The organism is Alkalimonas cellulosilytica, from assembly GCF_036325985.1.
Taxonomy (GTDB): Bacteria; Pseudomonadota; Gammaproteobacteria; order Enterobacterales; family Alteromonadaceae; genus Alkalimonas; species Alkalimonas cellulosilytica.
In genome coordinates this window covers 1-115,343 of sequence record NZ_JAUHLI010000006.1, presented here as the reverse complement: position 1 = coordinate 115,343, position 115,343 = coordinate 1, and the positions used below count along the sequence as shown (strand labels likewise).

The following is a 115,343-nucleotide window of genomic DNA, read 5'->3' as shown; positions in this document are numbered from 1 at the left end:
TATGTTACAATGCGCCCCAATTATTCTGCACAGGATTGGTTATGACGCAGCATCTGGTGGTTACCGCTATAGGCACCGATAGAACCGGACTGGTTAGCCAGTTAGCCAGGTTGGTTACGGATTGTCACTGCAATATTCTTGATAGCCGTATGGCGATTTTTGGCCATGAACTGACCTTTATTATGTTACTGGCCGGCGAGCCAACTGCGATTAGCCGGGTAGAGCACTTGCTGCCAAGCCTGGGGCTGGAGCTGGATCTGCTGACGATGATGAAACGCACCCCAGCCCACGAGTTGCCTGCCGTAGCCAGCCATTACGTGCTAAGTTATCAGGGACCGGATAAAGTAGGGACTTTACGTGCTATCACTGCTCTGCTGGCACAGCATCAAGTCTCCATTGCTGCTTTACGCTCCAAAACCATCGCTAAAGCAGAGGGTCAATGGATGGAAGCCAGCATGACACTGCAATTTATGCAGGAGCAGTCGGTGCCAGAGGTTAAACATGCAGTAGAAAATCTGATGCAGGAATTCGGTTTAACGGGCGAATTCAGTGCCCACATCTAAGGAGTCGTTGATGATCCCATCATTACCTGAGCTGAATGTACAGGGCAAGGTTTCTGCTGATGAGTGGCAACTTCGGCTTGATCTGGCCGCCTGCTATCGATTGGTCGCCCACTTTGGCTGGGACGATCTGATCTACACCCATTTATCGGCGCGACTGCCAGGTACAGATCATTACCTGGTCAATGCCTTTGGCCTGATGTTTGAAGAAGTCACGGCTTCCAATCTGGTCAAAGTCGATTTGCAAGGCAACATTCTGGATGACACCCCATTTCAGATCAATCCGGCTGGCTTTACCATTCACAGTGCTATTCACGAAGTGCGGGCTGATGCCCATTGCGTCATTCATCTGCATACGCCAGCTACTATTGCGGTGGCCAGTCAGGCCGGTGGTCTGCGCCCACTCAGTCAGTATTCGATGTTTTCCCTGCCTTCCTTGTCGTACCATCAATACGAAGGCCTGGCAGTTAATGCTGACGAGAAAGCCCGCCTGCAAACCGACTTAGGCCAGAACAATCATTTGTTGCTGGTCAATCACGGCGGCTTAACGGTGGGGCCGACTGTTGGGGATGCCTTTATGCGGATGTACGACTTGCAACGCGCCTGCGAAATTCAATTGCTGTTGCAGAGCAGTGGTGAAAAAATCGTCGAAGTACCGCAAGCCATTCAGGATGGTATTTACCAACAGGCCAAGCTGGTGCATAGTGGCAGTACAGGCGGCCAGAAGGCTTGGCCTGCCATGCTTCGTAAAGCCTGGCGGCTTGACCCAGGCTTTGCCCGTTAATCTGTTTGCTGCTCTACTATAAAGGAAGCGCCATGAAAGTAACCCGCGTTGAAGTGTTCGATATCCACTGCCCTGAACGCCCGGCCTGGACCCCGGTATTTGTTCGTATTCACACCGACGAAGGCATTCATGGCGTTGGTGAAGCTGGGCTCGCCTACGATTTAGGTCACAGTGCAGCAGCTGCTATGATTAAAGAAATGGCTGAAGCTTTCTTAATTGGGCACGATCCATTCCAAACTGAAAAACTCTGGTCGCGGATGCTGCGTGAAAGCTTCTGGGGGCTTGGTGGTGGCCCAGTGGTGTATGCGGCCATGTCGGCTATTGATACAGCGCTTTGGGACATCAAAGGTAAAGCTCTGGGCGTCCCGGTGTACCAGCTACTCGGTGGTAAGGTAAACGACAAACTGCGCACCTACGCCTCACAGTTGCAGTTTGACTGGGGGCCTGAGTTCAAAGCTCTGGTCCACCCAGAGCAGTATGCCGAAGCGGCTTTAAAAGCCATGGCAGAAGGTTATGACGCCGTGAAGGTGGATCCAATCCAGTACGATAAAGACGGCAACAATTATTATGATCGTACCAACATTATCTCTCGTGCGGAGATGAAGCTGTATCGTGCCAGAATGCAGGCCATTCGTGAGGCGGTTGGTGACGAAGTCGATATTATTTTCGAGTGCCACAGCCTACCGGGTGCTACCAGTGCCATTCAGATTGGCGAAATCGCCGAAGAATTTGACTGCATGTACTACGAAGAGCCGGTCAACTACTTAAACCACTCATTGCATGACAAAGTAGCCCGTAAGGTGAAAGTGCCGATTGCTGGCGGCGAGCGCCTTTACAACCGTTGGGGCGTGCGTCCTTATTTCGAAGATCAAAGCATTGATGTACTGCAACCGGACATCGGCCTTTGCGGGGGCTTTACCGAAACGAAAAAGGTCTGTGATTACGCAGATATTTTTGATATCCGCATTCAGGCCCATGTATGCGGTGGCCCGGTTGCGACAGCGGCAGCTCTGCACCTGGAAACAGCTATCCCGAACTTCCTGATCCATGAGCACCATACCTATGCGTTAAAGCGCTGGAACCGTGAACTCTGCTTGCAGGATCCGCAGCCGGTCAACGGTTTTTTCCAGGTTTCCGAAACACCCGGCATTGGTATAGAGCTCAATGACGAGGTGGTGATGCGTTCACAGCGGGTTGAGATTAAATAGCAGCTCCATACCCTGCTTTAAAGCTGCTACGGTGCCCTCTTCGCTTGTACTGGGTACCTTAGCAGCTTTTTAAGCCCAACCATCAGGCAGCAAACAGACTCTGATGCAGTTGCTTAACCACTGGCGTGGCATCCGCATCCTGTACCAAAAAACACAGGTTGTGCTTGGACGCTCCATGACAAATCATCCGCATATTGACCCCTTCCAGCGCCTGGAACAGCTCACCGGTAATGCCCCGACTACTGTGCAGGTGATTGCCAATAACGGCAACAAGGCTTAAGCCATGCTCTACTTTTACTTCACCAAGCTGGCGCAACTCTTCGATCGCTGTTTCTGTCAGGCTATCAAAGGCACTGCCCGGCGCTTCATCCAGCGTCAGGGCCACACTGATTTCTGAGGTAGTCACCAAATCAACGGAGATGTGATGACGGCTCAATACATCAAACACCCGGGTTAAAAAACCAGCGGCATGCAGCATGGCCGGGCTTTTTACCGTAATCAGTGTCTGGGATTTTCTAAGGGCTATGGCCCGATACGCCGGACGCTCGGTCACCTCACGTGCAATCCAGGTGCCCCCTGCTGACGGCTCCCGGCTGGAGCCTACAAATACCCGGATATTTTGCCGCACCGCTGGCAACAAGGTGGCCGGATGCAATACTTTGGCTCCAAAGGTTGCCATTTCGGCGGCTTCATCAAAGCTGATTTCACGAATGCAGCGTGCCTGCTCAGTTAAACGCGGATCGGTGGTAAAAATACCAACCACATCGGTCCAGATCTGCACCACACTGGCATCCAGCGCCTCACCCAGCAAAGCAGCACTGTAATCCGAGCCGCCGCGGCCCAGGGTCGTGGTCTGCCCCTGTGCATCCGCACCGATAAAGCCCTGCATCACCAAACGCTCGCTGGCGAGCAGAGGTTTCAGCTGCTGCTGGCATAACGCCCGGATCGCATCGACCTGCGGCTCGGCTTTGCCAAAGTGACTGTCGGTACGCAGCACCAGACGACTGTCAAAGCAGGCAACGGCAGCATCACGCTCCGCCAATACCTGAGTAAAGAGCACCGAGCTTAAACGCTCGCCAAAAGACAGGATGTCGTCTTTTTGCTGCACACTGAATACGGTGCCAGCTTGTTCAATCAACTGGCGTAATTCTGACAACAACAGCTCGATCTGCGCCGCTACGGCTTCCGGATGGCTGAGTGCCTGCAGTACAGCCATGGTAATACGTTCAATTTCGGTGTAGGCAGTAAAACGTTCTGTCAGTTCGGTATGGTGGCTAATAGCCACCAACTGATTGGTCACACCAGCACTGGCGCTGACCACAACCACACGGATACGGTTATCGGCCAGGACGATATCGGCACAACGGGACATGGCCTCGAAGTCGGCGACACTGGTGCCACCAAATTTAGCAACGATGAGTTCAGACATGGATCTCTCCTTATGCAGCAACAATAAGCAGAGCACGGCATTTGATAAAACCGGAAACAGGCAGGCAGCAATAGCAGGCATGCTGTTTAGCAGTACACAAAGGCCAGAAGCTCTCCACCAGGGTTCAGGTGACAGTCCCAGGGATTCAGCCCTGGCGACCGAAGTGATACGCTCTGTAACGCACACTCCTCGGCGATGCTCCCCTCCCCTGTGCTGAGATGTACAGACATCTGACACAGGCTACCTGAGCAACGCGCCTCTTCTGGTCTATCGAATTCGATGGACGGCGCTACTCTAACCAGATCATTACAAAAAATCAATAGCTATCTGGCCGTCTGCTATTTTTCATGCAACTGCCTTAATTCAGGCTGAATTCAACTTAGGATGGCTACAGTAAGCATTGATTTCATGCGATACTGTTTCACTCATGGTTTCAAGCACTGAGTTCGGCTCAGAGTCTTTTAAATTCGGCAACAGGATTCAATGCCAAAGTGATGTTTTTTGTTCGCGCTGTACTGGTCTCACTCTTATTACTGACGACTTCCTTTGTCACTTTGGCCGAGGGGCAAACCCGTCTGCAAATTCAGGGGGTATCAGGCTCCACCAGAGACAATGTAGAACTGTACCTGGCCAATTTCGCCAATGGGGATGTCTCTACATCGCTGCGTTTTCAGGCCCGGCTTGAACAAGAAGCAAGAGCAGCACTGCGGGCTCTTGGCTATTACCACCCCACTATTGAGTTTCGCATTGAACGATCAGCCCGGGGCACCACACTGGTGATGACGATAGAACAGGGGCCGGTTACCCGCTACCAACAAGTTGATATCCAGCTCTTGGGTGAAGCAGCAACGGATGCCGACTTCATCGCGCTAAAAGATCGGCTTGCACCAAAGGTGGGAGATGCAGTGCATCATGGCCGATACGAACAACTCAAAAGCAGTATGGCCAATCTCGCTTTGCGAAAAGGCTATTTTAAAGCAGATTTCAGTCGGCATGTTCTAGCCGTATCTGAAGCACGGCAAGAGGCCAGGCTGACACTCCATTTTGACAGTGGGCAGCGGTACCGTTTTGGCGATGTGCGTTTTAGCGGCTCGCAAATCCAGGAGCCACGGCTATTTTCGCTGATCCCATTTCAAAGTGGCGATCCTTACCTCGCTAGCCAGTTGGGTGAATTTAACCAAGCCATTGCCAATACCAACTGGTTTGGCTCCATTTTAATCGAGCCCGATAGCGAGTCGTTGGAAGACAGCGACGGTACTGTGCCTTTGCATGTCAAGCTGGAACCCAGAGCACGCAATAGCATGGAGCTTGGTGTTGGCTATGCTGACGTACAAGGAGCTCGTTTAAAAGCAAATTGGAACAAACCCTGGTTGAATGACAGGGGACATAGCCTGAATAATCGGCTAGCTTTGTCTGAGATTGAGCAGAGTCTGGAGTCAGCTTATCGCATGCCGCTTCGGAACGTAGCGCAGGATTTTTATCAGTTTCAGTTTGGTGTGAAAAACTTCGACAAAGAGGACGGTAAAGGCCAGGATTATACCATTGCCGCAGAACGCCATTGGTTACTCAACAATCAATGGTATCGGACTGTTTCGATGCGTTGGCTCTACTCCGAGTTCACTCAGGCGGAGCAGGAAGACAGGAGTAACCTGTTGATGCCAGGGATCAGTTTTACCCGAAGCCGCAGTCAGGGCGGCCTGATGCCTACCCGGGGTGACCGTTTGTTATTCTCCTTGGAAACCTCTGACCGGGCCTGGGGCTCAGACAGCCGTTTTATTCGCTTTCGTAGCAGAGTCAACTACATCAACAGTTTTGGCAGTGATCACCGGATAGTTACCCGACTCGATGCCGGTGCAATTTTGCTGGAAGAAGCCACAGCACTTCCCCCCAGCTTGCGTTTTTTTGCCGGTGGTGATGGCAGCATTCGTGGGTATGGCTATGAACGGGTAGCACCCAGGGATGACGACGATCTTCTGCTCGGTGGTCGCTATATGCTGACCGGCAGCGCTGAATATCAATACCGCGTTCGCGGCAACTGGTGGCTGGCAACTTTTGCCGATTATGGTAGTGCCTGGAGTAAAGATCCGGACTGGAAACGAGGCGTTGGCCTTGGCGTGCGCTGGGCTTCGCCGATTGGACCGGTACGCCTGGATTTTGCCTGGGGCCTTGATCATAGTACCGGTAAATCGCGTCAGTTTCAGTTGCACTTCTCACTGGGACCTGAGCTATGAAATGGCTGCTTACACTGAACAAAGGCTTCTGGTACAGCATGCTGCTGTTTGTATTCCTCACCGTTGTGCTTGCTCTGAGCCAGCCTGGGCTACGTTTTAACCTGTGGGTTGTCGAGCGACTGGTGCCCGAACTCAGTATTGGAAAAGCAGAAGGCAACCTGCTGAATGGTTTTACTTTGCACCAACTGCAGCTTGTCCAAGACAACATCCAACTGACCATCGACAGGCTCGACGTAGACAACCAGCTCCATTGCTTGCTGAGCTTTAGTTTGTGCCTGAACCGACTGCAACTGGAACAGGTGCAAATAGAGCTGCAAACAGCTCCCCCCACAGCAGATACAGAAAGTGCCGGGCTGGTATTACCGCAGCTTTGGGTGCCCTTTCCTATCGCTATTCGTCAGCTACAAATCAATCAGCTGACGTTCCAAAGCCCAGATGTCACGCTCAGCTTGCAGCAATTTGACAGCAGCTTTGAACTCTGGGGCAATCGATTGGTAGTGCAGCCAACCACCGCCCATCAGTTAGCCATTTATGTGCCCAGCTCAGATAAGTCAGCCTCCGAGCCTTTGGCGCTGCCAGCCGAGCACAATGAACTCTTTGCCTGGCAGGGCTTGCAACTGCCTGAGCTACTGTTCCCACTTCAACTGGATATGATTGACTTTCAACTGCATCAGCTGAGTGTAAATGACGATGTATTGCTTGACCACCTTCAATTTGGCCTGTTAATGGAGCGTCGAAAGCTGCAGCTGATTGATTTACGTGTGAAGCAGTCTGAACTGGAGCTAACCGCAGAGTTGGAGCTTTACCCGCAGCAGAACTACCCGCTGCAAGCCACCCTGCATCTGTTTCATCCCAACCTGCTAGCAGGTGAAACGCAAGCGACAGCTGCTATAACAGGTGATCTGTCTGCCCTGCTACTGCAATTGTCCGTAGATGGTGCCATTCGTCTGAACAGCAGTGCTGAACTCGATTTGATGACCGATCAGCTGCCCTTAAAACTGCAGCTGCAAAGCGACCTGCTGCAATGGCCGCTTGATGCAGAGCCAGACTATCAACTTACCAACACCAGACTGATGGCTGAAGGCAATCTGCAGCAACTGAGAACCCATATAGAAAGTCATGTTGCAGGTGAGCTGATTCCAACCAGCAGTATTGAACTGGATGCTATGCTCAACAGTCAGCAGCTTCGGATCGAACAATTATCACTGGGTACCTTAGGTGGTCAGATCCATGTTGTTGGTCAGCTGGATTTTCAACAACAATTGGCCTGGCAGAGCCAGTGGCAGTTTGAGCAGTTGGATCCGGGCTTATATTGGTCCGAATATCCCGGATTAATCCAGGGTAACGCTCAAGTGGATGGGGAACTGACCCCGGATGCAGGTTGGCAGTTACACATCCCGCAGTTGCTGTTATCCGGCTGGTTGAGGGATTTTCCGCTTCGAGTTGATGGTCAACTATCGCTACAGGACGTTGATGGCACCGGGGCCATTGAAATGAGCGCTTTGCCACTTCGTTTGCACCATGGTCAAAACCGGGTGGAATTACAAGGTACGCTAACTGAACAGTGGCAAATGGCTGCAACTGTGATGATGGTGGATTTTTCCGACTCGATTCCAGATGCTCAAGGTGAGCTGTCCGGCAACATTCAACTGTCAGGGCCTCGAAATACACCAGCTATGGTAGTGCAACTAGCCGGCAGTGAGTTAGGCTGGCAGGAGCTGGTCTCCATCCAAAGTGCGACCCTTCACGGAGAGTTGAATAGCCGTCAACCCATTCAAACACAGCTTAATCTGACGCTGGATCAGCTTCAACTGCAAGGCAATCAAATCGATAGCATTGAAATAATGCTCGCAGGAACTGAGCTTGATCATCAACTGCAGCTAACAATGTCAGGTGAGCTACTAAGTGCTGAGTTGCATCTTAGTGGCCAGTTTGATCGCACAGAACAAGCCTGGTCATCCGAGTGGCGCGAAAGCTGGCTCAGTAGTGAGCTGGGGCATTGGCAGCTACAACAACCGCTGCAAATGCAACTGCTGGTCAATCAACAACAGCTACTATTGTCCGCTCATTGCTGGCAACGTGACACTGCCAGTCTTTGCCTGCAGCAAGACAGTAGCATCAGCGCGCAACAAGCAGATCTTCAGCTTGCTCTGCAGGACTTCGAACTAAGTTGGCTCGAGCCCTGGTTGCCGGCCTATACCGAGCTAAAAGGTCGTTTACAGGCAGAGAGTCATTTGCTCTGGCATGCTGATGCTCCGATACAGGCTTCAGTTTCGCTTTCGAGTGAGCAAGGTCAGCTAGGCTACCATTACGACCACCCATTGGAATTACCATGGCGTGATCTTCGGTTGCAGGCAGAGCTGGAGCAGGATCTGTTTTCGATGAACTGGCAACTGGGTGTTACTGAGCAAGGTCGGGTGCATGGTGCACTGGCATTGACTGAGTTGGCCAGTGAAGATCGGCAACTGGCAGCCGATATTCAGATCGATCAGTTTAGTTTCGAGTTTTTACAACCTTTGTTGGATGAATACAGTCAGCTCAGTGCCATGCTCAATAGTCAAATCCGAATTGAAGGAGCCTTGCAGCAACCAGATATCACCGGTCATCTCACCATCGAGGATGTCACTGTGCGTGGCCAGATGTCCCCGGTTGATATTGAACGGGGTGAGCTGCTGATTGACTTCAAAAATGATAGCGCCGTTTTGCAGGGCTTTGTGCAGACCCCGCAAGGAGAGGTCCGATTGCAAGGCGACAGCCAGTGGCATGACTTGACTGCCTGGCAGGCTGGGCTGACGGTTCAGGGGGATGCACTGTCTGTCCAGATCCCTCTGGGACGAATGCAAGTCCAGCCGGATCTGAAGCTCACAGTCAACCCGGAGCGCGCCCTGATCAGTGGTACCATTGATATTCCATGGGCACGCATGGTGATTGATAGCTTGCCGGATGCAGCGGTCAGTACCAGCCGTGATGAAGTATTGACGGATGAAAACTTCACTCCGCTCAGTGATGCCGGTGACAGCAGGCCTTTAGCCATTCATACCGATATTCGGGTTCGCCTTGGCAGTCAGGTTCGTTTTGCTGCATTTGGCCTGCGCAGCCACATTGCCGGTAGCTTGCAAGTTCGGCAAGACAGTGACCAACCGCGGCTTTATGGTGAACTGAATCTGGTAGATGGCACCTTTCGATCCTATGGTCAGGACTTATTGATCCGTCGCGGTCAGCTGCTGTTTAATGGTCCGGCCGATCAGCCCTTTCTGAACATGGAGGCCATTCGCAATCCGGATAATATTGAAGATGATGTGATTGCCGGGATCCGGGTAAGTGGCCCAGCCGATGAACCAAACATTCAGATCTTCTCCGAGCCAGCTATGGCTCAAGCCAATGCCACCTCTTACCTGTTGCTGGGACGGAATCTGGACAGTGAGTCTGGCAGTGGTGCCAACCCGGTAACAACCAGCCTGATTGGCCTTGGCTTGGCATCCAGTTCAAAACTGGTAGGAAACATCGGCGAAGCCTTTGGCGTACAGGACTTAACACTAGATACAGCAGGTACCGGTGATCAATCCCAGGTGACCGTTAGTGGCTATCTGACCCGAAACTTGCAGGTAAAATACGGTGTGGGTATTTTCGAGCCCTTTGGCGAGTTTACCTTGCGCTATCGGCTGATGCGTAATTTGTACCTGGAAAGTGTAACAGGACTGGAGCAGTCTGTTGATGTGTTGTATCGCTTTGAGTTTGACTAACGCCTCTACCGGGCCCGGAGTAGCAAGTGAACGTATTTCCCCAGGGAAGCGTAAGGCTCCTGCCGATTGTATTGAAGCTCTAAAGCCAGTAGCTGCTTGAAATGACTTTGCTGCATCGATGGTTCTCGCAGATAGTCGTGGAAACAACGTACGCCTGTTTTACTGAGCAACTGAAACCCTGCAGCTTCGCACCAGTTGATGACCTCCGATGGTATCAGTGGATGCTGCGGGCTAAGCGACACCGTTTTTCGTGTGGTTAAACCATCGGCTACATAATCAAAATTGCCATAAAGCAGATTGCCAAAACGCTTAGCATCGAGATTGTAGAACATCAAAGACAGCAAACCACCATCCGAAACTAACCGTTTGAGCTGTTGTATTGCCGCCTTAGGATCAGCCAGCCATTCAAGCACGGCATGGCAAAGCACCACCGGATAGGTTTTCCCCTGCTCGCTCAACTGCTGCAAACTACTTTGCTGATATTGGATCCGTTTGAACCCCAGTTGACAGGCTTGCTGCGCAGCAAGTTGCAGCATGGCATCAGAGATATCCGCTAACAGCAATGAATGGCCATACTTGGCCAGTTCTAGCGCAAGTTGCCCCTGACCTGCCCCAACATCCAAAATATCTTGGGCCAGTTGCAAGTCAGGCAAGGCAAGCAGATCCCGTAACAGCACCTCCTGACGTAACTGGCCTTTAGTGGTTTGATAGATATTGCGCTGGAATTTCTGTGCAATGCTGTCAAAATTACGATCCTGTGTTTTTTTCATGGACGACTCTATGGATGCTCTGCTGAAATCGCTGTTAATGCCTTTGCCATTGCTGCTGCTGTGGTTGCTGTTTGCTACCATCCTTTGTGTCCGCAAGCAACCCTTGGGGCTGTGGTTATTGTGTTTAGCGGTCATTGCACTTTGGTGTGGCAGCAGCAGTGCGCTGACAGAGCGCTTAGCGGCAGGACTGGAGCTTCGTTACCCGGCTTATCAGCCCTCAGGGGCTATTGATAATATCATTGTACTCGGCTGTTATCACAGTGACTACAGCCATTTGCCACTAAGCAGCCGGATGGCCGAGTGCTCAGTAGCCAGGTTAACCGAAGGCATTATCCTTTGGCACCAACACCCTGAAGCCAGATTGATCGTCAGTGGTCACTTGCCCGGTCTGTCTGGAAATCATACCCAGCTAGCTGCCGATTTAGCCATAGCATTAGGTGTGGATGAGCGCAAAATTGTTCGAATGACACAGCCAACCAACACCCAGCAAGAAGCCGCGGCAGCTGCGCCACTGATTGTCGATCAACGCAATGTGCTGGTGACTTCGGCCATTCATATGCCACGTGCCATGCGATGGTTTGACTATTATGGCGCCGAAGTCACTGCCGCACCTGCTCACTTTCAGGTGCGCCGGCCAGCTGGAGAGCATGGTATAGCCGGCTATCTGCCATCTCCCCAGGGGATCCGCACGCTGACGCTGACGCATTACGAGTACCTGGCGCTTTGGCAGCAACGTTTTAAACTGTGGTGGGATCCGGAAAACCCCTAAACAGCAACGTTGCTAGGCTGGGTTTGGTATATCTATAAATTCAACCGCAATGCCTGTTTCAGACGCCAGCCATTCCCCCAACGCCTTGATGCCATAGCGCTCTGTTGCGTGATGACCGGCGGCAATGAAGTGAATACCCAGCTCACGCGAACTATGGATCGTTTGCTCCGACACTTCGCCAGTGACAAACAGATCAACCCCTGCCACAGCCGCCGCATCAATGTAGCCCTGGCCACCGCCAGTGCACCAGGCTAGCTGTTGTACAACTTGCTCACCGGCGCTATGGCTCAACACCGTTCGTCCCAACTTTTGTTCCAACAACGCAGCCACCTGTGCCAGAGTTTTGGCCATTGGATAACGACCTTGCATCACGATCCCTGCCGGCTGAATACCAGTCAGTGGCTGTATCGCTGGCAGCTCCAGCAATTGACCAAGCTGAGCATTATTGCCAAGCTCAGGGTGCACATCCAGCGGCAAGTGGTAAGCAAACAAATTGATATCATGCTGAAGCAATGCTTGCAGACGATTTTTTTTCATCCCTGTAATAGTAGCCGCTTCACCTTTCCAAAAGTAACCGTGATGCACCAAAATAGCATCTGCCTGGGCAGCAATAGCTGCATCTATCAATGCCTGCGAGGCCGTAACCCCAGTGACCACTTTACCAATCTTGGCTTTGCCTTCAACCTGTAAGCCATTGGGGCAATAATCCTGTACCAACTCAGGGTTTAACTTGTCGCTCAGAAGGGACAACAGCTGCTGTCGATGAATGGTGGTCATATGATTCTCCTGCTATACAGCACCTATTCTAACAGCCTGACACCCTGCAACCTAGACGCAAATTTGTCAGAAAGCAGTGAATGTTGTATAACTATTCAGCACCCTATTCTTACAACTACAGGAACAATCAATGAGCAAACTGGACAAAGACCAAGTCATCGCTGAGTTCACTGCTGCATACAAAGCTGCTTTTGGTAAAGAGCCACAGTTGGAACAAAAACCAGGCTGGTTTAGCGTGGATGGTGGTAAAAATATTCGCCTGGCTGAACTCGCTGAGCTAGCACAAAGCTATGGTGCAGCAAAAGCGCCAACCAAAGCAGCCAAAGCAGCAAGCAAACCAGTAACTAAAACAGCTGCAAAACCAGAGGCTAAGAAAAAAGTAGCAGCCACCAAGGCCGCGAAATCACGACCTCTGGCACAGCAGGCCGCAGCGACCAGTTGGGCGGAACAGATTGGTGCAGGCCAGCGTATGCCGCGTGGCGCACGCTGATTACGGATCGCTGATTCACAGCTATAAAAAAGCTTGCCGGTTACACCGGCAAGCTTTTTTATTTTGGCTGAGAGTTTTAATACTGATAACTGAAGGTCAAGCCTGAGAACGCCGTGTAGCCACGGATCCCAACATGCCAGGTACCTGCCTGAGGATTGTTAAAAGTACACACCTCTTCATTGCCATTGCGGTAGGGTCGGCAATCCCACAGCTGCTCAGTAGGCGCATTGCCATAACGAATGTACAAGTCCGCATCACCAGTGCCACCAGTAATCCGGAAAGTCAGCTGACTAACCCCAGACGGGATATTGTAGCTGCCACGTAACCACTGCCCCGTTGAACCAGAAAGGTTATGGAACGTCTGACCACCACCTGGGTTACCACCACCGCCACTGCCATCACAGCCGTTGTTGGTAATCCAGTCATGCGCTGCTTTGGCACGGACAATACCCCAACCATAAGAGGTGTTGCGGCCTGAAGTACCACGACGCTCAGCAGTCAGATTAAGCACATTCCGGATTTGGGTATTGGTACACTGTGGATGATTGCTCCATACTAAGGCGGCAACCCCTGCAACATGTGGTGATGCCATGGAGGTACCGCTAATGCTGCGATAGCCACTGTTGATCCAGGTTGACGCAACATTCACCCCTGGCCCTGAAATTTCTACTTGCGAATTGCGCTGTGAAAAACTAGCCAGGTTTTTATTGGAGTCCACCGCAGCAACAGAAACCACCGCATCGTAGGATGCCGGGTAAGAGAAACTGGTATTGCCTGCATTACCAGCCGCAGCAACCAGCAACATACCGCTGTTGTTGAAGCTATTCATCGCATTTCGCTCAGTGGTGTTGGAGCTACCACCACCCAGACTCATATTCACCACCTTGGCACCTGCATTTTGACAGGACTGAATGGCTTGAATCAGGTTAGAAGCATTGGTCCAGTTACCAGAGTTATTGAAAATTTTCACATTATGCAATCCCACCAGGCCAGATGGCAAAACACCAACCACACCGATGTTATTGTTCAAAGCAACGATGGTCCCAGCAACATGAGTACCGTGGCCATTACCGTCGGTAGACCAGGCTCCGTGACCAGAAAAGGTCGAACCTGTCACCCCAGCCGAGGGTAAATCCGGGTGACCCAATTGATAGCCAGTATCGATCACACAGACTTTCATATTGGTCGCATTGGCATCACTCACCTGATTCGCTTGCACCATATTGATGCCATAAGGTGTGGTTTGTGCCATCGGGGAGATTACATCAGCGATGTAGCGTTTGTGATCCAGCTCAATGTATTCAACTGCCGGGTTTTTAGAAAGTTCACGCAGCTGCTGTGGGGTCAGGGTAGCCACACTGGCCTGGACAATATCCAGGTGCATAATCGCGTTGACTTGATGCTGAGAGAGTACATAATCTGCAGCCTGAGCAGAGAACGCCTCGGCATCTGACAAACGTTCAAAATCAGCTGACATCGGCATAGCAGCTTGGGACATCAACTCTGCTGCATTGAATTTAATGATGTAACGGTCAGACTTCTCGGTATCAGGCCGAAGTCTTGGCGTGCTGTTTTGCAAGGAAGCACCACTGCTCAGGGAAGGGGTTCCCTGCAAGTCATTGGCAACAGCAATGGATGATAGAGCCGAAAGGGTGAAGGTGCTGGCAACCGCCAGAGCTAACTTGGTTGCTTTTATATTTTTCATTTTTTATTGGTTCCAGATTGATTGCGACAAACCTCCTTGTGCATTTATCCCTCAGAGCCACCTTACTCTGCTGAGGGGCGGGATGAAACAGCAATCAAGCTACAAATTTATGATAAAAAAACTATATTGTCCCTGTTTATATTTTATTTTGTTAATTTTTGTTCGAGTCAGGTACAAAAGGTAATCGAAACCAAAAACAGGTTCCGTGTGGGTGGTTGGGTTCAAAACCAATTTCACCACCGTGGGCTTCTACAATGCTTTTGCAAATCACCAGTCCTAACCCCGACCCCTGTACCTGCTTGCTATCTGACGCATCAGCCTGTGCAAATTTTTCAAAGACCCTTGCTTTAAAATCCTCAGAAATACCGCAACCTTGATCGGCAACCGTCACTTGCAGCCAGGCAGCTTTTCGCTCCAGACAAACACAAACCTCACTTCCTGGAGGTGAAAACTTAATCGCATTGGATAGTAAATTATCCAGTACCTGACGCAATCGCATGGAATCACCCAGTACCTGACTTGCCGTCTCAAGCTGATGACTGCTGATGCTGACATCAAAGCGCCGGGCATACTCTGCAATACCAGCGATGGCATCCTTGACTAGCGCTGATAACAGAATGTTTTCTGTTTTCAGGCTCATCTTGCCGGCAGCAAACTTTTGCACGTCCAGCAGATCATTAATCAGTTCAGACAAACGTTCACTGTTACGCAGTGCCGAACCAACCAATTCCGCATAGCTCGGTTGCTCTGGCGTGACGATGTTATTGTCAATCAGCGATAAAGCTCCTCGAATTGAGGTTAAAGGCGTGCGCAGCTCATGACTGACGGTAGAGATAAACTCATCTTTTATTTGGTTTAGCTGCTTTAACTGCTGATTGCTTTGCGACAACTGTTGCATGCTCTTTTCCAACTGACGGGTTCGTAACGATAAAGCCATGGAGCTTTGCTCCAGGGCTTTGGTTCGCTCATTGACCTTGCTTTCGAGCAGTTGCTGCGCCTCTCCTTTTTCTGCGATTGATTGCTGTAGCAAGCGGTTTACCTGCCGGATATGCTGCAACCGGTACCAGTGAGCGACCAGGCCAAACAGCAATAACAGAACGAACAGCAGTAGCTGATACCTTCGTTTCTGCCACCAGTGCGGCAAAATCTCCAGCTGCAGGGCAATCACCTTCTCAGAAATCATGCCATGGTTATTGCTTGCCATCACGGCAAACTGATAACGCCCGGGCGGCAAATTAGAGTAAAAGGCAGTAGACCGCTCAGCAGCGTAAATCCAGTCCTCCTCAAAGCCATGTAAACGATAACGATACTGATTGCGGCTAACATCGTGAAAGTCCATGGCAGAAAAGTGTAACTCCAGGCTATTTTGACCTGGTTGAAGTTGCAGCATCGTCTGTGCTGGCTCGGTGAATACAGGCATTAACTCACCATGATTAATGCGATAGGCAGTCACCATAGGTTTAGGAGCTTGCTGGTTAACCCAGAGTTGTCCGGGCTCCGCTTTACTCAACCCTCGTAAAGTGCCAAAGTACAAATGGCCATCTGCAGCAGCCGAAATGGCGCCGGCATTAAGCTCAGTAGCAGAGAGACCATCTTTGCGGGTAAAGGTGACGATATTTTTAAACTCTGGCGCTATCAAACTTAAGCCATGAGCGCTTAACAGCCAGGTACGCTCATCAAGATACAAAACCCCCAGCATGTGATCACTGGCAAGACCATCGCTGGCATAAAGCACCTTATAATGATCATTTTCAGGCTGCCAGAACAAAGTTCCCCGGTTGGTACAGGCAATGAGCACTCCCTTTGCATCCCGGCTTATGCACTGAATGGTATTGGAAGGCAGCCAGGGATTGTTGGTGACATTCAGTTGTTCCACAACCCCCAGTTCGGCATCCAGTAAATACAAACCGTTGTAGCGCGTACCCGCCCAAACCTGTCCATCCGGCATTGCGTAAAGCGCTTGAACGACCTCATTGGCTCGACGGCGCTGAAAGTCTTCAACAAAGTGTCGTTTGACTCCACTGTTCTGATGGTAATACAACACGCCCTGCCCCCAGAGCCCAAACCAAAAACTGCTATCGGGTAGAATCACCATATCCCGAATAATAGGAGTGCTGGCAAAGCCAGCAAAAGGTTCCCGGTATGGCACAATCTGATCCTGCTCGGGCAAATAACGAAACAAGCCAGCTTCGGTTGCAATGTAGGTATCACCATAGTCTGAGCTAACAATCCGGTTGACTCTGGCTGTGGTTTCGTAACTGGTAATGTGTCCACTGACTAATTGCATCCGGTACAATCGCTCTGAGGTACCAAACCAAAGAATACCCGGCTGGCTGGCGTCCAGGCTCTGAATAGAAAGCTCATCACGACGCTCCCATTCAGGCAAATGCGATAGCGATATGTCGTGAAAAGCGCTGCGGGCAAATCGGGTATGGTACAAGCCGCCGTCCCGGGTTCCCAACCAAAGTACACCGGTTTGATCCAATAGCACCGAACGTACATTTAAACTGGGCAATAACGCACTTTGCTGGCGAAATAATTGGTAGCTGTTGGTACTGAGGTTAAACTGAAACAAGCCCTCATAGCTGCCTATCACGATCAGCTCGGATGAAATGGGATAAATGGTATTTAAGATGGGCGGAAAGTCATAGTCACCTTCCCCGGGCACGGGATAAAGCAGTTGCTGCCAACTTTCTGGCTCAAAGGCTAATAAGCCAGAGCGGGAACCAACCCAAAGTTGATGTCTGCCAAAATACAAAGACCTTGCTTCGTTTCGTCGGCTGCTGCTACTCGCTTCAGCAAATAATGGCCGGCCAGGTTGCAAGCCCGTACTTGCATGCCAACGATGCACGCCCTGACTGGTTCCGACCCATATATCCCCCTGATCTCCTTTTGCAAGGCTCCAGACCCGCTGGTGCAGTAAGGGCTGCTCACTATCCGCCTGGCCAATCTGTGAAATATGACCATCGACGGCAATACGAAACAACCCGGCTGTAGTCCCTACCCAAATAGCACCATCTTCAGCCTCCAATAAAGATTGCACTTGATAACCATCGGCCAGGAAGCGGCTTAGCTTTGTACGGGAAGGATCGAGCCGGCTGACACCTTGTCCCCAGGTACCGGCCCAAAGTTGCTGCTGACTATCCAGCAGCAATACACCGACATCAGTGAATGGCTCCTCAGTCGCCTCTTGTTCAGTTAGCAAGGGCACCTGAATAAATTGATAGCCGTCAAAACGCAACAGACCAGAGTCAGTGGTGCCAAGCCAAATGAAACCCAGTTCATCCTGCTGTATAGCAAAAATGGTGGTATTGGGTAAGCCATCATCAATGCCAATACGATTGATAGTGCCCTGAACTGCGAACGGCAACAATAGAATAAATAGCGCAAGCAAAGTGGCAAAGGCTCTGTTCAAAGCTTAAGTCCATTTAAAAACACCTGAGTTTCACTTTAAATCGTATCCGGCATGCCGTCAAAGGATTCACTGCGGTTGTTGCTATCCAGTTTGCTTTACAGCAAGCGGATACCAATTTGCATTGGAACACTTTCGTTTGGGCTTGCCTTTCCGTAGAATCGGCCCCATATGCAAAGAACATCAACTATGGAGTACTCTGATGTCAGAGATCAAACACAGTCAATTACTTATCCTGGGTTCTGGGCCTGCCGGCTATACTGCCGCAGTTTACGCCGCTCGTGCCAACTTAAAGCCGGTCCTTATTACTGGCATGCAACAAGGTGGCCAACTGACCACTACCACGGAGGTCGAAAACTGGCCAGGTGATCCTCATGGCTTGACCGGTCCGGCTTTAATGGATCGGATGAAGGAACATGCAGAAACCTTTGATACCCAAATTGTGTTTGATCACATCCACACCGTCAACCTGAAACAGCGCCCTTTTACCTTACAGGGTGATAATGGCACTTACAGTTGCGATGCACTGATCATCTGCACCGGTGCTTCCGCCAAATATTTAGGACTGGACTCTGAGCAGGCATACAGTGGCCGAGGTGTTTCAGCCTGTGCCACCTGTGATGGCTTTTTCTATCGCAATCAAAAAGTGGTGGTAGTAGGTGGTGGTAACACTGCAGTGGAAGAAGCGCTGTACTTATCGAACATCGCTGCTGAGGTGCACCTGGTGCACCGCCGTGATAGCTTCCGCTCAGAGAAAATCCTCATCGACCGACTGATGAAAAAAGTCGAGTCTGGCAACATTATTTTGCATCTGCACCGAGAGCTGGATGAAGTATTAGGTGATGAAATGGGTGTCACTGGTGTCAGGTTAAAATCCAGCATTGGTGAAGATCCCAAGCAGCTGGATGTGCAGGGTGTCTTTATTGCCATTGGCCACAAGCCCAATACCGATATTTTTGCAGGCCAGCTGGAGATGCACAATGGCTACCTGAAAGTGCAATCCGGTACTGAGGGCAATGCCACCCAAACCAGCATTGAAGGTGTGTTCGCCGCTGGCGATGTGATGGATCATATCTATCGTCAGGCCATTACCTCTGCTGGCAGTGGCTGCATGGCAGCACTGGATGCGGAGCGTTATCTGGATGCGCTTAACAGCTAAGTCCTTGTGCCAGTCTTTCTGCCACAACTCAGCCAGTCACTTAGCTTTCCGGCACTGAGTCAGGCTCTGACGGAACCGGATGGCCTGTTGGCAATGGGCGGGGATCTTTCTCCTGCCCGTTTACTGGCAGCTTACCATCAAGGCATTTTCCCCTGGTTTTGCCAGGGCGATCCCATATTGTGGTGGAGCCCTTCGCTACGGGCTTTGTTTAAACCCGGACAACTGCAGTTCAACCGCTCCTTGCGTAAGCAACATCGGCGGCAGGGCTATCAGTTTAGTGTGAATAAGGCCTTTCGCCAGGTCGTTGCCGGCTGTGCAGCCCCAAGAAACAAACAAACCGATACCTGGATTTTGCCGCAAATGCAGCATGCTTATTACCAGCTGCATCTACAGGGGCATGCGCATAGCATCGAAGTCTGGCATCAGGAGCAACTGGTCGGTGGCCTTTATGGACTTTGTATCGGTCAGCTATTTTGCGGCGAGTCGATGTTCAATCGCCAGCCTGGCACGGCCCGGCTAGCCTTAATTGCTTTGCAACAACAACTTCAATGTCATGGCGCTGGCTGGATCGATTGTCAGTTACCCAACGACTATCTGAATCAATTGGGCGTGCACGCCATGGCAAGAGCTGATTATATGCAATTGCTGCAACAGCTGGCCGCTGAGCCGATGCCTGCAGCGTGCTGGCAATCACAATACATGCAGGTGAACGATGACTGAGCTGTCCTTTGGCTTGACAGCCCCGGCACGATGCAGTTATCTGCCTGAGCAACAAGAACAGGTCATCTTTTTACTGCCAGCAACTCCTATTGATGCCAGTCTTTATCAACAATTGCTGCAACACAATTTTCGCCGCTCCGGCAATGATGTGTACCGGCCACACTGCCCGGCTTGCCAGGCATGCCAGTCGGTGCGGTTGGATGTGACAGCATTTCAACCAAACCGGCGACAACGGCGGATTGTGCAAAGAGCCAAACAGCAGCAGTTTTGGCTGCGATTTGGCAGTCCCTCAGGCGACAGCTATTATCCGCTTTATCAGCACTATATCGAAGCCCGTCATTCGGATGGCGCCATGTACCCACCCAATAAACAGCAACTCGACTCACTACTTTACTGCGATTGGCTGAACGTTGCAGTGCTGGAAGTGTATCAGCAGCAAACCTTGATTTCAGTGACGGTGGTGGATGTGTTGGACAAGACGCTATCGGCAGTCTATACCTTCTATCACCCAGGTTATCAGCGCTACTCTCCAGGCATCCTTGCTATCTTGCTGCTGATTGAGCAGGCACAACAACTACAGAAAGACTATCTGCATCTGGGCTATTATGTTGCAGACTGTGCTAAAATGGCCTATAAAGCAGAATTTTTGCCACAACAACGCTTTTATGCAGAAAAATGGCAGTCAATTGGTTAAAAAAGCCAGTCTCGCTTTACAAGGCTGACGGATTTCGGCACAATCTGCGCTGTTTTAATTTTCACACTATCAGAGGCGAGTACGCTGAATGGCGAAAGAAGATGTAATTGAAATGCAAGGCACCATTTTAGATACCTTGCCAAACACCATGTTTAAAGTGGAGCTGGAAAACGGCCACGTAGTTATTGCCCATATTTCCGGCAAAATGCGTAAGCACTACATTCGGATCCTGACTGGCGACAAAGTCACTGTTGAACTGACCCCATACGATTTAAGCAAAGGTCGTATCGTGTTCCGCCAGCGTTAAACCAGCTTTTTCTGCCTGTATCAGGCCATAAAAAACCCGCCACAGCGGGTTTTTTTCGTTGCCAGGTATCTTAAGCAGGCTCTGGTTCTTCCTGAAACACAAAGCTGAGTTTATCATCCAGCAGCTCAACACGCACATCACCACCCTGCAGCAAGCGCCCAAACAGAATTTCGTTGGCCAACGGCTTTTTCAGCTGTTCCTGAATTAAACGTGCCATTGGCCTTGCGCCCATCGCACGATCATAGCCTTTTTCGGCCAACCAGGCTCTGGCTTCTGCAGAAAGCTCCAGCGATACTTGCTTCTTATCAAGCTGAGCCTGTAATTCACAGATAAATTTATCGACCACTTGCAAAATAATCGTGCTGCTTAAATGCTCGAACCAGATAATGCTGTCCAGCCGGTTACGAAACTCTGGCGTGAAGGTCCGGTTGATTTCCGCCATGGCATCATGGCTGTGATCCTGCTGCTGAAAACCGATGGATTTACGCACGGTTTCCTGTACCCCGGCATTAGTGGTCATGACCAGCACAATGTTGCGGAAATCAATTTTACGACCATTGTTGTCAGTCAGAGTGCCATGGTCCATCACCTGCAGCAAAATGTTGTAGATATCGCTGTGGGCTTTTTCAATTTCATCCAATAACACCACGGCATAAGGGTGTTTCGAAACCGCATCGGTCAACAAGCCGCCTTGCTCAAAACCTACATAGCCCGGAGGAGCGCCGATTAAGCGGCTGATAGCATGGCGCTCCACGTATTCGGACATGTCAAAGCGCAGCAGCTCCACCCCCATCACCCTGGCCAGCTGTTTAGTCACTTCGGTTTTACCGACCCCGGTCGGACCGGCAAACAGGAAACTACCAATGGGTTTTTCTTCGCTACCAAGACCAGAACGCGACAAGCGAATCGCCGCCGTCAGCGCATCAATGGCCCCATCCTGACCAAACACCACCAGCTTCAAATTGCGATCCAGATTACTGAGCACATCGCGATCAGAGGCAGATACTGATTTTTCAGGAATCCGCGCCATCTTGGCAATCACATGTTCAATCTCCGGTACATTGATCACTTTTTTACGCCGCGACTCCGGTAGCAACCGTTGACTTGCGCCGGCTTCATCGATCACATCAATGGCTTTATCCGGTAAGTGGCGCTCATTGATGTACTTCGCTGAAAGCTCCGCCGCCGCCCGCAGTGCTTTTTGGGTGTAACGCACACTGTGGTGTTTTTCGTAGCGCTCTTTTAAGCCTTGCAAAATACGGGTGGTGTCTTCCACGCTGGGCTCTGTGACATCGATTTTTTGAAAGCGACGCACCAGCGCCGTATCTTTTTCAAAGATGTTCTTAAACTCTTGATAAGTAGTAGAGCCAATGCAACGCAGTCGACCGCTCGATAGCAATGGTTTGATCAGGTTTGAAGCATCCATCACCCCACCCGAAGCCGCACCGGCACCAATCACGGTATGGATTTCATCAATAAACAGGATTGCGCCTTCTTCTTTTTCCAACTCTTTTAGCAAGGACTTTAACCGTTTTTCAAAATCACCGCGGTATTTGGTGCCTGCCAGCAAAGCGCCCATATCCAATGAGTAGATGGTGGCATTTTCAATCACTGCAGGTACCTGCTGATTGACAATACGGAACGCTAACCCCTCGGCAATAGCTGTTTTACCAACACCGGCTTCGCCAACCAAAAGAGGATTGTTCTTCTTGCGGCGGCACAACACCTGGATCGCCCGCTCCAGCTCTGCATCCCGGCCAATAAGGGGATCAATCTGGCCTTGCTTGGCCAATGCATTTAAGTTGGCGGTAAAATTATCCAGTGAGCGCGCCTCTTCTGCTGGTGCTTCAGACAAATCATCCTGAGCCCGCTCATCATGCTGCTCCAGTTTTTCGGTTTTAATCACGCCATGAGAAATGTAATTGACCACATCCAGTCGGCTGATATCGACCTTTTTCAGCAAGTATACCGCTTGGGATTCCTGCTCACTGAAAATGGCGACCAGCACATTGGCACCCGTCACTTCCGTTTTTCCGGACGATTGCACATGAAAAACCGCACGTTGCAACACGCGCTGGAAACCCAGAGTTGGCTGCGTATCCCGCTCTGCATCGCCATCAGGCAACAAGGGGGTGGTAGAGTCAATAAAGGTCGCCAGCTCCAAACGCAGCTTTTCAATATTGGCGCCACAGGATTTCAACGCATCACCAGCGGCCGGGTTGTCCAACAGGGCAAGCAGCAAGTGCTCAACCGTCATGTACTCATGACGACGCTCTCTGGCAAAGCGGAACGCCAGATTCAGTGTCAACTCGAGATCTTTATTCAACATAGATGGACTCCTGACTGCATCTTAGTTTGGTGCTGGTGCCGATACCCTAAGTTAAGCTCGTTCCATCGAACAAAGCAATGGATGTTCATGGGATTTTGCATATTCTGTTACCTGCAGCACTTTGGTTTCAGCAATTTCGGCGGTAAAGACCCCACAAGTGGCACTGCCCTTATGGTGAACCTGCAACATCACCTCACTAGCTTGTTCATACTGCATATTGAAAAAACGGATCAGCACATCAATCACAAAGTCCATCGGCGTGTAATCGTCATTATGCAGCAATACCCGATACATGGATGGTGGCTCAACTTTCTGTCGGGTCAGCTCCTCCAACCCTTCCTGCTGACTTGCTAACTCTTTAAACCAACTCATACTTGTTCACTACGCCTTGTTGATTGAAAAACAGACCAGATTAATTATTCGTAAAAAACCAGAGATTTAATTGCAAAAAACTTGACTGTCTGAGCAAATTATCTACAGTAAGTGGTAGGGTAACGTATTTACCCTGAAATTATTATACCTGCACATAGAATTTAGCTCACTTAAAGAAGGATGTAAGTAGTATGGCTACCGGTAAAGTAAAATGGTTCAACAATGCCAAAGGCTTTGGATTTATCCGGGAAGATGGCAGAGATGAAGACATTTTCGCACACTACTCCACCATTTCAATGGATGGTTACCGTACCCTGAAAGCCGGGCAGGATGTCCAGTTTGATTTGGCAGAAGGCCCTAAAGGCCTGCATGCAGTCAACATTGTCCTGCCAGGTGAGGAAAAGTCAGACGTCTGATCGGCTACAAAGCCCAGTTCAGCCCTGAGTTTGACCGTCAAACAAACAGGCACTGCATGCAGTGCCTGGTGTTTTTTATATTTTTATGCCATGAGTATCAAGCCATCACCAGATGATGATGGCAATAGCATCAAAGCCATTTACAGGCTGCTTAAAGCCTGATTGAAAGTGACGCTGGGACGCATCACTTTGCTGGCAAGCTCAGCTGATGGGCGATAATAACCACCCAGATCAACGGCAACTCCCTGAGCCTCATTGAGCTCCCGCACGATCTGAGCTTCATTCGCCGTCAATTGCTCTGCCAGAGTACTAAAACGTTGCTGCAACTCGCTGTCTTTGCTCTGTGCCGCCAAGGCTTCTGCCCAGTACAAGGCCAGGTAGAAGTGACTGCCACGGTTATCCAGCTCTTTCACTTTGCGCGATGGTGATTTATTGGTATCAAGGAACTTAGCGGTTGCCTGATCCAGTGTGTCGGCCAATACCTGAGCCCGGGCATTGCCTGTTACCTGGCTTAAATGCTCCAACGAAGCAGCCAGTGCCAGGAACTCACCCAGTGAGTCCCAACGCAAGTGGTTTTCCGCTTCCAGTTGCTGCACATGCTTAGGCGCTGAGCCGCCAGCACCAGTTTCAAACAAACCGCCGCCATTCATCAAAGGGACAATCGACAACATCTTGGCGCTGGTACCCAGCTCCAGAATGGGGAACAAATCGGTCAGGTAATCACGCAGCACGTTGCCAGTCACAGAAATGGTATCCTGACCTGCTTTGACCCGCTGCAAGGTAAAGCGGGTGGCATCGACCGGTGCCATAATATGCAGTTCCAAGCCATCGGTATCGTGTTCTTGCAGGTAGGTCTCTACTTTAGCAATCAACTCGCTGTCATGGGCACGCTCGCTGTCAAGCCAAAATACCGCAGGCGTGTTGCTCAGGCGGGCGCGATTGACAGCCAACTTCACCCAATCACGGATTGGCGCATCTTTTACCTGGCACATCCGCCAGATATCGCCCTGCTCTACCGAGTGCTCAAACACCACTTCGCCGGCTGTATTCAGTACTTGTACCGTACCATCGGCCGGGATCTCGAACGTTTTATCATGCGAGCCATACTCTTCAGCTTTTTGTGCCATCAAGCCAACGTTTGGCACTGTGCCCATGGTAGCTGGATCAAAAGCACCATGCTCTTTGCAAAAGGCGATGGTTTCCTGGTAGACACCCGCATAGCAGCGATCCGGGATCATCGCCTTAGTATCTTTCAGCTTACCATCTGGTCCCCACATCTGGCCGGATTCACGGATCATGGCAGGCATGGATGCATCGATAATGATATCGCTTGGCACATGCAGGTTGGTAATGCCTTTGTCCGAGTTCACCATCGCCAGGGCTGGTTGCTGCTGGTACACCGCCTGGATATCAGCTTCAATCTCTGCCCGCTTGGCATCATCCAGCTGCGCAATTTTTGCTACCACATCACCAAAGCCATTGCTTGGATCGACATCTAGCTGTTTAAAGGTTTCGGCGTGCTTGGAGAAAAGCGCTTTAAAATACACCTTCACAGCATGACCAAACATAATAGGATCAGACACCTTCATCATGGTGGCTTTCAAGTGCAGTGACAGCAGGACATCTTCGGCTTTCGCAGCGGCCGTTTCTTTTTCAAGGAAAGCACAAAGCGCGGTTTTGCTCATGACCGCCGCATCGACAACCTCACCCGCCTGCACCGGTACGCTGGCTTTCAGTACCTGCTGCTGACCATGACTGTTTAATACAATCTTCAGATCGTCCGCAGCATCGAAAGTGGTCGATTGCTCAGAGCCAAAGAAATCACCATCCTGCATATGGGCTACATGCGACTTGGACTCCTTGCTCCAAACACCCATTTTATGCGGGTGCTTTTTGGCATAGTTTTTTACCGAAGCCGGCGCACGACGATCGGAGTTGCCTTCGCGCAGTACCGGGTTCACGGCACTGCCTTTGATTTTATCGTAACGGGCTTTAATGTCTTTTTCCTGCTCCGTCTTCGGTTCGGCCGGGTAATCAGGCAGCGCGTAACCTTGCAGCTGTAATTCTTTAATAGCAGCTTTTAATTGCGGGATAGAAGCACTGATGTTTGGCAGCTTAATGATATTGGCTGCGGGTGTTTTAGCCAGCTCACCCAACTCCGCCAGTGCATCGGACTGACGCTGGTTATCTTTTAGAAACTCCGGAAAGCTGGCAATAATGCGGCCCGATAAGGAAATATCACGCGTTTCCACGGAAACCCCGGCTGCCTGGGTAAAGGCCTGAATGATCGGCAGCAAAGAGTAAGTCGCCAAGGCTGGCGCTTCATCGGTTTCAGTGTAAATAATCTTTGAATTTTCAGTCGACATAATGATTCCTATTGAAATGACTTCCTCACGAGGAGGGCCCGGCATTGCAGTTCCCTCCCCCAGGCCCGGTGCTGTTTAAAACAGCGAGCCCTTCGAACTGCATGCACTCATAACACAACAGTTTGCTACCCATCCGGCTGGATCTGGTGCTGGCTGCACGAACAGGACCTTTGCAGCCATAACGGTACCAGCTGCAGCCGGATAGCCAGAAAAACGCCGGGATTATAGCAGCTCAGCATAGCTACGCCTAGTCAGCGGCAAAAAACCAGCTCGATGTTTCAAACCTGAACTCAGGGGCTTTTTATGCTAGTCTTGGCATTAACAACAACCTGTTTTTGTACACAGAACCCTACAGTGAACCTAAAAAATCACAATCCGACCAAAGTCGCAACGCCGCAACTGATTGCCTTTAATAAGCCTTTTCAGGTGCTTTGCCAATTCACCGATCAAAGCCCCAAACAGCGTCAAACCCTGGCGGCTTATATTCCTATTCCAGATGTCTATGCCGCCGGTCGGCTGGATTACGACAGCGAAGGTTTGTTGTTATTGACCAATGATGGACGACTGCAACAACGCATAGCCGACCCCAAACACAAAATGGCTAAAACGTATTGGGTCCAGGTCGAAGGCGATATTACCACTGAGGCGTTGCAACAATTGCAGCTGGGGGTGTGTTTGAACGATGGACCAACCCTACCGGCAAAGGCCCGCCGGTTGTCAGCACCCAAGGTATGGCCTCGTCAACCACCGATCCGCCAGCGGCAACACATTCCTACCAGTTGGCTTGAACTCACCATCCGCGAAGGACGCAACCGTCAGGTTCGCCGAATGACCGCAGCCGTTGGTTTTCCAACGCTACGCCTGATTCGGGTCGCCATTGGCCCATGGCAGTTACATCAACTCGCCCCCGGTGAGTTCGCTCTGCTGGACATCCCTGCTGAAATCCTCAATACCGCTACCGCACCAGCCAAACGGCGGTTTTCGGGTGTGAAGGGCAAAAAATAATGTTATAATCCGGCCCAATTTTTTCCGAGTTGTAAGGGCCTCATGTCAGCTTCCACGCCAAAGTCAGCTTCCACGCCAAAAAAAGTCATTGTCGGCATGTCCGGCGGAGTGGACTCATCGGTTTCTGCTTATCTGCTGTTGCAGCAAGGCTATCAGGTCGAAGCCCTGTTTATGAAGAACTGGGAAGAAGACGACAACGATGAGTACTGTGCTGCAGCCGAAGACATGGCAGATGCGCAGCAGGTGTGTGACCGGCTGGGCATTAAACTGCATAAAGTCAATTTTGCTGCCGAGTACTGGGATCAGGTGTTCGAGTACTTTCTGGCTGAATACAAAGCTGGCCGCACCCCCAACCCGGATATCATGTGCAACAAGGAAATTAAGTTTAAAGCCTTCCTTGAGTTTGCCGCCGAAGCACTGCAGGCCGATTTCATCGCAACCGGCCATTATGTGCGCCGACGTGAAACAGACGGGCACTGGCAACTGCTGCGCGGCTTGGATCAAAACAAAGACCAGAGTTATTTTTTATACACGCTGGCCGAACAGCATGTGGCGCAAACCCTGTTTCCGGTGGGCGAACTGGAAAAACACGAGGTGCGCGCCATCGCCGAACAGCAAGGCTTTATCACTCACGATAAAAAAGACAGCACCGGCATTTGTTTTATCGGCGAACGAAAATTCAAAGATTTTTTGCAAAAGTACCTGCCAGCACAGCCTGGTGATATTGTGACCCCCGAAGGCGAGATTATCGGCCAGCACGAAGGCCTGATGTACCACACGTTAGGTCAGCGCAAAGGCCTGGGTATTGGCGGCTTGAAAAACAGTGGTGACGATCCCTGGTACGTTGCAGGCAAAGATTTGATCAATAACCGCCTGTTGGTGGTGCAAGGAGCCGATCATCCCAGTCTGTTTGCGAAGGGCCTTATCGCCAGTCAACTGCACTGGGTCGACCGGGTGGGCCCTGGCCAACCGTTGCGCTGCAGTGTGAAAACCCGTTATCGTCAGCACGATATTCCCTGCACCGTCACCCCGCTTCCGAGCGGAGAACTGCAGGTGAACTTCGACCAGCCGCAAAAAGCCGTGACTCCAGGACAATCGGCCGTTTTCTATCTCGACGACGTCTGCCTTGGTGGCGGCATTATTGATAAGGCATTGAATTAAGCTATGCAAGCAAATGTTTCTACCCAAGTTATGGCGCTGGCTGCCTTGTGCCAGGCGCTCAGTCTGGTCAAAGCGGTCGCCAAAACCAAAGAAGTTGACCAGGACCAATTGGAACTGATGTTAGGCAGTGTTGCCATCCTGGATGCGGATACCCCGATCGATATTTATGGCGGCGAACTGCGACATTTACGCAGCGGTTATCAGGTATTGTTGCAACAGCTGGGCGATAACCCGAACAAAGACGTCGAAATTACCCGTTATGTAGTAGCCGTACTGGCGCTGGAACGGCGTTTGGCTAAAAGCGGCTCCAACATGGCAGCCCTTGGTAAACGCTTGCAACAATTGGCCCGTCAATTGGAGCATTTTAGCATAACCGACGACACCTTATTGTCGAACATGGCTGATATCTACATTGAGTGCATCAGCACTCTGGGCACCCGCATTCAGGTTGCAGGCCAGCCAGAACTGTTAAAACAAACCCAGGTACAGCACAAAGTACGCGCTCTATTACTGGCAGCGGTGCGCGCCGCAGTACTCTGGCGCCAGGCAGGAGGCAGCCGCTGGCACTTGCTGTTTAAGCGCAAACAATTGGTTCACCAAGCGCGACTGGCGCTGCAAGACTAACCCTTTTTATTGACTGTTTACGAGGAAGCACCATGGAACTGAACGCACTGACCGCCTTATCACCGGTGGATGGCCGCTACGGCAGCAAAACTACTGAGCTGCGCGATTTTTTCAGCGAGTTTGGCCTGATCAAATACCGGGTGACCGTGGAAGTGCGCTGGTTGCAACAGATGGCCAGCATTGATGGCATCGGCGAAGTGCCTAAGCTAAGTTCTGAGGCCAATGCGTTGCTTGATGCGATTGTCACAGACTTCAGTCTGGCCGATGCTGAGCGGGTAAAAGAGATTGAGCGTACCACCAACCATGATGTCAAAGCGGTGGAATACTTGCTTAAAGAAAAAGTCACTGCCAATGCGGAATTAAATGCAGTCACCGAGTTCATTCACTTTGCCTGTACCTCGGAAGACATCAACAATTTATCGCACGGATTGATGTTGAAAGATGCGCGTGAGCAGGTGATCCTTCCATACTGCGATCAGCTGCTCAATGCCATTCGCCAATTGGCGGTTGATTACAAAACGGTGCCGATGATGGCCCGTACTCATGGTCAACCAGCCTCTCCCACCACCATGGGCAAGGAAATGGCCAACGTCTATATGCGGCTGAAGCGGCAACGTGATCAAATTGCCAGCATTAGCCTGCTGGGTAAATTTAACGGTGCTGTCGGTAACTACAATGCGCACTTATCGGCGTATCCAGAACTGGATTGGCACCAGATTTCAGAACAGTTTGTCACCAGTTTAGGGCTAAGCTGGAACCCCTACACCACCCAGATTGAGCCACACGATTACATCGCCGAGCTGTTTGACGCCATTGCCCGCTTTAATACCATTCTGCTCGACTTTGATCGGGATGTCTGGGGTTACATTGCACTGGGTCACTTCAAACAAAAAACGGTTGCAGGTGAAATTGGCTCATCCACCATGCCACACAAAGTAAACCCGATTGACTTTGAAAACTCCGAGGGCAACCTGGGCCTGGCCAATGCTATCTTTGATCATCTGGCAGCCAAGCTACCGGTCTCTCGCTGGCAACGCGATCTGACCGACTCGACCGTATTGCGTAATCTGGGTGTTGGGATTGGCTACAGTCTGATTGCCTATCAAGCCACTCTAAAAGGCATCAGTAAGCTGGAAGTCAACGAAGCCAGCCTGCTGGCCGAATTGGATGCCAACTGGGAGCTGCTGGCCGAACCGGTACAAACGGTGATGCGCAAGTATGGCATTGAAAAACCATACGAAAAATTAAAAGAGCTCACCCGCGGTAAGCGCATTACACCAGCCGACCTGCATGCATTTATTGACCAGTTGGACATGCCCGCTGAAGGCAAAGCCATGATGATGCAGTTTACTCCGGCCGGTTACATCGGCGCTGCTATCGCCCTGGTGGATCGCCTGCCTTAATGGCTTTGGAGCAGACTATGTACACCTTGAACCTCGGTAAGCTAACCGTCGAGCAGTTTCTGGCAGATTACTGGCAACAGAAGCCGCTGCTGATCAAAGGCGGCTTTACCAACTTTCAGGATCCCATTTCCGCCGATGAACTGGCCGGACTGGCATTGGATGAGCAGGTCGATGCCCGCTTAATCCAAAAACAAGCTGCTAACTGGCAGCTGGATGAAGGCCCCTTTGACAGCTTTGAAAAGTACGGCGAACAAGACTGGACTCTGTTGGTTCAGGCGGTCGATTATTGGCAGCCGGATGCAGCCAAACTGCTGGAGCCTTTTCGCTTTATTCCGAACTGGCGGATTGACGATTTGATGGTCAGCTACTCTGCACCGGGTGGAGGTGTTGGCCCTCATCTGGATCAGTACGATGTATTCATCATTCAGGGCATGGGCAAACGGCGTTGGCGTGTTGGGATGCCCGATGCCAGCCTGGAGCAATTCTGTCCTCACCCACGTTTGTTGCAAGTCACTGAATTCCAAGCATGCATTGATGAAGTCATGGAGCCTGGCGATATCCTGTATATTCCACCAGGTTGTCCGCATGATGGTGTTTCACTGGATCCCAGCCTGAATTACTCGGTAGGCTTTCGTGCTCCGGCGCAGAAAGATTTAATCGGCGGCCTGGCTGATTACCTGCTCGACTTTCAGATTGACGGTACCCGCTTCAGCGATCCCGGCCGGCTACGCAGCGTATCACCCGGCGAAATCAACAGCCGCGACTTAGGCCAGGTGCGACAATTGATGCAGCAACTGCTGGCAGACGATGATCTCTTGAGTTACTGGTTTGGCAGTTACATCACTCAGGCCAAGCGTGAGTTGGACTTGCAAGAGCCGGATCCGCATTATCAGGCTGAAGAAATTGCCGAGTATCTGGAAGAAGGCTCGGTACTGGGGCGCCTGGGTGGCTTGCGCTGTTGTTACCAACAGCCCAATGCTGAGGAAGACATACAGCTGTTTATCAATGGTGATCGCTTTCCATTACCCGCCACGGAGCTTGATAGCGCCCGTTTACTGACCGATCAAACGGTGTTAGATGCGCAGCAATGCAGCCACTTCGCGCAAACCCCAGAGCGTCTTGCGTTTATCACTCAACTGATTAACCAGGGCTACTGGTATTTTGTTGAGTAAGCTTAAAGAAAAAAGCCGCCATTCATTGGCGGCTTCGTAAGGATGGCTTTACACTTAAGCCGATTGTTGAGCCTGCCAAATTGCTTCATTGTCGAACAAATCGTACAAACCATGCGCCCGGTTAATCAATAGGTTAGCAAAGTCAACCTGGGTTTTATCACCCGGCTGTGTATCCAGAATTTGCTGTGCTTTCAGCTGCCAGTGCATCGAAAAAGCACGGACAGCATCTTTGGCATCCCTGGCACCGCTCAGCGCCATGTGATCAGTCGGCAAGTCGCCGGTCAATACCCAATACTCTTTACGATCCTGGCTTTTAATACGCCACACCGCGACCAAGGGGACCAAATAGCGCGATTCTTTCACTACCACTTGATCAGGTAAGATGCCTTTGGATGCCAGGTATTCATTGGCTTTTTGAAACTGGTTTCGGACCCATTCACTTTGCTGCTGCTCAGTCAGTTGTTCACTCATTACTCGTATCTACCTCATTAAACCGGCACTTACTCTATGCCAGCAGCGAATGACAATCAAGCCTAATGTCTCCAATGTCGCAATGACACCAAACACAGGTCTGACCTGCTTAAAAAGCTGACAAGAACTGGCGTAACTCAGACTGAAATGATACATTGCGCAGCGCAAAATTCGGTCTGGCACCCGTTATATACCCATGTATAACCATGCACAGATCCATCATTTTTATGCCAGCGGAGAGTCAAAGTGGCCGTATTCAATCACACAGAGTTTGATCAGCACGAACAAGTTGTCTTTTGCAGTGATGAGGCAACCGGTTTAAAAGCCATTATCGCGGTACACAGCACCGCTTTAGGTCCTGCAGTCGGTGGCTGCCGGTTATGGAATTATGCCAGTGACGAAGAAGCCATCCGCGATGTGCTGCGCTTATCCAAGGGCATGACTTATAAAAATGCCATGGCAGGTTTGCCAATCGGTGGTGGTAAGTCCGTGATCATCGGTGATGCCAAAACCATTAAATCCGAAGCCTTATTTCGTGCTTTTGGTCGGCACCTGCACCGTCTGGGTGGCAGCTACTACAGCGCCGAAGACGTGAACATCACCACCGGTGATATTATGATTGTCAATAAAGAAACCCCTTATGTGGCTGGCCTGGAAGGTAAAAGCGGCAACCCAGGCCCTTTCACTGCCATTGGTACCTATCAGGGCATTCGCGCTGCCGCTAAACATCAGTTCGGTGTGGATTCATTAAAAGGCCTGAAAGTCGCCATCCAGGGGCTTGGCAGTGTGGGATTCTACTTGTGCGAGCATCTGCACAAAGAAGGCGCGGAGCTTTTTGTGACCGACATCAACGAGCAAGCCATTGAGCGAGCGGTGAAACAGTTCGGCGCGACAGCCGTCGCTTTGGATGAAATCTATGCCCAGGATGTCGATATTTATGCACCTTGTGCTTTAGGGGCAACCTTAAATGATGACACCATTCCACAATTAAACGCCAAAGTAGTGGCAGGCTGTGCGAACAATCAACTGCAAAAAGCCCGCCATGGTGACATGCTGCGTGAACGCGGCATCTTATATGCGCCGGATTACGTCATCAACGCTGGCGGCATCATCAATGTGTACATGGAAATGCGGCCGGAAGGTTACAACGCCGATGACGCCACAGCCAAGGTCAACCAAATTTACGATACCTTGCTGCAAATATTCCAGCGCGCCGACAATGAGCAAAAATCCACTCATCTGGTAGCCGATATTATGGCGCAGGAGATTATCGCCAAAGGCCGTTGATTGGTTGCCTGCCATAAAAAAAGGACCCGCGGGTCCTTTTTTGCTTTATAGGCTGTTAGAGCTCACCTTGTTTGAAGCTATCAACACTGATGGCTTCAAAGCGTAGCTTGTTCATATGATGCAGCTGCTCTGCCTGCTCGGCGGTGACAATACCAGCCGCTTCTGCTTCCGTGATCGCTTGCTCCATCGGTACTTTGCGGCTGATTTTACCATCACGCTGTGCCAGCAAAATAGCTTTTAACTGCGGTTGAGCCTGATGCATTTCGATAAACGCCTGCTCCATTAAACCGGTTGGATCCTGCTCACCTTCGCCAATGTAGCACAGATGGGTCAGACGATCGCGGATCACGCCAGGCTTGGACAGTGCATCACAAATATCCATGCAGATATCATCGGCTGGCATCTTGTAGCCAATACCAAATGGGAAAATCAATCGCTTCAATAACACCGCGACTACTCTGGATGGGAAGTTGGCAAAGAAACCATCAAAAGCACGGCCTATCTCTGCTAGGGAACGCTGCAGATTATAATGCACAAACGGCAGATCGGCTTGCTGACGACCATTGTCTTCGTAGAACTTGAGCACCGCTGAAGCCATATACAACTGGCTTAGCACATCCCCTAATCGAGCTGACAGCATTTCTTTGCGTTTTAAATCACCGCCCAGCATCAGCATCGAGATGTCTGCCGTCAGTGCCAAAGCACGGCTCATACGACTTAATTGCTTGTAATAGCGCGCCGTTTCCCCGGCCATCGGGCTTTTATTAAAGGCGGCTGCGGTTAGTCCTTGCCAGAGACAGCTGAACGTATTGCCAAGCGCAAAGCCAACATGGCGCAATAGCAGACCATCGAATTGCTTTAAACCCTCCTCAGCATCCGGGTTGGCAGCCGCTTGCAGCTCTGCCAGCACATAAGGATGACAACGGGTTGCTCCCTGACCAAAAATCATCAGATTGCGGGTTAAAATATTCGCGCCTTCTACGGTGATGGATATTGGCACCCCCATATAACCATGCGCCAGATAGTTTTTTGGCCCCAATTGAATGGCCCGGCCAGCATGAATATCAAAGGCATCGTTTAAAATGGTTCGGGACATTTCCGTCATATGGTACTTTGCGATGGCAGTCACCACGCCAGGGCTTAGTTTTAAGTCAATCGCCCCTGCCGTCATCACCCGCATGGCTTCCAGACCATAGGTAAGCCCGCCAATACGGGCAAAGGCTTCCTGCACTCCTTCGAACTTGCCAATTGACAGGCCAAATTGTTGACGGACGTAGCTGTAGGCCCCGGTCATCCGACTGGCCAAATGGCCAGTAGCCGTTGCCAGCGCAGGCAGCGAAATACCTCGGCCTGCAGACAAACACTCCACCAACATGCGCCAACCACGTCCGGCATAATCCGGACCACCGATGATCCAGTCAAGCGGAATAAAGACATCCTTGCCGTAGGTGGTGCCATTCATAAAGGCCATGCCCATCGGGAAATGACGATCACCAATCTCCACCCCAGGGTGCGAAGTTGGGATTAAGGCACAGGTAATACCAATATCTTTCTTATCGCCCAGTAAGCCTTCAGGATCAAACATTTTAAAGGCCAGGCCGAGCACCGTCGCAACCGGTGACAAAGTAATATAACGTTTATCCCAGTTTAAGCGGATACCAGTGACTTCTTTGCCTTCAAACTCACCGCGACACACAATCCCCGTATCCGGAATACCACCGGCATCCGAACCAGCTTCAGGACCAGTCAGAGCAAAACAAGGGACATCGCGGCCATCGGCTAAACGCGGCAACCAATAATCTTTTTGTTGATCGGTGCCATAGTGCATCAACAATTCGCCAGGGCCCAAGGAGTTAGGTACCATCACCGTCACTGCCGCTGTCAGGCTGCGACTGGCAATACGTGAAACAATGGTGGAATTGGCGATGGCGGAAAAGCCACGACCACCATAGCTCTTCGGGATAATCATGGCAAAAAAGCCTTCCTGCTTCAGATACTCCCAGACCTTTTCCGGCAGGTCGCGCTTCTTTTGCACAATGTCATAATCGTCCAGCATGGCCAACAAGGTTTCTACCTGCTCGTCCATAAAGGCTTGTTCTTCGTCGTTCAGCTTAGGCTTTGGAAACTGATGCAGCTTTTGCCAGTCTGGCTTGCCTTGGAATAGATCCCCATCCCACCAGACATCGCCTGCCTCCATCGCCTGCTGCTCTGTTTCTGATAACGGCGGCAAAATTTTCTTGAATACCTTAAACACAGGAGCAGAAATCAGCGCCCGGCGGATGGGTGTTACGCCAAGTAATAGCGCCAGCGTAATCACAAGAATCAATAACAAAGTCATGGTTGGTCCTTAGTGGGCAACATGTGCCATGGAGTTTAGTTGTTCAGGATACATCACTGGTGCAGCTATACCTGCCGCCAGATAAGGCAATAACCGCCGAATCACACTTTCAATATCCGCTTGCTGCTGATAATCCGCCGCCGCAATATCAAACAAAGCTTCGCTGGAGGCCATGGTGAATACCACGGTTCCCAGCGAGAAATGCAGCCGCCAAAATATCTCGGCAGCGTCCAGCCCGGGACAAGATTGTTGTACCAATAACACAAACTTATTCAGCACTGAGCCATAGTGATGACTGATAAATTTGCGAAGATGGCCCTGCACATCAGTATAGCCCCGCCCCAGCAGTTGCAAAAACAAGGTGGTGCCCTGACGCTTTATCTGTTCAAGCTCCAGCAATGGCTGCACAAAGACAGCCAGCACCTCGGGCAACTGCGTTGGTTTTTGTTTAGCTAACAACCCTTCAAATTGTTGCTCCAGCCTGGGCATCACGACCTGTAGATACCGCTGCAATACTGCCTGGATCAAAGCTTTTTTTGAGCCAAAATGGTAATTTACTGCCGCCAGATTAACTTCCGCCCGGCTGGTAATTTGCCGCAACGAGGTGTCGTTAAAGCCCGTTTCGGCAAACAGGCTTTCAGCAGCATCCAGGATTTTTTGTTGGGTCTGAACTCGACTCATAGGCCCCTCATTTCAAACGCATGTTTGAAATGTACGTTTGAATCAAAATCCTGTCAAGAACTAATCCGATGAGTTGACAAAGCAGAAGCGGTACTGAAAAAAGGGGTTGACAGCTATTAACAATTAAGCGAGTTTATAGCCACTGTGTATTTCCCAACCAAAGGAGAAGCTTTATGTCAGCTTTGCAGATGCTGCACTGTCATTGCTATTGTGCTTCGCCTTTTGTATCCCCCTACTACTTGTCCGAGTGGTTCAACAATTAGCCATACCGCTGTGCCAAACAGTGGTGTGATTGCTTAGTAGCCTTCTTTTCAAAGCGCCTGCTCTTCACCGCACCTGCTTGCATTTGTTGCTGCGACCTTGATCCAGCCATTGCAACTGGCACAGCTTTAACTATCAGACTGCCGCTTTACGGCAGCCAATAAAGCAAAGTGAGGAAGAAGCATGAAAACAATCACCACTGGAGTCAGCAAAGTTGCATTAGCAACGCTAACTGCCCTCTTTGGTCTGCAAGGGCTGCACGCTGATGAAGCCGAAGCTCAAGCTAAAGATGTTGAGCGCATTGCCATTACCGGCTCGCGCTTGAAAGGCGTCGATATGGAGGGCGCAAACCCGGTACAAATTATCAGCCGTGACGAATTAGAAAGTCGGGGCTATGACAGCGTCAGTGCATTTTTGCGTGATTTACCACAAGCCGCCAGTGCCGGTACCTTCAGTGAAAATGGCGCTACAGCGACTGCAGCCGGAGCTCCTGCGGGTTCATCGGGCGTGAGTTTACGTGGCCTTGGCAGCAGTTCGACGCTGGTATTGGTGAATGGCCGCCGGGTTGCCGTCGACTCTTTCGCCAATGGCGCTGACTCTTTTGTCAACGTCAATACCATCCCAATGTCGGCCATTGAGCGCATTGAAGTACTGACCGATGGTGCGTCTTCAGTGTATGGCTCTGACGCCATTGCCGGTGTCATCAACTTTATCTTACGAGATGATGTCGAAGGCCATGAAATCTCCGTGATGTACGGCAACGATACCAAGAGCAGTGACTTTGGTCGCTATAACCTGACCTATGTCGGTGGCTTTAATACCGCCAACAGCAATACCACGCTGGTGGTGGATTACTTCGACCGAAAAGCACTGTTTAATGCCGATCGGCCCATTGATGTGACCTTTGCGCTTCGCACCTCACTGGGCATCGATGGTCAGAATTTTCCGGAAACCTGGTGTGGTGACGATACCGTTCGTGGCGGCACCGAGTGTCGCTACGACTACGTGATGGAGCGTGCCATTCAGCCGGAAACCGAACGCCTGGGTGTCACCTTAAGTCATCTGCAGCAGCTCGATAACAACATGGAGCTGTTTGCGGAAGGGATGTATCAGCGCAATAAAGGGTCGGCCTACGACTCAGCCACAGCATACACTGTCAATGTGGCCGCAAACTCCAGCCTGGTGCCGGATTATGTGCGCGAACTGAACCCGAACGACAGCACCATCATCGTCCGTACCCGCTTTCCTGAGCGTCGGCAACAAGCTTACGATACCGAGTCTTTCCGGGTACTCGCTGGTTTACGCGGTGAAGCCGGTGACTGGTTTTGGGAGACCGCGGCGACCTATGGTGTGACAGAAAATGAAGTACGCCATATTCGTGGCTACTTTAACCGCGATGCGGTACTGGCCGGTATTGCCAATCAAAGTTACAACCCCTTTAATCTGGGACGTGATAATAGCGAGTCAACCCTGGCCGCACTGCGTAGCGAAGCTCCACGGCGCGGACGCTCAGAAACCTACAGCTTCGATTTTAACGTCTCGGGTGAGTTGTTTGAACTGCCAGCCGGTTTTGTCAGCTCCGTGTTTGGTGGCGAGTACCGCTCGGAAGACATCAAAGATACCCCTGCTCCTATTGCCGCAGCTGACGGTGTTTACGGTTTAGGTGCCCGTGATGCTCAGGCTGATCGGAATCAGTATGCGCTTTATGGCGAGTTTAACCTGCCGATCACCGACGATATCGATGCCATTGCTGCCATCCGTTACGACCATTACAGCGACTTTGGTGGTGATGTCAATCCGAAGCTGTCATTGCGTTGGCGAGCCACTGATGCGTTGATCCTACGCGCGTCCTGGAGTACTGGCTTCAGAGCACCATCGCTGTCGCAACTCGGTGCAGGCCGGGCGTTGGCCACGGGTTACATCAACTGTGGTGCAGGCGAAGAATTTGATGCTTTGTGCGGCAACTTCGATGATGAAGTCAGTTTCGATCAGGAAACCCGTGGTAATCCGGATCTCGGTGCTGAAAGCTCTGAAGCTGTCAATATCGGCTTCTCCTGGAACCTGACCGATAACCTGCAACTCACCGCAGATTACTGGCGCTACGAACACAAAGACATTGTCGATGTGGATGCTAATACCACGCTCCGTAACTGTCTCAGTGGTTCAGCGCCAACGGTAACCGATGAAGCAGACTTGCCTGGCTTTGGTTGTGTGATCAGTGGCGATGGCGATCTGGTCTTTCTGCGTACCGGCTTCTTTAACGTAGGTAAGCAAAAGACCGATGGTCTGGATCTGAAACTGAACTACCGCCTGGATACTGGTGATTATGGACGCTTTAACTTCTTTGCCAACGCCACCAAAACCTTCAGCTATGAGCGTCAAATCACGCCTGACAGTGCGCCACAAGATTTACTGGGCCGGTTAAGCGGTGCCAATGAAATCGCGCGGCCCGATCTGGTGGCCGATTTTGGCACCGACTGGCGCCATGGTAACTGGAGTCTGGGACTTACAGCGAACTACATCGCCAGCCTGGGTGACGGTGACTTCCGCTGGGGCGGTAATGAGACGGTGTCGTCCTGGTTGGTGTTCAATGCCAGCGCAGGCTATGACTTTGGCGATTACGGCCGGCTGCAACTGGCGGTGCGCAACCTGACAGACAAAAACCCACCCTACGCCTCCTCACCAACTGATGGCTATGCCAGCTCGGTGCATGATTGGCTGGGTACAACGTATACCTTGCGTTATACCTACAACTTTTAACGGATTTCGTTTCTCCTGGTAAGCTTGGGGCCCTTGTGGCCCCTTTTTTATTCCATAGGCAACATGGCCTGAGCCAATACCAGGCTCAAACGCTCTTTATACTGAACCACATTTTGCAACTCCTCATCCAATAGCTCACTTTTATCCAACAAGGAGACCGTTCTTAGTGCTAGCTCTTTTTGACTGGCAGACAAACCACCTTCTTCAAACATCAAAGCCAGCACCTTAAGAACACTGATCGGAATTTTGTTATTTTTGGGCATCAGCTCCATGGCCTGTTCCAATGCTGATAACGCGGCACCATATTTTTTCTTTTTAAAGAACTCTACCGCCATACTTTGCAATTGCTTGGGCGTGAAATGCACCCGCTCCTGTTCATCACACTCTTGCTCAACGTACTTCTTCACAACCAGACCTGTCAGGTTATCGGATGAAATTTGCTTCTTTACTGCATCCATGATCAAAGCAGCTTCCTCCCGCCGCCCTAGCTCATGGAAGACTTTCGCTTTATCCAGGTTATCATCCAGCGATATGATTGGTCTTACAGACACATGCAAATCAATTAAATTCTCAGCCTTTTTCCGCTCATCGTTTGCCAGTAACAAGCGCGCTTTGGCGATAGTAATTTGTTCCTTAAACAAAGCAGCATCTTTGTAGTCTTTTTCCAAAGCCTGAATATGGCGGTCGGTTTGCTGCAGCAGCTTCTTTGAACGGTCATTGCTCAAGGTTTGCGCTAAATCCAAACCAGCGCGTATCACATTTAGCGCCAACACAGGAGAATCATGCAAGGAGTTTTTAGCATGTTTTGCCATGGCCTGAGTGGCCAGGTACTGGCCTTCAAAGTCGTGTGTTAACCGTGCCAGATCCCACACTTTCTTGTTACGTTCAATATTTCGCGGGGCTAAAGCGACGGCTTTTTTTATCTCTTCATAGGCTCGATCGAAATCCTGACGTTCAATGTAATATTGAGCCAGTAAGTCGTAGGTAGCAAAGCGAGTATCGATCCGGTCGGTCATCTCAGTCAATAATACTTCTATTTGCTGCATCTTATCTTGCTTTAGCAAGGCATTGACATAACCCAGGTGTACCCAGGACATGTGATGCTTCTGCATTAACTCAAGGTAAAAGCGCTCCGCATCTTCAAACTCCTGCAACTTAAGCAAAGCTTCTCCTTTCATCCGCAGCAACTGCAGATGAAAGCGAGACAATTTAGGATTTAACAGATGCCTATCGGCCTGGTAAATCGCTTTACTATAGTTCTTTAAGTCAATGGCTTCATACACATCAAACAGAGTCCGCTTAACGTTTAAAACCAAGGGCAAACGCTGTTTCACCCTGGCTCTATCGAGCGGCTTTACCCAGAAATCATCCGGTTGCAACTCAACAATGCTATTCACCAGGCTTTCATCCGTTTCAGCACTCAAGAAAATGAGCACGGTACGTTTATTGACATACCCTTTGAACTTCAGCTCTTCCAACAGGTGAAAACCATCCTTATCACTTTTGACATTAAAAGCACAAATCACAATATGAAAGCGATGCTGCTCACATAAGCGCAAGGCATAATACGCATTCTCAGCGTATTTAAGTTGTCGGATCCCCAGTTCATCAAAAGCTTCCTTGAGCACGTTGTGCACCAGATACTGATCATCCACAATCAATACTTTAAGAGCTTCAAGCCTGCTTAAATCCGCTTTTTCCATGCCTTCAGAGCTCCTTTGATCTGTTCTAGTCAGCTAAAATGAATGCATTTATTGAGTATATGCGCTCACCTGCGTGAAAGCCATGTGAAAGTTGTCGCAGTGTTTGTCACGCTCCAGACCCAACCAGAACAAGTGCATCACTGGTGTTCAACCAGATATTCAAGTAAAATACGCGACCTTTTATCAGCACGGTGGTCCATCATGTCACAGCCTAAAGTCGGATTTGTCAGTTTAGGATGCCCGAAGAATCTGGTCGATTCTGAGCGCATTCTTACTCAGTTAAAAAGCGATGGCTATCAAATCGTACCGACTTACCACGATGCTGAGCTGGTCATTGTAAATACCTGTGGATTTATCGACAGTGCAGTACAAGAGTCACTGGATACCATTGGCGAAGCACTGACCGAAAACGGCAAAGTGATTGTTACCGGCTGCCTTGGTGCACGGGAAGATGAAATTCGCCAGGTTCACCCCAATGTGCTTGGTATTACCGGGCCGCATGCCTATGAAAACGTGCTGCAGCAGGTGCACAGCTTTATCCCCAAACCCAAATACGACCCCTTTACCATGCTGGTACCGGATCAGGGTGTGAAGTTAACCCCACGTCACTATGCCTACTTAAAGATATCTGAAGGCTGTAATCACCGTTGCACCTTCTGCATCATTCCATCCATGCGCGGCGATTTGGTCAGCCGGCCGATAGGTGAAGTGCTGGATGAAGCGCAACGGCTGAAAAATGCTGGCGTGAAAGAATTGCTGGTGATTTCACAGGATACCAGTGCTTATGGTGTCGATGTAAAGCACCGGACCGGTTTCTGGAATGGTCAGCCAGTCAAAACCGACATGTTGGCGCTGTGCCAGGCACTGACGGAGCTCGGTATTTGGGTTCGCCTACACTATGTTTACCCCTACCCGCATGTGGATCAGGTCATTCCATTAATGGCCGAAGGTAAGTTGCTGCCCTATCTGGATATTCCATTCCAGCATGCCAGCCCACGGATCCTGAAACTGATGAAACGCCCGGGCCAGGCAGAGCGCACTTTAGAGCGGATCAAAAAATGGCGGGAAATCTGCCCGGATTTAACCATTCGTTCTACCTTTATTGTCGGCTTTCCTGGCGAGACGGAAGAGGATTTTCAATTGCTGCTCGACTGGTTGCAAGAAGCACAGCTGGATCGGGTTGGTTGCTTTAAATACAGCCCGGTGGATGGTGCTAAAGCCAATGACTTAGCCGATCCTGTACCAGAAGCTATAAAAGAAGAGCGTTATCACCGCTTTATGCAAACCCAGCAGGCCATTAGCGCTGCCAGGTTAGAGCGAAAAGTTGGCCAGCAACTGACTATTTTGATTGATGAGGTCACTGCCGATGGTGCCGTTGGCCGCAGCGCAGCCGATGCACCGGAAATTGACGGTGTGGTTTATCTGGATAATGCAGCTGATCTTAGTCCAGGAATGCTGGTCCAGGTGGAAGTAACGCGCACCGATGCCTACGATCTTTGGGCCGAGCGACTGGTTTAACTCACAACGGTTTAGCCTGTTGTGGCAACTGCTGCTGCAACAGTGCTGCTAGCCGTTGGTAAGCAGGCTCCAGCCGATCTTGCTGCCGCCAGGCCAGGTACATAGGACGCCACAAGCCCTGCTCACCCAACCCCAAGGAAACGATCAAGCCTTGTTGCAAGTAGGGTTCAGCCATCCAGGCAGGTAACACTGCAACGCCTTGGTTTGCTGCAACCTGCTGAATCATCTGGCTGCCTTGGGCAATGGGTTTCACCCGCCCATGAAAAGCGTGCTGGGTTAAAAAAAACCGAAACAGATCTTGTCGCTGCTGTGGTACCGGATAGCTGAAGATAGTTTCTTGCATCAATTGAGCAGGCTTTAACCAGGTCTGATTGGCCAAAGGGTGCTCGGGACTGACCAACAAGCGCAGCTCCATCGGATACAGATAATGGTAATGGATATGCTGCAATAAGCGTTGATCGCTGGTTACCACCAGATCCAGTTCATCTTGCAGCAATGCTTCGATGGCCTGATGTTGAATAGTGGCAGATAGATCCAGTGCTAAACCAGGTTCTTGCTGTAAAAAAGCTTTGATAGCAGGCAACAACCAGTGGTAGCAAGCGTGGCACTCGACACAAAACCGGATTTCGCTGCTCGTCTCCTTCATTCCTTGCTTTAACTGCTCCTCAGCACTGCGTATGGCCGGTAACACCCGCTCAGCTAGTTGCAATAGCACCTGCCCTGCTGGTAAAAACTCCAGCGGCTCGGTTTTGCGGGCAAACAGCCCCTGCTCCAGTCGCTGTTCCAGCTCTTTCAGTTGATGCGATAGTGCAGATTGAGAAAGGCACAACAGCTGTGCAGCAGCGCTCACCGAGCCGGTGTCACGTAAGGCTTGGATGGCTCTGAGGTGCTTTAACTCAATCATGATAAGTTGTCTTCATTGGCTACCGGCGATGTGCCATGGATGCTAGCTATCATAACCGGCAAAAGAAGACGTATCAACATCCAGACGTCTAAATATAAAATTAGGCAGCCATCATGAAGCTATTAGCGGTTGGGTAAATCAAAAGCGGCAAACATTGCATCAATCTCATCCTGATTACGCAGTAAATTGGCTTTTTCGACCACATCCTTAGTCAGGTGCGGTGCAAAACGTTGAATGAAATCATACATATAACTGCGTAGAAAAGCGCCTTTGCGAAAGCCAATTTTTGTGGTGGACGCTTCAAATAAGTGACTGGCATCCAGTGCCACTAAATCCTTATCCAACACAGGATCAATGGCCATGGTGGCTAAAACACCCACTCCCAGGCCAAGCCGGACATAGGTTTTCAGCACATCGGCATCGGTAGCCGTGAAAACAATTTTTGGCTCCAGACCACAGGCATTAAACGCTTTATCAAGCTCAGAGCGCCCGGTAAAGCCAAATACATAAGTAACAATCGAGTACTGCGCTATATCTTCTACCGTCAATTTACGCGACAACTTTGCTAAAGGATGCTCAGGTTTCACAATGATGCTGCGATTCCAGTGATAACAAGGCAACATCACCAGATCACCATACAAGTGCATGGCTTCTGTAGCAATGGCAAAATCCGCATCCCCGCGGGAAGCAGCTTCTGAAATCTGCTGGGGAGAGCCCTGATGCATGTGCAGGGTCACCTTAGGGTATTTATTGATAAAACCACCGATCACCGGCGGCAGCGCATAGCGTGCCTGGGTATGGGTAGTGGCTATGTTTAGCTTGCCCTGATCGGGTAAGGTATGTTCCTTGGCAACCGCTTTGATGCTTTCTACCTTGGCCAGGATCTGCTGCGCAATCTCAATCACTTCTTTACCGGCAGGAGTGACATGGGTTAAATGCTTGCCGCTGCGGCCAAAGACCTGGATCCCCAACTCATCTTCCAGCATTCTGACTTGTTTGCTGATGCCCGGCTGTGAGGTAAATAAACTTTCAGCGGTGGCTGATACATTCAGGTTATGGTTAAGTACCTCGACAATATAGCGCAATTGCTGGAGTTTCATCGGTCGGTTCCCTGTCACAAGGCTGGGGCAAGTTGCTGGATATTCCAGTTCACTTAGGATACTGTATTGTTCTATAACCAATAGTAGCTAAAAAAACATGGAAAGAGTAGGCATCGACTGTACGAAAAACCATTTTTCGAGTAGTTTAAGTGCTAACCTCTGCTGGAAAGAACCTGCTATGAGCAAATCACCACTGCCAATTGACTTTGCCTCTGTCCTTGCTTCATCAGTTCATGACATGAAAAACTCGCTATGCATGCTGCTGCAATCCATTGAACTCATGCATACTGAATTGGCAGAAAAAGCACCGGATTCACAACAAGAACTGGCAAAAATTCATTATGAAGCCAACCGTTTAAATACCAATCTGTTGCAACTGCTTTCTTTGTATCGCCTCGAGCGCGCACAACTGCCACTGCAAGTGGATGATTACTATCTTTGCGATCTGCTGGAAGAAATCCAATTAAAAAATGAACTGTACATTGCGCAGAAACAGATAGAGCTTCAGATTGATTGTGATGATGAACTGCACTGGTTTTTAGATCGTGATCTCATCACCAATCTGCTGAATGATATTGTGGTGAATGCAATACGCTATACTCAAGAACGATTGTATATTTGCGCTTATTTATCTGAGCACATGCTGGTGATTGAAGTCCATGATGATGGTACAGGTTTTCCGGAAAATATGCTGACTGATAGTAAGCAATTAATGAACAAGGTTGAGCTAAGCCGTGGCCATACTGGCCTTGGCCTGTTTTTTGCACACTTAATCGCTTCAGCCCATCAACATCAAGGTCAGCTTGGTCAGATTGCTCTGACCAATGGGGGTAAGTTCGGTGGTGGTGTCTTTACGTTGCAACTGCCCTAAGTAGTCTGTCGCTACTTATAACGATTTCGAGGTGTAGATGTTATTAACTTTGATCATCATTTTGGTTATCGCCCTGGTGATTATCGCTGTCATCGTCAATGCAGTGCAGCAGCATCGCAACCGGATGGCAGCTTTAAAACGAGCCGAATTTAGTAAGCTACGTACCATCTTGGAAGATACTGAAGATATCTTGATCAACGCTGCCAATGTACCACTTACCCCTGCGATCAGTCAGGTCTTACTGCGACGTATCGCTTTTACCCTGAAAGCGATGGCGGAACTGGAGCCTGGCTCGAAAGACATTAAGAATCGTCTTAGTGAAACGCAGAACCGTTTAAAAAGCTTTGACAGCGAAGCAAGTGAAGCACAGGTGCCAGAAGGGATTAGCCTACCAGATGATGATAAGCTGCTGATATCTCTGATCCAGGGTATCAAAAAATTACGTCTGATTTTGCGCTCAGAGCATGCCAGAGGCAATGTCGATACTCAGGTGGTCATTCAGGAAGATAAACGGCTTGAAGCCTTACAACTCCGTATCAACGTTGAAAGCCAGATTAAACGTGGCATGAAGGCACGCTCAACTCAGATGCTCGGCTCGGCCCGGCAGTATTTCGAAAAAGCATTGCATGCATTAGATGGTTCTCCCCATCAAACGGAATACGTAGTTACACGCAAATCCGAGGTGATGCAATCTCTGCAGGAAATTTCCGATGAACTGAAAAACAGCAATCAGCGTGATCGGGACAAAAAAGCACAACAAGAAAACAAAGATTTGGACGAGTTGTTCGCACCAAAACGCAAATGGTAAAACCAGCCGAAGCTGGTTTTACCATGAAGGCAGCCCTCAGGCTTTATCCGTCACTTTCCAGCGCCCGTTTTCAAACCAAGCAGACCAGCCAGTAGCTTTGCCATTGCTTTCTGTCATTACATATTGCTGCTTGGTTTTCCGACTCCAACGCACAATGCTGGGGTTACCTGCCGGATCTTTCACCGGTGCATCGGCCAGATAATGAAACTTGGGTGATAACCGGTCCCGAAAACGAGCCAACTCAGCAACCAATGGTGCTCTGGTTTCTCTTGATTTTGGGAAGGTCGATGCCGCCAGGAAAATTCCTGCCGCTCCATCACGTAACACAAAGTACGCATCCGACTTTTCGCAGCTAAGCTCAGGCAAATGCACCGGATCTTCTTTTGGTGGTGCTGCCTCGCCATTACGCAGCAATTTACGGGTATTTTTGCAGTCGCTGTTGGTACAACCAAAGTATTTACCAAACCGCCCCGACTTGAGCTGCATCTCAGAGCCGCATTTATCGCATTCGATCACCGGCCCATCATAACCTTTAATCTTAAAGCTGCCCTGCTCCACCATGTAGCCATCACAACTGGGGTTATTGCCACAAACATGCAACTTGCGCTTTTCGTCTATCAGGTAGGAGTCCATCGCCGTTCCGCATTTCGTGCAGCGACGTTTGTGGCGCAGCGCTTCCGCTTCCAGCTCTTCATCATCCACATTGGCAACCGCTTCCTCACCAGGTACCAGGTTCATGGTAGTGGTGCAGCGCTCTTTTGGTGGAAGTTGGTAACCAGAGCACCCCAGGAAAACGCCGGTTGATGCAGTACGAATGCCCATCTTCCGTCCACAAGTAGGACAGTCAATGTCAGTCAGAACAAACTGATTGGCTTTCATGCCCCCCTCAGCTTCATCCGACTCAGCTTGCTTTAACTGTTCAGAGAAACCAAGGTAAAAACTATCCAGCACTTCACGCCAGGACACTTCACCATGCGCAATATCATCCAGCTTCAACTCCATATTGGCCGTAAAGTCAAAGCTCATCAATTCTTCAAAATTATCCCGCAGCCGGTCGGTGACAATCTCACCCATTTTCTCAGCATAAAAGCGCTTATTGTCGATGCGGACATAGCCACGATCCTGAATCGTAGAAATAATGGATGCATAGGTTGACGGTCGGCCGATACCACGCTTTTCTAATTCCTTTACCAGGCTGGCCTCACTGAAGCGGGCTGGCGGTTTGGTAAAGTGCTGCTGTGGCAGCAACTGATCCAATGTTAACACCTCACCAGGCTTCACATCCGGCAACACAGAGTCTTCTTCCCCTTTGCGTTTTACCGCTGGCTGTACCCGGGTCCAGCCATCAAACCGCAGCACCCGACCTTTAGCTTTGAGCTCATAATCACCGGCATCCACGGTGATGGTCGTTACATCGTACTGTGCTGCAGGCATCTGACAGGCAACAAACTGCCGCCAAATTAAATCGTACAGCTTACGGGCATCAGCCTCCATATCGCCGAGCGCAGTTGCCTGTACCTGGACATCGGATGGACGAATGGCTTCGTGCGCTTCCTGGGCATTGTCTTTGCTGCCATAGCGCAGTGGCTCCGGTGGTAAATACTGTTTACCAAAGCTCTGCTCAATAAAGGCACGGCACGCATTGACGGCATCCTGACTAAGATTGGTTGAGTCGGTACGCATGTAGGTAATGTGACCAGCTTCATACAGGCGCTGGGCCAGCATCATGGTTTTTTTCACACCATAACCAAGGCGAGTGCTGGCAGCCTGTTGCAAGGTTGAGGTAATGAAAGGTGCTGATGCCTTGCTGCTGCTTGGCTTGTCTTCGCGCTTGGCTACCCGGTACTCAGCCTGCTGCAACTGAGCAAGTGCTTTGTCTGTCTGCACTTTATTGACCGGCCGGAACGTCTCGCCCTGATGTTTGCTCACATCCAGCTGCAAAGCGGTAGCAGATGCCGTCGTGGTATCCGCCTGCACCGTCCAGTACTCTTCCGGGTTGAAGGCTTTAATTTCGCGCTCGCGCTCAACCACCAGCCGCACAGCCACCGATTGTACCCGGCCGGCGGATAAGCCCCGGGCAATTTTCTTCCACAACAGCGGTGACACCATAAAGCCAACCACCCGGTCTAAAAAGCGACGGGCTTGCTGGGCATTCACCCGATCGACATTGACCACACCAGGCTCTTCAAAAGCTTGCTGGATGGCATTTTTGGTGATTTCGTTAAACACTACCCGTTTAAACTTAGCCGGCTCGCCACCTATGATTTGCTGCAAATGCCAGGCAATCGCCTCCCCTTCTCTATCCAAGTCCGTTGCCAGATAAACGGTCTCCGCCTTATCGGCCAGGGTTTTCAGCTCCTTTACCACCTTTTCTTTACCCGGCAGGATCTCGTAGCGCGCTTGCCAGCCATTCGCCGGGTCAATCCCCATGCGGTCGACCAAAGCCTGATAGGCTTTTTCTTCCTTACTAAGCGTGCTGGTGGTTTTTTTAGCTTTTTCTTTGCTGGAGCTGGTCGGTAAGTCGCGAATATGCCCCACGCTGGATTTCACAATAAAATTTGTGCCCAGGTACTTATTGATCGTTTTTGCTTTTGCCGGTGACTCGACTATAACCAGTGATTTCGCCATCTCAACCCTAAGAATGTTTGAATTTTTGCGCTTTTGGAACCTTCTTTTTTAACGTATATCTGCAAACTGAAGTTGTGACAAGCCCATAAACTCATTATTATGCTGTCAAGCTCTGTTTTTTGAGCTCCCTGGTGATTAATTCACCAATTCAATAAAGCAAATCCCTCTGGCCGAATAAAAATAACAAAGCCAGCCAAACGGAAGGATACAAAGTAAAAATGAAGTATTTTGAAGCAAATTTTGATGGGCTGGTCGGCCCTACTCATAACTATGCCGGCTTATCCGTTGGCAACGTGGCCTCACTGAATAACGCCCGTAATACCTCAAGCCCGCGCCAGGCAGCCAAACAAGGCTTGCAAAAAATGAAAGCACTGCGCGATCTGGGTATGGTGCAAGGAGTGCTGGCTCCGCAGGAACGGCCAGACGTATACACACTTCGCCGCCTGGGCTTTACCGGCAGTGATCACGATATCATTAGCAAGGCTGCGAAACAAGCGCCAGCCGTGCTGCGTGCAGTCTGCTCAGCGTCCAGCATGTGGACCGCCAACGCAGCCACCATCTCGCCAAGTGCCGATACCGCCGATGGTAAAATTCATTTTACCCCGGCTAATCTGACCAACAAGTTCCATCGTTCGCTGGAGCCAGATACCACAGGTCGTATCTTGCAAGCCATGTTTGCCGACCCGAATCACTTCGCGCATCACCGCCATCTGCCGGATAATGATCATTTTGGTGATGAGGGTGCAGCCAACCATACCCGTTTGTGCAGCGAGTATGGCGCCAGAGGCGTCGAACTCTTTGTGTTTGGCCGCTATGCTTTTGATGCCAGCAAACCGGCGCCTAAGCGCTTCCCTGCCCGCCATACGCTGGAAGCCTGCGAAGCAGTTGCCCGCCTGCACGGTTTATCCGAGGAGCATGTGGTCTATATGCAGCAGAACCCGGATGTGATTGATCAGGGTGTCTTCCACAACGATGTCATTGCCGTTGGTAACCAGAATGTGTTGTTTTACCACGAAGAAGCTTTTGTCGAGAAATCGCAGAAGCTGGCTGAGCTACAACGTAAATTCGGCAGTGCCAGTGAGTTGCACCTGATCGAGGTGAAAACATCCGAGGTAGCGGTAGATGATGCCATCAAAACCTACCTGTTCAATACCCAGGTGATCACACTCCCTAATGGCGAAATGGCCATCATTGCACCAACTGAGTGCCGTGAAAATGATCGGGTAGCCGGTTATCTGGAGCAACTGACTGGTCGTGGTACCCCTATCCGCCATGTCCACTACTACGATGTGAAGCAGAGCATGCGCAACGGTGGCGGCCCGGCCTGTTTGCGCTTACGCGTCGCTATGAGTGAACAGGAGCGTCAGGCGGTTAATCCCAATGTCCTGCTCACCGACGAGCTGTTTACCACGCTAAATCAGTGGGTAGACAAGCACTACCGCGATGAAATCAGCGAAGCTGATCTGGCCGATCCGCAGTTGCTGCAGGAGTCTCGTGCAGCCCTTGATGAGTTAACTCAAATCCTGCATCTGGGCTCGGTTTATCCATTCCAACGTGGCTAAGTAATTTAGCTGTAGCTATAAAAAAACCCGCGTTTCGCGGGTTTTTCTGTTTGGATACTAATCAGGTTGCGAGCAACTTCCAATTCCAAATGGGTTTGCCGGCGGTGGTGATGTCTCCACAGTTACATCAGCAGCTGCTACAGGAAGGCTATACTCACGATAGCTCATGTTCTCAGTACCTGCTGCAAAGCCCGTAACTTGTAAACGAACATCTAACCAAGGTGCTACATCCCGAGGATAAGTCACATGAAATACCGCTATACCATCAGCATCTGACGTCACCGTAGTCGGTACAGTAGCTAGGTTACCTGGTGTTAGCAAACCATCACCATTGGTGTCTTCAGACGTACCTGGAATAGGGTTGCCATCGTTATCATACTCAATATCTAAAATGCCATTGAAGTTAACATCTTCGCTTTCACAATGTGACATTGTGATAGGATCTGGAATCCAGGTTTTAAAGCTCTCTGGTGCCGGAGGATCCTTGATCCAAATCCCTTTACGGTACCGCAGTGACACAGCGGCAAGATTCAAAGGCTGGTTCGCTACAGGATTGCCTGATGAGTCCGTCACAATAATTGAAAATTCTTTTCGATACAGACTATTGCTTGGTGTTTCAACAATATTGCTGGTACCAAACCTGAAAAACAGAGTCCTGCCGCCAACCGCAATATCGGTCGAGCCATTCACCGCTGAGTTATTCACCAATGAAGCGCTAATCACCAGGTTTTCGCCATTTATACCGCCACCAGTGGTTTGATCAGCAGTAAAAGACGTGGTCGCCACCCCCTGTGAGTTGGTTGTTGCTGTTCCTGAGCTGATGGAACCACCGGCACTGTTATCCAGTGAGAATGCAACCAACTGATTTTTCACCGGGTTATTGTTGGCATCGCGCACAATAGCCCGCACTGAGCTACTATCACCCGGTACCAGCTGCGCAGGAAAAGCCTGCACTTCCACTTTAACCGGGTTAGTGGCAACAAATTCAATCAGCTTACGCGTGCTGACCTCATTATCGCCTCCACGGGCGGAAATGGTTGCCAAACCAGCAAAAGCCGATTGCACATAGACTTCCGCTTGACCAGCACCATCCGTTGTGGTGTCGGCAACCACACTTTGAGCCGCCAAACCAGGGACAGTGCTAGCAATGCTACCGCGAGTGGTTGAAAACAAAACATCGCGATTTGCATTGGGTACATTATCCGTCAACCATTCCAGTAACATGGCTTCTGGCGTATTTAAATCAACTTCCGGTATTGCTGCTGCACCTTCCGCGGCAACAAACACAAAGCTGTCTGCTTTCACGCTTAGAGTGATGGTTTGGTTTAAGCCCAGAGCAGAAACACGAATACTATCGTCACCACTGGTTACTGCATCGTAAGTAATACTCACCTGACCATTAGGGCCAGTCACTGGCGATGTTTGACTTAGCGGATTGCCCAGCTCCGAAGAAACGGACAAAACTTCATTCGCAATACCCTGGCCAGCTGCATCCTGCAACGAGAAGTTGATTGCGACCTGATCCCCCAGCACCACTGCAGATGGGGCTACCACTTCAAGCGTGGTACCAACCACACGAATGGTCAACTCATCCTGAATAGTATTTACCCTGGCACTAACAATAATGTCCCGCACCGATTTATCAATTTGGCTGGTCAATGTCGCTTTAGCAATACCATCTTGCTCGGTTACAGCCGAAGCGACAACCAACTCACCAGAGTTGGAAGAAAAAGTAACTGGTACGCCTGCTTGCAACACATTATTGCTATCACGAACCAAAGCAGACAACTGCACCTTATCAGAAGCTCCAGAACCTAATTGGGTGCGATCACCTAACAAACGAACGCTCGAAATGACAATTCCGGTTTCTCCACCTCCATCACCGGCAGACTGGAAGCCAGAGCTATTCACTGCACGAATATTTTCCCCTTCGATAAACTCGGCAGTGAGCTCACCAGCTCCACTGACATCACCAGCGGCCAGGTTAATAGTAGCAACACCACTGGCATCGGTTAACACACTGCCAGTACCGGTTGATAGAATAGCCAACCCAGGCTGGTCGATAGAGAAACGGATTACTTTACCAGACACCACGGCGTTCTGAGTTGCCGTCAAAGTAGCTCGTGCAGTAAGCGGCTGTTGCTCAGAGAGACTGGATGATTCCACATTGTCGGCATTGACCAAAACCAGCTCAAGCTGATATTGAGGTTCAGTACCACCGGTCCCACCGCCGCCACCTCCGGTTTCCAGGGTCCCCCCGCCACCACAGGCGACTAAAAAAACAGACAGAATAACTGATGTGCAAATAAGCTGGATTGATCGCATCAACAGGCTCCCAAGCTTTATAATTTTAATTGTTTGATATCTATTCTGTATCTTATCCCACGATTAATCCAGCAGTCACAGCATTTTTTAAAAAAAAATCAATTGCTGTTGGTTGAATCGGGGCAAACTGATACCCTAAAGCATCATTAAAGCCACATCTGACATGCAGTATGGAAAACAAAAACAAACTTAGCCTGACCAGCCGAATCGTCATTGGTATGGTAGCAGGCATTGTGCTTGGAGCTTTCTTTCAATGGCTATTGGCCGGTCAGGAAGAGCGGATGGTGCCACTCTTTCTTTTTGATTTACCCATTAAAGCATTTTTCATTGATGGCCTGTTTCATATTGGTGGCCAAATTTTTATTGCCAGCTTACAAATGCTGGTAGTACCACTGGTATTTATTTCCTTAGTCTGTGGTACCACCTCTTTGTCTGATGCAAGTACCCTCGGACGCTTAGGTGCGAAATCCGTTGGTCTGTACCTGTTCACTACTGCAGTTGCAATAACCCTGGCGATTACAGCAGCCTTGCTGATTGGCCCTGGCCATGGGGTCGAAATGCACAGTGATGCCAGTTTCAGCACAGCAGAAGCACCAGGCCTTGCCCAGGTTATTATTAATATGTTCCCGCGCAATCCTATTAATGCGATGGCCGAAGGCAACATGTTGCAAATCATCATTTTTGCAGTGTTGTTTGGTATCGCGACGGCCATGAGTGGTAAAACCGGTGAACGTATCGCAGACTTATTTCAGGATCTGAACACCATAGTGATGAAACTGGTCACCATTCTGATGAATCTGGCTCCTTATGGTGTGTTTTGTCTGATGGTCCGCGTATTCAGCACTATGGGGCTGGATATGTTCAGTAGTTTGGCTGCTTATTTCTTTGTAGTCTTGGGGGTCTTGCTGCTGCATGGTTTTATGACTTATCCACTGTTATTAAAACTGTTAACCGGTCTAAACCCACTGATCTTTCTTCGTAAGATGCGTGACGCTGCCTTGTTTGCTTTCAGTACCTCAAGTAGCAATGCCACCATCCCGGTGACGCTGGAAACAGTGACCAAAAAGCTAGGGGTAAAAAATAGTATTGGCTCGTTCACCGTGCCGCTTGGTGCGACCATCAACATGGATGGCACCGCTATCATGCAAGGGGTTGCCACGGTGTTTATTGCCCAGGTGTTTGGTGTCGATCTTAGCTTGACTGACTACCTGATGGTGGTGTTAACCGCAACCCTGGCATCTGTCGGTACTGCAGGCGTTCCTGGTGTTGGTCTGATTATGCTGGCGATGGTGCTGCAGCAAGTCGGCTTGCCGGTTGAGGGCATTGCACTGATTATTGGTGTGGACCGCCTGCTTGATATGACCCGAACCTCCGTTAATATCACCGGTGACTCCATGGTCTCTTGTGTGATTGCCAAGAGTGAAAAGCAGCTTAATGAGGCCGTATTTAACGATCCGGATGCTGGCCGCAAAGAGGAAGAGTCAGTCGACTTTAAGCACTTGCACAATAGCTAATTTGACCCATCTTAAAAGGCGGGTACTTACTCGCCCGTTACAGTTGGATCCGCCAGGCCTTTTCCAGCAATGAGCTGGTTGCAAAGGTCCGGCGGGCAAAGCCCTGGCCTGTCAGATTACGGATCGCCAGCAACTCGATAGCGCAACCTGCAAACAACTGCTTCACCTCTGCAGCTAACACCGCAAAAGGTGGTCCCTGTTTTTCAGCCACCGGATACTCCAAACTGATTAATAAAATGGTGCTACCCGCAGGTAGCAGCTGCAGCAGATGCTGCACATACTGTCGACGCATCGCCTCTGGCAGCGCTATCAGTGCTGCTCTGTCATACACCAGGCAAGGCCCCAGCAATTGACTTGCCGTCAAATTGAAGAAGTCGCCTTGCAACAGGCAAATACCTTCTGCCTGATAAACAACGAAGTCATCGACTGGCTGGCCCTTTACCGCCAGCTGGTTTTCTGCAAAAAACTCCCGGCACGGACGCTCAGCAAGCTCTACGCCCAGAACGGGTAGGTGGTGCTGTTGCAACCACCGCAAGTCAATACTTTTGCCGCACAGCGGTACCAAAGCCTGTTGATGTTCAGGTCGATGTACCCGCGACCAACAGGCTGGCAATAGCGGGTGCACTTCATCCAGATGAAAACCAGGCAGTGGTTGCTGCCAACACTCAAGCCAGAAAGCAGCATCCACCTCAGTAGCTCCAGTGCCCAAATGGAAGTTTATGCCACAACTGCTGCAATGCTGTGCTGGCACCAGCCCCTACCCGCTCAGCCAGCTTTTTCTTCGGCTGAAATTTAATCAACAACACCCGGCGCTCTTGTACACGCTGCAGTAAAAAGTCATCACTGGTTTGCAAGGCATCGACCAATTTGTATTCCAGTGCTTTGCTCGCCAGCCAATACTCACCGGTCGCCACCTGTTCCATATCAAGCGCATCGCGGTGGCTGTAGACATGATCTTTAAACAGCTGGTGAGTTTGCTCCAGCTCTTGCTGGAACTTCTCCCGCCCTTTGTCGGTATTTTCACCGAAAAGTGTGACCGTGCGTTTGAATTCACCAGCGGTGAACTGCTCAAAATCAATATCATTCTTTTGCAAAAAACGATGGAAGTTGGGTAGCTGTGCCAACACACCAATGGAGCCAATAATGGCAAAAGGCGCTGCTATGATGCGGTTGGCAATGCAAGCCATCATATAACCACCACTGGCTGCAACCTTATCGACAGCAACGGTAAGATGAATGCCGCGTTGGCGCAGACGTTCAAGTTGTGAAGCGCCTAAACCATAACCATGTACTACACCGCCGCCACTCTCCAAACGCACCAGCACCTCATCGTCTTCGGTCGCGGCTGCCAACACGGCAGTTACCTCCTCGCGCAGCGCATCGACTTCGGATGCTCCCATGCTGCCATGAAAATCAATTACAAAGGTCGTTGGGCGTAGTTGTTCTATTTTTTTCTTGCGCTCTTTAAGCCAGCGTTTGAACTCTTTTTTCTCCATCAGCTCAGCTTTTAACTCGCTTTGCAGCTCAGCAAACTCATCGGATAAATCAGTAAACTGAAACTCTCCTTTTTTTGGCTTGTTACGCATAGCCGCTCCAGCCACCAGGCCAATCACGAGAGCTATCGCGATCACAATGGTGGCGGCTTTCGCCAGAAAAAGACCATAGTCGTATAAAAAATCCACATGACTCTCCTTTCATTTTTTTTGTTATTGTACCTAAAAATAAAGCCCGGCGAACCGGGCTTTATTGAAGAGCATCAAAGCTTAATCTTGCAATACTGCAGGGTTGGTCACCACAACAGCACTACCTCCTGTTGCGAAGAAGCTAGCCATTTGACTTTGCATCTCAACCGTCACCGCTTGGCTTGCTGCCGGGCTTAGGATGGAACCATGATCGCCAGCCACAAAACGACTGATGGTAGCACCTTCGACCACCACAGGGCCTGCCACAGCATCAACCGTATCCGCCTGCAGCAAACGGGCCATCGGCTCTGTACCAGCTAATGGCATTTTGCCAGCCTGCAGGGCAGCCATGGGTGAGAAGTAACCATTCGGGATCACCTGATCTGGCAGGTTGTCACCATCACCAGCCACCATTAAGATGTGCACCGGAGTTTCAGTTGCCATCAACTGCTGCAGATAGTTGTTTGGATCACCCGCGTCAGTAATGGTCTGAGCAGCAAAAGCAAAGCGTGTTAAGTTGCCTTGAATTTGCGCTAAAGCTGCCGTTTCACCAGCCACAGTCAAATCAGCCAGAAAGTTATCAACGTGCTGCGCTACACAACCAGTGAAAACCGTTTCAGATACGGTATCTGGCATTGGGCAACCAGCCTGGATAGCAAAACCCGCTAAAGCCTCGCTATTGGCATCACCAGCCCCCAGAATAACACTGGCCTTAATTAAACCGCCAAACTGTGGCGAGTCCAACAAGAAGTTGGCAACGGCACCACCAGGCATCGCTAGCCCAACACTCTGCACCCGATACAAGAAGTCGAGTTGAGGGTTGCCGGTATCAGTATTCGCCAAAGCAGCCATTGAAGAGCCGGCAATAGCACCCAACGAGTGCCCCAGCAGATGCACCTGACTGGTATCAAGGTCTGCACCCTGGGTAAAGTTCAGCGCCAAGCGTAAACCCAACATATCGGCAATACTCTGGCGCAGGTTATCCCGCGTGACTGGCAAATTCCCCAGATTCATATAGACAGTCGCATTGCCTTGCTGGCCACAGGAGGCACCTGACGCATTCAGCGGCCCAAAACCCCGACTGCCATGCAGCGGATGGTCTATCGCTACAGTGGCAAAACCAGCCTGGGTCAATGCACTGGTGACAGCCAGCATGTTTTCTTTGCAAGAGGTGATGCCGTGCTGCAACATCACCACCGGCCAACCATTAGCAGGCTTGGTAAAGACGTCTTCATCGGGCAGAGTCATCTGCACATCCAACGTCGCCTGCATCCGTGGCAGCGGAATGGTGTTGAACTTGGTCAGATGACGTCGCTCATCCAGGCCAAAGTCACGCAAAGCACCACCCGATGCTGCATTGCAGAAGGCATCATTCATCATCTGCTCATCTACCAGCTGCGACTCTAGGGCTGTAATTTGCGTCTGGCTCAAGCTGGCAATAATAGCGCCGCTGTCACAGCGTGCTGTCCAGCTTTGATTGAGTGGTCCAGTCGCATCTTCTTGCGTTGGTATACCTGAGTAATATGGCAGCGTCACCGTTCCTTGAAACAAGCGGACCAGGCCAAATCCCTGCGCGACCGGGAACTGCGGGCTTACATCGGAAACACGCAAGCCGGTATCCTGCACTTGCACCACTGGCTGAGCTCCCTGCTGGATGCCAGCTGCCAGCAACTGTTTGGTCGTTGCCAGCACATCCGCCGTCGACTGGGTTGTCACTGCCGCAGTGTAAATAATGCTAGAGCGATTTAAGCCGCCTGAGGATACCACCGCCTCGAAACTATTGATCACGCCCTGCAACTGACGTTGTTGAGCGGAGCCTAGTGGAAGAGTATTTAGATCTTGCTGCAAGAGCTCATATGTCGTCGATGGCTTGATAGACCGCCCTTCGGAGTCCTGCAGCGTATCGGTTAAAGCAACAATGTAAGTGGTTTTTGCTTTTAAGGGCCGAAGCGGAATGACTGCCACATTGTTGCCGCTTGCTGCAGTAACAAAATCCTGCCCAAAAGCCAGCTCACCAACCAGCTGACACGCCACGCCTTGAGGCACAGAGCGACACTGATCGACGCTGGCAGTCGGGCCACCCATCACTACTTCAAAAATACGCACCGCACCGTTAGCACTGGCAGATTGTGCATTCAAGCTAACACCAGGCGCAAAGCGCAATTCAATGCTAAAAGGGTTTTGTGTCGACCAGCCATCCAGCACGCCTAAAGCTGTTTGAGGATCAGCATAATTCTGGCTGGTACTATCCAGGGTTAGCGTACCATCGGTGGTGCCTAAAAATAGCAGGTCATTGGGTACCGACACGGCACCGGTACCCGGGTCAAACAGTACCCGAGAGGCTGCAATGACCTGTGAGCCCTCTTGCTCTACCTGTTGTTGAATGTCTTCCAGTGAATCGCCACAAGCACTAAGGCCCAATGCAGCAGCTACCGCCAGACTAATCGCAAGCTTTTTCATAGATTCTCCCCTGTCCTCACTTTTTTGTTTTTGCAACAGCGTGTGTTGACTGATCTTTTTAGAGTTTGAGCTGTCTTCACCAACAGCTTAGACCAGTTAAACTTAACCCAATCAAACAGAAATCGCTAGCTGAAAACCACGCTTCTGTCGCAAAAGATGAAAAAAAAGTGCAAAAGGCGTATGCTATCGGGCTTTGAAACAAGGACTTTATAAAGCAATGAAGAGTTATCAGGCCCCGGCAAACTTGCTAAGCAACAAGGTTATTCTGGTGACTGGTGCTGGTGATGGTATCGGTAAAGAAGCCGCTCTTACTTTTGCCCGCCATGGCGCTACCGTTATTTTATTGGGTAAAACCACCGACAAGCTCACCGCTGTGTACGATGAAATTTGTGGTAATGAATGGCCTGAGCCCGCCATAGTACCGCTGGATCTAAAAGGAGCCACCCAAAAGCACTATCAGGATCTGGCTGCCACCATACAAGCTGAATTTGGCCGATTGGATGGTCTGCTACACAATGCCGGCATCTTAGGCGGCCTGGCCCCTTTTGAACACATTAAAGCCGATATCTGGCAGGATGTGTTGCAAGTCAACCTGACTGGCCCCATGCTGATGACCCAGGCGTTGATGCCTGTGCTTCGCAAAGCTCCTCATAGTTCCGTGGTTTTTACTTCTTCCGGGGTTGGTCGTCAGGGCCGGGCCTATTGGGGTAGCTACGCAGTGTCAAAATTTGCTACCGAGGGCTTAATGCAAACGCTGGCCGATGAATATGCCGGCAGCAGTATTCGTGTCAATTGCATCAACCCGGGCGCTACCCGCACCAGCATGCGCGCCAGAGCCTACCCGGCAGAAAATGCCCAGCAATTAAAAACACCGGCAGATTTAATGTGGTTGTACTTGTATCTGATGGGCGATGACAGCCTGACGGTTAATGGTCAGTCATTGGATGCCCAGCCGAAGTAACACGGCCATAAAAAAAGCCCTGGTGCCAGTGCAGCAGGGCTTTTTATCATACAGCTAAATCATCAGCATCACAGAGCTAATACATCAACGGGTAGTGAGCAGCTCAGCACCATGAGCTTTTGCCCAATCATTCCAGACCTGGACTTTGGCATTAAAATTTTCAATCGCTTGTTTTTCAGCATCAGCCAGCAAAGCCTGCACTTCTTTTTGATGCTTTTTATTCACATCGCTATAAGCAAGAATATCAATGCCACGATCACGAAGCCCCTGCTTCATGGTATGCGTTTTTAATAATTGTAATTTGCCGGCTTCAACATAGAAATATTGTTTTTCTTTATTAATCGTTTTTAGCTTAGGTTTGACCGGCCTTTTATCCGCAGGAGCTACTACCTCAGTACTCACCAATTCATGTTGTACCTGAAAGCCTAACTGCTGCAAAGAAAAGCCTTTTTGTTTGGCTAGCGCTTTTAACTCTTCAATGGTTTCAGCTTCACGTTGGCGCTCTTCCAGCACATCATTTAACTGACGAATGACATCTTGTAGCTTGATAACCGATAGTTCTTCCGCTGCTTTCTTTAATTCTTTTTTATTGACTAATAAAGACATGGTATGGCCTCAATAAGATAGTGATGGTGAATAAAAGCATACTAACATAATAGCCAGTTTTATTGCCAGAACCATTAAAGTAAAACAGTTTTATTGCCATGCACAAAAACGCGATCTTCCTGTATTAACTGCAAAGCTCTGGATAGGGCCGCCTTTTCAACATCCCGCCCAGCTTTCGCCATGTCCTGAGCACTGTAATTGTGATCCACCCGGCTAACCATTTGCTCGATGATAGGCCCCTCATCCAGTTCATTGTTTACAAAGTGAGCCGTAGCGCCAATAATTTTTACACCTCTCTCAAACGCTTGCTGGTAAGGCTTAGCACCAATAAAGGCCGGTAAAAAGCTGTGATGGATATTAATAATACGTTCAGGAAAACGGCCGACAAAATCCGGCGTTAAGATCCGCATAAACTTAGCCAGTACCAGATAATCCGGCGCATAATGCTCAATCAACTCCAGCATGGCCTGCTCATGTGCTTGCCGACTTAATTGTTGATGGCAGATATGGTGAAAGGGAATGGAAAATCGCTCTGCCAAACCAGCCAGATCATTGTAGTTCCCAAGCACAGCAACAATATCCAGCTGCAAACTGCCATCGAAGACCTTCATCAGGATATCCCCCAGGCAGTGCGACTCTTTGGTGACCAGAATCACCACCCGTTTGCGTTTGGTTGCTGAGTGTAAGCTACGTTCACTGCCTGCCGGCAAAATGAAGTCCAGCTCACTGAGCAGCCTGTCATCATCAAACTGACCTTCCAGCTCGGTGCGCATATAAAACTGCCCGGAGACCGGATCCACGTATTCGGTATTACGGATAATATTTAACTGATGTTGAAAACAAATGCTGGTAATCTGGGCTATCAGGCCTTTTGAGTCAGGACATTCCGTCCTTAAAATTTTACGCTCCATCAAACAATGCTCACTGTATCCTAACCTTGATATCTCGATAATACTTTGCACCCATCCGGAAATAAAGACATTTAGCCACCCAAACTAAGCTATCCTTAACGTTACAGTTGCTGCAAGCTTGGTGTTTTATCGCTGTGGCTGGCATACTAGGTTATGGTTGAACACAGAATTCCAGCAGGCTTATGCAACAACAATTTGCATTGAATGTCATTGGCACCATTCGCTCTCCTTACAAACAAAAATTTGCCATCCCGCGTCAGCCCGGTTTGGTCCCTGAAGCCAAAGCACAATTAATCTTCGCCGAAGCCTATAATGCAGAGCCATTTATCCGAGGCATCGAAGAGTTCAGCCATCTCTGGCTGGTGTTTGTTTTCCATGAAACTGCAGACAAAGGCTGGTCGCCGATGGTGCGCCCCCCCCGCCTTGGCGGAAATACCCGTAAAGGCGTGTTTGCCACCCGCGCTACCTTTCGCCCTAATCCAATTGGGCTTTCTGTCGTACAATTGGAAGGGGTGCGCTGCATCAACAAGCAGTGGCAACTGGATTTAGCAGGCATTGATTTATTGGATGGTACACCCATTGTGGATATTAAGCCCTACCTGCCCTACTCAGATGCTATCCCCAATGCCAGCGCCAGCTTTGCCGACACCGCGCCTGAAACCGCGATGACGGTTAGTTTCTCGACTGAAGCAGAGCTGTTTTGCCTGAAGCAAAACCAGTGGCCGGAGCTTAAAACCTTGATCGAAAAGGTGTTGAAACAAGACCCCAGGCCGCCTTATAAAAAGAAACACACTGGCGAACAGAGCTATGGTATGACACTCTATAACTTAAATATTCAATGGAAAGTGACAGGAGAACATCATTATGTCTATGCGATCACTCCCCTTGCTGAGCTTGCTGGTTAGTGGCAGCGCGCTGGCCCTGCCACCGTTACCTGAACCGGTCAGCAATAATGCAGTGGCCAGTGCAACGGTGCGGGGCAAAACCTACGTGATCAGCATGATGGGTATGGGTCAGGGCAAAACCAGTCAGGACATGCACAATAAAGTTTGGGTGCATACGGTCGGTGAATTTGGCTGGAGCAGTATGCCTGAAGTTCCCAGTCAAACGCGTTTAACAGGCCGGGTTGCTGCCAGTGCTGTGGCACTGAATAACAATTTTTTTGTCTTTGGCGGCTACAGTGTGGATCGTCAAGGCAATCGTAATACGTCGGTTGAAAGTTACCGCTTTAACCCGGTTACCCAGCGCTACACCAGAGTCAATCCGATCCCGGTGCCAGTAGACGATACCCTTGCACTGACTTATCAGGATCGCTACGTCTATCTGATCGGTGGCTGGAGTGATGATGGTGCGGTCAATTTGGTGCAGGTGTTTGATAACTTTACTCAGCAATGGAGTCAGGCAACCCCTATGCCAGGCAAAGCCAGTTATGGACTGGCCGGGGCCATCGTTAATGATCATATTGTCTTTTGCGATGGTGTTAGTCTGGATTATCAAAGCGGTGCACGGGTTAAAGCTACCGAACCTGCCTGCTACCAAGGCAAAATCAATGCCCGCAATGCACTACGTATCGAGTGGAAACCCATTCCTCACCCCACCGGCGAAGCACGCTTTCGGATGGTGGCTATAGATAGTGAGGTAGATGGGGAGGCAGTGGCTGTTTTTATCGGTGGCAGCAAGACCTTCTATCACTTTAATGGCATCAGCGAGCAAGGTGCTAAAGCTCAGCCGGAAGCCAACGTCTGGCTGTACTCTCCTGTGAAAAACACCTGGTACAGTGCCAAACCAACAACGCCTGTAATGGACTTGCAGGGCTTGGTCAAAGTCAACAATACCATTTATTCGATCGGGGGCATGCTGGTCGATCAGCAAGTAACACCTCAAGTCATCCAGCACAGCATCGAGCGGGTAAAATAGCTATGGATTGGGCATGGCGTTGCCGTCATGCCCTTGCTAGAATACGGCAATTTTATAAACTGCAGACAGGGCCGACAATGCGCAGTAGCCAGTATTTACTCTCCACCATGAAAGAAAACCCAGCCGATGCAGAGGTCATCAGCCATAAGCTGATGCTGCGTGCTGGTATGGTCCGCCGGCTGGCATCCGGCTTGTACACTTACCTGCCAACCGGCGTGCGAACCTTGCGCAAAGTAGAACGCATTGTTCGTGAAGAGTTGGATAAAGCCGGCGCCATCGAAGTATTGATGCCCATGGTGCAAAATGCTGAGCTGTGGCAGGAAAGTGGCCGCTGGGAGCAGATGGATGCTGAACTGCTGCGCTTTCAGGATCGTCATCAACGTGATTTTGTGCTGGGACCAACGCACGAAGAAGTGATCACCGACCTGATCCGCCGTGAAGTTACTAGCTACAAACAACTGCCATTGAATCTGTACCAAATTCAGACCAAGTTCCGCGATGAGCGGCGGCCGCGCTTTGGCGTGATGCGCGCTCGTGAATTTCTGATGAAAGATGCCTACTCTTTTCATCTGTCACAGGATTGCCTGCAAAAAACCTACGATGTCATGTACCAGGCTTACAGCAATATCTTTACCCGTTTGGGGTTGGATTTTCGGGCGGTGCTGGCAGATAGTGGTGCCATTGGAGGCAGTGTTTCGCACGAATTTCATGTGCTGGCAAGCTCCGGTGAAGATGCCATCGCTTTCTCGAACGGCAGTGATTATGCGGCCAATGTCGAAATGGCAGCTGCCCTACCGCCGCAAAGCGAGCGAGCAGCACCAGCTGAGGCGTTGAACAAGGTCAGTACACCCAATGCCGCCAGTGTAGATGAAGTGGCCACTTTACTGGCGATCGAACCCACAAGCATTGCCAAAACGCTGTTTGTTCGGGCTGAGCAAGATGCGGAAGCAACCGGACCGGCCTTTGTTGCCCTGGTCCTGCGCGGCGATCATCAACTGAATGAAGTGAAAGCCGAAAAGCATCCGCGGGTAGCTCAGCCGCTGAGCTTTGCTACTGAAGCAGAAGTGCAGCAGCTGACCGGTGCCCTGCCAGGCTCGGTTGGCCCGGTTGGGCTTCCTATTCCTGTGATTGTCGATCACAGCGCAGCAGCCTTGGCTGATTTTGTTTGTGGCGCTAACGAGACCGGCTTTCATTTAACCGGAGCGAACTGGCTGCGGGATGTACCAGAATTTGAAACAGCTGATTTGCGCAATGTGGTCAGCGGTGATGCCAGCCCTTGCGGTCAGGGCACCCTGGAGATCCGTCGCGGTATTGAAGTTGGTCACATCTTCCAGTTAGGCGATAAATATTCTCAGGCAATGAAGGCTGGTGTACTGAATGAAGATGGCAAGAACCAGATCCTGACCATGGGCTGCTACGGCATTGGGGTGTCACGCATTATGGCGGCAGCCATTGAGCAAAACCATGACGAACATGGCATTATCTGGCCAGACGCCATTGCGCCTTTCCAGATCGCCCTGATCCCAATGAATATGCACAAGTCTGTGCGCATTCAACAAGCCGCTGAGCAATTGTATCAACAACTGACTGCGGCTGGCTTCGAGGTACTGTTTGATGATCGCAAAGAGCGGCCAGGTGTGATGTTTGCCGATATGGAGCTGATTGGTATTCCGCACCAGATTGTCATTGGTGAGCGCAACCTGGATCAGCAGCAAGTGGAATACAAGCACCGCCGCAGTGGCGAAAAATCCTTGCTGACTTTGGATGCCGTGGTGGCTGAAATGCAGGCCAGAGTCCAGGCTGTTTAATGCGCTTAACCGCTACAAGGCCTGTTTAGGCCTTGTAGCGGTTTCATTTACTCGCTTAATTCAGCCTGCAAGGCCTCTTCCAGCTCAACCGGACTGACCACTACACCTGGCCCTTCAGCATCCGGGAACACCGCAATTGCCAGTTCATCGCCCTGCAAACCAGTGGTCCATTTTTCCAGCCAGGTGGTTAAAGGAATCGATTGCGCCTGGCACTCGCTCCACTCACCGTCAATCCACAGCTCAGCCAACTCTGCATGAGGCCACACCGGGATGCAGCGCTCATCTTCGGCGCTTACCAGCACAAAGCCTTCGTCGTCCACCAGGATCCAAATGGCGTCCAAGTCTGCAGCTGCATGCACAAAATAGTCGTATCGCTGCTCCGGAGTTAATTGAACTAACTTATCGAGCTCATCTTGATTTAATTGATATTCCATCACTTTCCTCACTATTGCCGGTGCAGACCGGTCAAATTATCCGAAAAAAACCAACCATAGCAAACGCAGCCATATCACCCACAGCACGGCACAGCTGTAAATGAAGGTGCGAAAACGCCAGCGTAAGCGGTTACTGCCCGTATGGATCACAGCGTGGCAGACCCGCAAAAACAGATAAAAGGCTCCCATCAATACAAAAGCCGTGTCAGCCAACCCTTGTTGTAAAATAAACACCACGGAAAACAAATACAGCATGGGCATTTGAAACTGATTGTCAAAATTGCGGCCGGTTGCAATCACCTGAGCACTGGCTTTATCCAATTGCATCAGTTGAAAGGCATCCATGGATAGCTCCCCCCGACGGGCAGCGGCAAAACGACGTCGCCCCATCAACACCAGTACCACACTGGTGAGCAATACCTGAGCAAAGACCGTCAATAGCAACCACTTATCCATTCCTTTATTCCTTTTACAGTCCAAAATTTTGCTCAGCTTATAGCATCCGAAGTGCGGATACCAGCGCTGGCTCTACAAGCTTCAACAAAGCGCTCAATTTCATAGCAGGCTCTGATATACTCGCATCATTTACCTGTCGGGGTCCTTATGGCTCAACTTTATTTCTACTACTCGGCCATGAATGCCGGTAAATCCACCTCCTTGCTGCAAAGCGCCTACAATTACCGTGAGCGTGGCATGCAGGTTGCTTTATTTACCGCAGCCATTGATAACCGTTTTGGCGAGGGGGTGATCAGTTCCCGCATTGGCTTATCCATGCCTGCCACCCTGTTCGACGCTGATTTTCATTTTTACCAGGCGCTCAAATCAAGCCCTGTTGATTGTGTGCTGATTGATGAAGCGCAATTTTTAAGCAGAGCTCAGGTGCGACAGCTAACCGATGTTGTGGATACGCTCAAAATTCCTGTGCTGGCCTATGGGCTTCGTACCGACTTTGCCGGCAATACCTTTGCAGGCAGTGAGGCTTTATTGGCCTGGGCCGATAAACTGATCGAGTTGAAAACCGTGTGCCATTGTGGTCGCAAAGCAAACTTTGTGGTGCGACTGGATGCAGATGGCAAACCAAGTCGCCATGGCGACCAAATTCAAATTGGTGGTAACGAACGTTATGTGTCCATGTGCCGTGTACATTTTAAGCAACTGGTATGGGTATCCGATGATGAGCCCCCACTTGGAGCTGTGCGCTAACTGGATTATGCTAATCAATATAAGTGAGCGCTAAACACGCTTGTATCAGAGATATTTATGCCAGCTGAACAACAGGATACGCCACATTATTGGGCGATCATCGATGCATTACCTGTGGCGGTGTTGCTCAAAGATACCGCCAAGCCACAGATCTATGCCAACCAACAAGCACGGCTATTACTTAGCTTGCCTGAACCTGTTCTCAACCTGAGCGATATCCGGCTCATTGAGCTCATCGAGCCGGATAGTGAAGAGCTGTTAAGCCTGGTACAAAACCCTTTATTGTTAGCTCTAAGCGGTTCAGTAGTCCACCAGCAAGTTCGGTTGGCAGGAAGCAAACAAAGATTACAACTAAGCTCTCAGCTGGTTCAGCTCAGTTTTACCCTAAGCAACTCCGTGCTGGTGGCACTCACCCCGGAGCAAGGCAAAGGTGTCATTCGAGATAGTCAAAGATCTGTCTACGATGAGAATGAGCTGGAGGAAGCTCTGGCCTTTGATAAGCTTATGTCGCTAATTTCAGCTGAATTGATTAATGTGCAGCCAGAGCAACTGGATATACACATTGAAGATGCCTTATCCGCTCTGGGTGAATTTTGCCATGCCGATCGCAGCTATGTTTTTTTATTTAGTGACGATATGCAGACAATGAGCAACACGCATGAATGGGTACGTGATGGCATTGCCTCCCACAAAGCCAACTTACAGCAAGTGCCAGAGGCTGCCCTGCCTTACTTTTGGCGCGTGATGCAATCTGATTTTATCTTTGCCGTGCGTGATGTCACTCTTTTACCAGACGAGGCCAGCGCCGAACAACAAGAGTTTGAGCGGGAGGATATTCAATCGGTGTTGTGCTCCGCCATGACAAACCAGGACAAATTACTGGGTTTTGTTGGCTGTGATATGGTCGCCCGCAAAAGAGCCTGGACAGCCAGTGATATCCGCCGCCTGAAACTGGTTGGCAACATGATTGGCAACACCATTCAAAATGTGAACTATCGTTTGTCATTAAAACAAATGCAACAGGAACTGATGCAAGCCAACCTTGAGCTGCAAGAGCTGGCCAGCCGTGATGGTCTGACCGGCATCGCTAATCGGCGTCAGTTCGATACCTTACTTCAGCATGAGCTGCAACGCTGTGCTCGTTATCAACTCCCCCTGGGTTTCATGCTGGCAGACATCGATCATTTCAAACAATACAACGATAGCTACGGTCACCTGGCAGGTGATGACGCGCTAAAACAAGTGGCCAGAACGCTGAGCCAGACGTTAAAAAGACAAGGGGAACTGGTTGCACGCTTCGGTGGAGAGGAGTTTGCTATTCTTGTGCCTGTCAGTAACGCCGATGAGTTAACCCAACTGGCAGAAACGTTGCGGACAAGTATTGAGCAGCTGCAACAGGAACATTTGTTTTCAGCAGCGCAACGATTGACGATTAGTATAGGAGCAACACTGGTAAACCCGGATAAAACGACCAATCCCAGTGAGCTAATTCGTCAGGCCGATACAGCCCTCTATCAAGCCAAAGCAAAAGGACGGAACTGCTTTTGTATTTTTCAGCCCGACAATCTGCCGGGCTGAAAGCAAAGCAACATTAGAAGCGGTAACTGGCGCCTACCGTGTACAAGTCTTCACCGGTTTCAGGGCTGTCAAAGCTGACTGCGGCTCGAACTGCCAAATTAGGCATCGGGAACCATTGACCACGTACCGTGAAAGAGTCTCTTTCAGTGCTGATCATGTTTTTTGATGTCCAATCATAAAACAAACCAACCGATAAGGCTTTGCCAAAATAGTAGTCACCACCGAAACTGTAAGCATTCCGGCTGGTGCTGCGTAAATCACGGTAGCTGGCTTCTACACTCAGGTGATCCCCTGTTGGTAAGCGCATCAGTTTCTTTGTGCTAAAACCAAACTCAGTCCGGGTACCGATGCTATCCGGACGGATATGATCGATGTCAAAAGTCACTAACCAATCCGAATCAACAAAGTAACCTAACTGCGTCAGCGCCGATTTGGTGCTTGAACGGTTGAGGCTTTCGAATTCAAAGCCAACGTAGAAGTTATGGCTACTGTCCATGTATTCACCACCGAGGCGCCAGGCAGAGAAGCTTTCTCTGACGCCATCTTCTTTCAAAGTGCCACGCACATAGTCACCGAACACACTGCTGTTACGGCCCAGGAATGCCGCCTCAGCTAACGGGGCTGCGACGTTTCCCTGTACAGGTGACAGATAAAAGCGATGCGACAAGTCATAGCGCTGTAAATCAGCCTGAGCTACATCACCCCAGTTGTAATGAATGCTCGATTCATGCTGATAAGTGGTTGCCATCGTGGTCACTGAAACCACCGACAACAACGAGGCAAGCAGAGTACGCTTCATAATTTCTTATCCCTTACATTACTCAATAATACGATTGGCGGCATGCTAGCGTTTTGAATCTTAATGAAAACTGAATAGTAGCACGACCAGGGGGGACTGCGCATTTGATTGCTCAGTCATTCAACAACTGCTGCTGCAGTTGCTGCAATCGATCGCGACATGCAGCCGCCTGCTCAAACTCCAGGTTTTCGGCATGCAAGCGCATTTTGCTCTCGAGTGATTTCATCTCATCAGCCAGTGCGTTTTGATCATGACGATACGCGGCCGCTTGTTCGGCCACATTTTGCAGCTCAGATGGCTGCTGCGCTAAATCCATCACATCGGCGATTTTCTTAGTCAAGCCTTTGGGCGTAATGCCATGGGCATCATTAAACGCAACTTGCTTGTTACGGCGACGCTCAGTCTCATCAATAGCTCGCTGCATCGAGCCCGTGATGCTATCAGCATACAAGATGGCTTTACCATGCAAGTTGCGGGCGGCACGCCCTATGGTTTGTATCAGTGATCGATCCGATCGTAAAAAACCTTCTTTATCCGCATCCAATATAGCTACCAGTGAGACTTCGGGAATATCCAACCCTTCCCGCAGTAAATTGATCCCTACCAAGACATCAAACACACCTAAACGCAAATCACGGATAATTTCGACCCGCTCCACCGTATCAATATCCGAGTGCAGATAGCGCACCTTGACCTGGTGTTCCTGCAAATAATCGGTCAAGTCTTCGGCCATTTTCTTGGTTAGCGTGGTGACCAGGACCCGCTCATTGCGTTTCGCCCGCAGGTAGGCCTCGGATAACAAATCATCGACCTGGCTGGCAACAGGCCGAATTTCAATCTCCGGATCAATCAGCCCCGTGGGACGCACCACCTGCTCCACTACCTCACCATCGGACTTTTCCAGCTCATATTTTGCCGGAGTAGCAGATACATAAATCCGTTGTGGTGCAATGCTTTCAAACTCTTCAAACTTTAATGGCCGGTTATCCAATGCCGATGGCAATCGAAAACCATAGTTGACCAGATTTTCTTTGCGGGAACGATCGCCTTTATACATGGCACCAATTTGCGAAATGGTGACATGCGACTCGTCAATAAACATCAGTCCATCGGCCGGGAAGTAATCCAGTAGTGTTGGTGGTGGCTCACCCGGCATACGGCCCGACAGATAACGCGAGTAGTTTTCAATACCAGAGCAATAACCGAGCTCAACCATCATTTCTATATCAAACTGGGTACGTTGCGTTAAGCGTTGCTCTTCCACCAGTTTGTTATCCGCCAGCAACTGCTGCTTACGCTGTTGCAACTCCACTTTAATGTTGTCAACGGCTGCCAGAATTTTTTCACGCGGGGTGACATAATGGGTTTTCGGATAAATAGTGTATCGCGACACTACTTTTTCTATGCTGCCAGTCAGGGGGTCAAACAAGCTGATGCGCTCCACTTCATCATCAAACAGCTCTACCCGTACAGCAAAACTATCCGACTCGGCCGGGAAAATATCAATCACATCACCACGAACACGGTAACTGGCCCGTTCAAACGCCAGATCATTGCGCTGGTACTGCAGTTCAGCCAAACGCCTCAGAATAAATCGCTGATCCAGGGTATCCCCCTGACGAAGATGCAGCAGCATCTTCATATACGACTCGGGGTCGCCCAAACCATAGATGGCTGACACTGAAGCAATAATCACGACATCCCGTCGCTCCATCAGCGCCTTGGTTGCAGACAGGCGCATTTGCTCGATGTGCTCGTTGATGGAGGCATCTTTTTCAATAAAGGTATCGGTGGATGGCACATAGGCTTCCGGCTGATAGTAATCGTAGTAAGACACAAAATACTCGACCGCATTGTCTGGAAAAAATGCTTTCATCTCACCATACAACTGTGCAGCCAGGGTTTTATTGTGGGCCATAATCAAGGTAGGCCTGCTCACCTGCTGAATGATATTGGCCATGGTAAAGGTTTTGCCCGAGCCGGTAACGCCGAGCAATGTTTGATGTGCCAAGCCGGCCTCCAACCCCTCAACCAGTTTGGCAATAGCCTGTGGCTGATCACCGGCAGGTTGATAATCGGACACCAGTCGAAATGCTTTCATGACGCTGCTCCTGCTTGGGTAGCCGATAGCTCAACCTGACGCAAAGCACGTTGAAACCAGTAATAGCTAAGCAATGCCATGCAAAGGTTCGCCAATACACAGCCAATGAAAAGCCCCTGAATACTTGCCAACTGACCGCCTAACCAGGCAAAAGGAACGTAAAAGACAAACAAGCGACAGATACTAAGACCAAGTGCCTGCAATGGCAAATGCAGCGCATTAAGTGAGGAATTGGTTAGAATAATCACCCCCTGTAAGCCATAACCAAGCGGTAAGATCCACAAAAATAATTGAATCAAACGCTGTACTTCAGCATCGGATGAAAAAATACGGGCTATCCAAACGGCCAGTAAAGACAGCAGTGCATAGACAACCAACTGCCATAGAAAAATAAAGCGAATGCTCTGCTGAAAAGCCGCCTGAACCCGAGGTAGATAACCGGCACCAAAGTTTTGACTAATAAAAGGCGGCAACGTCGTTGATAATGCCAACACCACCAGACACGCCATACTTTCCAGCCGGATCCCCACCCCAAAAGCAGCGACAGCTTCAGCCCCATAACTGGCAATAATGGCTGTAAGCACCGCCATCGCCAGCGGAGTCAACATATTGGCGCCAGCTGCCGGAAAACCAATTCGCAGAATCTTGCGATAAATGGGCAAGGCGGTTTGCCAAACCTGCCAGCTCTGATCAATTAAACGACGCTGGTGCAATACCAACAACACTACCAGGCTGCCACAGATCCAGGAAATAACACTGGCAAGGGCAGCGCCCTGCATACCAAGGGCCGGGAATGGGCCAAGGCCAAAAATTAATAAAGGATCCAACAGGGCATTGATCACCCCTCCTGCCGCCATAATATAAGCGGGAAGCCGGGTATCACCAGCGGCTCTGAGCACACTGTTGCCAATCATAGGGATCATTAAAAATACCGCACCAGCAAGCCAAATCAGCATGTACTGGCGAATCAGCGGTAAAATGGTTTCACTGGCACCCAGCAAGCGGAACAAGCTGTCGTGAACCAACCAGCCGACAAAGGTCAAGATCACCATCAAATAAACGGCCAACCAGAGTGCTGCCAATGCATCTGATCGCGCCTCTTGCGGATTACCGCTACCCAGTGCCTTCGCAATGACAGCAGAGGTACCAATTCCAAGTCCAATGGCTAAACTGATAAAGGTAAAGGTGACAGGAAAAGTAAAGCTTACTGCTGCCAGCTCCTTGGTGCCCAATAAACTAATAAAAAAAGTATCCACCAGGTTAAAGCTCATCAAGGTAAACATACCAACCAGCATAGGTACCGTCATTCGATACAAGGTAGAGCCTATATCATGGTGCAATAAAGAGCGTTTTTCGGGAACAGACATGCCAGCAACCCGTAGCCATCAGAAGGCGCTATTGTAATGAAAAGACGGACCTGATACCACGCCAGTCACAGAAATCCAGCAAAACTAAGGTGCAAATGTCGATTTAGTCCACATTTTTTGATTTAACCCTACCGCGATCGCGTCGCAAACAACACAAAAAACCGGCAACAGCAAAAATAGCTAAGTCACTGTTAATATTAGTATAATTATTTTATCAAAAGCCTATTGACCAAGCCCAATCCCTTGTGAATCCTATGCTGGCTGCAGGAGATACCATGTAGTTCACAGACTTATCCACAGCTTCTGTGGGTAAGTGACTTTGCCGGTCAAAACATCAGCAGTTAGGGTGAATCTGTGAGCCCGAACATCATGGATTGATGATTCTATGCTCAAGCAGTTCAAAAATCCCAAAATGCGCAGGCTTTCCTGTTGACAGGGTATCGGACTGGCATTAGTATTGCCGCCGTTGTTTGCTGTTCCTCAGTAGCTCAGTTGGTTAGAGCGGCGGACTGTTAATCCGTAGGTCGTTGGTTCGAGCCCAACCTGGGGAGCCAACAGCAAAACACAATTCCTCAGTAGCTCAGTTGGTTAGAGCGGCGGACTGTTAATCCGTAGGTCGTTGGTTCGAGCCCAACCTGGGGAGCCACTCCCAATCTTGTAATTCCTCAGTAGCTCAGTTGGTTAGAGCGGCGGACTGTTAATCCGTAGGTCGTTGGTTCGAGCCCAACCTGGGGAGCCACAAGCTTCAGCAATCCTTCCAAAACTTTGCCATAAAGATTTATTTTTGCACGAATTTTTGCTTTAATCCGCCGTATACAGCTATAACTAATTAATAGCTTCCGTATCGAGCTACTCGATAACGCCATTTTTTGTGCAGGTGGTCATCGTTATGAAGACAGCGTTCCAACTTGTGTTTCTTCAACTCATAACAGCGCTTCTGCTGTTTGTTGCGCTGGTGATGGTTCAATTGAACTCCGCTAGTCTGCAAGTACAGCATACTGAACGACAAACACATACCATGGTACAACAATGGTTACAGCATCATGCCATAACAGATGCTGCTGAACTTGGACCTCAATTGCGACAATTGCTGCCACTCGCGCAGCTACAAATTCAGGATCTTCAAGGCCAGGAGCTCTTCAACTACCGTAGTGGCAGTACTTCATCAGGGTTGGCAGTCACTCTGCTCAACTGGCATGGTGTTGAGTTTTCTCCTCAACATATCCGATCATCTGAACCTGAGCTCCAGGTGCGCTTTGTGCTGGATCACAGTAGTCAGATCGAGGCTTTAAACGCCAGCCTCTGGCTGACATTGTTGCTTACTGTTTTGATCTGTTTGCTCATCACACCGATTCTTTTGTGGTGGCAACACCACCGGTTGCTGCAAAGCAGCCGGCAATTGAACAAAGTCATTGATCAGCTAGGCCGGGATCCACTGCAAAGCATTGAAGCAAGCATGCAACCGGCAGGCTTTGAAACTGTGGTAGAGAATTTGCAATTGCTGGCACAACAAACGATGAAACGCTTTAGCGAAATGTCGGCAAATGCACGCCAGGTAACCGAAGACGCCTACAAAGACTTGGTCACCGGTCTGCCAAACCGCAATCGCTTCGTGCAGTACTTCGAAGAGCAACTGAGCCAAAGTGATAAAGTAGATTTTGGTATTTTTGCCATCACCCGCTGTACTGAACTGCAAAGCCTGAATCAAACCAGAGGCTACCACGAGGGCGATAAATACATTCAGGAAGTTTGCCAGATCCTGACCAAAGCGGTGCATGCCTATGCCGACGGTCAGTTATTCCGGCTGAACAGCTCTGATTTTGGCGTGCTGCTGCCAAGAGTCACCGCCAAGGAAGCTGAAAACTTTGCCATTCAATTGCAAAGCCGGCTGAATCAGTACCAGCAAACCGCAGAACTGGAGTCTGTGGCCTATACCGGATTAGTTAGCTATGAAAGTGGCCGTGCTTTGGGTGAACTGCTGGCGATTGCTGATACCTCCATCAGTCTGGCACAAACTAAGCAAGCCAATGCCTGGCACTTACAAAAAGAATCCTCTGGCTTGGAAACGGCGAGTTATGGGTATGGCAATCAGAACTGGCGTAATGTCATTGATGATGTGCTTGCGAATAGCCGCCTTAATTTGCTGGTACAGAGTATTCAGCCAGCGAAACGCTCCAATAAAGCCTATTCTGAAATTCTGGTGCGCTTTAAAACTCAGGAGAATCAGGTGTTGCCCACCGCTTCCTTTTTGGCCATGGCGGAAAAGCTGGATCGCATCATTGCAGTGGATAGGCTCATTATTGAAACGGCCCTAAGTACCATCAAAAACAAGAACATGCAGGATCAATATTTCGGGCTAAACTTATCGCCCCGATCTGTCCATGACGATCAATTTGCCATCTGGCTGGAGCGCCGTTTATTAAAAGATGCCACCATAGCGTCAAAGCTGATTTTTGAAGTCACAGAGTTTGGCTTGCAGCAAAATCTGAAAACCAGCAAGCGTTTTATTGATATGGTGCACAGGGCCGGCGCCAGAGTCACGGTGGAAAAGTTTGGTGTCGGCATTACCTCCTTTAAGTTTTTCCGTGATTTAAAACCAGATCACATCAAAATGGACGGCAGTTACACCCGGCATATAGATGAAGATAAGAACAATCAGTATTTCTTGCGCCTGATGATTGATTTGGCGCATCGCATCGGTGTGAGTGTATTTGCAGAGTCCGTCGAAACTCAGGAAGAAAAGCACATGCTGGACTCCTTGTTTATAGACGGCTGCCAGGGATATTACATCGGCAAACCAGCCCCACTTTGAGTGTAACCGCCAAAAAAAGCCGGACAGTCAGCAGATATCCCTACTGGCTGTCGGTTGTTATCAAGCCTGCTTCAGCGCATAATATGCAGTCTAAGCCAGTAATCAAATAACCATGACCGAATTCTTACTCTTATTAATCAGCACCGTGCTGGTCAACAACTTTGTGTTGGTCAAATTTTTAGGGCTTTGCCCCTTTATGGGCGTGTCCGGTAAGCTGGAAACCGCCATAGGCATGTCGCTGGCCACAACCTTCGTGTTAACACTGGCCTCGATCTGCAGCTATCTGGTGGACCACTATCTGCTGGCTCCTTTTGACTTGCTGTATTTGCGCACCCTCAGCTTTATTCTGGTGATTGCCGTGGTCGTTCAGTTCACCGAAATGGTGGTGCATAAGACCAGCCCGACCTTGTACCGGTTACTGGGTATTTTTCTGCCACTTATTACCACCAATTGTGCAGTATTAGGTGTGGCATTGCTGAACGTCAACGCAGGCTATAATTTTGTCCAGTCACTGGTGTTTGGTTTTGGCGCAGCCGCCGGTTTCTCACTGGTACTAATCCTGTTTGCCGCCATGCGCGAACGCTTGGCTGCAGCTGATGTACCGGTAGCATTTCGTGGTGCCGCTATTGCGATGATTACAGCGGGCTTGATGTCACTGGCCTTTATGGGCTTTACTGGCCTGGTAACGCATTCATGATGATCACAGCGTTAAGTGTGTTGGGAGTACTGGCGCTGTTGTTTGGTGCCATTTTAGGCTATGCCGCTATCCGATTTCGGGTAGAAAGCGATCCACTGGTGGAACAAATCGACGATATTCTGCCGCAAACTCAATGTGGCCAGTGCGGTTACCCGGGCTGCCGCCCTTATGCCGAAGCGATTGCCAATGGTGATGACATCAATAAATGCCCGCCGGGTGGTGAAGCAACGGTCCGAAAATTGGCAGACTTAATGGGTGTAGAACCCAAACCGCTGCACGAAGAAGCACAGAATGCCGTGAAAAAAGTGGCCTTTATTCGTGAAGATGAGTGCATTGGCTGCACCAAATGCATTCAGGCTTGCCCGGTGGATGCGATTGTCGGTGCTACCCGTCAGATGCACACGGTGATTGTAGATGAATGCACCGGCTGCGATCTCTGTGTCGAGCCTTGCCCGGTCGACTGCATCGATATGATCCCACTGGTGGAAACAGCCGAACGTTGGAAGTGGGATTTGAAAAGCATCCCGGTACGAATGGTTGAGACGGATTAATGCAAAGCTTATTTGAACAAATTGCCGCTTGTCAGCTATGGCGCTTTCCGGGTGGGGTTCACCCACCGACCCGAAAAGCAGAACTTAGTAAAAAGCCGATAGCCAGTTTGCCGCTGCCTGACAAGCTCTACATTCCACTGCGTCAACACATCGGCGTGGCCGGTTATTGCCTGGTGCAAAAAGGCGATCATGTGATGAAAGGCCAGCCGCTAACTTTGGCCGACAATTCCCTGTCTGTGCCGGTGCATGCTCCGACATCTGGCCTGATCCTGGATGTGACTGAACATACCGGCCCTCACCCATCCGCCCTGCCAGAGCCTTGCATTGTGCTGGAGCCCGATGGGCTGGATGAGTGGCGTGAGCGTGAGCCTATGGCGTACCAACAGTGCACCACAAAACAGCTGTTAGAGCGCATCCAACAATCCGGTATCGCCGGCATGGGCGGCGCCGGTTTTCCAACCCACTTAAAATCGGGTGTGCAACAACAGGTTGAGCTGCTGATCATCAATGGCGTGGAGTGCGAGCCCTACATCAGTGCCGATGATGCCCTGATGCAGGAACACGCCGATACGATAAGGCAAGGCATTGACATCCTGTGCCATATGCTGGAGCCCAAAGCAGTCCTGATTGCGATAGAAGACGACAAACCAGCAGCCATTCGTGCCATGCAGACCGCCTGCCATGGCCAGCAGCACTGGTATGTACGAGCCGTGCCTACCAAATATCCCTCAGGTGGCGAAAAACAGCTGATTCAGCTGTTAACGGGCCAAGAAGTGCCCGCCGGACGTCGTCCCATTGATATTGGCATGATGATGTTTAATGTGGGCACCAGCTTTGCGATAGCCCAGGCCGTACTGCACGATATTCCGTTAATTTCGCGTATTGTGACCATTGCCGGTGACACCCTGCAACAGCCGCAGAATGTGCTGGCTCCGTTAGGTACACCGGTCAGTGATTTATTGCACTTTTGCGGTTTTCAACCCGAGCGGCGACAGCGTGTGATTATGGGCGGCCCCATGATGGGCTTTACCCTGCCTGATCTGTCGGTGCCAGTGATTAAAACCACCAATTGCATTCTGGCCCCCACCCAGCAGGAGCTGCCTGCCGCTGGAAAGGAAATGGACTGCATTCGCTGCACCGCCTGCGCTGAAGCCTGTCCGGCCAGCTTGCTGCCGCAGCAACTGCTCTGGTTTAGCAAAGCCAAAGACACTGAAAAGCTGGCCGAATATAATCTGTTTGATTGCATCGAATGTGGTGCCTGTGCCTATGTCTGTCCCAGCGAGATCCCTCTGGTGCAGTACTACCGGATTGCCAAAGCCGACATTCGGGAGCAACAGCGCGAAGCGCTAAAAGCCGAGCAGGCCAAAGCACGTTTTGAAGCCAGAAAAGCCCGCTTGGAAGCTGAAAAATTGGAACGCCAACGCCGTAACGAGCAACTCGCTGCAGAGCGCGCCGCCAAACAAAGTGCCAGCGCCCCTGATGCCGTTGCAGCTGCACTAGCCCGGGTAAAAAGCCAGCAACAACAGGCCCCTGGCGATCTTGAGGCCATTAAAGCCGAGCGTGAGCGCAAGAAGCAGCTGGCACGCGAGCGTCAGGCCGAAAAAACAGCCGCTGGCGCCGATGCTAAAACCAGCCAGGATCCACGCCAGGCAGCCATTGCCGCTGCACTGGCCCGCGCCAAGGCCAAAAAGCAAGCGGCTACGACAAGTGACACTGAGCCAGTACAACCTCAGCAAGGGCAACTGCAGCAACAGCAGCCAGAGCAACCCGCTACAGAGCCTGCCGATACGGGCACAACCAGCGAGGCTAGTGATCCACGCAAAGCAGCCATTGCTGCCGCCATAGCGCGCGCCAAAGCGAAGAAACAGGCGGAAGCGCTGCCGGCATCAGAACAAGCCGAGGCTGAAGCAGCCGAACCAGAGCAGGCGGCTGCCGTATCTGTGTCTGATGCGCCAACCGAAGCCACGGAGCAACCCAGCGATCCGCGTAAAGCCGCCATCGCTGCAGCCATAGCCAGGGCCAAGGCTAAAAAGTTAAAGGAAACGGAGCCAAAATGAGTTTTCGAATTGCCAGCTCCCCACATCAGCACAATCAAAAAACCACCAGTCAATTGATGCTATGGGTGGTGATTGCTGCCCTGCCCGCTATTGCAGTGCAAAGCTACCTGTTTGGTTATGGCGTCCTGGTGCAGTTGTTGCTGGCCATCACCACCGCCTGGGCCAGCGAAGCCCTGGTGTTGATGCTACGTGATAAAACCATTTTGCTGCGGTTAAAAGATCACAGTGCTTTGGTCACCGCGGTGCTGCTGGCCGTTTCCATTCCTGCTTATGCGCCCTGGTGGCTGGTAGTGATAGGCACGGCCTTTGCCATTATTCTGGTCAAACAGCTCTATGGTGGCCTTGGTTTTAACCTGTTTAACCCCGCCATGGCGGCTTACGTGTTACTGCTGATTGCCTTTCCGGTACAAATGACGCAGTGGCTACCCCCAGCGTCATTGCAGCAGCATGCGCTAGGGCCTCTCGATGCCGTTTGTACGGTGTTTAGCCAGGCCAGTTGCCAGGGCATCAGCCTGGAGCAACTGCGACAAGGGGTAGACGGCATGACCATGGCCACCCCACTTGATACTGCCCGCACCGATTTGATGATGGGACTGACCTTGCCGGAAAGCTATCAAAAGCCGCTGTTTCAGGGCGGCGTAGGTGTCGGCTGGTTCTGGCTCAACCTGGCCTGGCTGGCCGGTGGCCTGCTGCTGTTGCAACAACGGGTGATCCAGTGGCGCATTCCGGTCAGTGTGCTTGGCTCACTGGCACTGTGCAGCCTGATTGCCTGGTCGGTCAACCCGGATACCAACTTCTCTCCGTTGTTTCAGCTGTTTTCCGGTGCGACCATGCTGGCGGCATTTTTTATTGCCACCGATCCGGTCAGTGCCTCAACCACCGCCAAAGGACGTATTTATTACGGCGTGCTGATTGGCGTGCTGGTGTTTGTGATCCGTACTTTTGGCGGTTATCCTGATGCCTTTGCTTTTGCCGTGTTACTGGCCAATATGACCGTCCCCTTGATTGATTATTACACCCGGCCCCGCACCTATGGCCATAAAGCAGTGAAGGGACGCCCATGAAGCACCCAGTGACGAAAAATGCCCTGCTGCTGGCGTTGGTTGCCATTGTTTGTGTTAGCATCCTTACCCTGCTGCAGCAGCTGACAGCGCCCCGTATTGCCGAGCAGCTGCTGGCCAACCGGCTGGCTTTACTGCACGATGTGCTGCCTGCCGCCGCCGAGCAGCAACTGCTGGATGATTGCATCAGAGTCACGGCTCCTGAATGGCTGGGACGAAACAGCCCGCAATCGGTGTTTCGCTGGCGCGAGCAAGGCGAAGTCAGTGCCTTTGTGGTCGAAACCACCGCCCCGGATGGTTACAGTGGCAACATCGATTTACTGGTTGCCATCACCCCGGATGGCACCGTGCTGGCTGCCCGCACACTGGCGCATCAGGAAACACCCGGCCTGGGTGATAAAATTGAACTGCGCAAGTCCGACTGGATGCACAGTTTTGCCAATCAGGCGGTACACGAAGCCACTATCCGCAGCTGGGCAGTCCGCAAAGATGGGGGGGATTTTGATCAGTTTACCGGCGCTACCATCACGCCGCGAGCGGTCGTCAATGCAGTAAAACGTGCTGCACTCTTTGTCCAGCAACACCCTGAGCTGGCGGAGCAACCAGCCAATTGTGAGGCCTTTTAAATGAGCCAAAACTACAAGGAACTTGCTACTCAGGGGCTCTGGAGCAACAACCCTGGCCTGGTGCAACTGCTCGGGCTTTGCCCCTTGCTGGCGGTGACCAACACCGTTACCAACGCGCTGGGGCTTGGTATTGCCACCTTGTTGGTGCTGCTTGGCTCCAACCTGGTGGTATCGGCCATTCGTAATTGGGTGCCACGGGAAATTCGTATTCCGATTTTTGTGCTGGTCATTGCCTCGTTCGTCACCGCCGTGCAGCTGCTGATGAACGCTTTTACCTACGAGCTGTATCTGGCGCTGGGAATTTTTATCCCGCTGATTGTGACCAACTGCGCCATTATCGGTCGGGCCGAGGCCTTTGCCTCAAAGAACCCCATGCTGCCATCGGCGTTTGATGCGCTGATGATGGGGCTCGGCTTTGCTGCCGTATTGCTGGCATTAGGCGCCATGCGGGAGCTACTGGGTCAGGGTACCCTGTTTGACGGGGCGGATGCCCTGCTCGGGCCCTGGGCCACAGCACTGCGCATCGAGGTGCTGGCACTGGATCATTATTTTTTGCTGGCCCTGCTGCCACCCGGTGCTTTCATCGGCATGGGCCTGCTGATTGCCGGTAAAAACGCCATCGATGGCCGCAGACAGCGCAAGCAGCAGGTGAAAACCGAAATCACCCGCGCCAGAGTCACCGGAACCATAGTGTAAACACCAAGGCATGAATAAACAAAAACGCATTGAAATACTGTCGCGGCTGAGGGCTGCCAACCCCGAGCCGACCACCGAGCTGGAATACAGCTCGCCCTTTGAGCTGCTGATTGCCGTACTGTTATCAGCCCAGGCCACCGATGTCGGCGTCAATAAAGCCACCCGGCATTTGTTCCCGGTCGCCCGCTCACCGCAGGCCATGCTGGATTTGGGCGTGGATGGGGTCAAGCATTACATCAAAACCATTGGCCTGTTTAACACCAAGGCCGAAAACGTCATTAAGACCTGCCGCATTTTGGTCGAGCAGCATGGTGGCGAAGTACCGGAGAACCGAGAAGCGCTGGAGGCCTTGCCCGGTGTCGGCCGTAAAACCGTCAATGTGGTGCTGAACACCGCCTTTCGCTGGCCGACCATCGCGGTCGATACCCATATTTTCCGCGTCAGCAACCGCACCAAATTAGCGCCGGGAAAAAATGTCGATGCCGTCGAGCAAAAGCTGCTAAAAGTGGTGCCAGCCGAATTTAAGCTGGATGTGCACCACTGGTTGATTTTGCACGGCCGCTACACCTGCGTCGCCAGAAAACCAAAGTGCGGCTCCTGCATTATCGAAGACTTGTGCGAGTTTAAAGAAAAAACCGACTAGCCGCTTTGCGGCCCCTCTTCAATCAATTCCCGGTGCACACACACCGCCATACTCTTGGGGCGGATGGGCAGGCCCCGGCCCTCCAAATGCGCCCGGGTAAAGGAGGCGCCAAATAGCAGGATCATCGATGTATAGTTGACCCAGAGCAGCAGCAGCGCCAAAGAGCCGGCAGCACCGTAGGCCGATGCCGTCGCCGTGTGTGCCAGATAGATAGCAATCAGTGAGCGGCCCAGGGTGAACAGAATCGCGGTGATAAAAGCGCCCAGCAGCACATCGCGCCAGGACAATAGAACATCCGGCAAAATCTTGAACATGGCAGCAAACAACAAAGTAATCACCAGCAGGGACAGGCCCACCTCCATACCCACCATAGCCCAGCCGGGCACCGGCATCCACTCCTCCGCGAACACCATAATGCTGCGTAGTGCCACCGACAACAGCAAGGACACCATCAGAATAAAACCAATGGCCAGGATGATGGTCATGGAGAGTAAGCGGCTTTTGATATACCCCCACAGGTTGTTGCGATTCGGGCGAGGCGCCACATCCCAAATTTGATTCAGCGACTGCTGCATCTGCGCAAACACCGTAGTAGCACCAATGATGGTGGCCACAATGCCAATTAGCGCTGGCCCAATACCACTTTGGTCAATCTGCGAATTGGTCACCGCGGTTTGTACCACCCCCGCCGCTTCCGGGCCAAGGGTTCCTTCCAACTGCTCAAACAGTTGCCCTTCAACCACACTCTGGCCCAGAAAAAAACCAACCAGCGCCACCACCACCACCAGAATGGGCGCAATCGAAAAGACGGTAAAAAACGCCAGCGCCGCTGCATAGATAAAGGCCTGACTGTCCAGCCAGTTACGGGTTGCGCCGCCCAAAATACTGAACCAATGCCGCACAGCAGCAGGAAGCCTGGAGTACAAGCTGGAAACCATCGTTGCAATACCTCCGCATCCAAAACAGCTGACTTTTGTTGTTTTCCCTGCCAGCAAACCTTTAACCTAAAGCACTTCTGCTTCACAAACAAGCAGCAATGTCAGACTGACTACTGAATGGCTGTGCTATCATCAGTGATTCATAACAGCACCGAACAGGAGAGTACCATGCGTTTGTTGCATACCATGCTGCGGGTTGGCAACCTGGAGCGTTCCATTGAGTTTTACACCCAGGTGCTGGGCATGCAGCTGCTACGCCAGTCCGAGAATACCGAGTACAAGTATACCCTGGCTTTTGTCGGCTATGGCCCGGAGTCCGAACACGCCGTGCTGGAGCTGACCTACAACTGGGGCGTGGACAGTTACGATCTGGGCAGCGCCTATGGCCATATAGCACTGGAGGTGGACGATGTGTACCAGGCCTGCGATGACATTCGCAGCCGAGGTGGTGTGATCAGTCGTGAACCAGGCCCGGTCAAAGGTGGCAAAACCGAAATTGCCTTTGTCAAAGATCCGGATGGCTACGCCATAGAATTGATCCAGAAAAAAAGCCAACGCTAATCCAGCAGAGACAGCAGCCCGTATAGCATCACAGATGTGTTCATTGTGGTGTGGAATAATGATGTCAGAGCAACTAGCCCTGTTTCCGCTGAATTGTTTGCTGTTGCCGGAAGGCAAAACACGGCTGCGGGTGTTTGAGCCACGCTATGTGCGGCTGGTGAAAGAGGCCACCGCCGGCAAGCGGCCTTTTGCGATGGCTTTGCTGAATCCTTTGGTCAGCCAAACGCACCCTGATCGGATCTTTCCTTTTGCCACCAGGGTACAGGTCACCGATTTTGATGTTCTTGAGGATGGATTGCTGGGGATTGAAGTGTTAGGGCTGGAGCGGGTGCATATTGAAAAGCGCTGGCAGGAAGCCGATAAGTTGCATGTGGCAGACACAAAAGTAGTCTCTTTCTGGCCACCACAACCACTTAGCCAACCACAGCAGGAGCTGCAACAAAGCTTTCGTCAACTATTAAGTCGTGAGCCGGAATTGGCCAACCTCTATCCGGAGCAACGAACCACTGATGCCAGCTGGCTGGCGGCGCGCTGGCTGGAGCTGCTGCCGTTGCCGCCGCTGTTGAAAGAGCATTTGGCCGAGCAGGCCTCACCAGAGGCTTGCCTGCATTATTTACAGCGTTGCCTTAAGGCTGAATCGATTTAAGGGCAAAGCGCTCGTCATCAATCATCACCGCCACCAGCCGCCAGTGTTCACCGCTGCGCTGCAAGGTATAAGACGTATGGCAGTTTTGCAGCACCTTGCCATTGGCGTCGCAAAAGTACCAGTACAAACTGGCGAATACCATCGAATCGGATAAGCGCACCAAATGCTGCACCCGGTTTTTCACCTGAGCCACGCCCAGGCTACGGTACAAATTAAACTGATGGCGGATGGTTTTCTCAAGACTGCTGATCTCAGCCATCATCAGCTTGCTATCATCGGTTAAAAACAAACAAGGCAAGGAGAACAACTGGGTGACTTTGTCCACATCGAAACTGGAGTACGCATCGGCATAATCCTGAAAGAATTGTTCAACAGCCTGTCTCATCGATTCGTCCTTAATTAATCCCTAAATACTTATGTACCTGCACACTCAGGCGCCAGTTATGTTGTTTGCATTGCTCAATCGCCAACCGGGTTGCCTTGGCTTTTTGACTGATCGGCTGCAGGTAGACTAGCCTACCCGAAGCAGGTACGCGCTGCAACAATTGCTGCAGCTCTTCAATATCGCGCTCACGTGCGACCGGATGCTTGATTTCATTGGCCCGCAGCAGTGCTGAGTCCAGCACCTCATACCCCCCCTTCATATTGACCTTGGGCGATACTGTGACCCAAGTCTCGCTTGGCGCCAGCACCTCAAAAGTACCACTGGTTTCAATCTGGGTGCTGTAGCCCTGCTGATGCAGCAGCTCGCACAGCGGGTTTAAATCGTACAGGCAAGGCTCACCACCGGTGATCACCACATGACGAGCCCGGTAGCCCTGACGCTGAAACTCTGCCAGCACCGCTTCGGCACTCAGGCTGCACCAGCCTTCGGTATCGGTGGTTTTAGCCAGCACATCCTGCACCGGGATGTGCTGCTCCGGATCCACTGTCCAGGTATGTTTGGTATCGCACCAGCTGCAACCTACCGGGCAGCCCTGCAGCCGGATAAAAATAGCCGGGCAACCGGTGTAGCTGCCCTCGCCCTGGATGGTTTCAAATAGTTCATTCACTTTGTACACAACAACGCCTTACGCTTTAGCCGCCAGCCGATTTGAAGTATAATGCCCGGCTTTTCAATTGGTCATTATAACGGGAGCGCCCTCATCATGCCGCAAAAAGTTGTTGTCATTTACTCCGGTGGGATGGACTCGTACACCGTACTGCACAAAGCCATCGCCGATGGCCACGAGGTGTATGCGCTGTCGTTCAATTATGGTCAGCGCCATGTCAAAGAGCTGGAATGCGCCGCTCAGGTCTGTCGGGAGCTGGGTATCAACCACAAGGTGGTGGATATTTCAGCCATCAATCAGCTGCTGGCCGGCTCATCGCTCACCGACAACATCGAAGTACCGGAAGGCCACTACGAAGCCGAGACCATGAAATCGACCATCGTACCCAACCGCAATATGATCTTGATTTCACTGGCGGTGGGCTATGCCGACTCGATCAAAGCCAAAGCGGTGTATTACGGTGCCCACTCGGGCGATCACTTTATCTATCCGGATTGCCGGCCAGAGTTCGTCGAAAAGATGAACGCGGTCTGCCAAATCGCCAACTACGATCCGATCGATATCGTCAGCCCTTACCTGCACGAGTCCAAAATCGAGATTCTGCGCGATGGCCTGGCGATGGGGCTGGATTACAGCAAAACCTGGACCTGCTACAACGGCCGCGAACACGCCTGCGGCAAATGCGGCGCCTGCCAGGAGCGGCTGGAAGCCTTTGCGCTGAATAAAGCAGAAGATCCGCTTCACTACGAATAAAAGGCTATTACGACTTTCTCGTTATTCAAGCCGGGGAATTTCCTCTGGCATTAAATGCCTTCGTTTATGAATCACGGCCAGAACTTCGATCAGTTGATCCGGTTTTATTTCGTAAACAATCCGGTAAGAGTACAGCCCCAGCTCCCGCACAGCGTCTTCGTTTAATTCTGGTACTTTGTGCCCCTTGCGGGGTAGCTCATCGAGCCCCATGGTTTTCTGCACCATTGCCTCACTGACACGTTTGGCGTAAAGCGGCGAATCTTGGGCGATATAGTCGTGAATATGACGAAGTTGGGCCTTAGCGTGAGCCGTCCACTTCACCATGTTTGAATGTCTTTCAGCAGCTCTTCTGCAGCCTGGCTATCGCCTTTGGCTGCATCTTGCTGCCCTCGCCGAATATTTTCCAACACATAAAGCCGATACATAATCTGTTCGGTGCTGGCGTCATCCGGCAATTGCTGGATGGCGTCAAGCGCTTCTTGTTTAATGGTATGAGGTTGCATTTGCCTATCTCCTACGATTGACCTGGCCCGATGACAATACAATCTTTTTTGCGATTACCTGAATAACGACAGCATTGAAGATCGTACTGTTCTGGAGTAATAACCAGCGTAGCTGCCTAGCAGCAGAGCCTTAACTAAAGTCTAAGTGCGCAGGATGTGAAAAGCAATAACACCCGCAGCGCACTACCCAGCTGCCTTACCAAATTGTGCTTTATACGCCTCGGTTACATCCTGCAACTGGCCGCCGGCCAGCTGATAAATCTGCTCTGCGCTTAGGATGGTTTCTGGCCGGTGGGCAATCACAATCCGGGTCATACTAAGCTGCTGAATGGCTTGGTTGACGTAATGCTCTAGCGCCACATCCAGATGACTGGTGGCTTCATCCAGCAGCAGAATTTTAGGCTGGCGGTACAAGGCCCTTGCCAGCAACAAGCGCTGTTTCTGACCGCCGGACAGTGCACTGCCCATATCGCCGACCAGAGAGTTGTAGCCCATTTGCATCGCGCTGATATCCTGGTGAATACCGGCCAATTGTACGGCTTGATAAACCCGCTGCATATCCAGTTGTGGGTCAAAAAAGCTGATGTTCTCAGCCAAAGTGCCGGACATCAGCTGGTCGTCCTGCATCACCGCCGCAATCTGGCTGCGATAATTGCGCAGGCCCAGCTGTTTAATTTCAATGCCATCGACTTCTACCTTACCGCTTTCAGCGGGCAATAAACCCAGCATCAACTTCATCAGCGTGGTTTTGCCGCTACCAGATGGGCCAATAATGGCGATATTGGCGCCAGCCGGAATATCGATGCACAGGTCGTTAAACAGCAACGGCTCGTTATCGGCGTAGCGAAAACGGATATTGGTTAGTTTCAGCTGGCCGCTGATAGCACGGTTGGGCTGATTCAGCCCTTCGTCTTCTTTGTCGGTTAGGGCTATATCGGCCAGGCGATTTAAGTGCAGTTTCAGCATTTTGATTTCCACCACCAAGGATATCAGCGAAGCAGCCCGGCCGGTAAACTGGCCCTTGTAAGCCATAAAGGCAAATAGCATACCGATGGTCATATCGCCATTCATCACCCCCAGTGCGCCTAAGTAAAGAATGACAATGCCTTCAATGCCAAACAGCAGCTGATTGGCAGTACCTGCCCCTATGCCCCATTTGGCCAAACGATAGCCTTTATTCACCGATTCAGCATGGCGGTTTTGCCACAGGTTTAAACGCTCATTTTGCTGGCCAAACAGCTTTAAACTTTGAATGCCTCGAATGGTTTCCATAAAGACACTGCTTTCTTTGGCCGAGGTGACAATGCTTTCTTCAGTGAGCTGGCGCATCGGCCAATAAAAAGCCCAGCGCAGCAAGGCGTATAAAATGACAACGGCAAACACCACCAAACTGAGCATTGGGCTGTACAACAACATCATTACCAGCACCAACACTATCATCAGACCATCCAAAATACCCTCAATCAGGCTGGAGGTAAGAATTTGCTGGATCGAGCCCAAGGATGAAAAGCGCGAGGTAATATCGCCCATATGCCGTTTTTCAAAAAATGACACCGGCAAATGCAGCAAATGGCGGAATAAATTGGTGACCATCTGCATATTCAGATGGGTACCTAAATGCAGTGCAATCCAGCTGCGCAGCACCTGAATGCTGACTTGCATCACCATCAACAAAGAAAAGCCTATCGCCAGCACCAGCAATAAGGGCCGGTCATTGCTCACCAGCACTTCATCCACCACCAATTGGGTGTAATAAGGCGACGCCAGTACAAAAAACTGCAATAGCAAGGACAATACAAACAGCTTGACCAGAGAGGGCACTAACCCCTGAATACTGCTCCAGAACGAGGTTAAACTAAGCTGCACCCGCTCATCGATTTTCTTAAACTCATTGCCGGGAGTGAGTTCCAGCGCCACCCCAGTAAAGGCTTTATCCACCTCCGCCATGGTCAGACGGCGCTCGCCCATGGCAGGATCTAAAATGGTAATGCCATTGCGGTGCACTTTCTTTAGCACCACAAAGTGGTTCATTTCCCAGTGCAAAATACAGGGAGTTTTTAGTTTAGCCAGCTCATCCAACTCAAGTTTGAGCGCCCGCCCGTCATATCCAGCTGCTCTGCCAGTCGCATCAACTGCTGCATGGTGGCACCCTTCAGCGACACCGCATACCGGCTGCGCAAGGTGGTCAAATCGATTTGATAGCCATGGTGGTTGGCCACCATCGCCATGCAGGCAAGGCCGCATTCAGCGGCTTCGGTTTGGAGGATCATCATTGTTTTTCTTTAAGGGTTTTCTTGCGCTCCAATAAAACATTAAGCAGGTAACCACAAAAATGAAAAACACAAGCTCCCTCAAATACACATTTATAATATAGTTCCCAATGAATATTTTAAGTATAAAAATAAGAGGCCCGCCAACAAGCAAAATTAGCAGCATTTCAAGCGCAAATTTTGAATTCTTATTCATGTTATCTTCCTTAAGCCCACAACAGCTAGATGCGGGCTTTTGTTATAAATAGTTAGTCCTTTATTCTTTTTCCATCCGCATCATATAGATGCCGGGTCGCAGGGTGATTTTGAACTCTCATTCCATCCCGTCCTTCTTGGGTTAAATTAAATGCAAAGTTAACAACTTGCCCCAAGCCAGCTACAACCAGCCCTGGCCCTGTGCCTAAAACTCTACCAACAACAGCAGCGCCACCAAAATTTGAAAGCCCCATTGTTCCGGATGCAACTGTTACTCCACCAATACCACTTGTATCTTGGTGAGGATTCTCCTGTTCAAAATGACGCTCGAATGGTCCTGATAAATAACCACCACTCACATCTTCCACTTGCTCAAATTTCAATTCTTGCATAGTATCTCTCCTTGAGACATTTTAAGTTGTCAATTTGCTCTTAATTGAGCGTTACAATCGCCCTTTCAGGCTTAAAATCGGCTCAAACAACCAGCTTATAAGGCTGCGTTGTTCCAGCACGATATCTGCGCTTAGCAGCATGCCCGATTGCAGCGGGACGCTGTTGCCGTAAGCGCGGATCTCTTGCGCCGCCAGCGCTACCTCTACCCGGTAGACTGGCTCCTGCACAGCGACAGGCATATCGACTTCCCCCGGAAGCACGATGGCCTGCGCTGTGCGAATTACTTCCCCGTCGTACAAACCAAAACGCTGGTACGGAAAGGCATCAAATCGAATGCGGGTATGCTGGCCTGGCTGCACAAAACCATAGGCCCGGGTAGGCACCAGCAATACCGCTCTAAGCTCGGCATTTTCCGGCAATATGGTTAAAAACGGCAATTGGCTGGTTAAGCTGGTGCCGATATCGGCCACCAGATTGGTCACCCGGCCAGAAATCGGTGCGGTAATTAATAGCTGACCGCGCGCATCCAGCTCTACTTTTTGTTGCGCCAATCGTGAGCGGTCGGTATCGAGCAGCGCCAGCTGCTGCGCTTGTTCGACCGGCAGCCGTGCCAGTTGTCCCTGCAGTTGTTCAATGCTGGCCTGCTGTTGCTGGGCACTGGCGCTTAACTCGGCCAGTTGCTGGCGAATGCCTAAAATCAGCTCGGCTTGTTGTTGAAGCTCCAGCTCAGAGATAGCGCCTTGCTGCTGCAATTGTTGATAGTTCTGAAAACGGCTTTGCTGCAGTGCCAGCCGCTCATGTTGCAACTGCTGCTGGCCTTTTAGCTCTTGCAGCATGCTCTGGCTTAACAGCAAACGGCTGTTTAATTCGGTTTCTTGCTGGGTAAATTGCTGGCCCAGTTGCTGCTGGCGTAAGCTTAGTAACTCAGTTTGCTGCACTAAGCCCTGAAACAAACTTTTGCTGAGCGACAGGCCATCGGCCAGATGCTCGGGGATATGAATAAGCGCCAGCGGTGAACCGGCCTCGACCTGCTGGCCGTCCTCAACAAACAGTTGGTTGACAATGCCAGGGCGTGGGCTGCTGACTTTAGCCAGGCCTAAATCCGGCTTTAAATAACCGGTGACGGTTTCTTTGCGGTGAAAGGAAGACAGTGCCAGGAATGTGATCAAAATGGCAACCAACAGCAACAAAGCCATGGTTAACACACTACTGCTGAGCGGCTGGGCAATAATGACATCGCCATCCAGTTTGGCGGCCTGCTGCCTGACCGCATTGGAACGAAACAAATCCATAGGTAAAGCTTCCCCAATCCATTGAATGGATGAACAATAAGGAACAGGTGAACCTAATACTTATCCAAAACGGTCAACTCATTGTACAAAAAGGACAACATCCCTATCCAAAACATATTTTGCACACAAGGTAACTTCACAATATACAATTCGTAGTGCATCGTCGTTGGTTTCAAGTCGTTACAGGGCGAAGCTCCGCTGCAACGTAGTTAAGGGCTAAATCGATCTCCTTCAAACTGATACTACGTGACTAAAAACAGAGCGCGTCAATTTCAGCCCTGTTCTGTGACATGTGTTCTGTCATATAACCAAGGATTCTGGACAGGCCTCTGCCCTGCTATTAGACTGGCCGCTTTACAGCCTTCTTTTTTTGGAGCAACTCTTCAATGCTTGCTTTTTGGTTCCGTATTCCGTTCTGGCAGCGTGTGCTGGGCGCTATGTTGCTGGGTATTGGCCTGGGTGTGGTGTTTGGCGAAAAAGCCACTGTGCTGCAGCCACTTGGTACGCTGTTTATTAATGCCATCCGCATGCTGGTGGTGCCTTTGGTATTTTTTGCCCTGATCACCAGCATCACCTCCTTGGGTGATACCTTAAAAATGAAGCGACTGGCGCTTAAAACCGTTGGTCTGTTTTTGCTTACCGCCATGATAGCCAGCCTGATTGGCTTAACTGTGGGTAGCTTGATGGACTTTAGTACCATCACTGAGCTGACCACCACCGAAGTACGTGAGCGCGATATTCCGCCAGTGGCGACCGTGCTGACCAACCTGATCCCAACCAACCCGGTGGCGGCGCTGGCCAGTGGCAATGTGCTGCAGATTATTGTGTTTGCCGTGTTGGTGGGCATTGCCATCAATGTGGTGGGTGAAAAAGCCGAGCCGATGCGCAAAGTGATGGAAGCCGGTGCCGAGATCATGTACCAAATCACCCGCATGGTGCTGCAACTGACGCCGATTGGTGTGCTGGGCCTGATGGCCTGGGTGGTCGGTAGCTTTGGCCTGGAAACCTTGCTGCCGCTGGGCAAGTTTATCCTGGCGATTTACATTGCCTGCTTTATCCATATCCTCTTTACTTACGGCGGCATGGTGCGCTTGTTTGGTGGCATGTCGCCACTGGCGTTTTTCAAAGCCATTTTACCGGCCCAGCTGGTGGCCTTTAGCAGTGCCAGCAGCTTTGGTACCCTGCCGGTCACCCATAAAGTGGTGACCGAGGATCTGAAAGTCTCGAAAAATTACGCCAGCTTTGTGCTGCCGCTTGGCGCCACCATCAATATGGATGGCTGTGGCGGCATTTACCCGGCTATTGCCGCGATTTTTATAGCCCACTTGTATGGCATTCCACTGGATGCGACCAGCTACCTGCTGATTGCCATCACGGCGACCCTGGCCTCGCTGGGGACTGCTGGCGTGCCCGGCAGTGCCATGGTGATGCTGACGGTGACCTTGAGTGTGGTCGGTTTGCCACTGGAAGGGATTGCCTTTATTGCCGCGGTGGATCGCATTATTGATATGATGCGCACCGCCACCAACGTGACCGGGGATACTATGGTGGCCCGGGTGGTCGCGCATTCTGAAGGTTTGATTGAGTCAGAAGACATCGAGCCAGTGCCAGCCAGTGCCAGCTAGCGCAAGCTAGCACTGACAGTGCTTTTTTCATCTTAAGCCGGTAGCTGAATACCGGCTTCACGCATCCGCGCCAACTTGTAGCGCAAGGTGCGGTCACTGATCCCCAGGCGCTCCGCCACATCTTTGCGTTTATTATCACACGCCCGCATCGTCGCCAGGATCAGGCGATGCTCCTGCTCGTGGATTTCCTGCTTAAACTGACTAACATCGGCATCCGCATCGGTCACGGCCATGGCAGGCACACTCAATTCTTCAATGTAGATATCTTCAGCGCTAATCACGCCATCACTGTGAATAATCAGCGCCCGCTGCATCACGTTATCGAGCTCACGCACATTGCCCGGCCAGCTGTGTTGCAGCAGCTTTTGAATGGCACTACCGTCAAGTTGTGGGATAGCCATGCCATCACGCTGACAATGCCGCTCCATCAGGTGCTCGGCCAGTGGCAGAATATCTTCCGGCCGCTCGGACAGTGCCGGCCAGTTCAGGGGGAACACATTCAGCCGGTAGTACAAGTCCTCGCGAAAGCGGCCTTGCTGCACTGCTTCTTTTAAATCGCGGTTGCTGGTGGCCAGCACCCGTACATCCAGCTTGATGGTTTTACGGCTGCCCAGGCGTTCAACTTCGCGCTCCTGCAACACCCGCAGCAACTTGGCTTGCAGGTTTAAATCCATTTCGGTGATTTCATCCAGCAAAATGGTGCCCTGCTGGGCTTGCTCGAACTTACCCGGACAAGCCTGCACCGCCCCGGTAAAAGCGCCCTTTTCGTAACCGAACAGGGTCGACTCCAGCATGTTTTCCGGAATGGCCGCGCAATTGATCGCAATAAAGGGGCCATCGGCACGGGGGGATTGCTGGTGAATGTATTGCGCCAATACTTCTTTACCGGAACCACTGGGACCGGTCACCATCACACTGGCATCGGATTTAGCCACTTTGGCCGCCAAACGCACCAGCTGCTTGCTTTGCTCGGCAGCGACAATGGGCTCAATACCAGCCAGCTGCTCAGCCGGCACATAACGGCTGACCATATTGACCAGCACTTCCGGTGAAAAAGGCTTGGATAAGTAATCTACCGCACCATGGCGCATGGCCTGCACCGCATCGTTGACGTTGGCATAAGCGGTCATAATCAGCATCGGAATATGCGGGTACTGCTGGCGTACTGTCGCCAACAGCTCCAGGCCGCTAATGCCCGCCATTTGCACATCGCTGATAATCAGTTTAATGCTTTGCTGCTTTAGTTGCAGCAGAGCTTGTTCAGCACTGTCGGCGGCAACCACCTGGTAGCTTGCCAGGCTTAAGGTATCTACCAGCGCCTCACGCAAGCCGGCATCATCTTCTACCACCATGATTTTAGTGGGCGTCATGGGCATTCTCCTGCGTGTTGAATTCGGTATGGTGCAATGGCAGCTGCAAACGGAAACAGGCTCCATGGCTTTGCGGCAGGTAACTGACCTGGCCCTTGTGGGCATTGGCGACTGCCTGTACCACCGCCAAACCAAGACCAGTGCCCTGGCTGCGGGTGGTAAAGAAAGGTTCAAAAATTTGCTGCTGCAAATGCTCCGGCACGCCAGGACCATTGTCACAAACATCCAGCAACAGCCACTCTCCCTGCTGCTGGCAGCGGATGCTTAGCTCTGCGCCCTGACCGATGATTTCCAGACTGTTGTGCAACAGGTTTTGCATGGCGCCAGCCAGGCTGCTCTGATTGGCCCAAAGCTGCAGTTGTGGCGCGCTAAGCTCAACCTTCAAGGAGGCGTTAGCAGCTGATAGCTGCGCTTCAATGCCCGCCCGCACTTCCTGCAATAAAGCCTCAACCGATATGCAGCTGACACTGGCTTCATTGCCAGAGCGGGCAAACAGCAGCATGTCATTGACCTGTTGCTCTAAATCCTGCAAGCGGGCCACCAGTTTTTGCTGAAACACCGACTTGGCATCCTCGTTCAGGCGTTGGTTGGTCAGATTCTCGGCATAGAGCATGGCCGACGACAGCGGTGTACGGATTTGGTGCGCCAGCGTAGCCATCATCTTACCCAGGGTGGACAAACGTTGCATATGCGCCAACCGGCTTTGCAACTGACGGGTTTCGGTTAGATCGGTCAGCACAATCAACTGACCTGGCTCCGGGCTAAGGGCACTGATTGCCAGCTTCACCCGGCGACCATTGTATAAGGAGACCTCCATGCCATCGTCACTGCGAGGCCGGAATGAACGGGTAATGACATCCAGCCAGCGCTGACCTTTGAGTGGCTCGCCCAGCATATCCAACGCCATTGGATTGGCATCAGCCACATAGCCGCGTTCATCCAACACCACCACTCCGACTGGCAACATGGTCACCAGGTGCTGCATGCGATCGCTGGCGGCTGCGGCTGGTTTCAGGTATCGGCTGAAATCGGTCACCACATCAGAGGTCGATTCCAACTCAAACAAGGTTCTGGCGGTATGCATGTCACACCTCTACGGAGCATATCAGGTTCTCTAAGGGGAACCATGCAGAGAGCGTGCCATAAATAATTTATTTATAAACAATAGGATAGGATTAAACATTAGGAAAATGCTGCGTCAGGATTCTGACGCAGCGGTTGGTTTTAGTCGTCTTTCGCCAGGTTGTACTTGCGCATTTTCTCCACCAGAGTGGTGCGACGCAGGCCCAGCATATCGGCAGCGCGCGCTACCACAAAATCATGCCGCTCCAGTGCCTGAGTAATAAACTGGATTTCCAGCTCCGCTAAATGCTCTTTCAGGTCGATGCCGGTTTGCGGCAACTGCGGATCGCTCTGAAAAACGTCGCTGTCTGCCGTGTCGCTCAGGATGCCATCGTCATCATCGCTTTGAAACAGCTCATTCAGCAGATCCCGCTCTTGCAGCGACTCCGGGTAATCCGGCACATAGCTGTCTACTTCCAGATGCTGGTAACGCTGCGGCAGTTCGGCCACATCCACCACCTGATTCGGATACATGATGGCCATGCGCTCTACCAGATTGGCCAGCTCGCGCACATTGCCCGGCCAGGCATGCAATTTCAGGCTCTCCATCGCCCGCTCGGTAAACTTTACCCGGGCATGACCGGCCTGATGCTGCCGCTGGATCAGTTCCTGACAAAGCTGCGGCAGATCTTCGGTGCGCGCAGAAAGCGCCGGGGTTTCAATCGGAAATACATTCAGCCGGTAAAATAAGTCTTCACGAAAGCGGCCATCCGCAATCATTTGCTCTAAGTTACGGTGGGTCGCAGCAATAATTCGAACATCTGCTTTGATCGGCTGGTTGCCCCCCACCCGCTCATAAATACGCTCCTGCAATACCCGCAGCAATTTCACCTGCATCGGCAAAGGCATATCGCCAATTTCATCCAGAAACAAGGTACCGCCCTGAGCCAGCTCGAAGCGGCCTTTGCGGGTAGAGAAAGCACCGGTAAAAGCGCCTTTTTCATGGCCAAACAGCTCACTCTCCAGCAGTTCAGCAGGAATAGCCCCGCAATTAATCGGCACAAAGGGGCCATCCGCCCGGCGGGAAAGCAAATGAATGTTGCGCGCCACCACTTCTTTACCTGTACCGGAGTCGCCCAAAATCATCACATTGGCCTCAGTCGGCGCCACTTGCTGGATTAAAAAGCGTAGCTGCTGCATCGGCTCGGCCGATCCCACCATATCGACCAAACGCGCAGCCTGATCCAGCCGTTGCTGCCCCGGTAACAACCGATGATATTCCTGACAATCTCGGAGCGATTGAGTCAGGCTGTCGTAACGAAAGGGTTCGGTTAAAAGCGCCACCACATTGCCAAACTGCAGCAACGCATCCTGAGTACCATCCAGCACTAAAAAGGCGGTGGCTGGAAACTGTTCGATCAGGGCTTGTGGTGCCTCATCCAACTGACCAAGCAGCACCACGGCAGGCTCGGGTTGCTGTAAGCAAGCCAATAACTCGGCAAAGTCAATAATCTGATGTGGTTCCAGCACAAAATCGAGAATAGCACTAAGGCGCTGTTGGCGTGGGATATTGCCATCGACGAGGTAAAGCTTGGGGGTGGCGCGCATAGTCACTCAATCGTTGTTCTGGTTATGCTCCCATTGTAGCGAAGCCGCTTTGGCTTGCCAAATAAAAAGCGCTGGAAATTTGACGTTCTGTCAATTTCCCAGCGCTAACCAACGGTTGCTCAGGCCGGTAAAGTTAACCACCCAAAATACGCAATGCCTGCTCCTGTTGCACCCGCCCCTGTGCTGCCACACTGATGCTGGACTGCAGCAAAATATTGCCAGCAACTTGCTCACTTACGGCTTTGGCGTAATCCAGATCTTCAATCCGGCTTCGCGCTTCAGCCTCACCAAGGCGCTGACGATCAATGACACTAGCCGCTGCTTCAAAGGCATTGATGGTGGCACCGGTATCTGCCCGTAAAGCCCCCAGCTGTTGCAGTGATTGCTCAACGCTGCCAAGCGAAGCAGTTAATTGCGATGGATCCGTCAAATCGAAATCAAACAAATTGCTGGTAGTAAGCGCAGCTGCGACGTCTTCCGTACTTAAGCTCAGGCTGCTATCGCCGGTACCAAAGGTTACTTCACCACTTTGATTAAACAGCCCTTTACCTGCAAACTCGGTGTTATCGATCACCTGCTGAATATTACCCAACAACTGATCTGCCTGCTGCTGCAAGGCCTGACGCTCACTGGCACCATAAATGCCATTACCAGCCTGAATCGCCAGCGTATTTAAGTCCTGCAAGTTTTCTTCAATCGCTTGCAGGCCTTGATCGTACACCCGCGCTAACGAAATACCATCGTACACATTGCGCGAAGCCTGTTCACGGGCATTGATGCTTGAAGTCAACTGATTGGCAATTTGCAAACCTGCCGCATCATCAGCTGCACTGTTGATACGCCTTGCTGTCGCCAATTTTTTGAACAGGTTGTCCTGTTGCGCAATGGTTTGATTCAAAATGGAGTTATTAGTACCGACTTTCATCCGCATGACCTCGCAACGCTGTAATGGTTAAATTATAGCCAGAACGCACTAAAAACGCGAACTTTGCCTATCTGCCTGGCTACTTTGCAACCAGAGAGTTTTAAATCCCCTGCGCTATCGGCACAATTTATGCTATGTTCAAGCAGTTAAGTGTGACACAGCAGAGGTTCACTCCATGTTTGATGGCAAAACAATCCTAATCACCGGTGGTACCGGCTCTTTTGGTCACAAATATACCCAGACCTTACTGGCTCGCTACAAGCCAAAAAAAATCATCATCTATTCGCGCGATGAGCTAAAGCAGTACGAGATGCAGCAGGTTTTTCATCAAGACTGTATGCGCTATTTTATTGGTGATGTACGGGATGCCGAGCGCTTATTACGAGCCATGCGTGGAGTAGATTTCGTCATTCATGCCGCAGCACTAAAACAAGTGCCTGCTGCGGAATACAACCCAATGGAATGCATTAAAACCAACATCAATGGGGCTGAAAATGTGATCAATGCCGCTATTGATGCCAATGTCGAAAAAGTGATTGCTCTTTCCACCGATAAAGCCGCCAACCCGGTGAACCTCTATGGCGCTACCAAACTGGCATCGGATAAACTCTTTGTTGCTGGTAATAACATCGCTGGCGGCAGCCGACCGCGTTTTTCGGTGGTGCGCTATGGCAATGTGGTTGGCTCACGCGGCTCTGTGGTGCCCTTTTTCCAGAATTTGATAGAGAAAAGCCACGATCACCTGCCAGTTACGCATGTGGAAATGACCCGATTCTGGATAACCCTGCAACAAGGGGTTGATTTTGTGCTGAAAAACTTTGAGCGCATGCTGGGTGGCGAAATTTTCGTACCTAAGATCCCATCCATTCGCATTATGGATTTAGCCAAAGCCATGGCACCAAGCATGCCCATCAAAGAAGTGGGTATCCGTCCTGGCGAGAAGCTGCATGAAGTGATGTGCCCCGGTGAAAACTCCTACCATACTTACGAATTTTCCGATCACTTTGTCATTGCACCCTCCATTCGCTTTTTTAACCGGAAAAATAGCTTTGATGTGAATGCATTGAATGAACAGGGTACTTTGGTAGAGCCCGGCTTTGAATACGCATCCAGTACCAATCCGCATTTTTTAAGCCCGGAGGAAATCCTGCAATTTAATCTGGAAGCCATGCAATGATCCCCTATGGTCGACAGCACATCAACCAGGCCGATATTGACGCCGTTTTGCAAGTGCTGCAAAGCGATTATCTAACTCAGGGGCCTGCTGTACCTGCCTTTGAACAGCGCCTGTGCAGCTTAACCGGTGCCAGCCATGCTATTGCCATGAACAGTGCCACCTCTGCGCTGCATCTGGCATGCCTTGCTTTGGGTGTCAATTCTGCCAGCCGGGTCTGGACTTCCCCTATCAGCTTTGTGGCTTCGGCCAATGCAGCGCGCTACTGTGGCGCTCAGATTGATTTTGTTGATGTTGAAGCTGAAACCGGCAATGTATGTATTCAGGCACTGCGCACGAAACTGGAACAGGCCAGAGCCAAAGATGCCCTGCCGAATGTGGTGATTGCCGTGCATCTTGCAGGCTTAAGCTGCGATATGCAGCAACTGCGTCACCTGAGTGCTGAATTTGATTTTCGGATTATCGAAGATGCCTCCCACGCTGTTGGCGGCCAGTACCTGGGCCAGGCGGTAGGCTGTTGTCAGTACAGCGATATTACCGTATTTAGCTTTCATCCGGTCAAAATCATTACCACTGCCGAAGGCGGTATGGCGCTAACCAATCAGCCGGAGCTTGCCCAACAAATGCAACTGCTGCGCAGCCATGGCATTACGCGCGAAGAAAGTCAAATGACCGAGCCAGCTCATGGTCCCTGGTACTACCAACAGCTGCAACTGGGCTACAACTACCGCATGACCGACTTACAGGCCGCATTGGGGCTTAGTCAAAGTACTCGTTTAGCAAACATCATTGCGCGACGTCAGCACTTGGCCCGACGTTATCAGCAATTATTAGCTGGCTTACCACTCGATTGCCCTGCTCAACCAGAGAACATCTTAAGCAGCTATCATTTGTTTATTATCCGGCTACACGATAAAGCCAAACGCAAAGCCGTCTTTGAAGGTTTGCGCCAAGCAGGTATTGGTGTGAATGTGCATTATATTCCTATCCATACCCAACCATACTATCAGCAACTTGGTTTTGATTGGGGAGACTTTCCAATCGCTGAGGATTTTTACGAGCGTATTATCAGCCTGCCGCTCTACCCTGAGCTGACCGAGCAACAGCAAGACTTTATCCGTGAGCAGCTGAGCGCATGGTTATAACGATCACCTTCGCCCCTGTTGGGGCCAGACCTCGCGCTATGGCCTGGCATCTGTTATCGTTATAAGGTAGCAACATCCAAACAGAACTGAGCAATGGCAACTTTAAAGCCCCTCTTACATTTCAGCTGGAGGTTTGAAGGTGGTACAGCTATCTGATGCACATTTGACACCCGCTTTAGATGATACACCCATGGACTTTTTGGTTGAGGATGAAGCTGAAACCGAGCAACAAGGCTATTGGACCATACTCATTGTCGACGATGAGCCGGAGATGCACCATGTCACCACCATGGCACTGCGCGATTATAGTTTTCAACACCGAAAGCTTAACTTTATAAGTGCCTATAGTGCAGCTGAAGCCAAAACAAAGTTGGAACAGTATCAGGACATCGCACTGATTTTACTGGATGTCGTCATGGAAACGGACGATGCCGGTTTGACCCTGGTCCGTTTTATTCGTGAGCAACTGAATAACCATCAGGTCAGGATCATTCTGCGTACAGGTCAACCCGGCCAGGCACCAGAGCAGCAAGTGGTGCAAGAGTATGATATCAATGATTATCGCTCCAAAACCGAACTAACCGTTCAGCGTTTAACTACGACCATTACTTCTGCACTGCGCTCATATCTGGCAATTACCCAACTGGAGCAACTGAACGAAACTCTGGAAGCTAAAGTCGCAGCCCGAACCCAGGAGCTTGAATCGGCTCTGGCACAATTAAAGCAGTCACTGCACGAGCTTGAAGCCGGGGAAAAAGCCGGTAAGCAAGTACAGTTCAAATTATTGCCACCCAAACAGATGGCTTGGATGCCTTACCAGTTTGAACATCTGCTCTACCCATCCGACTTCATGAGTGGCGACTTTGTAGATTACTTTGTTATTGATGATATCCACTGCGGCTTTTATATTGCCGATGTCTCTGGCCATGGTGTTGCCTCCGCTTTTGTCACCGTTTATTTAAAGCGCTTTATCAGCTCCTTGCTTGAGCGTTTCAAGCTGCAGCAGTCCAGACTGATATTAGAGCCCGCAGCCTTGCTGCATGAGCTCAATAGCGAGCTACTCAAAGAGGCTATTGGCAAATACATTGCTCTGTTTTATGGCGTACTGAACCGACAGAATCAACAACTGCTCTTTGCTAATGCAGGAGCCTTTCCCTGGCCTTTACTTCAGGAAACATCAGGGGCAATCCGTTGGCTGGAGCTCAAAAGCACCCCAGCAGGCATGTTTGAAGCCGTCAACTACCAAACCGATTGCATCGATTTTAAACCGGGTATGGCCATGCAACTCTGCTCCGATGGTTTGCTCGATGTTCTACCTGGAGACAACACGGAGCAAAAACTGAAGTTACTCCAACATCAGGGAACCAAAAGCCTCCATCAGTTATTAACGAACTTGCACATTGATCCCAACCAGGGATTACCGGATGATTTAACCATGCTCAGAATCAGTTGTTATGGAGACCAACCATGAACACCGAGCAAATCCTGTTCGCTTGTCTGCAAGAACACTGTTATTTCAAACTAAGCGGCGAACTCAGATACACCAATGCTACTGGTATGGATGACCTGATTGAGCAGTTATTTGAGCAAGAGCAACCAGCCTGCGCACAGGTAGTGGTTGACTTGAATGACGTAACCTTTATCGATAGCACACACATTGGCTTGCTGGCCAGTCTGGCACGGCATTGCCAACAGCATCAGTTACCAAAACCGATATTGTTCTCTACTAATACTGAAGTCAATCAGTTATTAAAAGGGCTTTGCCTGGAAACAGTATTTGATTTTGCTGAACATCCGACCAATCAGGCTATCGACCTGACGCCAGTGCAGGTTGAGCAACACAGCGATGACCATAAAGGCAAAATGATTCTCAGGGCTCATGAAGCACTGCTGGATTTAAGCGATAAAAATCGGCAGGAATTTAAACCTGTGGTGGAGCTGTTGAGAAAACAGCTGTCTTAATGCGGAACCAAGCCGCATCTGACATTATGTGAAGTGCTCCCAACTGGTTGGCGTATTTTTCACGGCAGCTTTACGCAGCGTTTTACCAAGCAGTTGTTCCAGGTACTTTGGAGCCAGGCCAAAGCCCGGCCGCACACTACGAATATGCTGCGGTGCCAACACAGTACCAGCGGCAAGATCTTCGACAAAATAGAGCGAGCGACGAAACTTTGCATTACCCTGCTCACTGCTTTGCCTGGCGTAACTTACCTGGCCCAGAGCTTGCCATGATGTTTTTACATCTCGGCACAAAGCGGCTAAATCAGCCGGCTCTAACGAAAAACTATCATCGGCACCACCACCGGCTCTATCCAAGGTAAAATGTTTTTCAATAATCGTCGCCCCCATTGCTACGCTGGTGATGGCTGTAACATTATCAATGGTATGATCCGACAAACCAACCTGTACCTTAAAGCGCTGTTGCATATCCGCCATGGTTCGTAAGTTGTAATCGGATGCTGGTGCCGGATAACCACTGATGCAGTGCAAAATTGCCAACTGCTGGCAACCACCTTCCCGGGCGGCAGTAATGGCATCTTCAATTTCAGCCTCCGTTGCCATTCCGGTAGAAATAATCATTGGCTTGCCTGTCGCGGCAATATAGCGGATTAAAGGTAGATCCACCGCCTCAAAAGAAGCCACTTTGTATGCAGGTGCATTCAACTGCTCCAGCAAATCTACCGCAGTTGAATCAAACGGAGAACTAAAAATCGTGATGCCCAGCTGGCGGGCATAATCAAACAGTGGCTGATGCCACTCCCAGGGTAGCTGAGCTTGCTGATACAACTCGTAAAGATTCTGGCCATCCCATAACCCGCCACGGATCATAAAGTCTTCCGTCCGAGCATTCAGAGTAATGGTGTCAGCCCGATAGCTCTGTAATTTCACCGCATCCGCCCCGGCCTGCTGCGCCGCCAAAATGAGCTGCTTCGCACGCTCCAGACTGCCATTGTGATTTGCCGACAGCTCTGCAATAACATAGGGTGGATGATCGGTAGAAATCTCTCTACCATTAATGCTCATTCTTTTCATCAGCTACTCCTTTTGTTACCAGCTGTTTTGCTGCTTGATAGGCATCCATCAACACATCCGTCATAAAGAATAAAGCAGGCTTGGCTCGGCCGATAAATTCGATGGATGGATTTGCTGTTTTCACGCCTTCAAATAACTGCAATCGTTGTTCTTCACTCCCTGCCAGCGGAATTGGAAAACCGGCTTTGATCTCGCTGGTGCCAAGGTGGTGCATCGTGGCCCGATCGGCAAACACGCCCATCGCTTTGAGCTCTTTGGCGATGCAATCAGCAGCAGGTTGCGCCCCAACATCATGGATCACTTCCACACTGCATCGATTACTGGCTGTTGCTTCGGATCCCTGCAGATTATTGTACAGGGTGATCCGGTAGCTCTGTAATGCAGGCTCATAACAATACAGATAGTGACATTTCGCCAGCGGAGTCTCTGTGCTATGAAAATGAAAGATACTTATTGCGCGGCTTTCAGGTCGTTGTTGCTGCACTCCTTGCAGCCCCAAGTAGACCGGTACTGTCCAAATGACCTGCCTGGCCTGCAAGACCTTACCATCATGAAAACTTACCTGGTGCATCGACTGCTGTCGCTCAACTTTTTGAATGCGGCTGGAAAAAAGACACTGACCTCCCTGCTGCGTTATCTGTTGCTGCAACAGCTTAATCCACTGGCCAATACCTTGCTGCTGATCCGGATAATACCAGCGGCTATCACGTGGCTTTTCACGATCATCGCTATAGGCAAGTACAGCATCCAAATGATTGATTTTTTTTAGGTTGATGCTTTGCTGGCGATCACCACAAATTAAGCGGCTTAGGCCATAATACTTCAGCGCCTGCGGAGACAATTCAGCCAGTGCCTTATTGCAAAACTTCGCCATCAATGGGGCCAGTACCTGGTTGCTAATGGTCGAACCATAACAGTGCTCAGCATAGTGCTTTAGATCGCCGGCCACGGAAGTCCTATCACTGGTTTGCAGCAACTCTGCCAGAACCGTTTTTGCAATCTCCCCTTGTGAGCTGATATCCGGGAACTGTGAACGTTCATTCAGCATACCATTGAAATAGTTCCCTACTTTCAATGCAGTTAATTGATGCCAACTCCGACAAATTTGTTGAGGAAACAACAGCTTGTTCAAGTCCTCATCCGAAGTCATCTCAGGGATATGGGTGCCCAAATCAAACTGCTGCCCGGCAAACGTCTCTGAGCGCAACAGCCCGCCGGGCTCTGTACCACTATCCACCAGCACAACGGTGCTACCGGGCTTATACGACAGAATTGTTAATGCGGCAGTAAGGCCGGAAATACCGGCGCCAACAATCAGATAGTCCAGATCTTTCATAAAAGCCTGCCTTGCATTAAGTAATAAGCTGCAACCGGTGCGCATCAAATCCGAGGTAACAAATGGCATCCAGCCAAGCCAAATGACTGATAAATTGCTGGCCTTTCTGGTGATACATTGGATGTTCCCAGTTTTGATAACAAAGCTGAATACCCTGGGCAGCAAATCGTGCCCGTTCTTGCTCAAGGTAAACACGCGAGCCTTGATTAGCGAGGTAGCTGTCAGCATTCAGTTGCTGAAGAATAGCTAACAATAAATCAGCTTTTTGGCCGGATACACCAAGCTCCGATGCTTTTAGTAAAGGGGTCTCAAGCCCCAACCGCCAGCAAACGGAACGAATAAGAGCAATGTTTAAATCCGCAAGCCTGTCGTAAGGCGTGTTAAAAACCGGCTCAATAAGCTCCAGCACCTCCGCCAGGTACGGTGTTTTAGCCAAATAGGTTTTAACGGAGTTTAGATGTTTACGCTGCCAGTTGATGCGCTGATTGGCCAGCGCGATGTCCATGATAGGAGCATCCAGCGCATGCCGGGCAACAGGCACAGACAGCCAAATCACATTATCCTGATGATCTTTGATACGGTTTCTAGACTGCCAGGATTGCTTTTCAAACTGCACATTATCAAGAAAAACAAAGCAATCTACCTGGGCTATTTGCTGGAAATACCCTAACCATGGCAAGTAAGTGGGTTGGCTGATGGCAATTTTAGTCATAATTGCCTTTACGAGGTGTGTGGGCAGTTTGTTTTAGGTAACAACTGAACTCAAAAGGCACCACTCCAGCTTTAATTTCATAATCATGCCTTAAACTCACCATCGGCGTAAGCTCTTCCTTACAAAAAACAAATACCTCCGCTGGATTAAAGTAATAAAGCCCCTCCGCTTTGTAATCAACATAGTGACTCAGGCAGTTAAAAGCCAGTCCTTCGTCCGTAACCGCAAACAATAGCCGAAGTATATCCTGCAGAAAGCTTTGGTTGCAGGTGATGTCATTGTTAAAAACACCGCTGATAAAGACCAAATCAAAGCGCTCTGGTATGCGTTCCTGCAATATGTTCCTCAGCTCAAAACGCCCCTCCGGATGATTCTCCCGCGCAAGCTTTAACAACTCTGCCGATAAATCATAACCCACGTACTCCCCAGCAAAACCTACGCGCTTAAGTAAGCCAAGCAGGTGGCCGGCACCACAACCAAAATCGAGTATTTTTTTATGCTGAAACTCAGGAAAGCCCTCCAGCAAAATCTGAAAGCGTCGCTCCTGCGTTTCTACGCTGCTTTGCTGAACCGCATGATGTGAATAGCCATGTGCCTTGGCAAGGGCATTGTAATGATCGGATATCTGCAGCAATTGCTGCTGTATGTCATTCTGTGGCATCAGTACACTCACCTAAACATTGCACTACAAATTTCGCCGCTCTTTCCGCCGAGCCGGAGGAAAATACCTGATTACAGGCTTTTCTCGCATCGGCATGCATGGTCTCTGAATAGACTATATCGGCCAGTTCTGTCAGAAGTTTATCGGGTTTTAACTCAGATGCATGCCCAAGATTAAAACACAAACCTGCCTGGCTAAACTGCATAGTTTCTTGCAATTCGCCAGCAGTCAGTGAGATCACTGCAGCCGGACACCCCAGATAGGCACACTCATACTTTGCCAGCCCACCACTGGTGATGCAAAAATCTGCCCAGACATAATGCTGATAAATATCAGAGCTTGCTGGCAACCATTCTACATTTGGACAGACACCGTCACCCTGATGACGCAACCCCAGGATACGGATTTTCAGCGTCGCATCCAACTGATGCAAAGCAGCCACAAGTTTCGGTGCTATGTCGTAGCAATCGCCACTACCAATCAATAGCAGTACTTTGTGTGGAGGCATGCTTTTCTGCAGTGGGCCAGAGCCCGGAAACGAGGGGTGTGGTAAATAATAACTGAGCCCCAGGGCCTGCGACCTAGCGCCTTTGCTTCGATAATCAAACCTGGGAGCAGCCAGAGTAAAGTTAAGCACGCCTGCCACTGGGTAGGACTCATGCAAACAAAAATCATCCAGTACCACGTAATGATGATGTTCAGGTAACTCTGATGGCTGGTAGTGATAACTGTCAACCACCACCTGGCTTCCTGGAGCCAGAGTAGCGGCTCGTTGACAAATGCTAAGCTGCGTGTGCTGTAACACTAGCTGGAAGGCTGCGGCAAACTGCCGGGCGGTTTGATGATAGCTGCCAATGAATACCACATCTCGCCCACGGCGCTGCAGTGCTTTGGCCAGCGCGGCACAACGCAAAAAATGCCCCATGCCACTGGTCGCATCGGCATCGCATAGCAGGAACACACAGTCAGTCTGGTATGCCATCACTTCACAGTTTTCATCAAACCAGGCAAATGCCTGAACAATACTTCAGCCAATTGCCAATCGTCTGGCGTATCAATATCATGCGCACGATAACGTGGAATGGTCATCCCTTGAACCATCTGCTCATAAAACGGCTTCTCGGACATCCAGGCTGCTGCAGTCCCAAGATAAAATTGTCCCACATCATGATAATAGCTATCACAGTCCTGAGTTCGGCTGTTCAAATATTCAGGTGCCTTCATCGCAAGACGGCCGGTCGAATCAAGGCTCAGTGCTCTGGATAAAGGATAGGTATAGGCGGTAACGGGCATGACAAAATCAGCAGAAGTTGCCTGAAGCTGCTGGACTGCTTCTCGCAGATCATCTGCTGTCGTAAACACTGCCGTCGGGTACAGGCAACAAATAAGCTCGTGGCCGGGCAAGCGCAATTCACTGATGGCGTGCTGAATCACCGGCACCGTTGCCGCCATATCATGAGCCAGGCTATCGGGCCGGATAAACGGAACCTCGGCCCCTTCTTCGCGTGCAACACTGGCAATTTCAGCATCATCGGTACTTACCAGTACGCGCTCAAATAAACCAGAGGCGAGTGCCATTCTCAATGGCCAGCTAATCATTGGTTGGCCGGCAAAAAGCCGGACATTCTTCCGCGGTATCCGCTTACTGCCCCCTCGCGCAGGTATAATTGCAATTGTCATAACATGCCAGAGCCAGTTGCCTCAAAAACCCCATGAAAAATTGCCAGCGCTTGTTCCTCAGTATAGACGCCACTCTTTACCAATGGCCAACTTTGCACTTCACTGCTATCGATAACCCGCTCATAGCCCGGCTGAAACTTAATCATGGCTGATTTGAAGCCTAATGCAGCCATCACAGCCAGTCTGTGTTGGCCTGCCGTAACCACAAAGCGGGCATCCTGCTGATGCTTCAAGACATAACCCCGGATGTACCCATCCGGTTTTAACTCCGGAGTATAGCCTTCCTGGCTGATAACCATAACCAGATTTCGGAGCCGTTTTAACTCGGCCAGCACTTGAGCATCGCTTTGTGGTCCAAACGCATGGCTATCCCAATCCGGGATCAAGGCAGCTTTACTTTGCCCGGCTTGCATGTCTTCGATGCTGTCGGAGCTATCAAACCAGGGCAACCAACTGACATAACGATCAAGTGGCATCTGTGATAAAACACCAATATCTGCGGTATAGCCTAGTTGCTGCCAAAGATCGCCAAAGCATGTTGGCTGACACGATTGATAATACTGGTACAAAGGCGCTTCCCGGTAATTAATAGGCCGAGAGCTTTGTATACACTCAAAAATGAAAGTCGCTGTCGCAGTAAAACGGTGCCAACCTACGCCTGGTGCATAGCGTTGCAAATCCTTGCTGCCGACGGCGGCGTCCAATGGGATATGGCACAATTTACTGACTGAGCTACGGATACTCTGAGTACTATCGGAAAGCTGCGGCCTTTTGAGTGGTGTCGATACCGAGCCCTTTTTGTGGTACACAATCAGCGGCCGGAAAGGCTCACTGACCGGTAAGTTGTTCTCAGACAAACCTACCAGTTGGCTGGTAAATAAAAAACCTTTTTCATACAGTAAATTGTCATAGTATTCTTTGGCAGATAGCGCATCATTCTCAGTGAAACCCTGTGCAGAACCATACTTCTCATAGATCAAGCAGGGCTGAAAGAATAATTGCAGGCTTGCTTTTTCAAACAGCTGAACAAAAAATGCTTCCGAATACGAGGTAGAAAACAGCTTTGCAAGTTGCTGATTAACGGATAAAAACAAAACAACATCTACCTCAGGCAAGGCTTTCAAATCATCAAGGGTAAGTGCATGCTGGCTGATCTCAGCGCTACTAAAGTTTTGCTGTTGGAACTGCCGGGCAGTATCCGCATACCCGGCATCGGCTTCAAACCCAACCGCGGCCAGGCCTAAAGCATCCAACTGGGCAGTAATCACCCCCTCGTTGCAACCAACATCAATTGCTGAACGAGCACTCTTGTCCAGATGCAAATTAATTAATGCAATATTTTGTTTCACGCCATTTGCTCTGGCTCCGAGCTGATAACTCATACTCTACTACCTGTGTGAAGGGTTATTGGAAGTAATGTGATACATCGACATCATCAAACTTCAGTGGTTGTTCAAGAAAGCTGTCGTGTCCCTGCAAGATACTCTCCTGCCAAATCGTACAAATGGTTTTGAATGCCTGCAAACACTCTGCTTCGTCGGAGGAAGCTGACGCTAAGATTTTGGTGAGCACACCACTAAAGTAATTGGCGCTGCCATAGAACAAGTAAAATATCAGGTTTTTCCTATCCGGAATTTTACTGCGTAAAAAGCGCCACTGCTCCTCAACAAAGCGCCGGGCGTCTTCCAGTGACTCTATTGGCTGCTCAAAAAAAGCCAGCCACTCGAAAACACTTTCTGAAAGGCTTAAAGTATCAATCGATGAAAAAACGCTATCTGCAAAAGGGCTTAAATCAGCAAAAAAGGCGTTTGCAATAAAATCCTCAATCTCCGTATCACGAACAAAATCAGTGCCAAGCAAAATGGATTCATAGCGTAAAGGAACAGCACCATCAATTGCTACCCCATTACTGCAGTTATACACCTCAATTTTATTGCTTGTTTTTGCAATCGCCTGTTCGATTAATTTTCGGGATACATCAAACTCTGGCTTAGTGAACACATAGGGTAAGAAGTTACCTTTTACCGGCATACCTCCACCATGCGTCTCTTTGTAGTTATACAGCTCGGTTCCATCCGATTTATAGTAAGAAGATAACTTTGAGTGATGATAATTTAAATCAGCATAGCCCAGGTCAACACCAAACAAGTACAAATACCTGAAACCAGCTTGTAAGACAAAGTTCACCACCAGGTTGCTCACCGTTGGGTATGCATAGCTCAGGGGCATAATTTTATAGCCCCCCTTCTCAATCGTTGATTGAAATAATAAGGTTGACGACTCTCCTGATTTAAAGCACAGCAAGACATCTTTAAACAAAGCTGCCGTATCAGGGTGAATGCCGTTGACACTGATAAGCCTGATTGATTTTAAATACTCTGGATCATTAACCTGGCTTATCCAATAGAAGGTTGACTTGTTTTGCTCAATCTCCGCATGAAAATCAGGCTTTATCCCTCGGGAATGCAATGATTTTAAGGCCGTACCACAACTTATCAATATCACCTGCTGCCGGTAGAGCTGGATGTACTCAATGGCATCATCAAGACTGGGTCCATTACCAATAATAAACACCGGCTTGGTTAAAAGTGATGCGCGCGAGTAGTCGTCGGCATGGAACTTCAAAAACTTATGGTGCTGCTTTAAGCTGTTATAAGTGTGCGAAATACCATACCTGGCATGATCATAGTACTCCCCCAATGCCAGCACAACACGTAGTTCTGAGCGTAAGTTAGAAATGGATTTTTGCATATCCGGATCAAAGTAAGAACTCAATAAATACGTATTAGCGATAGAATAAGCACCGACCTGATAGAACTGAGCCATCAAATCGTAAAAATAATTTGAACCATCACCACCAAGATTAAAGTAAATACGCCGATTGGATATATCCGCTTTTTGAATGATGTCAGACCAATCAATCACATGAAGACTTGCAAGGAAAAAGTCGAGATTCGGCTCACAAACATACAAATTTGTAATGCTATGCGAATCACATAATTGCTCTATATGCAGCCCAAGACCGATGCCAAAAATAATCATGGATTCAATGTCATCAGGCAAAGCGCTGGAGCCAGTCATAATATTCCGAATAACAGGCTGTGCTTTTTCAACCGCAGTAAAGTGAATGTAGTGACTTAGTTTTTTGGTAACCTTCTGCCCCAGAATAACATCATCCCTGAATGGGTTTTTCTCAAATGCATCAACCAGAAATTCAGATTCTTGCTTTGCATCATCATAAAACAGGGCATTACGCCGGCAATGCAGCAAGTTCGTTTGATCGCGATCATCTTTTACCAAACGCCAATTGATGGCCTTATAACTGGATATTTCTTTAAATACATGAGGATAATACTCCTCCAATGCTGCCAGGTTTTTTTCCAATAAGGATGGATTGGTGTAATCAGATGAGGCAAAATTTCCCAGGTTGCTATGGTTATGCTCAGGCAGGTTATTGAACAAAGCAGTATCGGGCAAAAATACCTGATACTTATTGGTCAAATGATCAGGCTGAGCGCTGTGGCCAAATGCAAAATGCATCACTTCGTCCATTACCGGATGAAAATAGTGCCGGTAAATATAGACTTTATCACCACTCAAAAGGGGGATCAGCTCGGCCAGATCTTCCGGTAAAGTGCTACCATCATTATCAAATTGCAAAAAAAGCTGAGTCCCGCTCTTCTCCGCAACCTGCAAAATACGTAGCCAATCAACCGCCTGCAATGAGCATTGCACCACATCCAATGAAGGTTCATAAACAACCAGATATTTCAGCTCAAGCTGTTCAAGCAGGTATTCCAACTGATACCCAAGCCCCAGACCAAACATAACAATGGCTTCAGCCTGGTGCTGGAGCGGCTCAGTCGGCCAGTGATCGTTCAAAGCATTGGAATGAAAATCTAAATAAGGCGCTGCGGCTAAAAAGGACCGCACCTCGTCGCGCATTTCCTGCTTTGGGGTTGTGCCATACCAGGTTCTTCCCGTGCTAAAGTCAACCATATTGATTTGCTCTGCAAGGGTGCCAAAAATGGAGAAGCGCTGGGATGTATGAGATGCAATGAGTTGCGGGATAGTCGGTATATAGTGGTTAAATGCTGAAATATTTTGCTTGTATCGTTGCTGGATTTCTACCGATACACTTTTTTCAATTGCTTTTTGTTTATCTTCATCCACACAAACCTGATGGTTTATATACTTTAGCATAAGGTTCCTGAGTATTATTTAGGAGTTATGGCCATAACTTTGCTTCGCTTTCTTACCCTTTTGAATGGAGAGTAACTCCGCACCAATGGTCGAACGTTGCTGATTGATGATTGTCATCATCTCGCGGAGATAGTCAAGGTTTTGCTGTAAATACTGAGAGTAGTCATCCAGCGGCTCAACCGCTGGTTGCCCTAGCAATGCATGCCAGTCGGCAAGGAGCTTTTGCAGTTGAGGCTCGGCTTCCTTTTCTTCCTGCAGCAAAGCCTTTATCTGAGCCTGAAAACTTTGCGCCTGTGCTTTCCTGGCTTCAAGAGATGACATGTTTTAACTACCAACGGCAATTTGTTGCCTCTGGGCCTGCAACTCATAGCCTTTTTCTCTATCTGCGACAGGAATTTGATCCCAGGCCCCTTTTATCGTTAATAACAACTCAACCACCTCATCCACTTTTTCGCTGCTTTTCTCGCGGCTGGCCAGGATCAAATGATTTAACATAAAGTCGTACAACGCATACAAGTTATCTGAAATGTCACCGGCGCTCATATCAAGCGAACCTTGCAACGCAGAAATAATGCTGATGGCTTTTGATAACGTAGCTGATTTACCAGCATAATCCTGCCGCTCAATGCAACCTTTGGCTTTTGCCATGTTTTCCAATGCACCTTGCATTAATAATTGAATGACCCGATGCGGATCGGCAACCGCCAAGTCATCTTTGATACCAACTGATTTGTAAGCCTTAATACCGTAACTCATAACGGACTCCTCTAATTCTGGTTTCGTGTCTGAGTTTTAAACCCAGGTAAATTAGCCAACTGAGCCGTCACAGTCGAAGCCATATTCTGCATGGATCCTAATAAGCCATCCAGTGCAGTATAACGGCTTCGCAAGGTTTGCTCGTAACTTTGCATATACCGATTTGCAGCTTCAAGATCTTTCGCATTTTTATCAATTTGTAGCCGCAAAGAGTTTTCTTTGCTTGCAATTATTCCGCCAGCTTGGGAAAACTGAGTAATGAATTTGTCCAGACTCTCACTCAGGCCATTGTCTCCTCCAAATAAGGAAGCAATCGCATCGTAATTCTCATCAAGGGCACGATTAAAACGCACTCGCCCGGAATCTCCGCCAAACTCGGTTGATGAAGAAATTTCAAGTTTGCCATCACTGTTAAATGTGATACCCATACTGTACAAGGTGGAAAGGCTATCATCCGCACCTTCAAAGGCAGATCCAAGTATACCGCGCAACTGGGCCATCATAGTTCGCGGCAAAGGATCACCGGATAAAGGACCTCCCTGAGCAGTCACCGTTTTACCGTCCGCTCCCAGAGTTCTGTGCTTTGTTAAGGCATTGATTTGATCAACCAGCTCGTTGTAGCTGGTAATGAAAGCATTTATTTTTTCTTCTGCGGCATCTTTGTCAGTACTGATGCTTAAGGCTGCATTGTTGTTGTCGGGAGTCACCGCACGCGCAGTTAAAGTGACATCCTGAATCACATTGCTAAAAACATTGCTGCTACTGGTTGCTTTAATACCATCAATTTCGATCTCAGCATCCTGCGCAATCTGGACGGCGGTTAAGCCTGGGCTGCCACCGGTCGGAACTGTCGAGATGGCATCCAGCTCTGCATTGTTATTGGTAACCTGTAAATCGTTGCCTTCACCAGTCACGTTTGAGCTCACCACCAGCTTGGTGCCAACCGCACCGCCAGCATTGATAAGGTTCACATTGACCCCAAAGTTATCGCTGGAGGCATTTATTTTTTGGCGTAGCTGATTCAACGTCATGCCTGCGGTGACTTCCACATCGAAGCTTTTACCATCGGCCGTAAACGTCAGAATACCATCGCTGGTACTTACTACATCACTGGCAGAAGCGAAAGCGCCATCAGCACTTTCAAAGCGACTACCAGCAGCCAGTTGATTTACTTTCACATCAAAACTACCAGGCACTGCATTGTTACTGGCGCTAGCCTCCAGATAGGTTTTGTTTTCGGTAGGCTGAGTAATAGTTGCAACTCTGGCATTGAGGTTATTGCCACCTAAGGCTTTTACAGCGGTCTGGAATGAAGAGAGAGCCGACTTCAGCCGGCCCACTCCTGACAACGAGGCTTCGAGAGTTGATTTTGTCTTATTAATACGGCCCAGCTTGCTATCACGCTCCACCTTTACCAGAGTACTTACCAGTTCCTCCAACGGCAAACCTGACGCTGAACCTAAAAAATTAATTTGCGACATAAATCACCTCTAGACTTTGCTATCCACCAGTAAACCAATGGAACGTCCCATTTCTTGCTGTAACCTCTTCACATCTTGTGCCACTTTTAACAGCTCTTCCGACGGAATTTGCCGAATAAGCTCTGAGGTCTTGAAATCAACCACTTTGATAACTTCGCGACCAGACGCATCATCAATCGAAAAGCTTAATGAGCGCTCTTGAATGGCAACAGCGTTGTTCATCACTTCAACTGCTTCGTCAAGTTCCTTGCGCGAGACTGACTCCGGCTTGGTGGCCTTGACCGGCTCAAGCGGAGCCAGACGCTCGTTTTGCTTTGATTCATTCTCAGCTTTAGAGCGAACCTCTGCACCTTCAACTGGCAGTATGGAGCTGGTTACCGATGAGCTGTTTAAGATCATACTGCTCATATCAGACTCCTTATCGGCACGCAGGGTGAAAACTTAAGTACGGTTTTCACCACCGCGTGTTATTAGTTTAACCTAATAACGACAAAGCTGCCTGCGGACGCTGGTTTGCCTGAGCCAACACAGTAGTACTGGTTTGCTGCAAGATCTGCGCTCGGGTCAGCTCTGCAGTTTCACGGGCAAAATCGGTATCCCGGATCCGGCTACGCGCACCAGACACGTTTTCAGAGATATTCGTTAAGTTACGAATGGTCGCCTGGAAACGGTTTTGGATCGCACCTAAATCAGCACGGGTACCATCAATGATGCCGATTGCGCTGTCAAGAATAGCCAGAGCTGCTGAAGCACCTCCCGTTGAAGATACGCTCAAACCATCCAGACCTAAAGAATCAACACCATAGCCATCGGTTCTTGATAAGGTGATGCGGATATTTTGCCCGGCATTTGCACCAACCAGGAAAGAAGCAGAATAAGTACCATCCAGCAAGTTTTGGGTACCAAACTGCGTTACCTCAGCAATACGGCTGATTTCTGTTAGCAATGCGGTCACTTCTTTTTGCAGCGCATTACGGTCGGCAGAACTGTTGATACCGTTCTGGGATTGAATGGCCAAGGTACGGATCCGCTGCAGTGCGTTGGTAATTTCATCCATCGCACCTTCTGCCACTTGCGCTACCGAAATACCATCATTAGCGTTACGAGCTGCCTGGTCCAGACCATTGATTTGGCTGGTCAGGCGATTCGAAATCTGCAAGCCGGCCGCATCATCTGCAGCGCTGTTAATCCGAAAGCCTGAAGACAGACGCTTAAATGCAACGTCCAGGTTATTGCCTGAATTAAACAACTGACGCTGAGCATTCAGCGATGAAGTATTGGTGTTTACGTATAAAGCCATGAGTCACTCCTTAGTTCAGGCAAGGTTCTGCAAAACCTGATCGCCTTCAACTATTTGTTTTACTAAACGGTTTCGGTAATAGACTACCTACGCTCCGTGAATTGAGCCAAGCTGCAACTTGGCTTAACCTAGTTATCGGCAACAGTGATAAGAACTTTAGAAAAAAAATTATTTTTTTTAGCGGCGGGGTTCCGAGCCTTAAAATACCTGGCTTTAGTACTGAAAAAAGAAAAACCACCCCGCAAGGTGGCTAATAAAAGAGAGCAAGGTTCGAGTCACTCCAAAAAGCTAAAAATACCTTGCCAAGGACTTGATTAGTAAGCACGGCCTGACTGCAATCAATGGTGCTTTTTGTAATTTATCTCTCTGCCAAACCACCTGCTGCTACCTTAAGCCAATACAGTCAATGCCGCCTGCGGTCTCTGATTTGCCTGCGCTAGCACAGCTGTGCTGCTCTCCTGGATAATCTGAACTCGTGTCAGCTCAGTCGTTTCTTTCGCATAATCAGTATCTTTAATGCGGCTGCGGGATGCAGACACATTCTCACTGATATTGCTTAAGTTTTTTATCGTAGAGAAGAGAGAATTCTGGATAGCGCCATAATCTGTTCTCGCTTGGTCAAGCTGCATTAATGCAGCATCAATTCCATTTAACACATCCTCCGTGCTGTCATTCACAAGACTGAGGCCATCCAGGTTTAGGCCAGCTGCATCGGTTTGATAGCTGGCGCCAAGCTCAATACTTAACTTCTGTCCGGCATTAGCACCAATCATAAACTCCAAAGTACCTGCACTTCCATCCAACAAGCGGATCCCTGCAAACTCGGACTTTTGTGCAATTGAGTTGATAGCCTGGCGTAACTGATCAAACTCTTGCTGCAAGGCTTCTAAATCAGCTTCAGAATTCACACCATTATCTGCCTGTATTGCTAAGACCCTCATCCGGTGAAGTGAATGAGTGGCTTCTTCCATTGCTCCATCGGTGACCTGCACCAAAGAAATTGCATCAGTAGCATTGCGTACAGCCTGATTAAGACCTGACACCTGATTCGTTAACCGGCCACTGATCACCAGCCCTGCCGCATCATCGGCTGCCCGATTAATACGATAGCCAGAACTAAGCTTCTCAAAGGTTGCATTTAACCCTGAAGTTGCATTGCTCAACAATCGCTGCGAACTAAGCGAAGATTGATTGGAGTTCACCACCAAAGCCATTGCTCGACCCCTGTATAAAAACCATCGTCAGTGCATCCGTTTGCGTATCAAAATGTATTGGCTTGCTGGAGAGATCATAAAAGCGAAGTCTCTCCATTACCAAGCCATTACTTGCTGTTACTGCAGCAGACTTAAAGCTGCCTGAGGC

99 protein-coding genes, 3 tRNA genes, 1 pseudogene and 1 riboswitch are annotated in these 115,343 nt (G+C 50.2%); of the genes and pseudogenes, 49 read left to right on the top strand and 54 right to left on the bottom strand.

Translation table 11 applies throughout. The features are described from left to right. Positions 1-41 precede the first annotated feature (41 nt). Genes QWY20_RS07470 through QWY20_RS07460 form a run of 3 tightly spaced genes read left to right on the top strand, consistent with a single transcriptional unit; the run spans position 42 to position 2,552 of the window. On the top strand, positions 42-563 hold the full coding sequence (locus QWY20_RS07470; protein ID WP_330128389.1) for a glycine cleavage system protein R: 522 nt from the start codon (positions 42-44) through the stop codon (positions 561-563). A gap of 13 nt (positions 564-576) precedes the next feature. Then, positions 577-1,344 (top strand): class II aldolase/adducin family protein, encoded by a 768-nt coding sequence (locus QWY20_RS07465; protein ID WP_330128503.1) that lies wholly within the window; start codon positions 577-579, stop codon positions 1,342-1,344. A gap of 32 nt (positions 1,345-1,376) precedes the next feature. Continuing rightward, positions 1,377-2,552 (top strand): mandelate racemase/muconate lactonizing enzyme family protein, encoded by a 1,176-nt coding sequence (locus QWY20_RS07460; RefSeq protein WP_330128388.1) that lies wholly within the window; start codon positions 1,377-1,379, stop codon positions 2,550-2,552. 82 nt (positions 2,553-2,634) lie between these two features. On the opposite strand, the gene lysC is transcribed toward QWY20_RS07460, so the two are convergent. Beyond that, positions 2,635-3,981, bottom strand: coding sequence for a lysine-sensitive aspartokinase 3 (gene lysC, locus QWY20_RS07455; protein ID WP_330128387.1), 1,347 nt, complete (start codon positions 3,979-3,981; stop codon positions 2,635-2,637). A 99-nt stretch (positions 3,982-4,080) separates the two neighbouring features. Continuing rightward, a riboswitch (Lysine riboswitch) is annotated at positions 4,081-4,251 on the bottom strand. A 224-nt stretch (positions 4,252-4,475) separates the two neighbouring features. Between lysC and tamA the strand changes: the two genes are divergently transcribed. Together tamA and tamB are read left to right on the top strand one after the other, a co-directional pair. Beyond that, positions 4,476-6,212, top strand: coding sequence for an autotransporter assembly complex protein TamA (gene tamA / locus QWY20_RS07450; RefSeq protein ID WP_330128502.1), 1,737 nt, complete (start codon positions 4,476-4,478; stop codon positions 6,210-6,212). Beyond that, positions 6,209-9,955, top strand: a complete 3,747-nt coding sequence (gene tamB, locus QWY20_RS07445; protein WP_330128386.1) for an autotransporter assembly complex protein TamB — start codon at positions 6,209-6,211, stop codon at positions 9,953-9,955. The genes tamA and tamB overlap by 4 nt, the downstream gene beginning before the upstream one ends. A gap of 5 nt (positions 9,956-9,960) precedes the next feature. On the opposite strand, the gene QWY20_RS07440 is transcribed toward tamB, so the two are convergent. Next, positions 9,961-10,725 (bottom strand): methyltransferase domain-containing protein, encoded by a 765-nt coding sequence (locus QWY20_RS07440; protein WP_330128385.1) that lies wholly within the window; start codon positions 10,723-10,725, stop codon positions 9,961-9,963. A 10-nt stretch (positions 10,726-10,735) separates the two neighbouring features. On the opposite strand from QWY20_RS07440, the gene QWY20_RS07435 reads away from it, so the two are divergent. After that, positions 10,736-11,494 carry a YdcF family protein gene (locus tag QWY20_RS07435; protein ID WP_330128384.1) on the top strand — a complete coding sequence of 253 codons (759 nt, stop codon included), beginning with the start codon at positions 10,736-10,738 and terminating at the stop codon, positions 11,492-11,494. Between the two features lie 12 nt (positions 11,495-11,506). Here the strand turns inward: QWY20_RS07435 and QWY20_RS07430 are convergent, their stop codons facing one another. After that, complete coding sequence (locus tag QWY20_RS07430; protein WP_330128383.1) at positions 11,507-12,271, bottom strand: Nif3-like dinuclear metal center hexameric protein; 765 nt, start codon at positions 12,269-12,271, stop codon at positions 11,507-11,509. A 130-nt stretch (positions 12,272-12,401) separates the two neighbouring features. On the opposite strand from QWY20_RS07430, the gene QWY20_RS07425 reads away from it, so the two are divergent. Then, entirely contained in the window at positions 12,402-12,761 is a 360-nt protein-coding gene (locus QWY20_RS07425) for a hypothetical protein (RefSeq protein ID WP_330128382.1), read from the top strand. 76 nt (positions 12,762-12,837) lie between these two features. Here the strand turns inward: QWY20_RS07425 and QWY20_RS07420 are convergent, their stop codons facing one another. Further along, positions 12,838-14,466 (bottom strand): S8 family serine peptidase, encoded by a 1,629-nt coding sequence (locus tag QWY20_RS07420; RefSeq protein WP_330128381.1) that lies wholly within the window; start codon positions 14,464-14,466, stop codon positions 12,838-12,840. Positions 14,467-14,617: 151 nt separating this feature from the next. Beyond that, on the bottom strand, positions 14,618-17,881 hold the full coding sequence (locus tag QWY20_RS07415) for a sensor histidine kinase (RefSeq protein WP_330128380.1): 3,264 nt from the start codon (positions 17,879-17,881) through the stop codon (positions 14,618-14,620). Between the two features lie 199 nt (positions 17,882-18,080). Here QWY20_RS07415 and trxB point away from each other — a divergent pair, with 199 nt between their 5' ends. From trxB to infA, 4 genes are all read left to right on the top strand, one after another. Further along, on the top strand, positions 18,081-19,037 hold the full coding sequence (trxB, locus tag QWY20_RS07410; protein ID WP_330128379.1) for a thioredoxin-disulfide reductase: 957 nt from the start codon (positions 18,081-18,083) through the stop codon (positions 19,035-19,037). Between the two features lie 6 nt (positions 19,038-19,043). After that, positions 19,044-19,757, top strand: coding sequence for a leucyl/phenylalanyl-tRNA--protein transferase (aat, locus tag QWY20_RS07405; RefSeq protein ID WP_330128378.1), 714 nt, complete (start codon positions 19,044-19,046; stop codon positions 19,755-19,757). Beyond that, complete coding sequence (locus QWY20_RS07400) at positions 19,750-20,451, top strand: arginyltransferase (protein ID WP_330128377.1); 702 nt, start codon at positions 19,750-19,752, stop codon at positions 20,449-20,451. Before aat ends, QWY20_RS07400 begins: the two co-directional genes overlap by 8 nt. 88 nt (positions 20,452-20,539) lie before the next feature. Then, complete coding sequence (infA, locus tag QWY20_RS07395) at positions 20,540-20,758, top strand: translation initiation factor IF-1 (RefSeq protein ID WP_091341339.1); 219 nt, start codon at positions 20,540-20,542, stop codon at positions 20,756-20,758. Between the two features lie 70 nt (positions 20,759-20,828). Here infA and clpA read toward each other — a convergent pair whose 3' ends face one another. Then, positions 20,829-23,087, bottom strand: a complete 2,259-nt coding sequence (clpA, locus tag QWY20_RS07390) for an ATP-dependent Clp protease ATP-binding subunit ClpA (RefSeq protein WP_330128376.1) — start codon at positions 23,085-23,087, stop codon at positions 20,829-20,831. Between the two features lie 51 nt (positions 23,088-23,138). Then, entirely contained in the window at positions 23,139-23,459 is a 321-nt protein-coding gene (gene clpS / locus QWY20_RS07385; protein ID WP_330128375.1) for an ATP-dependent Clp protease adapter ClpS, read from the bottom strand. Positions 23,460-23,650: 191 nt separating this feature from the next. Here clpS and cspD point away from each other — a divergent pair, with 191 nt between their 5' ends. Then, positions 23,651-23,875, top strand: coding sequence for a cold shock domain-containing protein CspD (cspD, locus tag QWY20_RS07380; protein WP_330128374.1), 225 nt, complete (start codon positions 23,651-23,653; stop codon positions 23,873-23,875). Positions 23,876-24,015: 140 nt separating this feature from the next. Here the strand turns inward: cspD and QWY20_RS07375 are convergent, their stop codons facing one another. Beyond that, complete coding sequence (locus tag QWY20_RS07375) at positions 24,016-26,241, bottom strand: NADP-dependent isocitrate dehydrogenase (RefSeq protein ID WP_330128373.1); 2,226 nt, start codon at positions 26,239-26,241, stop codon at positions 24,016-24,018. A gap of 354 nt (positions 26,242-26,595) precedes the next feature. Here QWY20_RS07375 and QWY20_RS07370 point away from each other — a divergent pair, with 354 nt between their 5' ends. From QWY20_RS07370 to QWY20_RS07350, 5 genes are read left to right on the top strand one after another with little or no spacing between them, the layout of a single operon-like run. Further along, positions 26,596-27,246, top strand: coding sequence for a pseudouridine synthase (locus QWY20_RS07370; RefSeq protein ID WP_330128372.1), 651 nt, complete (start codon positions 26,596-26,598; stop codon positions 27,244-27,246). Between the two features lie 42 nt (positions 27,247-27,288). Next, the gene (gene mnmA / locus QWY20_RS07365) at positions 27,289-28,407 is read left to right on the top strand and encodes a tRNA 2-thiouridine(34) synthase MnmA (protein WP_330128371.1); all 1,119 of its coding nucleotides are present in this window, start codon (positions 27,289-27,291) and stop codon (positions 28,405-28,407) included. A gap of 3 nt (positions 28,408-28,410) precedes the next feature. Further along, on the top strand, positions 28,411-29,031 hold the full coding sequence (gene hflD, locus QWY20_RS07360; protein WP_330128370.1) for a high frequency lysogenization protein HflD: 621 nt from the start codon (positions 28,411-28,413) through the stop codon (positions 29,029-29,031). 32 nt (positions 29,032-29,063) lie between these two features. Beyond that, entirely contained in the window at positions 29,064-30,434 is a 1,371-nt protein-coding gene (gene purB / locus QWY20_RS07355) for an adenylosuccinate lyase (RefSeq protein WP_330128369.1), read from the top strand. Positions 30,435-30,451: 17 nt separating this feature from the next. Then, entirely contained in the window at positions 30,452-31,606 is a 1,155-nt protein-coding gene (locus tag QWY20_RS07350; RefSeq protein WP_330128368.1) for a ribosomal protein uL16 3-hydroxylase, read from the top strand. 54 nt (positions 31,607-31,660) lie between these two features. Here QWY20_RS07350 and QWY20_RS07345 read toward each other — a convergent pair whose 3' ends face one another. Beyond that, positions 31,661-32,077, bottom strand: coding sequence for a DUF4826 family protein (locus tag QWY20_RS07345; RefSeq protein ID WP_330128367.1), 417 nt, complete (start codon positions 32,075-32,077; stop codon positions 31,661-31,663). 246 nt (positions 32,078-32,323) lie between these two features. Here QWY20_RS07345 and QWY20_RS07340 point away from each other — a divergent pair, with 246 nt between their 5' ends. After that, entirely contained in the window at positions 32,324-33,364 is a 1,041-nt protein-coding gene (locus QWY20_RS07340) for a Leu/Phe/Val dehydrogenase (protein ID WP_330128366.1), read from the top strand. 55 nt (positions 33,365-33,419) lie between these two features. Here QWY20_RS07340 and QWY20_RS07335 read toward each other — a convergent pair whose 3' ends face one another. Further along, positions 33,420-35,702, bottom strand: coding sequence for an acyl-CoA dehydrogenase (locus tag QWY20_RS07335; RefSeq protein WP_330128365.1), 2,283 nt, complete (start codon positions 35,700-35,702; stop codon positions 33,420-33,422). A gap of 9 nt (positions 35,703-35,711) precedes the next feature. Next, complete coding sequence (locus QWY20_RS07330; RefSeq protein WP_330128364.1) at positions 35,712-36,383, bottom strand: TetR/AcrR family transcriptional regulator; 672 nt, start codon at positions 36,381-36,383, stop codon at positions 35,712-35,714. Between the two features lie 444 nt (positions 36,384-36,827). Here QWY20_RS07330 and QWY20_RS07325 point away from each other — a divergent pair, with 444 nt between their 5' ends. Next, entirely contained in the window at positions 36,828-39,404 is a 2,577-nt protein-coding gene (locus QWY20_RS07325; protein WP_330128363.1) for a TonB-dependent receptor, read from the top strand. Between the two features lie 47 nt (positions 39,405-39,451). On the opposite strand, the gene QWY20_RS07320 is transcribed toward QWY20_RS07325, so the two are convergent. Further along, on the bottom strand, positions 39,452-41,107 hold the full coding sequence (locus QWY20_RS07320; RefSeq protein ID WP_330128362.1) for a response regulator: 1,656 nt from the start codon (positions 41,105-41,107) through the stop codon (positions 39,452-39,454). Positions 41,108-41,308: 201 nt separating this feature from the next. Between QWY20_RS07320 and rimO the strand changes: the two genes are divergently transcribed. Continuing rightward, positions 41,309-42,625 carry a 30S ribosomal protein S12 methylthiotransferase RimO gene (gene rimO / locus QWY20_RS07315; RefSeq protein WP_330128361.1) on the top strand — a complete coding sequence of 439 codons (1,317 nt, stop codon included), beginning with the start codon at positions 41,309-41,311 and terminating at the stop codon, positions 42,623-42,625. Position 42,626: 1 nt separating this feature from the next. Here rimO and QWY20_RS07310 read toward each other — a convergent pair whose 3' ends face one another. Further along, positions 42,627-43,529, bottom strand: coding sequence for a LysR substrate-binding domain-containing protein (locus QWY20_RS07310; protein ID WP_330128360.1), 903 nt, complete (start codon positions 43,527-43,529; stop codon positions 42,627-42,629). Positions 43,530-43,651: 122 nt separating this feature from the next. After that, positions 43,652-44,629 (bottom strand): HTH-type transcriptional regulator CysB, encoded by a 978-nt coding sequence (gene cysB / locus QWY20_RS07305; protein WP_330128359.1) that lies wholly within the window; start codon positions 44,627-44,629, stop codon positions 43,652-43,654. A gap of 97 nt (positions 44,630-44,726) precedes the next feature. Between cysB and QWY20_RS07300 the strand changes: the two genes are divergently transcribed. Both QWY20_RS07300 and QWY20_RS07295 read left to right on the top strand, forming a co-directional pair. Continuing rightward, a complete protein-coding gene (locus tag QWY20_RS07300) occupies positions 44,727-45,500 on the top strand; it encodes a sensor histidine kinase (protein WP_330128358.1) in 774 nt (257 codons plus the stop codon). 37 nt (positions 45,501-45,537) lie between these two features. Next, complete coding sequence (locus QWY20_RS07295; protein ID WP_330128357.1) at positions 45,538-46,308, top strand: hypothetical protein; 771 nt, start codon at positions 45,538-45,540, stop codon at positions 46,306-46,308. A 36-nt stretch (positions 46,309-46,344) separates the two neighbouring features. Here QWY20_RS07295 and topA read toward each other — a convergent pair whose 3' ends face one another. Further along, a complete protein-coding gene (topA, locus tag QWY20_RS07290) occupies positions 46,345-48,936 on the bottom strand; it encodes a type I DNA topoisomerase (protein ID WP_330128356.1) in 2,592 nt (863 codons plus the stop codon). Between the two features lie 218 nt (positions 48,937-49,154). Between topA and astB the strand changes: the two genes are divergently transcribed. Further along, positions 49,155-50,498, top strand: a complete 1,344-nt coding sequence (gene astB / locus QWY20_RS07285; protein ID WP_330128355.1) for an N-succinylarginine dihydrolase — start codon at positions 49,155-49,157, stop codon at positions 50,496-50,498. Between the two features lie 57 nt (positions 50,499-50,555). On the opposite strand, the gene QWY20_RS07280 is transcribed toward astB, so the two are convergent. Next, complete coding sequence (locus QWY20_RS07280) at positions 50,556-52,547, bottom strand: Ig-like domain-containing protein (protein ID WP_330128354.1); 1,992 nt, start codon at positions 52,545-52,547, stop codon at positions 50,556-50,558. Between the two features lie 446 nt (positions 52,548-52,993). Between QWY20_RS07280 and QWY20_RS07275 the strand changes: the two genes are divergently transcribed. After that, positions 52,994-54,337, top strand: a complete 1,344-nt coding sequence (locus QWY20_RS07275; RefSeq protein ID WP_330128353.1) for a dicarboxylate/amino acid:cation symporter — start codon at positions 52,994-52,996, stop codon at positions 54,335-54,337. A 37-nt stretch (positions 54,338-54,374) separates the two neighbouring features. Here the strand turns inward: QWY20_RS07275 and QWY20_RS07270 are convergent, their stop codons facing one another. The 3 genes from QWY20_RS07270 to QWY20_RS07260 all read right to left on the bottom strand — a co-directional run bounded on the left by QWY20_RS07270 (position 54,375) and on the right by QWY20_RS07260 (position 58,479). Further along, a complete protein-coding gene (locus tag QWY20_RS07270) occupies positions 54,375-55,025 on the bottom strand; it encodes a thiopurine S-methyltransferase (RefSeq protein WP_330128352.1) in 651 nt (216 codons plus the stop codon). Between the two features lies 1 nt (position 55,026). Continuing rightward, positions 55,027-56,019: a protease SohB gene (gene sohB / locus QWY20_RS07265; protein WP_330128351.1), complete on the bottom strand. Its 993-nt coding sequence runs from the start codon at positions 56,017-56,019 to the stop codon at positions 55,027-55,029. An 81-nt stretch (positions 56,020-56,100) separates the two neighbouring features. Continuing rightward, positions 56,101-58,479, bottom strand: coding sequence for a VolA/Pla-1 family phospholipase (locus tag QWY20_RS07260; RefSeq protein WP_330128350.1), 2,379 nt, complete (start codon positions 58,477-58,479; stop codon positions 56,101-56,103). A 217-nt stretch (positions 58,480-58,696) separates the two neighbouring features. Here QWY20_RS07260 and QWY20_RS07255 point away from each other — a divergent pair, with 217 nt between their 5' ends. Continuing rightward, the gene (locus tag QWY20_RS07255; RefSeq protein ID WP_330128349.1) at positions 58,697-59,440 is read left to right on the top strand and encodes a YciK family oxidoreductase; all 744 of its coding nucleotides are present in this window, start codon (positions 58,697-58,699) and stop codon (positions 59,438-59,440) included. Between the two features lie 84 nt (positions 59,441-59,524). Here QWY20_RS07255 and QWY20_RS07250 read toward each other — a convergent pair whose 3' ends face one another. After that, positions 59,525-60,046, bottom strand: a complete 522-nt coding sequence (locus QWY20_RS07250) for an H-NS family histone-like protein (RefSeq protein WP_330128348.1) — start codon at positions 60,044-60,046, stop codon at positions 59,525-59,527. 74 nt (positions 60,047-60,120) lie between these two features. Beyond that, the gene (gene purU / locus QWY20_RS07245) at positions 60,121-60,957 is read right to left on the bottom strand and encodes a formyltetrahydrofolate deformylase (RefSeq protein ID WP_330128347.1); all 837 of its coding nucleotides are present in this window, start codon (positions 60,955-60,957) and stop codon (positions 60,121-60,123) included. 182 nt (positions 60,958-61,139) lie between these two features. Here purU and tsaA point away from each other — a divergent pair, with 182 nt between their 5' ends. The 3 genes from tsaA (at position 61,140) to QWY20_RS07230 (ending at position 64,682) form a co-directional block, all read left to right on the top strand. Beyond that, on the top strand, positions 61,140-61,862 hold the full coding sequence (gene tsaA, locus QWY20_RS07240) for a tRNA (N6-threonylcarbamoyladenosine(37)-N6)-methyltransferase TrmO (protein WP_330128346.1): 723 nt from the start codon (positions 61,140-61,142) through the stop codon (positions 61,860-61,862). Beyond that, complete coding sequence (locus QWY20_RS07235) at positions 61,822-62,874, top strand: Kelch repeat-containing protein (protein ID WP_330128345.1); 1,053 nt, start codon at positions 61,822-61,824, stop codon at positions 62,872-62,874. Before tsaA ends, QWY20_RS07235 begins: the two co-directional genes overlap by 41 nt. Positions 62,875-62,951: 77 nt before the next feature. Next, positions 62,952-64,682, top strand: coding sequence for a proline--tRNA ligase (locus QWY20_RS07230; RefSeq protein WP_330128344.1), 1,731 nt, complete (start codon positions 62,952-62,954; stop codon positions 64,680-64,682). 47 nt (positions 64,683-64,729) lie between these two features. Here the strand turns inward: QWY20_RS07230 and QWY20_RS07225 are convergent, their stop codons facing one another. Then, positions 64,730-65,116: a DUF2750 domain-containing protein gene (locus tag QWY20_RS07225; protein ID WP_330128343.1), complete on the bottom strand. Its 387-nt coding sequence runs from the start codon at positions 65,114-65,116 to the stop codon at positions 64,730-64,732. A 36-nt stretch (positions 65,117-65,152) separates the two neighbouring features. Further along, positions 65,153-65,572, bottom strand: a complete 420-nt coding sequence (locus tag QWY20_RS07220; protein ID WP_330128342.1) for an MAPEG family protein — start codon at positions 65,570-65,572, stop codon at positions 65,153-65,155. A 147-nt stretch (positions 65,573-65,719) separates the two neighbouring features. Between QWY20_RS07220 and QWY20_RS07215 the strand changes: the two genes are divergently transcribed. Both QWY20_RS07215 and QWY20_RS07210 read left to right on the top strand, forming a co-directional pair. Next, positions 65,720-66,319 (top strand): thymidine kinase, encoded by a 600-nt coding sequence (locus tag QWY20_RS07215; RefSeq protein ID WP_330128341.1) that lies wholly within the window; start codon positions 65,720-65,722, stop codon positions 66,317-66,319. A 57-nt stretch (positions 66,320-66,376) separates the two neighbouring features. Next, complete coding sequence (locus QWY20_RS07210) at positions 66,377-67,897, top strand: sensor domain-containing diguanylate cyclase (RefSeq protein WP_330128340.1); 1,521 nt, start codon at positions 66,377-66,379, stop codon at positions 67,895-67,897. A gap of 13 nt (positions 67,898-67,910) precedes the next feature. Here the strand turns inward: QWY20_RS07210 and QWY20_RS07205 are convergent, their stop codons facing one another. From QWY20_RS07205 to QWY20_RS07195, 3 genes are all read right to left on the bottom strand, one after another. Next, positions 67,911-68,696: a putative porin gene (locus QWY20_RS07205; RefSeq protein WP_330128339.1), complete on the bottom strand. Its 786-nt coding sequence runs from the start codon at positions 68,694-68,696 to the stop codon at positions 67,911-67,913. 112 nt (positions 68,697-68,808) lie between these two features. Beyond that, positions 68,809-70,797 carry an excinuclease ABC subunit UvrB gene (uvrB, locus tag QWY20_RS07200; RefSeq protein WP_330128338.1) on the bottom strand — a complete coding sequence of 663 codons (1,989 nt, stop codon included), beginning with the start codon at positions 70,795-70,797 and terminating at the stop codon, positions 68,809-68,811. Continuing rightward, positions 70,794-72,164 carry an MATE family efflux transporter gene (locus tag QWY20_RS07195; RefSeq protein WP_330128337.1) on the bottom strand — a complete coding sequence of 457 codons (1,371 nt, stop codon included), beginning with the start codon at positions 72,162-72,164 and terminating at the stop codon, positions 70,794-70,796. The genes uvrB and QWY20_RS07195 overlap by 4 nt, the downstream gene beginning before the upstream one ends. Before the next feature lie 477 nt (positions 72,165-72,641). Between QWY20_RS07195 and QWY20_RS07190 the strand changes: the two genes are divergently transcribed. The 11 genes from QWY20_RS07190 to nth all read left to right on the top strand — a co-directional run bounded on the left by QWY20_RS07190 (position 72,642) and on the right by nth (position 81,307). Next, a tRNA-Asn gene (locus QWY20_RS07190) sits at positions 72,642-72,718 on the top strand. A 15-nt stretch (positions 72,719-72,733) separates the two neighbouring features. Next, positions 72,734-72,810 (top strand) — tRNA-Asn (locus QWY20_RS07185). 16 nt (positions 72,811-72,826) lie between these two features. Next, a tRNA-Asn gene (locus QWY20_RS07180) sits at positions 72,827-72,903 on the top strand. A 150-nt stretch (positions 72,904-73,053) separates the two neighbouring features. Then, positions 73,054-74,976, top strand: a complete 1,923-nt coding sequence (locus QWY20_RS07175; protein ID WP_330128336.1) for an EAL domain-containing protein — start codon at positions 73,054-73,056, stop codon at positions 74,974-74,976. A gap of 112 nt (positions 74,977-75,088) precedes the next feature. After that, positions 75,089-75,673 carry an electron transport complex subunit RsxA gene (gene rsxA, locus QWY20_RS07170; RefSeq protein ID WP_330128335.1) on the top strand — a complete coding sequence of 195 codons (585 nt, stop codon included), beginning with the start codon at positions 75,089-75,091 and terminating at the stop codon, positions 75,671-75,673. Continuing rightward, positions 75,670-76,224 (top strand): electron transport complex subunit RsxB, encoded by a 555-nt coding sequence (gene rsxB / locus QWY20_RS07165; RefSeq protein ID WP_330128334.1) that lies wholly within the window; start codon positions 75,670-75,672, stop codon positions 76,222-76,224. The genes rsxA and rsxB overlap by 4 nt, the downstream gene beginning before the upstream one ends. Next, a complete protein-coding gene (rsxC, locus tag QWY20_RS07160) occupies positions 76,224-78,281 on the top strand; it encodes an electron transport complex subunit RsxC (RefSeq protein WP_330128333.1) in 2,058 nt (685 codons plus the stop codon). Before rsxB ends, rsxC begins: the two co-directional genes overlap by 1 nt. Next, positions 78,278-79,345 (top strand): electron transport complex subunit RsxD, encoded by a 1,068-nt coding sequence (gene rsxD / locus QWY20_RS07155; RefSeq protein WP_330128332.1) that lies wholly within the window; start codon positions 78,278-78,280, stop codon positions 79,343-79,345. Before rsxC ends, rsxD begins: the two co-directional genes overlap by 4 nt. Continuing rightward, positions 79,342-79,968 (top strand): electron transport complex subunit RsxG, encoded by a 627-nt coding sequence (gene rsxG, locus QWY20_RS07150; RefSeq protein WP_330128331.1) that lies wholly within the window; start codon positions 79,342-79,344, stop codon positions 79,966-79,968. The genes rsxD and rsxG overlap by 4 nt, the downstream gene beginning before the upstream one ends. Further along, positions 79,969-80,664: an electron transport complex subunit E gene (locus tag QWY20_RS07145; protein WP_330128330.1), complete on the top strand. Its 696-nt coding sequence runs from the start codon at positions 79,969-79,971 to the stop codon at positions 80,662-80,664. It begins immediately after the preceding gene. A gap of 10 nt (positions 80,665-80,674) precedes the next feature. After that, positions 80,675-81,307 carry an endonuclease III gene (gene nth / locus QWY20_RS07140; RefSeq protein WP_330128329.1) on the top strand — a complete coding sequence of 211 codons (633 nt, stop codon included), beginning with the start codon at positions 80,675-80,677 and terminating at the stop codon, positions 81,305-81,307. Here nth and QWY20_RS07135 read toward each other — a convergent pair. Next, positions 81,304-82,245: a YihY/virulence factor BrkB family protein gene (locus QWY20_RS07135; protein WP_330128328.1), complete on the bottom strand. Its 942-nt coding sequence runs from the start codon at positions 82,243-82,245 to the stop codon at positions 81,304-81,306. The two genes, nth and QWY20_RS07135, sit on opposite strands and share 4 nt — an antisense overlap. A gap of 168 nt (positions 82,246-82,413) precedes the next feature. Here QWY20_RS07135 and gloA point away from each other — a divergent pair, with 168 nt between their 5' ends. Then, positions 82,414-82,806 (top strand): lactoylglutathione lyase, encoded by a 393-nt coding sequence (gene gloA / locus QWY20_RS07130; protein WP_330128327.1) that lies wholly within the window; start codon positions 82,414-82,416, stop codon positions 82,804-82,806. A gap of 61 nt (positions 82,807-82,867) precedes the next feature. Then, complete coding sequence (locus tag QWY20_RS07125) at positions 82,868-83,452, top strand: LON peptidase substrate-binding domain-containing protein (RefSeq protein ID WP_330128326.1); 585 nt, start codon at positions 82,868-82,870, stop codon at positions 83,450-83,452. Here QWY20_RS07125 and QWY20_RS07120 read toward each other — a convergent pair. Further along, on the bottom strand, positions 83,433-83,837 hold the full coding sequence (locus tag QWY20_RS07120) for a nuclear transport factor 2 family protein (protein ID WP_330128325.1): 405 nt from the start codon (positions 83,835-83,837) through the stop codon (positions 83,433-83,435). The two genes, QWY20_RS07125 and QWY20_RS07120, sit on opposite strands and share 20 nt — an antisense overlap. A gap of 10 nt (positions 83,838-83,847) precedes the next feature. Continuing rightward, on the bottom strand, positions 83,848-84,513 hold the full coding sequence (gene queE, locus QWY20_RS07115; protein ID WP_330128324.1) for a 7-carboxy-7-deazaguanine synthase QueE: 666 nt from the start codon (positions 84,511-84,513) through the stop codon (positions 83,848-83,850). A gap of 87 nt (positions 84,514-84,600) precedes the next feature. Here queE and queC point away from each other — a divergent pair, with 87 nt between their 5' ends. Further along, positions 84,601-85,257, top strand: coding sequence for a 7-cyano-7-deazaguanine synthase QueC (gene queC / locus QWY20_RS07110; RefSeq protein WP_330128323.1), 657 nt, complete (start codon positions 84,601-84,603; stop codon positions 85,255-85,257). A 21-nt stretch (positions 85,258-85,278) separates the two neighbouring features. Here queC and QWY20_RS07105 read toward each other — a convergent pair whose 3' ends face one another. The 6 genes and pseudogenes from QWY20_RS07105 to QWY20_RS07080 form a co-directional block, all read right to left on the bottom strand. Next, complete coding sequence (locus QWY20_RS07105) at positions 85,279-85,581, bottom strand: type II toxin-antitoxin system RelE/ParE family toxin (RefSeq protein WP_330128322.1); 303 nt, start codon at positions 85,579-85,581, stop codon at positions 85,279-85,281. Next, positions 85,575-85,760, bottom strand: a complete 186-nt coding sequence (locus QWY20_RS07100) for a hypothetical protein (protein WP_330128321.1) — start codon at positions 85,758-85,760, stop codon at positions 85,575-85,577. The genes QWY20_RS07105 and QWY20_RS07100 overlap by 7 nt, the downstream gene beginning before the upstream one ends. Positions 85,761-85,943: 183 nt before the next feature. Continuing rightward, a complete protein-coding gene (locus QWY20_RS07095; RefSeq protein ID WP_330128501.1) occupies positions 85,944-86,726 on the bottom strand; it encodes an ATP-binding cassette domain-containing protein in 783 nt (260 codons plus the stop codon). Positions 86,727-86,825: 99 nt separating this feature from the next. Continuing rightward, positions 86,826-87,982 (bottom strand): annotated as a pseudogene (locus tag QWY20_RS07090) (peptidase domain-containing ABC transporter); the annotation flags it as partial. 296 nt (positions 87,983-88,278) lie between these two features. After that, complete coding sequence (locus QWY20_RS07085) at positions 88,279-88,617, bottom strand: hypothetical protein (protein ID WP_330128320.1); 339 nt, start codon at positions 88,615-88,617, stop codon at positions 88,279-88,281. Between the two features lie 51 nt (positions 88,618-88,668). After that, positions 88,669-89,910 carry an efflux RND transporter periplasmic adaptor subunit gene (locus tag QWY20_RS07080; protein ID WP_330128319.1) on the bottom strand — a complete coding sequence of 414 codons (1,242 nt, stop codon included), beginning with the start codon at positions 89,908-89,910 and terminating at the stop codon, positions 88,669-88,671. A 386-nt stretch (positions 89,911-90,296) separates the two neighbouring features. On the opposite strand from QWY20_RS07080, the gene QWY20_RS07075 reads away from it, so the two are divergent. Then, positions 90,297-91,535 (top strand): dicarboxylate/amino acid:cation symporter, encoded by a 1,239-nt coding sequence (locus QWY20_RS07075; protein ID WP_330128318.1) that lies wholly within the window; start codon positions 90,297-90,299, stop codon positions 91,533-91,535. Between the two features lie 32 nt (positions 91,536-91,567). Here the strand turns inward: QWY20_RS07075 and QWY20_RS07070 are convergent, their stop codons facing one another. From QWY20_RS07070 to QWY20_RS07055, 4 genes are all read right to left on the bottom strand, one after another. Continuing rightward, the gene (locus QWY20_RS07070; protein WP_330128317.1) at positions 91,568-92,905 is read right to left on the bottom strand and encodes a sigma-54-dependent transcriptional regulator; all 1,338 of its coding nucleotides are present in this window, start codon (positions 92,903-92,905) and stop codon (positions 91,568-91,570) included. Further along, the gene (locus QWY20_RS07065; protein WP_330128316.1) at positions 92,892-93,989 is read right to left on the bottom strand and encodes a sensor histidine kinase; all 1,098 of its coding nucleotides are present in this window, start codon (positions 93,987-93,989) and stop codon (positions 92,892-92,894) included. The genes QWY20_RS07070 and QWY20_RS07065 overlap by 14 nt, the downstream gene beginning before the upstream one ends. A gap of 140 nt (positions 93,990-94,129) precedes the next feature. Beyond that, entirely contained in the window at positions 94,130-95,575 is a 1,446-nt protein-coding gene (locus QWY20_RS07060; protein WP_330128315.1) for a sigma-54 dependent transcriptional regulator, read from the bottom strand. A 133-nt stretch (positions 95,576-95,708) separates the two neighbouring features. Continuing rightward, complete coding sequence (locus QWY20_RS07055; RefSeq protein ID WP_330128314.1) at positions 95,709-96,500, bottom strand: flagellin; 792 nt, start codon at positions 96,498-96,500, stop codon at positions 95,709-95,711. Between the two features lie 175 nt (positions 96,501-96,675). Between QWY20_RS07055 and pseB the strand changes: the two genes are divergently transcribed. From pseB to QWY20_RS07035, 4 genes are all read left to right on the top strand, one after another. After that, positions 96,676-97,677 (top strand): UDP-N-acetylglucosamine 4,6-dehydratase (inverting), encoded by a 1,002-nt coding sequence (gene pseB / locus QWY20_RS07050; RefSeq protein ID WP_330089122.1) that lies wholly within the window; start codon positions 96,676-96,678, stop codon positions 97,675-97,677. Further along, positions 97,674-98,819, top strand: coding sequence for a UDP-4-amino-4,6-dideoxy-N-acetyl-beta-L-altrosamine transaminase (gene pseC, locus QWY20_RS07045; RefSeq protein ID WP_330128313.1), 1,146 nt, complete (start codon positions 97,674-97,676; stop codon positions 98,817-98,819). Before pseB ends, pseC begins: the two co-directional genes overlap by 4 nt. Positions 98,820-98,958: 139 nt before the next feature. Beyond that, positions 98,959-100,290 carry a PP2C family protein-serine/threonine phosphatase gene (locus QWY20_RS07040; protein WP_407935411.1) on the top strand — a complete coding sequence of 444 codons (1,332 nt, stop codon included), beginning with the start codon at positions 98,959-98,961 and terminating at the stop codon, positions 100,288-100,290. Then, a complete protein-coding gene (locus tag QWY20_RS07035; protein ID WP_330089125.1) occupies positions 100,287-100,781 on the top strand; it encodes an STAS domain-containing protein in 495 nt (164 codons plus the stop codon). The genes QWY20_RS07040 and QWY20_RS07035 overlap by 4 nt, the downstream gene beginning before the upstream one ends. 24 nt (positions 100,782-100,805) lie before the next feature. Here QWY20_RS07035 and pseI read toward each other — a convergent pair whose 3' ends face one another. The 15 genes from pseI to QWY20_RS06960 all read right to left on the bottom strand — a co-directional run. Continuing rightward, positions 100,806-101,855, bottom strand: coding sequence for a pseudaminic acid synthase (gene pseI, locus QWY20_RS07030; RefSeq protein WP_330128500.1), 1,050 nt, complete (start codon positions 101,853-101,855; stop codon positions 100,806-100,808). After that, complete coding sequence (locus QWY20_RS07025; RefSeq protein WP_330089126.1) at positions 101,833-103,188, bottom strand: NAD(P)-binding protein; 1,356 nt, start codon at positions 103,186-103,188, stop codon at positions 101,833-101,835. Before QWY20_RS07025 ends, pseI begins: the two co-directional genes overlap by 23 nt. Before the next feature lie 16 nt (positions 103,189-103,204). Further along, entirely contained in the window at positions 103,205-103,900 is a 696-nt protein-coding gene (locus tag QWY20_RS07020) for a WbqC family protein (protein ID WP_330128312.1), read from the bottom strand. Beyond that, positions 103,893-104,561 carry a class I SAM-dependent DNA methyltransferase gene (locus QWY20_RS07015; protein WP_330089128.1) on the bottom strand — a complete coding sequence of 223 codons (669 nt, stop codon included), beginning with the start codon at positions 104,559-104,561 and terminating at the stop codon, positions 103,893-103,895. Before QWY20_RS07015 ends, QWY20_RS07020 begins: the two co-directional genes overlap by 8 nt. Next, the gene (locus tag QWY20_RS07010; protein ID WP_330089129.1) at positions 104,548-105,543 is read right to left on the bottom strand and encodes a hypothetical protein; all 996 of its coding nucleotides are present in this window, start codon (positions 105,541-105,543) and stop codon (positions 104,548-104,550) included. The genes QWY20_RS07015 and QWY20_RS07010 overlap by 14 nt, the downstream gene beginning before the upstream one ends. Beyond that, a complete protein-coding gene (pseF, locus tag QWY20_RS07005) occupies positions 105,543-106,241 on the bottom strand; it encodes a pseudaminic acid cytidylyltransferase (RefSeq protein ID WP_330089130.1) in 699 nt (232 codons plus the stop codon). Before pseF ends, QWY20_RS07010 begins: the two co-directional genes overlap by 1 nt. Beyond that, positions 106,238-107,623: a methyltransferase domain-containing protein gene (locus QWY20_RS07000; RefSeq protein ID WP_330128311.1), complete on the bottom strand. Its 1,386-nt coding sequence runs from the start codon at positions 107,621-107,623 to the stop codon at positions 106,238-106,240. Before QWY20_RS07000 ends, pseF begins: the two co-directional genes overlap by 4 nt. Positions 107,624-107,645: 22 nt before the next feature. After that, on the bottom strand, positions 107,646-110,414 hold the full coding sequence (locus QWY20_RS06995; protein WP_330089132.1) for a 6-hydroxymethylpterin diphosphokinase MptE-like protein: 2,769 nt from the start codon (positions 110,412-110,414) through the stop codon (positions 107,646-107,648). A 48-nt stretch (positions 110,415-110,462) separates the two neighbouring features. Continuing rightward, on the bottom strand, positions 110,463-110,765 hold the full coding sequence (locus tag QWY20_RS06990; RefSeq protein ID WP_330089133.1) for a hypothetical protein: 303 nt from the start codon (positions 110,763-110,765) through the stop codon (positions 110,463-110,465). 3 nt (positions 110,766-110,768) lie between these two features. Then, positions 110,769-111,200 (bottom strand): flagellar export chaperone FliS, encoded by a 432-nt coding sequence (gene fliS, locus QWY20_RS06985; protein WP_330089134.1) that lies wholly within the window; start codon positions 111,198-111,200, stop codon positions 110,769-110,771. Positions 111,201-111,211: 11 nt separating this feature from the next. Next, entirely contained in the window at positions 111,212-112,681 is a 1,470-nt protein-coding gene (fliD, locus tag QWY20_RS06980; RefSeq protein ID WP_330089135.1) for a flagellar filament capping protein FliD, read from the bottom strand. A 9-nt stretch (positions 112,682-112,690) separates the two neighbouring features. Further along, positions 112,691-113,089, bottom strand: coding sequence for a flagellar protein FlaG (locus QWY20_RS06975; protein ID WP_330089136.1), 399 nt, complete (start codon positions 113,087-113,089; stop codon positions 112,691-112,693). A 67-nt stretch (positions 113,090-113,156) separates the two neighbouring features. Beyond that, on the bottom strand, positions 113,157-113,981 hold the full coding sequence (locus QWY20_RS06970) for a flagellin N-terminal helical domain-containing protein (RefSeq protein WP_330089137.1): 825 nt from the start codon (positions 113,979-113,981) through the stop codon (positions 113,157-113,159). A gap of 389 nt (positions 113,982-114,370) precedes the next feature. After that, positions 114,371-115,195: a flagellin N-terminal helical domain-containing protein gene (locus tag QWY20_RS06965; RefSeq protein WP_330089138.1), complete on the bottom strand. Its 825-nt coding sequence runs from the start codon at positions 115,193-115,195 to the stop codon at positions 114,371-114,373. Continuing rightward, the coding region (locus QWY20_RS06960; protein WP_330128310.1) for a hypothetical protein at positions 115,158-115,343 on the bottom strand (186 nt) is incomplete at its 5' end. The genes QWY20_RS06965 and QWY20_RS06960, both read right to left, overlap by 38 nt.

Excerpts from the sequence above, each read along its gene's own strand:
- QWY20_RS07335 (WP_330128365.1), bottom strand. The coding sequence starts at position 35,702 with ATGACTTTGTTATTGATTCTTGTGATTACGCTGGCGCTATTACTTGGC.
- gloA (WP_330128327.1), top strand. The coding sequence starts at position 82,414 with ATGCGTTTGTTGCATACCATGCTGCGGGTTGGCAACCTGGAGCGTTCC.
- QWY20_RS07470 (WP_330128389.1), top strand. The coding sequence starts at position 42 with ATGACGCAGCATCTGGTGGTTACCGCTATAGGCACCGATAGAACCGGA.
- mnmA (WP_330128371.1), top strand. The coding sequence starts at position 27,289 with ATGTCAGCTTCCACGCCAAAGTCAGCTTCCACGCCAAAAAAAGTCATT.
- QWY20_RS07025 (WP_330089126.1), bottom strand. The coding sequence starts at position 103,188 with ATGAAAGATCTGGACTATCTGATTGTTGGCGCCGGTATTTCCGGCCTT.
- QWY20_RS07260 (WP_330128350.1), bottom strand. The coding sequence starts at position 58,479 with ATGAAAAAGCTTGCGATTAGTCTGGCGGTAGCTGCTGCATTGGGCCTT.
- QWY20_RS07400 (WP_330128377.1), top strand. The coding sequence starts at position 19,750 with ATGACTGAGCTGTCCTTTGGCTTGACAGCCCCGGCACGATGCAGTTAT.
- purU (WP_330128347.1), bottom strand. The coding sequence starts at position 60,957 with ATGGAGCGTAAAATTTTAAGGACGGAATGTCCTGACTCAAAAGGCCTG.
- QWY20_RS07230 (WP_330128344.1), top strand. The coding sequence starts at position 62,952 with ATGCGCAGTAGCCAGTATTTACTCTCCACCATGAAAGAAAACCCAGCC.
- QWY20_RS07120 (WP_330128325.1), bottom strand. The coding sequence starts at position 83,837 with ATGAGACAGGCTGTTGAACAATTCTTTCAGGATTATGCCGATGCGTAC.
- lysC (WP_330128387.1), bottom strand. The coding sequence starts at position 3,981 with ATGTCTGAACTCATCGTTGCTAAATTTGGTGGCACCAGTGTCGCCGAC.
- QWY20_RS07295 (WP_330128357.1), top strand. The coding sequence starts at position 45,538 with ATGTTATTAACTTTGATCATCATTTTGGTTATCGCCCTGGTGATTATC.
- QWY20_RS07330 (WP_330128364.1), bottom strand. The coding sequence starts at position 36,383 with ATGAGTCGAGTTCAGACCCAACAAAAAATCCTGGATGCTGCTGAAAGC.
- QWY20_RS07320 (WP_330128362.1), bottom strand. The coding sequence starts at position 41,107 with ATGGAAAAAGCGGATTTAAGCAGGCTTGAAGCTCTTAAAGTATTGATT.
- QWY20_RS07085 (WP_330128320.1), bottom strand. The coding sequence starts at position 88,617 with ATGCAAGAATTGAAATTTGAGCAAGTGGAAGATGTGAGTGGTGGTTAT.
- QWY20_RS07435 (WP_330128384.1), top strand. The coding sequence starts at position 10,736 with ATGGATGCTCTGCTGAAATCGCTGTTAATGCCTTTGCCATTGCTGCTG.
- QWY20_RS07325 (WP_330128363.1), top strand. The coding sequence starts at position 36,828 with ATGAAAACAATCACCACTGGAGTCAGCAAAGTTGCATTAGCAACGCTA.
- QWY20_RS07060 (WP_330128315.1), bottom strand. The coding sequence starts at position 95,575 with ATGCGCGCCACCCCCAAGCTTTACCTCGTCGATGGCAATATCCCACGC.
- QWY20_RS07100 (WP_330128321.1), bottom strand. The coding sequence starts at position 85,760 with ATGCAACCTCATACCATTAAACAAGAAGCGCTTGACGCCATCCAGCAA.
- QWY20_RS06965 (WP_330089138.1), bottom strand. The coding sequence starts at position 115,195 with ATGGCTTTGGTGGTGAACTCCAATCAATCTTCGCTTAGTTCGCAGCGA.
- QWY20_RS07220 (WP_330128342.1), bottom strand. The coding sequence starts at position 65,572 with ATGGATAAGTGGTTGCTATTGACGGTCTTTGCTCAGGTATTGCTCACC.
- QWY20_RS07225 (WP_330128343.1), bottom strand. The coding sequence starts at position 65,116 with ATGGAATATCAATTAAATCAAGATGAGCTCGATAAGTTAGTTCAATTA.
- QWY20_RS07125 (WP_330128326.1), top strand. The coding sequence starts at position 82,868 with ATGTCAGAGCAACTAGCCCTGTTTCCGCTGAATTGTTTGCTGTTGCCG.
- QWY20_RS07015 (WP_330089128.1), bottom strand. The coding sequence starts at position 104,561 with ATGCCACAGAATGACATACAGCAGCAATTGCTGCAGATATCCGATCAT.
- QWY20_RS07250 (WP_330128348.1), bottom strand. The coding sequence starts at position 60,046 with ATGTCTTTATTAGTCAATAAAAAAGAATTAAAGAAAGCAGCGGAAGAA.
- QWY20_RS07345 (WP_330128367.1), bottom strand. The coding sequence starts at position 32,077 with ATGAGTGAACAACTGACTGAGCAGCAGCAAAGTGAATGGGTCCGAAAC.
- pseB (WP_330089122.1), top strand. The coding sequence starts at position 96,676 with ATGTTTGATGGCAAAACAATCCTAATCACCGGTGGTACCGGCTCTTTT.
- tsaA (WP_330128346.1), top strand. The coding sequence starts at position 61,140 with ATGCAACAACAATTTGCATTGAATGTCATTGGCACCATTCGCTCTCCT.
- uvrB (WP_330128338.1), bottom strand. The coding sequence starts at position 70,797 with ATGAAAGCATTTCGACTGGTGTCCGATTATCAACCTGCCGGTGATCAG.
- QWY20_RS07195 (WP_330128337.1), bottom strand. The coding sequence starts at position 72,164 with ATGTCTGTTCCCGAAAAACGCTCTTTATTGCACCATGATATAGGCTCT.
- QWY20_RS07235 (WP_330128345.1), top strand. The coding sequence starts at position 61,822 with ATGTCTATGCGATCACTCCCCTTGCTGAGCTTGCTGGTTAGTGGCAGC.
- cysB (WP_330128359.1), bottom strand. The coding sequence starts at position 44,629 with ATGAAACTCCAGCAATTGCGCTATATTGTCGAGGTACTTAACCATAAC.
- QWY20_RS07095 (WP_330128501.1), bottom strand. The coding sequence starts at position 86,726 with ATGCTGAAACTGCACTTAAATCGCCTGGCCGATATAGCCCTAACCGAC.
- purB (WP_330128369.1), top strand. The coding sequence starts at position 29,064 with ATGGAACTGAACGCACTGACCGCCTTATCACCGGTGGATGGCCGCTAC.
- QWY20_RS07375 (WP_330128373.1), bottom strand. The coding sequence starts at position 26,241 with ATGTCGACTGAAAATTCAAAGATTATTTACACTGAAACCGATGAAGCG.
- QWY20_RS07205 (WP_330128339.1), bottom strand. The coding sequence starts at position 68,696 with ATGAAGCGTACTCTGCTTGCCTCGTTGTTGTCGGTGGTTTCAGTGACC.
- nth (WP_330128329.1), top strand. The coding sequence starts at position 80,675 with ATGAATAAACAAAAACGCATTGAAATACTGTCGCGGCTGAGGGCTGCC.
- rsxG (WP_330128331.1), top strand. The coding sequence starts at position 79,342 with ATGAAGCACCCAGTGACGAAAAATGCCCTGCTGCTGGCGTTGGTTGCC.
- QWY20_RS07080 (WP_330128319.1), bottom strand. The coding sequence starts at position 89,910 with ATGGATTTGTTTCGTTCCAATGCGGTCAGGCAGCAGGCCGCCAAACTG.
- QWY20_RS07070 (WP_330128317.1), bottom strand. The coding sequence starts at position 92,905 with ATGACGCCCACTAAAATCATGGTGGTAGAAGATGATGCCGGCTTGCGT.
- QWY20_RS07300 (WP_330128358.1), top strand. The coding sequence starts at position 44,727 with ATGGAAAGAGTAGGCATCGACTGTACGAAAAACCATTTTTCGAGTAGT.
- QWY20_RS07425 (WP_330128382.1), top strand. The coding sequence starts at position 12,402 with ATGAGCAAACTGGACAAAGACCAAGTCATCGCTGAGTTCACTGCTGCA.
- QWY20_RS07440 (WP_330128385.1), bottom strand. The coding sequence starts at position 10,725 with ATGAAAAAAACACAGGATCGTAATTTTGACAGCATTGCACAGAAATTC.
- QWY20_RS07175 (WP_330128336.1), top strand. The coding sequence starts at position 73,054 with ATGAAGACAGCGTTCCAACTTGTGTTTCTTCAACTCATAACAGCGCTT.
- QWY20_RS07105 (WP_330128322.1), bottom strand. The coding sequence starts at position 85,581 with ATGGTGAAGTGGACGGCTCACGCTAAGGCCCAACTTCGTCATATTCAC.
- rsxC (WP_330128333.1), top strand. The coding sequence starts at position 76,224 with ATGCAAAGCTTATTTGAACAAATTGCCGCTTGTCAGCTATGGCGCTTT.
- QWY20_RS07350 (WP_330128368.1), top strand. The coding sequence starts at position 30,452 with ATGTACACCTTGAACCTCGGTAAGCTAACCGTCGAGCAGTTTCTGGCA.
- infA (WP_091341339.1), top strand. The coding sequence starts at position 20,540 with ATGGCGAAAGAAGATGTAATTGAAATGCAAGGCACCATTTTAGATACC.
- QWY20_RS07460 (WP_330128388.1), top strand. The coding sequence starts at position 1,377 with ATGAAAGTAACCCGCGTTGAAGTGTTCGATATCCACTGCCCTGAACGC.
- QWY20_RS07210 (WP_330128340.1), top strand. The coding sequence starts at position 66,377 with ATGCCAGCTGAACAACAGGATACGCCACATTATTGGGCGATCATCGAT.
- QWY20_RS07020 (WP_330128312.1), bottom strand. The coding sequence starts at position 103,900 with ATGACTAAAATTGCCATCAGCCAACCCACTTACTTGCCATGGTTAGGG.
- QWY20_RS07255 (WP_330128349.1), top strand. The coding sequence starts at position 58,697 with ATGAAGAGTTATCAGGCCCCGGCAAACTTGCTAAGCAACAAGGTTATT.
- clpA (WP_330128376.1), bottom strand. The coding sequence starts at position 23,087 with ATGTTGAATAAAGATCTCGAGTTGACACTGAATCTGGCGTTCCGCTTT.
- astB (WP_330128355.1), top strand. The coding sequence starts at position 49,155 with ATGAAGTATTTTGAAGCAAATTTTGATGGGCTGGTCGGCCCTACTCAT.
- QWY20_RS07000 (WP_330128311.1), bottom strand. The coding sequence starts at position 107,623 with ATGAGTTATCAGCTCGGAGCCAGAGCAAATGGCGTGAAACAAAATATT.
- cspD (WP_330128374.1), top strand. The coding sequence starts at position 23,651 with ATGGCTACCGGTAAAGTAAAATGGTTCAACAATGCCAAAGGCTTTGGA.
- rsxD (WP_330128332.1), top strand. The coding sequence starts at position 78,278 with ATGAGTTTTCGAATTGCCAGCTCCCCACATCAGCACAATCAAAAAACC.
- fliD (WP_330089135.1), bottom strand. The coding sequence starts at position 112,681 with ATGTCGCAAATTAATTTTTTAGGTTCAGCGTCAGGTTTGCCGTTGGAG.
- fliS (WP_330089134.1), bottom strand. The coding sequence starts at position 111,200 with ATGAGTTACGGTATTAAGGCTTACAAATCAGTTGGTATCAAAGATGAC.
- trxB (WP_330128379.1), top strand. The coding sequence starts at position 18,081 with ATGTCAGAGATCAAACACAGTCAATTACTTATCCTGGGTTCTGGGCCT.
- QWY20_RS07145 (WP_330128330.1), top strand. The coding sequence starts at position 79,969 with ATGAGCCAAAACTACAAGGAACTTGCTACTCAGGGGCTCTGGAGCAAC.
- QWY20_RS06975 (WP_330089136.1), bottom strand. The coding sequence starts at position 113,089 with ATGAGCAGTATGATCTTAAACAGCTCATCGGTAACCAGCTCCATACTG.
- pseC (WP_330128313.1), top strand. The coding sequence starts at position 97,674 with ATGATCCCCTATGGTCGACAGCACATCAACCAGGCCGATATTGACGCC.
- rsxA (WP_330128335.1), top strand. The coding sequence starts at position 75,089 with ATGACCGAATTCTTACTCTTATTAATCAGCACCGTGCTGGTCAACAAC.
- QWY20_RS07215 (WP_330128341.1), top strand. The coding sequence starts at position 65,720 with ATGGCTCAACTTTATTTCTACTACTCGGCCATGAATGCCGGTAAATCC.
- QWY20_RS07310 (WP_330128360.1), bottom strand. The coding sequence starts at position 43,529 with ATGATTGAGTTAAAGCACCTCAGAGCCATCCAAGCCTTACGTGACACC.
- queC (WP_330128323.1), top strand. The coding sequence starts at position 84,601 with ATGCCGCAAAAAGTTGTTGTCATTTACTCCGGTGGGATGGACTCGTAC.
- QWY20_RS07430 (WP_330128383.1), bottom strand. The coding sequence starts at position 12,271 with ATGACCACCATTCATCGACAGCAGCTGTTGTCCCTTCTGAGCGACAAG.
- topA (WP_330128356.1), bottom strand. The coding sequence starts at position 48,936 with ATGGCGAAATCACTGGTTATAGTCGAGTCACCGGCAAAAGCAAAAACG.
- rsxB (WP_330128334.1), top strand. The coding sequence starts at position 75,670 with ATGATGATCACAGCGTTAAGTGTGTTGGGAGTACTGGCGCTGTTGTTT.
- tamA (WP_330128502.1), top strand. The coding sequence starts at position 4,476 with ATGTTTTTTGTTCGCGCTGTACTGGTCTCACTCTTATTACTGACGACT.
- QWY20_RS07135 (WP_330128328.1), bottom strand. The coding sequence starts at position 82,245 with ATGGTTTCCAGCTTGTACTCCAGGCTTCCTGCTGCTGTGCGGCATTGG.
- QWY20_RS07055 (WP_330128314.1), bottom strand. The coding sequence starts at position 96,500 with ATGAAAGTCGGTACTAATAACTCCATTTTGAATCAAACCATTGCGCAA.
- pseF (WP_330089130.1), bottom strand. The coding sequence starts at position 106,241 with ATGACAATTGCAATTATACCTGCGCGAGGGGGCAGTAAGCGGATACCG.
- QWY20_RS07420 (WP_330128381.1), bottom strand. The coding sequence starts at position 14,466 with ATGAAAAATATAAAAGCAACCAAGTTAGCTCTGGCGGTTGCCAGCACC.
- clpS (WP_330128375.1), bottom strand. The coding sequence starts at position 23,459 with ATGAGTTGGTTTAAAGAGTTAGCAAGTCAGCAGGAAGGGTTGGAGGAG.
- QWY20_RS07010 (WP_330089129.1), bottom strand. The coding sequence starts at position 105,543 with ATGGCATACCAGACTGACTGTGTGTTCCTGCTATGCGATGCCGATGCG.
- tamB (WP_330128386.1), top strand. The coding sequence starts at position 6,209 with ATGAAATGGCTGCTTACACTGAACAAAGGCTTCTGGTACAGCATGCTG.
- hflD (WP_330128370.1), top strand. The coding sequence starts at position 28,411 with ATGCAAGCAAATGTTTCTACCCAAGTTATGGCGCTGGCTGCCTTGTGC.
- QWY20_RS06970 (WP_330089137.1), bottom strand. The coding sequence starts at position 113,981 with ATGGCTTTATACGTAAACACCAATACTTCATCGCTGAATGCTCAGCGT.
- rimO (WP_330128361.1), top strand. The coding sequence starts at position 41,309 with ATGTCACAGCCTAAAGTCGGATTTGTCAGTTTAGGATGCCCGAAGAAT.
- QWY20_RS07065 (WP_330128316.1), bottom strand. The coding sequence starts at position 93,989 with ATGCATACCGCCAGAACCTTGTTTGAGTTGGAATCGACCTCTGATGTG.
- QWY20_RS06990 (WP_330089133.1), bottom strand. The coding sequence starts at position 110,765 with ATGTCATCTCTTGAAGCCAGGAAAGCACAGGCGCAAAGTTTTCAGGCT.
- QWY20_RS07075 (WP_330128318.1), top strand. The coding sequence starts at position 90,297 with ATGCTTGCTTTTTGGTTCCGTATTCCGTTCTGGCAGCGTGTGCTGGGC.
- QWY20_RS07035 (WP_330089125.1), top strand. The coding sequence starts at position 100,287 with ATGAACACCGAGCAAATCCTGTTCGCTTGTCTGCAAGAACACTGTTAT.
- QWY20_RS07275 (WP_330128353.1), top strand. The coding sequence starts at position 52,994 with ATGGAAAACAAAAACAAACTTAGCCTGACCAGCCGAATCGTCATTGGT.